103 protein-coding genes, 1 riboswitch and 1 other annotated feature (2 of these 105 running past the window's edge) are annotated in these 115343 nt (G+C 39.5%); of the genes, 86 read left to right on the top strand and 17 right to left on the bottom strand.

Annotation, left to right across the window (positions count from 1 at the left end):
- The 4 genes from ABE099_RS10905 to ABE099_RS10890 all read left to right on the top strand — a co-directional run.
- Window positions 1-362: the 3' portion of a carbohydrate ABC transporter permease gene (locus ABE099_RS10905; protein WP_430030194.1), read on the top strand. Its footprint begins 613 nt before the window's first position; the window shows 362 of its 975 coding nt (coding positions 614-975); its start codon lies beyond the left edge, outside the window; the stop codon is at window positions 360-362.
- Window positions 359-1213 carry a carbohydrate ABC transporter permease gene (locus tag ABE099_RS10900; RefSeq protein WP_210088437.1) on the top strand — a complete coding sequence of 285 codons (855 nt, stop codon included), beginning with the start codon at window positions 359-361 and terminating at the stop codon, window positions 1211-1213. The genes ABE099_RS10905 and ABE099_RS10900 overlap by 4 nt, the downstream gene beginning before the upstream one ends.
- A 95-nt stretch (window positions 1214-1308) precedes the next feature.
- The gene (locus ABE099_RS10895) at window positions 1309-3072 is read left to right on the top strand and encodes a sensor histidine kinase (protein WP_430030192.1); all 1764 of its coding nucleotides are present in this window, start codon (window positions 1309-1311) and stop codon (window positions 3070-3072) included.
- An 89-nt stretch (window positions 3073-3161) separates the two neighbouring features.
- Window positions 3162-4799, top strand: coding sequence for a response regulator transcription factor (locus ABE099_RS10890; RefSeq protein WP_430030574.1), 1638 nt, complete (start codon window positions 3162-3164; stop codon window positions 4797-4799).
- 129 nt (window positions 4800-4928) lie between these two features.
- On the opposite strand, the gene ABE099_RS10885 is transcribed toward ABE099_RS10890, so the two are convergent.
- Window positions 4929-7085 (bottom strand): 5'-nucleotidase C-terminal domain-containing protein, encoded by a 2157-nt coding sequence (locus ABE099_RS10885; RefSeq protein WP_430030190.1) that lies wholly within the window; start codon window positions 7083-7085, stop codon window positions 4929-4931.
- 321 nt (window positions 7086-7406) lie between these two features.
- Between ABE099_RS10885 and ABE099_RS10880 the strand changes: the two genes are divergently transcribed.
- Window positions 7407-8201 carry a MurR/RpiR family transcriptional regulator gene (locus ABE099_RS10880; protein ID WP_430030188.1) on the top strand — a complete coding sequence of 265 codons (795 nt, stop codon included), beginning with the start codon at window positions 7407-7409 and terminating at the stop codon, window positions 8199-8201.
- Window positions 8202-8203: 2 nt separating this feature from the next.
- Here the strand turns inward: ABE099_RS10880 and ABE099_RS10875 are convergent, their stop codons facing one another.
- Window positions 8204-9193, bottom strand: coding sequence for a Gfo/Idh/MocA family protein (locus ABE099_RS10875; protein WP_430030185.1), 990 nt, complete (start codon window positions 9191-9193; stop codon window positions 8204-8206).
- A gap of 432 nt (window positions 9194-9625) precedes the next feature.
- On the opposite strand from ABE099_RS10875, the gene ABE099_RS10870 reads away from it, so the two are divergent.
- Window positions 9626-11083, top strand: a complete 1458-nt coding sequence (locus ABE099_RS10870) for a glycoside hydrolase family 1 protein (protein ID WP_430030183.1) — start codon at window positions 9626-9628, stop codon at window positions 11081-11083.
- Between the two features lie 192 nt (window positions 11084-11275).
- Window positions 11276-12076: a metal-dependent hydrolase gene (locus ABE099_RS10865; protein WP_430030181.1), complete on the top strand. Its 801-nt coding sequence runs from the start codon at window positions 11276-11278 to the stop codon at window positions 12074-12076.
- Between the two features lie 162 nt (window positions 12077-12238).
- Here the strand turns inward: ABE099_RS10865 and ABE099_RS10860 are convergent, their stop codons facing one another.
- The 3 genes from ABE099_RS10860 to ABE099_RS10850 form a co-directional block, all read right to left on the bottom strand.
- Window positions 12239-12436 carry a hypothetical protein gene (locus ABE099_RS10860; protein ID WP_430030178.1) on the bottom strand — a complete coding sequence of 66 codons (198 nt, stop codon included), beginning with the start codon at window positions 12434-12436 and terminating at the stop codon, window positions 12239-12241.
- A gap of 100 nt (window positions 12437-12536) precedes the next feature.
- The gene (locus ABE099_RS10855) at window positions 12537-13160 is read right to left on the bottom strand and encodes an ImmA/IrrE family metallo-endopeptidase (RefSeq protein WP_430030175.1); all 624 of its coding nucleotides are present in this window, start codon (window positions 13158-13160) and stop codon (window positions 12537-12539) included.
- 115 nt (window positions 13161-13275) lie between these two features.
- Window positions 13276-13626: a helix-turn-helix domain-containing protein gene (locus tag ABE099_RS10850; RefSeq protein ID WP_210088429.1), complete on the bottom strand. Its 351-nt coding sequence runs from the start codon at window positions 13624-13626 to the stop codon at window positions 13276-13278.
- Between the two features lie 176 nt (window positions 13627-13802).
- On the opposite strand from ABE099_RS10850, the gene ABE099_RS10845 reads away from it, so the two are divergent.
- The 28 genes from ABE099_RS10845 to ABE099_RS10710 all read left to right on the top strand — a co-directional run bounded on the left by ABE099_RS10845 (window position 13803) and on the right by ABE099_RS10710 (window position 38160).
- Window positions 13803-14279, top strand: a complete 477-nt coding sequence (locus ABE099_RS10845; protein WP_430030173.1) for an ArpU family phage packaging/lysis transcriptional regulator — start codon at window positions 13803-13805, stop codon at window positions 14277-14279.
- Window positions 14280-14337: 58 nt separating this feature from the next.
- A riboswitch (PreQ1 riboswitch) is annotated at window positions 14338-14381 on the top strand.
- Window positions 14382-14534: 153 nt separating this feature from the next.
- Entirely contained in the window at window positions 14535-15218 is a 684-nt protein-coding gene (queC, locus tag ABE099_RS10840) for a 7-cyano-7-deazaguanine synthase QueC (protein WP_430030171.1), read from the top strand.
- A complete protein-coding gene (gene queD, locus ABE099_RS10835; RefSeq protein ID WP_430030169.1) occupies window positions 15215-15709 on the top strand; it encodes a 6-carboxytetrahydropterin synthase QueD in 495 nt (164 codons plus the stop codon). The genes queC and queD overlap by 4 nt, the downstream gene beginning before the upstream one ends.
- Window positions 15706-16440 carry a 7-carboxy-7-deazaguanine synthase QueE gene (gene queE, locus ABE099_RS10830; protein ID WP_430030167.1) on the top strand — a complete coding sequence of 245 codons (735 nt, stop codon included), beginning with the start codon at window positions 15706-15708 and terminating at the stop codon, window positions 16438-16440. Before queD ends, queE begins: the two co-directional genes overlap by 4 nt.
- A 286-nt stretch (window positions 16441-16726) precedes the next feature.
- The gene (gene queF, locus ABE099_RS10825; RefSeq protein ID WP_430030165.1) at window positions 16727-17200 is read left to right on the top strand and encodes a preQ(1) synthase; all 474 of its coding nucleotides are present in this window, start codon (window positions 16727-16729) and stop codon (window positions 17198-17200) included.
- A 2-nt stretch (window positions 17201-17202) separates the two neighbouring features.
- Entirely contained in the window at window positions 17203-18141 is a 939-nt protein-coding gene (locus ABE099_RS10820; RefSeq protein WP_430030163.1) for a helix-turn-helix transcriptional regulator, read from the top strand.
- Between the two features lie 133 nt (window positions 18142-18274).
- A complete protein-coding gene (locus ABE099_RS10815; RefSeq protein ID WP_430030161.1) occupies window positions 18275-18838 on the top strand; it encodes a DinB family protein in 564 nt (187 codons plus the stop codon).
- 537 nt (window positions 18839-19375) lie between these two features.
- Window positions 19376-19855 carry a hypothetical protein gene (locus ABE099_RS10810; RefSeq protein ID WP_430030159.1) on the top strand — a complete coding sequence of 160 codons (480 nt, stop codon included), beginning with the start codon at window positions 19376-19378 and terminating at the stop codon, window positions 19853-19855.
- 68 nt (window positions 19856-19923) lie between these two features.
- Window positions 19924-21381 carry a phage tail sheath family protein gene (locus ABE099_RS10805; RefSeq protein ID WP_430030157.1) on the top strand — a complete coding sequence of 486 codons (1458 nt, stop codon included), beginning with the start codon at window positions 19924-19926 and terminating at the stop codon, window positions 21379-21381.
- A gap of 568 nt (window positions 21382-21949) precedes the next feature.
- On the top strand, window positions 21950-22366 hold the full coding sequence (locus ABE099_RS10800) for a phage tail tube protein (protein ID WP_210088419.1): 417 nt from the start codon (window positions 21950-21952) through the stop codon (window positions 22364-22366).
- 157 nt (window positions 22367-22523) lie between these two features.
- Window positions 22524-22979, top strand: coding sequence for a phage tail assembly chaperone (locus ABE099_RS10795; protein WP_430030155.1), 456 nt, complete (start codon window positions 22524-22526; stop codon window positions 22977-22979).
- A 26-nt stretch (window positions 22980-23005) separates the two neighbouring features.
- Window positions 23006-23140 (top strand): hypothetical protein, encoded by a 135-nt coding sequence (locus tag ABE099_RS10790; RefSeq protein WP_430030153.1) that lies wholly within the window; start codon window positions 23006-23008, stop codon window positions 23138-23140.
- A 161-nt stretch (window positions 23141-23301) separates the two neighbouring features.
- Window positions 23302-25095 (top strand): hypothetical protein, encoded by a 1794-nt coding sequence (locus ABE099_RS10785; RefSeq protein WP_430030151.1) that lies wholly within the window; start codon window positions 23302-23304, stop codon window positions 25093-25095.
- Window positions 25096-25105: 10 nt separating this feature from the next.
- Window positions 25106-25774 carry a LysM peptidoglycan-binding domain-containing protein gene (locus tag ABE099_RS10780; RefSeq protein WP_430030149.1) on the top strand — a complete coding sequence of 223 codons (669 nt, stop codon included), beginning with the start codon at window positions 25106-25108 and terminating at the stop codon, window positions 25772-25774.
- Window positions 25771-26760: an XkdQ/YqbQ family protein gene (locus ABE099_RS10775; protein WP_430030147.1), complete on the top strand. Its 990-nt coding sequence runs from the start codon at window positions 25771-25773 to the stop codon at window positions 26758-26760. Before ABE099_RS10780 ends, ABE099_RS10775 begins: the two co-directional genes overlap by 4 nt.
- On the top strand, window positions 26753-27172 hold the full coding sequence (locus tag ABE099_RS10770) for a hypothetical protein (protein WP_430030145.1): 420 nt from the start codon (window positions 26753-26755) through the stop codon (window positions 27170-27172). The genes ABE099_RS10775 and ABE099_RS10770 overlap by 8 nt, the downstream gene beginning before the upstream one ends.
- Window positions 27165-27656, top strand: a complete 492-nt coding sequence (locus ABE099_RS10765; protein ID WP_430030143.1) for a DUF2634 domain-containing protein — start codon at window positions 27165-27167, stop codon at window positions 27654-27656. The genes ABE099_RS10770 and ABE099_RS10765 overlap by 8 nt, the downstream gene beginning before the upstream one ends.
- Complete coding sequence (locus ABE099_RS10760) at window positions 27656-28774, top strand: baseplate J/gp47 family protein (RefSeq protein ID WP_430030141.1); 1119 nt, start codon at window positions 27656-27658, stop codon at window positions 28772-28774. Before ABE099_RS10765 ends, ABE099_RS10760 begins: the two co-directional genes overlap by 1 nt.
- Entirely contained in the window at window positions 28767-29333 is a 567-nt protein-coding gene (locus ABE099_RS10755) for a YmfQ family protein (protein WP_430030139.1), read from the top strand. Before ABE099_RS10760 ends, ABE099_RS10755 begins: the two co-directional genes overlap by 8 nt.
- Window positions 29333-30829 carry a hypothetical protein gene (locus ABE099_RS10750; RefSeq protein ID WP_430030137.1) on the top strand — a complete coding sequence of 499 codons (1497 nt, stop codon included), beginning with the start codon at window positions 29333-29335 and terminating at the stop codon, window positions 30827-30829. Before ABE099_RS10755 ends, ABE099_RS10750 begins: the two co-directional genes overlap by 1 nt.
- Window positions 30830-30839: 10 nt before the next feature.
- Complete coding sequence (locus ABE099_RS10745; protein ID WP_430030135.1) at window positions 30840-31082, top strand: hypothetical protein; 243 nt, start codon at window positions 30840-30842, stop codon at window positions 31080-31082.
- Window positions 31083-31200: 118 nt separating this feature from the next.
- Window positions 31201-32631: a phage tail protein gene (locus ABE099_RS10740; RefSeq protein WP_430030133.1), complete on the top strand. Its 1431-nt coding sequence runs from the start codon at window positions 31201-31203 to the stop codon at window positions 32629-32631.
- 193 nt (window positions 32632-32824) lie between these two features.
- Window positions 32825-33058 carry a hypothetical protein gene (locus tag ABE099_RS10735; protein WP_430030131.1) on the top strand — a complete coding sequence of 78 codons (234 nt, stop codon included), beginning with the start codon at window positions 32825-32827 and terminating at the stop codon, window positions 33056-33058.
- Window positions 33059-33105: 47 nt separating this feature from the next.
- On the top strand, window positions 33106-34059 hold the full coding sequence (locus ABE099_RS10730; RefSeq protein WP_430030129.1) for a peptidoglycan recognition protein family protein: 954 nt from the start codon (window positions 33106-33108) through the stop codon (window positions 34057-34059).
- 12 nt (window positions 34060-34071) lie between these two features.
- Window positions 34072-34359: a holin gene (locus ABE099_RS10725; RefSeq protein ID WP_430030127.1), complete on the top strand. Its 288-nt coding sequence runs from the start codon at window positions 34072-34074 to the stop codon at window positions 34357-34359.
- Between the two features lie 321 nt (window positions 34360-34680).
- Window positions 34681-35991 carry a helix-turn-helix domain-containing protein gene (locus tag ABE099_RS10720; RefSeq protein ID WP_430030125.1) on the top strand — a complete coding sequence of 437 codons (1311 nt, stop codon included), beginning with the start codon at window positions 34681-34683 and terminating at the stop codon, window positions 35989-35991.
- Window positions 35992-36240: 249 nt separating this feature from the next.
- Window positions 36241-36663 (top strand): hypothetical protein, encoded by a 423-nt coding sequence (locus ABE099_RS10715; RefSeq protein ID WP_430030123.1) that lies wholly within the window; start codon window positions 36241-36243, stop codon window positions 36661-36663.
- 519 nt (window positions 36664-37182) lie between these two features.
- Window positions 37183-38160, top strand: a complete 978-nt coding sequence (locus tag ABE099_RS10710) for a helix-turn-helix transcriptional regulator (RefSeq protein WP_430030121.1) — start codon at window positions 37183-37185, stop codon at window positions 38158-38160.
- 426 nt (window positions 38161-38586) lie between these two features.
- On the opposite strand, the gene ABE099_RS10705 is transcribed toward ABE099_RS10710, so the two are convergent.
- Window positions 38587-39432 carry a YitT family protein gene (locus ABE099_RS10705; protein WP_430030119.1) on the bottom strand — a complete coding sequence of 282 codons (846 nt, stop codon included), beginning with the start codon at window positions 39430-39432 and terminating at the stop codon, window positions 38587-38589.
- Between the two features lie 424 nt (window positions 39433-39856).
- On the opposite strand from ABE099_RS10705, the gene ABE099_RS10700 reads away from it, so the two are divergent.
- From ABE099_RS10700 to ABE099_RS10690, 3 genes are all read left to right on the top strand, one after another.
- On the top strand, window positions 39857-40474 hold the full coding sequence (locus tag ABE099_RS10700; RefSeq protein ID WP_430030117.1) for an acetate uptake transporter: 618 nt from the start codon (window positions 39857-39859) through the stop codon (window positions 40472-40474).
- Window positions 40475-40637: 163 nt separating this feature from the next.
- The gene (locus tag ABE099_RS10695) at window positions 40638-42134 is read left to right on the top strand and encodes a stalk domain-containing protein (protein WP_430030115.1); all 1497 of its coding nucleotides are present in this window, start codon (window positions 40638-40640) and stop codon (window positions 42132-42134) included.
- Between the two features lie 28 nt (window positions 42135-42162).
- Window positions 42163-43185, top strand: coding sequence for a hypothetical protein (locus ABE099_RS10690; RefSeq protein WP_430030113.1), 1023 nt, complete (start codon window positions 42163-42165; stop codon window positions 43183-43185).
- Window positions 43186-43366: 181 nt separating this feature from the next.
- On the opposite strand, the gene ABE099_RS10685 is transcribed toward ABE099_RS10690, so the two are convergent.
- A complete protein-coding gene (locus tag ABE099_RS10685) occupies window positions 43367-44338 on the bottom strand; it encodes an ArsR/SmtB family transcription factor (protein ID WP_430030111.1) in 972 nt (323 codons plus the stop codon).
- A 399-nt stretch (window positions 44339-44737) separates the two neighbouring features.
- On the opposite strand from ABE099_RS10685, the gene ABE099_RS10680 reads away from it, so the two are divergent.
- From ABE099_RS10680 to ABE099_RS10655, 6 genes are all read left to right on the top strand, one after another.
- Entirely contained in the window at window positions 44738-46105 is a 1368-nt protein-coding gene (locus ABE099_RS10680) for an ABC transporter substrate-binding protein (protein ID WP_430030109.1), read from the top strand.
- Between the two features lie 121 nt (window positions 46106-46226).
- The gene (locus ABE099_RS10675; RefSeq protein ID WP_430030107.1) at window positions 46227-47120 is read left to right on the top strand and encodes a carbohydrate ABC transporter permease; all 894 of its coding nucleotides are present in this window, start codon (window positions 46227-46229) and stop codon (window positions 47118-47120) included.
- 22 nt (window positions 47121-47142) lie between these two features.
- Window positions 47143-47985 (top strand): carbohydrate ABC transporter permease, encoded by an 843-nt coding sequence (locus ABE099_RS10670; RefSeq protein ID WP_430030105.1) that lies wholly within the window; start codon window positions 47143-47145, stop codon window positions 47983-47985.
- A 47-nt stretch (window positions 47986-48032) separates the two neighbouring features.
- Window positions 48033-49442, top strand: coding sequence for an arabinan endo-1,5-alpha-L-arabinosidase (locus ABE099_RS10665; protein WP_430030103.1), 1410 nt, complete (start codon window positions 48033-48035; stop codon window positions 49440-49442).
- Between the two features lie 68 nt (window positions 49443-49510).
- Window positions 49511-50464, top strand: a complete 954-nt coding sequence (locus ABE099_RS10660) for a glycoside hydrolase family 43 protein (protein WP_430030100.1) — start codon at window positions 49511-49513, stop codon at window positions 50462-50464.
- A 411-nt stretch (window positions 50465-50875) separates the two neighbouring features.
- The gene (locus tag ABE099_RS10655) at window positions 50876-52492 is read left to right on the top strand and encodes a response regulator transcription factor (protein ID WP_430030098.1); all 1617 of its coding nucleotides are present in this window, start codon (window positions 50876-50878) and stop codon (window positions 52490-52492) included.
- 33 nt (window positions 52493-52525) lie between these two features.
- On the opposite strand, the gene ABE099_RS10650 is transcribed toward ABE099_RS10655, so the two are convergent.
- Window positions 52526-53413: an AraC family transcriptional regulator gene (locus tag ABE099_RS10650; RefSeq protein WP_430030096.1), complete on the bottom strand. Its 888-nt coding sequence runs from the start codon at window positions 53411-53413 to the stop codon at window positions 52526-52528.
- Window positions 53414-53529: 116 nt separating this feature from the next.
- Here ABE099_RS10650 and yicI point away from each other — a divergent pair, with 116 nt between their 5' ends.
- The 5 genes from yicI (at window position 53530) to ABE099_RS10625 (ending at window position 62002) form a co-directional block, all read left to right on the top strand.
- Entirely contained in the window at window positions 53530-55860 is a 2331-nt protein-coding gene (yicI, locus tag ABE099_RS10645; protein WP_430030094.1) for an alpha-xylosidase, read from the top strand.
- 377 nt (window positions 55861-56237) lie between these two features.
- Entirely contained in the window at window positions 56238-58031 is a 1794-nt protein-coding gene (locus ABE099_RS10640; RefSeq protein ID WP_430030092.1) for a sensor histidine kinase, read from the top strand.
- Between the two features lie 127 nt (window positions 58032-58158).
- Window positions 58159-59139 (top strand): ABC transporter permease, encoded by a 981-nt coding sequence (locus tag ABE099_RS10635; RefSeq protein WP_430030090.1) that lies wholly within the window; start codon window positions 58159-58161, stop codon window positions 59137-59139.
- A gap of 13 nt (window positions 59140-59152) precedes the next feature.
- Window positions 59153-60052: a carbohydrate ABC transporter permease gene (locus ABE099_RS10630; protein WP_430030088.1), complete on the top strand. Its 900-nt coding sequence runs from the start codon at window positions 59153-59155 to the stop codon at window positions 60050-60052.
- Window positions 60053-60286: 234 nt separating this feature from the next.
- Window positions 60287-62002: an ABC transporter substrate-binding protein gene (locus ABE099_RS10625; RefSeq protein ID WP_430030086.1), complete on the top strand. Its 1716-nt coding sequence runs from the start codon at window positions 60287-60289 to the stop codon at window positions 62000-62002.
- A 134-nt stretch (window positions 62003-62136) separates the two neighbouring features.
- On the opposite strand, the gene ABE099_RS10620 is transcribed toward ABE099_RS10625, so the two are convergent.
- Window positions 62137-62973, bottom strand: a complete 837-nt coding sequence (locus ABE099_RS10620) for a helix-turn-helix domain-containing protein (protein ID WP_430030084.1) — start codon at window positions 62971-62973, stop codon at window positions 62137-62139.
- 140 nt (window positions 62974-63113) lie between these two features.
- Here ABE099_RS10620 and ABE099_RS10615 point away from each other — a divergent pair, with 140 nt between their 5' ends.
- Both ABE099_RS10615 and ABE099_RS10610 read left to right on the top strand, forming a co-directional pair.
- Window positions 63114-65147: a beta-galactosidase gene (locus tag ABE099_RS10615; RefSeq protein ID WP_430030082.1), complete on the top strand. Its 2034-nt coding sequence runs from the start codon at window positions 63114-63116 to the stop codon at window positions 65145-65147.
- A complete protein-coding gene (locus ABE099_RS10610; RefSeq protein ID WP_430030080.1) occupies window positions 65148-66143 on the top strand; it encodes a phosphotransferase family protein in 996 nt (331 codons plus the stop codon).
- A 106-nt stretch (window positions 66144-66249) separates the two neighbouring features.
- On the opposite strand, the gene ABE099_RS10605 is transcribed toward ABE099_RS10610, so the two are convergent.
- A complete protein-coding gene (locus tag ABE099_RS10605) occupies window positions 66250-67323 on the bottom strand; it encodes a M42 family metallopeptidase (protein WP_430030078.1) in 1074 nt (357 codons plus the stop codon).
- A gap of 1151 nt (window positions 67324-68474) precedes the next feature.
- Between ABE099_RS10605 and spoVAC the strand changes: the two genes are divergently transcribed.
- The 27 genes from spoVAC to holA all read left to right on the top strand — a co-directional run bounded on the left by spoVAC (window position 68475) and on the right by holA (window position 98158).
- On the top strand, window positions 68475-68975 hold the full coding sequence (spoVAC, locus tag ABE099_RS10600) for a stage V sporulation protein AC (protein WP_430030075.1): 501 nt from the start codon (window positions 68475-68477) through the stop codon (window positions 68973-68975).
- Between the two features lie 2 nt (window positions 68976-68977).
- The gene (gene spoVAD / locus ABE099_RS10595; RefSeq protein WP_430030073.1) at window positions 68978-69988 is read left to right on the top strand and encodes a stage V sporulation protein AD; all 1011 of its coding nucleotides are present in this window, start codon (window positions 68978-68980) and stop codon (window positions 69986-69988) included.
- A 5-nt stretch (window positions 69989-69993) separates the two neighbouring features.
- Window positions 69994-70344 carry a stage V sporulation protein AE gene (gene spoVAE, locus ABE099_RS10590; RefSeq protein ID WP_430030071.1) on the top strand — a complete coding sequence of 117 codons (351 nt, stop codon included), beginning with the start codon at window positions 69994-69996 and terminating at the stop codon, window positions 70342-70344.
- Between the two features lie 111 nt (window positions 70345-70455).
- A complete protein-coding gene (locus tag ABE099_RS10585) occupies window positions 70456-71412 on the top strand; it encodes an AAA family ATPase (protein WP_430030069.1) in 957 nt (318 codons plus the stop codon).
- Between the two features lie 3 nt (window positions 71413-71415).
- Window positions 71416-72618 (top strand): DUF58 domain-containing protein, encoded by a 1203-nt coding sequence (locus tag ABE099_RS10580; RefSeq protein WP_430030067.1) that lies wholly within the window; start codon window positions 71416-71418, stop codon window positions 72616-72618.
- Between the two features lie 43 nt (window positions 72619-72661).
- A complete protein-coding gene (locus tag ABE099_RS10575) occupies window positions 72662-74839 on the top strand; it encodes a transglutaminase TgpA family protein (RefSeq protein WP_430030065.1) in 2178 nt (725 codons plus the stop codon).
- A gap of 47 nt (window positions 74840-74886) precedes the next feature.
- On the top strand, window positions 74887-75411 hold the full coding sequence (locus tag ABE099_RS10570) for a YqeG family HAD IIIA-type phosphatase (protein ID WP_430030063.1): 525 nt from the start codon (window positions 74887-74889) through the stop codon (window positions 75409-75411).
- On the top strand, window positions 75411-76538 hold the full coding sequence (gene yqeH / locus ABE099_RS10565; protein ID WP_430030060.1) for a ribosome biogenesis GTPase YqeH: 1128 nt from the start codon (window positions 75411-75413) through the stop codon (window positions 76536-76538). The genes ABE099_RS10570 and yqeH overlap by 1 nt, the downstream gene beginning before the upstream one ends.
- A gap of 12 nt (window positions 76539-76550) precedes the next feature.
- Complete coding sequence (aroE, locus tag ABE099_RS10560) at window positions 76551-77378, top strand: shikimate dehydrogenase (protein ID WP_430030057.1); 828 nt, start codon at window positions 76551-76553, stop codon at window positions 77376-77378.
- Window positions 77379-77744: 366 nt separating this feature from the next.
- A complete protein-coding gene (gene yhbY / locus ABE099_RS10555) occupies window positions 77745-78041 on the top strand; it encodes a ribosome assembly RNA-binding protein YhbY (protein ID WP_210087937.1) in 297 nt (98 codons plus the stop codon).
- Window positions 78042-78053: 12 nt separating this feature from the next.
- Complete coding sequence (locus ABE099_RS10550) at window positions 78054-78644, top strand: nicotinate-nucleotide adenylyltransferase (protein ID WP_430030054.1); 591 nt, start codon at window positions 78054-78056, stop codon at window positions 78642-78644.
- Window positions 78631-79203 (top strand): bis(5'-nucleosyl)-tetraphosphatase (symmetrical) YqeK, encoded by a 573-nt coding sequence (gene yqeK / locus ABE099_RS10545; protein ID WP_430030052.1) that lies wholly within the window; start codon window positions 78631-78633, stop codon window positions 79201-79203. The genes ABE099_RS10550 and yqeK overlap by 14 nt, the downstream gene beginning before the upstream one ends.
- A 16-nt stretch (window positions 79204-79219) precedes the next feature.
- Window positions 79220-79567: a ribosome silencing factor gene (gene rsfS / locus ABE099_RS10540; protein ID WP_430030050.1), complete on the top strand. Its 348-nt coding sequence runs from the start codon at window positions 79220-79222 to the stop codon at window positions 79565-79567.
- Complete coding sequence (locus ABE099_RS10535; RefSeq protein ID WP_430030048.1) at window positions 79564-80487, top strand: CvfB family protein; 924 nt, start codon at window positions 79564-79566, stop codon at window positions 80485-80487. Before rsfS ends, ABE099_RS10535 begins: the two co-directional genes overlap by 4 nt.
- A 49-nt stretch (window positions 80488-80536) precedes the next feature.
- Window positions 80537-81313 carry a class I SAM-dependent DNA methyltransferase gene (locus ABE099_RS10530; protein WP_430030046.1) on the top strand — a complete coding sequence of 259 codons (777 nt, stop codon included), beginning with the start codon at window positions 80537-80539 and terminating at the stop codon, window positions 81311-81313.
- A gap of 301 nt (window positions 81314-81614) precedes the next feature.
- Window positions 81615-83321 (top strand): ribonuclease J, encoded by a 1707-nt coding sequence (locus ABE099_RS10525; RefSeq protein ID WP_430030044.1) that lies wholly within the window; start codon window positions 81615-81617, stop codon window positions 83319-83321.
- A gap of 381 nt (window positions 83322-83702) precedes the next feature.
- A complete protein-coding gene (locus ABE099_RS10520) occupies window positions 83703-84977 on the top strand; it encodes an ArnT family glycosyltransferase (protein WP_430030042.1) in 1275 nt (424 codons plus the stop codon).
- 84 nt (window positions 84978-85061) lie between these two features.
- Window positions 85062-87008, top strand: coding sequence for a stalk domain-containing protein (locus ABE099_RS10515; RefSeq protein ID WP_430030040.1), 1947 nt, complete (start codon window positions 85062-85064; stop codon window positions 87006-87008).
- A 42-nt stretch (window positions 87009-87050) separates the two neighbouring features.
- Window positions 87051-87749, top strand: coding sequence for a glycosyltransferase family 2 protein (locus tag ABE099_RS10510; protein WP_430030037.1), 699 nt, complete (start codon window positions 87051-87053; stop codon window positions 87747-87749).
- 10 nt (window positions 87750-87759) lie between these two features.
- Window positions 87760-88128 (top strand): DUF2304 domain-containing protein, encoded by a 369-nt coding sequence (locus tag ABE099_RS10505; protein ID WP_430030035.1) that lies wholly within the window; start codon window positions 87760-87762, stop codon window positions 88126-88128.
- A 79-nt stretch (window positions 88129-88207) separates the two neighbouring features.
- Window positions 88208-88462, top strand: a binding site (T-box leader).
- 99 nt (window positions 88463-88561) lie between these two features.
- Complete coding sequence (gene leuS, locus ABE099_RS10500; RefSeq protein ID WP_430030032.1) at window positions 88562-90988, top strand: leucine--tRNA ligase; 2427 nt, start codon at window positions 88562-88564, stop codon at window positions 90986-90988.
- Between the two features lie 25 nt (window positions 90989-91013).
- Complete coding sequence (locus ABE099_RS10495; RefSeq protein ID WP_430030029.1) at window positions 91014-91499, top strand: ComEA family DNA-binding protein; 486 nt, start codon at window positions 91014-91016, stop codon at window positions 91497-91499.
- 19 nt (window positions 91500-91518) lie between these two features.
- Complete coding sequence (locus ABE099_RS10490) at window positions 91519-92043, top strand: deoxycytidylate deaminase (RefSeq protein ID WP_430030026.1); 525 nt, start codon at window positions 91519-91521, stop codon at window positions 92041-92043.
- A 159-nt stretch (window positions 92044-92202) separates the two neighbouring features.
- Window positions 92203-94758: a DNA internalization-related competence protein ComEC/Rec2 gene (locus tag ABE099_RS10485; RefSeq protein ID WP_430030024.1), complete on the top strand. Its 2556-nt coding sequence runs from the start codon at window positions 92203-92205 to the stop codon at window positions 94756-94758.
- Window positions 94759-94964: 206 nt separating this feature from the next.
- Window positions 94965-95510: an RNA polymerase sigma factor gene (locus tag ABE099_RS10480; RefSeq protein WP_430030022.1), complete on the top strand. Its 546-nt coding sequence runs from the start codon at window positions 94965-94967 to the stop codon at window positions 95508-95510.
- Entirely contained in the window at window positions 95511-96626 is a 1116-nt protein-coding gene (locus ABE099_RS10475) for an anti-sigma factor family protein (protein ID WP_430030020.1), read from the top strand.
- Window positions 96627-97138: 512 nt separating this feature from the next.
- A complete protein-coding gene (holA, locus tag ABE099_RS10470) occupies window positions 97139-98158 on the top strand; it encodes a DNA polymerase III subunit delta (RefSeq protein ID WP_430030017.1) in 1020 nt (339 codons plus the stop codon).
- 292 nt (window positions 98159-98450) lie between these two features.
- On the opposite strand, the gene rpsT is transcribed toward holA, so the two are convergent.
- On the bottom strand, window positions 98451-98723 hold the full coding sequence (rpsT, locus tag ABE099_RS10465; protein WP_210087954.1) for a 30S ribosomal protein S20: 273 nt from the start codon (window positions 98721-98723) through the stop codon (window positions 98451-98453).
- Window positions 98724-98910: 187 nt separating this feature from the next.
- On the opposite strand from rpsT, the gene gpr reads away from it, so the two are divergent.
- The 4 genes from gpr to ABE099_RS10445 all read left to right on the top strand — a co-directional run bounded on the left by gpr (window position 98911) and on the right by ABE099_RS10445 (window position 103068).
- Window positions 98911-99924 carry a GPR endopeptidase gene (gpr, locus tag ABE099_RS10460; RefSeq protein ID WP_430030015.1) on the top strand — a complete coding sequence of 338 codons (1014 nt, stop codon included), beginning with the start codon at window positions 98911-98913 and terminating at the stop codon, window positions 99922-99924.
- A 261-nt stretch (window positions 99925-100185) separates the two neighbouring features.
- A complete protein-coding gene (locus ABE099_RS10455) occupies window positions 100186-101472 on the top strand; it encodes a stage II sporulation protein P (RefSeq protein WP_430030013.1) in 1287 nt (428 codons plus the stop codon).
- Window positions 101473-101501: 29 nt separating this feature from the next.
- A complete protein-coding gene (locus tag ABE099_RS10450; RefSeq protein ID WP_430030011.1) occupies window positions 101502-101903 on the top strand; it encodes a hypothetical protein in 402 nt (133 codons plus the stop codon).
- A gap of 88 nt (window positions 101904-101991) precedes the next feature.
- Window positions 101992-103068 carry a LacI family DNA-binding transcriptional regulator gene (locus ABE099_RS10445; RefSeq protein WP_430030009.1) on the top strand — a complete coding sequence of 359 codons (1077 nt, stop codon included), beginning with the start codon at window positions 101992-101994 and terminating at the stop codon, window positions 103066-103068.
- A gap of 47 nt (window positions 103069-103115) precedes the next feature.
- Here ABE099_RS10445 and ABE099_RS10440 read toward each other — a convergent pair whose 3' ends face one another.
- Both ABE099_RS10440 and ABE099_RS10435 read right to left on the bottom strand, forming a co-directional pair.
- Window positions 103116-104303, bottom strand: coding sequence for a glycoside hydrolase family 130 protein (locus ABE099_RS10440; protein WP_430030007.1), 1188 nt, complete (start codon window positions 104301-104303; stop codon window positions 103116-103118).
- 56 nt (window positions 104304-104359) lie between these two features.
- Window positions 104360-105574 carry an AGE family epimerase/isomerase gene (locus ABE099_RS10435; protein ID WP_430030005.1) on the bottom strand — a complete coding sequence of 405 codons (1215 nt, stop codon included), beginning with the start codon at window positions 105572-105574 and terminating at the stop codon, window positions 104360-104362.
- A 207-nt stretch (window positions 105575-105781) separates the two neighbouring features.
- Here ABE099_RS10435 and ABE099_RS10430 point away from each other — a divergent pair, with 207 nt between their 5' ends.
- Window positions 105782-106132, top strand: a complete 351-nt coding sequence (locus tag ABE099_RS10430) for an immunity protein Imm33 domain-containing protein (RefSeq protein ID WP_430030003.1) — start codon at window positions 105782-105784, stop codon at window positions 106130-106132.
- A 120-nt stretch (window positions 106133-106252) separates the two neighbouring features.
- Here ABE099_RS10430 and ABE099_RS10425 read toward each other — a convergent pair whose 3' ends face one another.
- The 3 genes from ABE099_RS10425 to ABE099_RS10415 all read right to left on the bottom strand — a co-directional run bounded on the left by ABE099_RS10425 (window position 106253) and on the right by ABE099_RS10415 (window position 111424).
- Window positions 106253-107119 carry an amidohydrolase family protein gene (locus ABE099_RS10425; protein ID WP_430030001.1) on the bottom strand — a complete coding sequence of 289 codons (867 nt, stop codon included), beginning with the start codon at window positions 107117-107119 and terminating at the stop codon, window positions 106253-106255.
- Between the two features lie 22 nt (window positions 107120-107141).
- Window positions 107142-110288 carry a GNAT family N-acetyltransferase gene (locus ABE099_RS10420; RefSeq protein ID WP_430029999.1) on the bottom strand — a complete coding sequence of 1049 codons (3147 nt, stop codon included), beginning with the start codon at window positions 110286-110288 and terminating at the stop codon, window positions 107142-107144.
- A gap of 104 nt (window positions 110289-110392) precedes the next feature.
- Window positions 110393-111424 carry a substrate-binding domain-containing protein gene (locus tag ABE099_RS10415; RefSeq protein WP_430029997.1) on the bottom strand — a complete coding sequence of 344 codons (1032 nt, stop codon included), beginning with the start codon at window positions 111422-111424 and terminating at the stop codon, window positions 110393-110395.
- A 415-nt stretch (window positions 111425-111839) separates the two neighbouring features.
- Here ABE099_RS10415 and ABE099_RS10410 point away from each other — a divergent pair, with 415 nt between their 5' ends.
- Window positions 111840-112862, top strand: a complete 1023-nt coding sequence (locus tag ABE099_RS10410) for a glycoside hydrolase family 130 protein (protein ID WP_430029995.1) — start codon at window positions 111840-111842, stop codon at window positions 112860-112862.
- 56 nt (window positions 112863-112918) lie between these two features.
- On the top strand, window positions 112919-113914 hold the full coding sequence (locus tag ABE099_RS10405) for an acetylxylan esterase (RefSeq protein ID WP_430029993.1): 996 nt from the start codon (window positions 112919-112921) through the stop codon (window positions 113912-113914).
- A gap of 318 nt (window positions 113915-114232) precedes the next feature.
- Here ABE099_RS10405 and ABE099_RS10400 read toward each other — a convergent pair whose 3' ends face one another.
- Window positions 114233-114490: a hypothetical protein gene (locus ABE099_RS10400; RefSeq protein WP_430029990.1), complete on the bottom strand. Its 258-nt coding sequence runs from the start codon at window positions 114488-114490 to the stop codon at window positions 114233-114235.
- A gap of 172 nt (window positions 114491-114662) precedes the next feature.
- On the opposite strand from ABE099_RS10400, the gene lepA reads away from it, so the two are divergent.
- Window positions 114663-115343, top strand: partial view of a translation elongation factor 4 gene (gene lepA / locus ABE099_RS10395; RefSeq protein ID WP_430029988.1) — the beginning only. The gene runs 1134 nt beyond the window's last position; 681 of the gene's 1815 nt are visible here — the first part of the coding sequence; it begins with the start codon at window positions 114663-114665; the stop codon falls past the right edge of the window.

Here is a 115343-nt window from a genome sequence, read left to right as displayed (position 1 = left end):
TGTATGAAGCGTCTTCGGTGGATGGCGCCAATAAATTCGTGCAGTTTTTCAAAATTACTTTACCTATGCTTTCACCGATCTTTTACTTTAACTTAATTATGGCTGTAATTGGTGCATTCCAAATGTTCACCTCCGCCTTTGTTATAACAAATGGTGGGCCAATGAACGCAACCTATGTGTATGCACTTTATTTATACGAGCGTGCATTTAGCCGCTATGAGCTAGGTTATGCCTCAGCGTTGGCATGGATTATGCTGGTTGTCATTGTGATTGCAACAGTATTGATCGCCTTCAGCTCTAGATATTGGGTATTTTACGAGTCAGATACAGGAGAGAAAAGGGGAGGGAAAAAACGCAGATGAGTACACTAAAAAGAATACAATGGAAGCCAACGTTGCGTCATCTGTTTATGATTCTCTTTAGCTTCATTATGGTCTATCCCATTATTTGGTGGGTAGGTGCTTCTCTCAAAGACGCAACTGAGCTTAGCTCCCCCTCAATTTTTCCTTCTGTGCTGCATTGGGATAACTTTGTGAAGGGCTGGAATGCTGTACCTGGCTACACCTTTACTCATTTTTACCTTAATACGTTTTTACTCGAAATCGCCGTTATTATTACCACATTAATATCCTGTACTTTAGTCGCATTTGGTTTTGCAAGATTGGATTTTCCTTTGAAAAAGTTTTGGTTTGGGATTTTAATGTTGACATTAATGATGCCAGGGCAAGTGTTAATTATTCCGCAATATTCCTTGTTTCATCAACTAGGTTGGGTAAATAGCTATTTGCCATTTATCGTCCCCCATCTTCTTGCAGGCGGGGCGGGAGGAAGCTTTTTCGTCTTCCTACTCATTCAATTTATTCGAGGTGTGCCAAGGGAACTAGATGAATCGGCGAAAATAGATGGTTGCTCATGGTTCGGTATTTTCTGGCGTGTGGTAATGCCGTTAGCGTTCCCTGCGATCGTGACGGTTACAATTTTTTGCTTCTTATGGAACTGGGATGATTTCCTCGGACACCTGTTATACATCAATTCAGTAGAAAAATATACGGTAGGTTTGGCGCTACGAATGATTAATGACTCCCAATCTGCGGCGGAGTGGGGACAACTACTTGCGATGTCGCTTGTCTCAATTATTCCTGCTACAATCGTCTTCATGTTACTACAAAAATATTTTGTGGAAGGAATTGCAACAACAGGGATTAAAGGTTAAAATATATAAAACATTTTATTACGGTAAAGCATCGAATAAACTCGTAGCTTTACCGTTTATTTCGTCTAAATAGGTAGAGAAGGTAGGGAGTGCCTTTGACTAATCCTTTTAAAAAATATCGAATTGATCGCCTGTTTTTTTATAGCTTTGCCCTCATTCTTATTACCGTAATTGCAGTTATTGCCTGGACAAGCTATAGCAATTCTTCTAAAGCACTTGTGAAGGCAACCTCTCATTATCAGCAGCAATTGCTAGATGAGCGTAACAATGAAATTAACACCCGCTTGATTATGATTGAACAGATCTCCCTCTCTAGCTCACGGGATACAGAACTGGTTAATTTTTTAATTAATAGACAAGATGACTTTCAGCGGTATCGTCGACGTGCAGGGGTGGAAAGTGGTCTAGCTAACTTAACCTATGCCATTCCGATAATACAGGGCATTGATCTTTATATGGATAACCCAATTTTAAGCGAACGTCAAAATTATATTCAGTTTAGAGACCTGCAAAAGCTGGATGAGCAAAAATGGTCTAAATGTTTGGTGAAAAGCGATTATTGTTGGTCACAGGAATACAATTTTGTCAGTACACAGGGTGAGATTCCAGTGCTTAGCTTTGCCCGAAAGGTGAGTAATGAAAATGATTCTTTAGGTGTTCTAGTTATTCATATTAAAGCCAATGAAATTCGTAAACTGCTAGCGGGGAACTCAGACGGGGCGAATCGAATTATGGTTGGCAGTGATGGACAACAAATGATGAAAATTGGCGCCACACTTGAGCAAAGTCAATGGTCGAAGTGGGTAGATCTTAAAAGTAATCAATCAGGTTATGTGCATATCCCCGAAACAGGTGAGTTACAGGACACTTTGCTTGTTTACTCCAGAATGAATAATTCCAATTGGACTTTGATAGAATTTACGTCATGGACACAGGTGACAACAAGTAGTGTCAAGCTAGCAGAATTAATTGCGCTGATTGGTGCTGCCGCAATTTTACTTGTGTTATTAATTACCCACTTCTTAAGCAGACAGTTTACAAAGCCGATTAAAAAATTAGTGACTGCGATGCGTGTTTATTCCGTTGGTGGCGCTGGACGTGGTGGTCCTGGCGGTCATGCAGACCTTCCTCGTGATTATGAAAACGAATTTGGCTATTTATTTTCGGGCTATCGTAAACAAAATGAACGAATTGAAGAGCTATACCTGACGTTAGAGCAACGTTATGAACAGCAACGTAAAGCGGAAATTGAAGCGCTACAAGCTAATATTAACCCACATTTTTTGTATAATATGTTGGATCAACTGAACTGGATGGCGATTGAGGCAGGTCAAAATGAGCTTAGTCGGATTTTAGAACTGATGGGGAAAATGTTTCGGATTGGCTTATCTAACGGAAATAGCTTTATTACTATCGCAGACGAGCTGCTACATATTAAATGTTATTTGGAAATTCAGCAGATTCGCTGGGGAGATGGTCTTCATTATACTATTGACGTTCCCCCAACATCAGAGGTGCAAGACTTATATGTTCCCAAGCTTACGCTACAGCCCTTTGTAGAAAATAGTATTGTACATGGTTTTAATAAAAAGCATCAGGGCTACGTATTTATAAGTATTGAACAGAATGGGGATACGCTAAAGATTGTCATTGAAGATGATGGCGTTGGGCTACAGCAATCTCTGCACAATGATAATCCAAGGCGCACTGGTGGATATGGGATACGTAATGTAAAGGAGCGGATTGCTGGTTATTTTGGTGAAAGCTTTGGTGTTACCTTGTCTGAACGTCAAGAAGGAGGAACAAGGGTAGAAATTAAGCTCCCTCTCTTGCAAGCGCCTCCAACTAAATCGGAATGAATGTAAAATAAAAGGATTATAAGAGAAACTGAAAAGCACATGAAAAGTAAGTGAAAGGCTTATGTCTTGTTAGCAGAGGAGGAATCGTGATGTGGAAAATCGCCATTGTTGATGATGAACGACAAGTTTTAAAGGGAATGAAGGGGGCAATTCCTTGGGATGAGCTAGGCGCAGAATGGGGAGGAGAAGCACTAAATGGCGAAGACGGCTTGCTCATGATTTCCGACGTTCAGCCAGACATTGTGATTACTGATCTGTATATGCCAGTTATGAGTGGGATTGAGATGATACAGCACCTTAGGAATCAAGGCTTCCAAGGTAAAATTATTATTTTGAGTGGCTATTCGGATTTTGAACATGCTAGGCAAGCACTTCGTTTTGGAGTAAGTGATTATATTTCTAAGCCAATTAGCTTACCTACATTAAAATCGATCTTGTCCAAAGTGATTCAGGAGCTGGAGGAAGAGGAAAAGAAGCGGATTGTTGTAGGTGAACTGGAATTTAAAATGAGGTTGTATGAGCCTTTTGTGGAAAAAGAGTGGGTTCGTTCTGTAGCTGTTGGAACGTTAGATGAACTGTATAAAGAGAATGGACGTATTCCCCCACCATATCGATATTGGCTAGATCGGAAGCATTTTACCGTTGGGATTGAGCTAATTCGTGATCAACGTGCCAATTGCTTGTCTTTGTCTGATTGGAACCTGTTTCGATTTGCTGTCAGTAACATCGCGTGTGAAGTGGCAGGTAAGTTTTTCTCTGATATTGAATATACGGAGCTTCATAACACAAGGGCGTTACTTATTATTCATCCTGATATCCATTGCCTAGAAGAAATGCAACAAACGGGGCAAGTAGAGCCTCAACTAGAAGAGCTTGGGACAAAGCTTATTCAAAATATCGGGAGTTATTTGAAGTTAGCTGCACGTATTGGTATTGGAGGATTAAAGGATAGATGGACACAAATTTCTGACTCTACAGAAGAAGCATTTCGAGCAATGGATGATAGAACCTTACGAATGACAACTGCTTGTGAGGTGTATATGTATCGGGAAAATGAAAATATCGAGCAGGGAAAAGCCCATTTGTTTCCTGTTAAGTTTTGCTATAAACTGGCAACTGCGATCAAGTCATCACAGGAATCCGAGGCACATCAACTTGTCAGTAGCTATATGTTAGAAATAAAGAAGCAACACACAATTTCCCAAAGGGCGCTTCAATTGATGGCAAGTGAGCTATGGGGCGTGATAACCTATTCCTTATATGAAGCTGGACAGGAGTTAGATGAGTTCTTTAATCATGATGACATTGTAAAGGAAATTGATGGCTTACTAGGGCTAGACCAACTACAGCAATGGCTTATGAACAAAATCACCCAAATTTTTAACAGTAGACAATGGAAGGGAAGTAGTAAGCACAGGCAAATCGTAGAGTTTATGACGGGGTATATTCATGAACATTATGCGAAAGAACTTACACTTGCAGAGCTTTCAGACAAGGTGTTTATTTCACGTAATCATCTTGCAATTATTTTCAAAAATTTCACAGGCGAAACGTTTAATAACTACCTAACTAGAGTGCGAATCGAAAAAGCACGTGAGCTTTTGCTAGAGCGTAACATGTTAGTTTACGAGGTGGCAGAACGGGTTGGTTACAAAAACATTCCCTATTTCAGCACATTATTTAAAAAAATAACGGGGATGAATCCAACGGAGTTGATTAATAACTAGCAGCTATTCGATAGAAAAGCCAATGGAAGGGGGATCCCAAGTTGCCATCTCGGCGCTTTGAGATCCCCCTCTACTACATATAACGGTGCCAACCACCTATAAACGCTTAGTATTATAATGAATTAACGTTTATGAAGCTTTTGCCGTAATTGTTTTTTCAATTAATGCTTTTGCATCGTCATGAGTTAAACCATGTTTTGGATCTAATCTGTTTTTGTCTACAGGCGCAAAAACTCCTTTTTCAAGTAGCTTAGCTACAGCCTCAACCGCATAGTTAGATATCGTTGTACCATCCTCGAACTCTGCAACAATACTTTTAGCATCTTTACTTAAAGCTTGCTTCGCTAACAATTTAGCTACGATCGTAGCGGCTTCCTCGCGCGTAATCTCACGATCTGGATTAAAGTTGCCACCATACCCTTGAATGAAGCCAGCGTGTGCAGCCTCTGCAATTGCATCTGCATAGCTTGCATTTGCGTCAACATCCTTGAATTTTGGAGCCGTTGTTACTTCATTAAGCTTCAAAATATCCACTAATATAGTTACAAATTCAGCACGAGAGATAGTCTGAGCTGGAACAGGATTAGGTGTAGGAACAGGAACTGGCTTTTCCTTGCCTGGCTCTTCTACTTTCGGCACATTTAGATTAGTAATACGGCCTTCAATTTTAGCCTCGATTTTTCCACCCTTAAATGTATCTACGATATATTTGTAGAAAATATCAAGATCAATTGGACCAATTAAGGAGGACTTCGCGTCAACTAATACTTTATAGTTATCGCCACCTGCTGCCATAAAATTGTTAACGACAGCTGTATAGGTTTTGCTATCCTGAAGCGGTGTACCATCTGTCAATGTCACGTTAGTTACACGTTCAGCTACAGGTTTGCTAAAATCAGCACTATATTTTAAACCGGAAATTTGCAACGTTTTTGTATTTGGTGTACCATCTGCATTTTTGCCCCATTGCTGCTGTAGCAAGGTTTTAACTTGCTCCCCAGTAAGAGTTAACTTAACTAAGGTATTGCCAAAGGGTTGGATTTTTGCAAGGTCTGCAAAGGTAACATCCCCATTTGGAAGATCTGCACGAATACCACCTGGATTCATAAATGCAAAATCTGCAGCCTCTGCTTTATCTCCAAAGTCAGCATAACGCATTGAATCGGCAATTAAGTTACCTAAAGCAGCTTCGTTATTATAAGCATCTGTACGAGTAACAGTTCCGTCTGTTGTACCTACTGGTTTCGTTAGCTCAGGGTGCTTATCTAATGATTTTTTAATAATTGCTAAGCTTTCGGCATCTGGCTTAACACCATCTTGGAACGTAGTAGTAACTGTAGCTGATTTTTCTTTCACATCCCCTGTAGTAGGGTCGATGATCAGCTTAATATCCTCAAATGCAGTTCCATAAGAATAAGCTTGTACGATCAATTTTCCGTTCACTTCACCATTAGCTAATGCATGGTTATCTCCTGCAACAATTACATCAACTGGGGAATCTGCTGGTAATGCCTTTGCTAAATCTGCGGCTTCACCTTTTGTTTCACCATCTTTAGTTGTTGCTGGATCATGTGCCAAGACGATAATCGTTTCTACACCTTGATCTTGTAATTCCTTAGCATATTTGTTGACCGCCGCAACCTCTTCTTCCGCACTCAGGAAAGAAACGCCCTTAGTGCCAGATGGGGAAACCTTAGCTGGTGTAGATTTAGTGACAAGACCAATAAATCCAATTTTAACTCCGCCTACTTCTTTAATTACATAAGGCTTAATTAACGTTTTGCCAGTGGAGGTCTCAATCACGTTTGCATTTACATAATCGAAATTTGCGCCAGCATGAGTGACCTTGCCTTCTTTTGGATCAAGTCCACCAAAGATTTGTGCCTTTAATGCCGCAATCCCTTGGTCAAATTCATGATTACCTAAAGAGGCTACGTCAAAGCCCATCATATTCATCCATTCCATCGTAGGTTCATCTCTTTCAAGAGATGAGACGGGTGCAGAAGCACCTACAGAATCTCCATTATGGAAAAGGATACTATTTTTGTGTTTTGCTCTAGCTTCCTTTAAATAGGTTGCTAGAATTGGAGCAGAGCCTGCCTTTTTACCGCTAACAATGGATGTCGTATCTAACTGACCGTGGAAATCATTGATCCCAATTAAATGAACCTCTACGTCTGTACCTGCAGCAGAGACAGCGCCACCTGCGCCAAGTAGTTGAGTCAGTAATAATGCTGCTGCCGTCACACGAACGGTTGCTTTAACCACATTTTTTTTCCATGACATAAGTTACTAAACCCCTCTTTCATTTTTTAACTTCCAAAATATAATAGCATAATAGAGTCGAGAGAAATCAAAGAATATATTAATTCTATGTAAAAAATAGGTAAAGAGTATTAGGTTTATACTCATTTTAGGAGATTGGTAGCAGATAATATAAAATGAAATAAGGTGGTGCTGTAGAGCATTGATGGAAGAAGCCTTTAGTTGCAGTAATATGATGTGGACATGGTATACTAATACAATCAAGCGTTAACCACTTTGAGGACTAACTGTCATAAGGTTTTAAATTAAGTTAGCGAGGGGAAAGAAACTTTACAAATGCTAATGCAGAAGCTGAAATATATGTCTAATGTCACTACGTTAGAGCAGGAAATTATAAATACGATTTTAGAAAAACCGCAGTTGGTCTTCACAAGTACTGCGCATGAATTAGCGAGAATTACATATACAAGTGCTGCGACGATTATCCGCTTATGTAAAAAGCTTGGCTTTACAGGGTACCCAGATTTTCAGCTTCAATTTGCATTGGAGTATGATCCCAAAAAGTTGGTGGAGCAACAAAGTGAGCATGCTACATCACAAGTGATCTCTCAAGCGACCTCACTTACTTCAATTATTGAAGAGGTTCCATATTTATATAATCAAAGTTTAGAGCTAACCAAGGCAAGTTTTGACGTGACTCAACTAGAAAGGATTGCCGATTGGATTCAAGGTGCAGAGCGTGTGGACATTTACGGGACGAATACAAATTATTACGTTGCTGAGGAAACAAGCGCCAAATGGAATGAAATTGGTATTCACGCTGTTGCTCATAACAATGCAAACCTTCATTATTTAATGAGCGCACCGAGGCAAAAACCAACGATCTCTTTCCTTATTTCAAATACAGGTATTAATGCGTCAATGATCGAGGCTGCAAAAATTTTACAGGACCATAGTAAGCACATCGTGGCGGTCACACACGATAAGAACTCCCCTTTAGCCATGTTATGTAACGAAGTATTATTAACTCATGGACTTATGCAGCAGATGCGTTTATCAAAAATAACAAGTGTTATTTCCGTAAAATATATTTTTGATGTGTTATATATGTACGTTTTAAGTCAGCAGGAACAATAACTTCATAAAGAGGGAGTATCTGCTTCGAACAAAATACCTGCTGATCGACGTGCAGCAACAAGTGTTTCAATCACATTACGGCTATATGCTAGAAGGTCATAACAAGTATCGTAGTCCTTATTTTCAAAAATCTGTTGGAAGTTAAATAATTCGTAATAACACCAATTTGGATTGTTTTGTTCATTTATTTCATGTACCTCGTTACCAAGATGGACAAAAATCTTTTCACAGCCATTGGCTCCATTAAGCACATGAATATAGCCTTTTTCTCCTTGAATCAAAGCAAAATTCATACTTCGCGTGTCCTTACAACCCACACATTCTGCAATAAATTCAGGATAAGTTAATACTGCAATACCAGAAGTATCAATGCCATTAGCATGCTTGTTCGCAGTGTAATTAATATGAGATGGTTTACCAAACAGATTAAGCACAAAATGAATATTGTAAATATTAATATCATATAATGCGCCGCCTGAAAATTTAGGATTAAACACGTTAGGTGTTTCTCCAGCTAGAAATTCATTATATTTCCGTGAATATTGACTAATATTGCATTGAATGAACTTAATTGGACCAAGTTGATTTAATTGCTCTTTAATGAGCTTGTAATTGGGTAAATGAATTGTAGTAATTGCTTCAAACAGCATTAGCTTATTATGCTTTGCATATTGTATCAATAATTCTAATTCTTCCACCGTAGATGTGAATGGTTTCTCACAGATCACGTGCTTGCCATGTTGAAGCGCAAGGAGTGTGTGCTCGAAATGTAGGCTATTTGGAGACGCGACATAAATAAAGTCAATGGATGAATCAGAGACTAAGGTGTTAAGATCAGTATAAATTTTAGATATTTTATATTTTTGGGCTAAGGGCATTGCCGTAGACTCCTTACGAGAATACATAGCAATGGGTGTAATTCCAGCAACTTGCTCTGCTGCCGCTAAAAATGTATCTACAATACTTCCTGTCCCGATTGTTGCAATGTTCATGTTAACACCTCATTTTCTAATTCTCATAAAACTTAGTAGGGATCTATTTTCACTATCTACTGATTAAATGAGTTAAAGATATACACGTATCTTAGCATTTAACATTAGACATAGTAATATTTTGAGTCAAAATTGGATTCTAGTTTCATAGAAAGCAGACATCGAAGCAGATCTTTGAAATTAAAATTCAACTTACACCACATGAATTGCATTTCAAAAAATGCTATGCTACCATAAAATTAATCAAATCAATTTCATCAAACTTTGGATTGTTACTGCAAATTGCAGGCAAAACCTAAACCGATGATAAAGTAACGTTTTCCTTTTTAATAAATGGGGAACGCTAATTTTATCAGACGTTTAGGTTTTTTTTATCAGTCCATAGTGGACTCACCATATTAGTAAAATACTTACGAAAAGAGGTCAAAGAAGATGGCAAAAAAAACGTTGAAATTTCCTGAAAACTTCCTATGGGGTGGTGCAACTGCAGCCAACCAGCTTGAAGGCGGTTATGATCTAGATGGTAAAGGTTTATCTACAGCAGATATGGTCGCTTGGGTTCCTAAGGCGGAACGTAAAAATGATCACGCAATGGACATCTCCAAAGAAAGAATCGAAGATATTTTATCTGGAAAATTTACGGCAAGATTTCCGAAAAGAGATGGCATCGACTTCTACCATAACTATAAAGAAGATATCGCCTTGTTTGCTGAGCTAGGCTTTAAGGTTTTCCGTGTATCCATTAACTGGGCACGTATTTTCCCGAACGGTGACGATGCACAGCCAAATGAAGCTGGCCTTAAGTTTTATGATAACGTATTTGATGAGCTTAAAAAGTATGGAATCGAGCCATTAGTTACCTTATCTCACTATGAAACACCACTTGGCTTAACTTTAAAATATAATGGCTGGGCAAGTCGTGAAGTGATTCAGTTTTATGTGAATTATGCCGAAACCGTATTTAAACGTTACAAGGATAAAGTAAAATATTGGCTGACCTTTAACGAAATTAATGTAATGACGATGAGCCCGTATACCGGTGGCGGTGTATTAGTGGATGAGGTTGACAACAAAATTCAAACGATGTATCAAGCGTTGCATCATCAATTTGTAGCAAGTGCAATGGTAACTAAGCTTGGTCATGAAATTATGCCTGGCGCACAAATTGGTTGTATGTTGGCTCGTATGGAATATTATCCAAACACATGTAATCCAGAGGATATTTTGAAGGCACAGCATGAAAACCAAATGAACTATTTCTTTACAGACGTTCATGCACGTGGTTATTACCCTAACTTCATTAAACGTTACTTTGAAGAAAATGACGTTGTGATCGCGATGGAGCCTGGGGACGAGGAATTGTTACGCAACAATACTGTTGACTTTATTTCCTTCAGCTACTACATGACGTTAACCGTATCTTCAGAACCGCAAGGGGACGAAGCAGCTGGTAACTTGTTTAATGGGGTCAAAAATCCTTACTTGAAGGCTTCGGACTGGGGTTGGCAGATTGACCCAATCGGTCTACGTGTAACTTTAAATAACTTGTATGATCGCTACCAAAAACCATTGTTTATCGTTGAAAATGGACTTGGTGCATACGATAAGGTAGAAGAAGATGGCTCTATTCATGATGACTATCGTATTGACTACTTGAAGCAGCATATCGAGCAAATGAAGGAAGCTATTGGTGACGGTGTTGAGTTGATGGGTTATACAGCATGGGGCCCAATTGACCTTGTAAGTATGTCGACCTCTGAAATGTCTAAACGTTATGGCTTCATTTATGTAGACCTAGATGATGAAGGAAACGGAACGCTAAAACGTAGCAAAAAGGATTCCTTTGCATGGTATCAAAAAGTCATTGCAACAAATGGTGAGGAACTGTAAACTTAGTAAATAAGTGAGTACTTGCCTAGCTCAATACAAAAATGTCTAACTATTACGTATTGAATTTAATGATAAGTCTCATCCAGATTGTTTGGATGGGGCTTTTTTATTCTTATTGATTTTTGGATTTCCACTATTGGAATTTGGTCTAGTTGTTACAGCATGAATTACAGAAATGGATGTGATTAAGGAATGAATAAGCAAGGGCACGTTGCAGCAGCAGTGTTCACAGGTTCAGCTATGGTTGCATTGTCCCCCCTTATCGATGTACAAGCAGGTTTTTTACCGTTGTCTCTGTTTATGGGAATGGCGGTTGTTGGTGGCTTAGCCCCCGATATCGATCACAAATCAAGTACAGCAAGCCAAATTATTCAATTATCTCGAAAAAAACGCAAATGGCTGAGAGGTATCTCCATTTTCTTAATTGTAGCTGGAGCTGTTTTGTTAGGTTTACAAGCAGGGCTAACCAGCATTTCGCTTAATTTCCCGCTACATTCACAGATGGAGCTAGTAAGTCGGAGCTGGCCGTTATGGATGGGAGCAGGGCTACTATCTGCCGTATTAGCTAGATTAAGAGTGATGGTATTAACAGGTATAGGTGCATTACTGCTTGTAGGTTATATGCTATACGATTGGCATTGGATCGCCTCTTTTGCTGGTCTAAGCTTGTTGCTTGTCCCACTATTATCGCATCGTGGTTTTATACATACCCCTGAATTTGGGTTAATATTAACGATTGGCATAACCTCCTTTGCAAGTGAGCAAAGTGAACTAATTATGTATGGAGCCTTAGGTTTTATTACAGGGTGGTGGACTCATCTAATCGCAGATAGCTTAGGGTCAGAAGGGATACATTCTCAGATTTTACCCAAACTAAAGCTAGCATTACGTCTAGTGAAAAATGGGAGTCGCAAGGAAAAAAAGGTTGCCCACTTATGTTGGGTGTTTTCGATCGTAATTTGGAGTATGTTGCTTCTACAGCTAGTATACTAGCGTAACATCAGTACTTTATTGAGCTAGGCATAGGCAAATATTTACTGGGAATACAACGTAGATTTATGACTTGCTGGATATAGCGTAAAGCGAAGTTTTTGGCTACATGTATTCCCATATATCACAAATGAATTCAATTAAAGCATTTAAATTAGTACTTTGTTATCTTGAGCGCATTAAAAGTACCTCTTCCACATCATCAAATTGAATGACGAGATTAAGCACCTCAATACTATGCCGCGCTTGGATTGCTGCTAAATTGATACCGATTACCCCTTGTCCCTTAGCTGGACGCACTAAATCCTCTAGGAGTACTGAAACCCACAAGTCTTCGTTAAAATCCTCTGCTTCAAAAGGCACAAATGGACCTGATATCGGAAAATAAAGAATTTCTTTCTCATAATCCTGAGGCTGTAATCGAACGATAAGTTGTCTTGGTCTTACATATTCAACATCAAAATCACAATACGCGGCGATGTGGATGAGATTGCCCCCTTTTAACGAGCTGTTGATTAAGCTGATCTAAAATACGTGTCGTTTCTGGTGTCCAGTTTGGTTGTTGTTTTGTCTTATTTTCTTGATGTGCTTCACGTGCCGCCGCTAATAAAGAGCCATGTAAAATACGACGTTGGATTTGATCCAAGCGATCCTCAGCGACCTTCATTGAAACTTGAAAATGCTCGGCGAGATATGGAATTGCCTCACAGCGCTGATCAGGTACCTCCATTTTTGCAAACATATAAAAAGGGATTGCTGCATAAAGCACAAATTGCTCTGCTTCCGCCTCTTGCGCATCCTTAAACAGCTCTGGCATGACACGTTGATCACCTGCATGTCTAAGCACATGGCATAATTCATGGAAAAAAATTGCCCTAGTTAGCACAGGATCACTATGTTTATTTAAAAAAATGACACGATCCTCATTATCAGAAAAGGGAGGGAAGTTGCCAAAAACAAGATTAACATCAAAGGCAGCGGCAATGTTTTCAATGCTGTAGTCTGTAATATGTATAATGCCATGCTCCTCATATTTATTATGAATCCACTGTTCGAGAAAGGTTTCTTTATAGTAGGAAAATAACAATAGTACCACCTCATAATAGAAAATAGGAATGTATGTTCGGTTGTTACGTGAAAATAATAGCCCTACAGATGAAGGGCTTAGCTTTTGTGATTATCTTATTATTTATTATTCGCCGTTAACGCTCAGAATCCTTTAACAGCTTCTTTTTTTGTTCGCGGTAGGCTTTAAGTGCTGCCTCCATCATTGCAATTTCATCTGCGGTATACGCCTCTGGTCCACCGTAAAAGGACATATTCAACGCCTTTTCCTCAATCGGAGCAGGGTCTTCCGTTCGTCCAAGCAAATAGTCTCCACTGGTATGAAGTGCATCCACAATCCGTCTTAAAGCTTCTGGATCTGGCTTGCGATCATTCGTTTCATACCTGGATAGCTGAACCGTCGTAAGATCCGCTTGGGCAGCTAAGTCCTTTTGCGTTAAGTGCTTTAATTCTCTGAGATATTTAATTCTCCCACCTAATGTTTGCATTCTTATCCCTCTTCTGCCCTATAAAATTACTGTACACAGCATAACATATTCTACTTCATAGGTAAAGGTTTTTGTTACCGAATCGGTTTGATTTCTAGTTTGACACTACCATAATGGTACTATATAATAAAGATATAATTACCGAAACGGTAACAAAGAAAGAGGGGCTGCTCATTATGAAACGACGTCATCAAGTATCTTCTTTTATTTTTAATACCGCGCCTATAGACCGTACAGCAACCAGATTAGCAGTGGAGCAACGTTTAGAAGAAATTAGAATTTATCGTCAAATTGGTATCATTCGTAAAAGTGTAAGTCTGACATCTAGCTATCAGGAACGCTTTCATGGTGCAACACATAAAATTAGTAATACAACCGCCCAAGCTGCTATTTATAATGTGGATCGGGAGCAACAGCTTAAAGCAAAATCTGAGCTGCTCGACCAAGCGATGGCAAGCTTATCCACCACCCAACAGGAGGTTATTCGACGTAGCTATTTAGATGATGAATGTGAATACGACTTTATTAGCTGTAATGAGATGGGCATCAGTGACCGTACATATCGAAGAATTAAAGCTAGTGCGATTGCGCTACTTGCGGTGGCTATGAATTTAGAGGTGTACGTGCAAGCAGAGTGTAACGTTTTAGTTTAAGTCTAATATGTGGATGTGCTATAATAGAGAAGGCAAAATGAAGATATCCATGCGTAGCATGGGAGAGGTTCGCGAACTCCCTCTATAAAAAACTAATGGAATCGGAGTATGGTTATACCCGATTTTTTTGTTACGGTCAGGTATATTGATATAGGAACATACTTCGATCAATGTTTTTTTATGGTTTAGTTCATGAAACTCTCTTTCTTCAGTAGACTTTAGTGTCTATATTTTATTGAAGAGGAGAGATTTTTTGTGTTCAAAAAAGAAAAAGCCGTTGTTGTTTTCAGCGGAGGGCAAGACAGCACCACTTGTTTATTTTGGGCTATGCAGCAGTTTGCAGAGGTTGAGGCGGTAACATTCGGGTATGGTCAACGACATTCCCTTGAAATTGAATGTGCCAAGCAAATTGCAGAGGAATTAGGTATCAAATGGACGCTGCTAGACATGAGCTTACTTGGACAGCTCACCCATAACGCACTAACCAGTGACGATGTGGCAATTGAGCATAAAGAAGGTGAATTGCCAAGCACCTTTGTGGAGGGACGTAATCATTTGTTTTTAAGCTTTGCGGCTGTATTTGCGAAGGGAATTGGTGCACGACATTTAGTAACTGGCGTATGCGAAACGGATTTTAGTGGTTATCCAGATTGTCGGGACAATTTTGTTAAGTCGTTAAATGTGACTTTAAACTTAGCGATGGATCATAATTTCGTCATTCATACGCCATTAATGTGGATTAATAAAGCAAAGACGTGGCAGCTTGCAGATGAGTTAGGTGCTTTTGATTTTGTGCGTGAAAAAACGTTAACCTGTTACAATGGCATCATTGGAGATGGCTGTGGCACATGCCCTGCATGTCAGTTGCGTAAGGCGGGTTTGGAGTCGTTTTTGCAGGATAAGAATGTAAAGCGAAAAGCAAAGGAATTAAGTTTATGAGTACAAACAAGCAGCCAGGGGAATTTGTCATTGTTGAAGCTTTGCAAAAGCTTGGAGCAGACATTACCAAGGAGCAATTAAAATATCATCAACGGCGTGTACTGGTGAGTAAGGAATTTACCTTTGATGCCGCGCACCATTTACATGCCTATGAAGGAAAATGTAAAAATTTGCATGGGCATACGTACAAGGTTGTTTTTGGCATTAGTGGTTTTACCAATGATATCGGCATTACTGTCGATTTTGGAACATTAAAGCAAATTTGGCGAGAAAAAATTGAGCCTTATTTAGATCATAGATATTTAAACGAAACCTTACCAGCGATGAATACAACCGCTGAAAATATCGTCGTGTGGATATATGAACAAACACAGGTAGCGTTTGGAACAGGACACTATTGTCCTAGGGAGCTAGAAGCGAGGGTGGAATTTGTACGTTTATATGAAACTCCTACAAGCTATGCGGAAGCTAGACGGGAGTGGATGTCATGACGGAATTAAGTCTACCGATCATGGAGATATTTGGTCCAACTGTTCAGGGCGAAGGGATGGTGATCGGGCAAAAAACGATGTTTGTACGCACGGCAGGCTGCGATTATCGGTGTAGCTGGTGTGATTCTGCCTTTACATGGGATGGAAGCGCTAAGGATCGTATTGTTTCGATGACCGCCCATGAAGTTTGGCAGGAGCTAACATCGCTAGCAGGCAATCGTTTTTCACACGTTACTATCTCAGGTGGCAACCCTGCTTTGCTTAAAAATATGGGAGAGCTAGTTCGCCTTTTGCATCAATATGACATTACTGTGGCGATCGAAACCCAAGGTTCTTGTTGGCAATCATGGCTGCTAGAAATTGATCAAGTCACCTTATCGCCTAAGCCACCAAGCTCTGGCATGACTACAGATTGGGAGAAGCTAGAAATGATCGTGCAGAGGCTAGCGGAACGCCCAACCCCTTATGAAGTGAGCCTCAAGATCGTCATATTTAATGACAAGGACTTGGAATACGCCAAGGAGATACATCGTAAATTTCCTGACATTACCTTATATTTGCAGGTCGGAAACGAAGACGTCAAGCGGATAGATTACCCCGCACATACGATGGATTTATTGCGCAGCTATGAACAGCTAATTGAAGCTGTGATGGCATCGAGTGAGCTAAACGATGTGCGTGTGTTGCCACAGCTTCATGCATTAGTGTGGGGGAATAAGCAAGGAGTTTAGGCTGTTTATAAGTTTTTAAAATTCAGAGATGAACTGGGCTCAATTATAATTAGTGTTTGACTTCGGCAGGAATGCAAAGCGGAAGAGAGAGGGATTGCGGAACAATGAAATGGTCGCCTTTAAAACTAAATTTCAACGTTAAACCATTTCTAATCAGAAATTTAGTTTTAACAGCGAGTGAAGCAACCCTCTGCTCGTAGCGTCAACTTTTCTTCCTTACGTCAATTGCTAATTGTATATGGATTATTAAGGAGGACTAAACTATCCAGGAAGACAAAAAGAAGAATTGCAGGATGTTACCCTACTTGGTAACCAAGGAGTACAATATCCATTTACGTATACACCAGAAATACTAGAAAGCTTTGATAATAAGCATCCTTACCGAGATTACTGGGTGAAATTTAATTGCCCTGAATTTACAAGCCTTTGTCCCATCACAGGACAACCTGATTTTGCGACCATTTATATTAGCTATATTCCTTCTGTTAAAATGGTAGAAAGCAAGTCATTAAAGCTATATCTGTTCAGCTTCCGTAATCATGGTGACTTTCATGAGGATTGTGTCAATATTATAATGAATGACCTCATTAAGCTGATGGACCCGAATTACATTGAGGTATGGGGTAAGTTTACGCCACGTGGAGGAATTTCGATTGATCCGTATACGAATTATGGGAAACCAGATACGAAATATGAGAAGATGGCAGAGCACCGCTTAATGAATCATGATATGTACCCAGAAAAGGTGGATAATCGTTAAATATGAATAAAACCGACCGACAGCTTGCTATTTTGTTAGAGCTTCAACACCAAAAAGTAGTAAAGGCAGAGCAGTTAGCACAGCAATTTGAAATCAGTATAAGAACGATTTATCGAGATATTCAAGCACTTTGTGAAGCAGGGGTTCCTATCATTGGAGCACCTGGACAAGGTTATTTGCTCATGGACGGTTATTTTTTGCCACCAGTTGGCTTTACTGCGCAGGAAGCTGTGGCATTGCTTGTTGGGATGGATTTTATTCAGCAAAGCTTAGAGAAGGATTATAGCACTGCGGCAATGTCTGCTAAACGAAAGGTACAAGCGGTTTTACCCGAAGCGATTCAAGCTGAGGCTAGACTTATCAGCGATACGATGAAGCTGATTAAGCATCAACCTGATCAGGCTGAAAAGGAAGCCTTAGAGCAAATTAGAGCTTCAATTATACATCGTAATAAAATTGGTTTTCATTATATGAAAAGTATTGCTGAAAATGATGGGAATCGTGCAACTGAGCGCACCGCTGATCCCTATGGTCTAACTCTTTTTAATGGAAATTGGGTTGTAGTGGCGTATTGTGATTTAAGAAAAAGTATTCGTCATTTCAGATTGTCTCGTATGACAAAGCTTCATATTTTAGGTGAAACCTTTGCTTATCCAAAAGGCTTTAATCTACAGCAATATACTCCACAGGCTGATCGAGATATAGAAATTGTATTGCAAGCAGACCCCAACATTATTGATAAAATAAAAGAGCAAAGTCATTTTTATTTGGACAAAGTAGAGCATCAGGCTCAGCACTTACTTGTTTATTTTAAAGTACGTCAAGTCGAGGAATTGTTGCCTCATGTTCTAGGTTGGGGAAGTAAAGTTGAAGTAATACAGCCACTTGATTTTAGAAAAAAAATAAAAGAAGAGATTTTAAAAATGTTAAAACGTTACTGACATACAGTTGTCAGTAGCGTTTTTTTAATATATAAACAGGAAACAAAAAAATAAGACTTAACTTAAAAAAACAGAACTTGGATTGAGCCTTAAATAAAGAAGTAGCTATCTTGCTTAAAAGGAGAAATGAATTATGAAAAGTACAAAGGAAGCATTGAGTTCACTTGAGGAATTAATTAAGCAATATATCGCTGAGTTAGAGGCATTGACTATGAAAGACCTGCTTTACACCACAGATGAGGTAGATTGGTCCCTAGGTCAAATGTATATGCATTTAATTCAAGCCAGTCAAAACATGCACATGTTTAACATTAAGCAATGCTTAACTGGGATGGAGCCGGCAACGATTTCTGCCGCTACTGCTTCCACAAGTAAAACAGAGCAAGGTCAAGCTATATTTGATCATGGAGGATTTCCGCCGATCCGTATTGCTGTGCCTGCTTCTCCGCAATACACGCCAAAACAGCCAGAGACCAAGGAGCAACTCGTGATAGGGCTTATGCAAGTAGTAGAGGAAATGAGACAACTCCAACCTGAAGTTAACGATGCTGCTAAGGCTAATGAATATAAAATTGCCCATCCTAGATTTGGTTATTTAGATGCAAAGGAATGGTTTTTACTTATTGAAATGCATTTCCGTCATCATTTATTGCAGTTGGCACGTTTGAAACAGAAGCTACTGGATACGAACTCATAATAAATGTACCAATGTGTAGGGGATTTCTTGTGAATAAAGCTTATTTTATAAGGTAAAAGTAACCTGTCCTCTCGTTGACCGCTACTTGACCGCCACCTGTCCCTTGGCTAGACAAATCCCGTGTTAAATTAGTAATGTGGATGAAAAGGATAAGGGATGAAACATCACGTTATCATCAAATCATCTAAGTTCATTCATTAATACTACTGGACATCAAAAACAACCGTACATGCTTGCGGTTGTTTTTTTGTGTCTTTTTGCAGGAGGGATATTTGTGAGTAAAAAATTAAAAAGCTTACCGTCCATAGATCTCCCACAACAGCCTCAAGCCTGCAAAGGTTGTTTGTGGGGGAAATGGGTCGGAACAAGTCAGGTGTGCAGCTTGCCGCGATGTGTGCCAGAGCAGCTTACATCTAGTAAGAAAAAGCCGCTGCGACGCAAGGCAATAAGCTAAGGCAACAGGCTAGGAAAGTAATTTCGGCTTGCTTCGCTGAGAATGCGAAATGCCACCGTGACTGAACAGGAGGGAGGATGAGTATGTATGACCAAGCATCAAACATAGCCATCGATAACTGGCTGCAAAACGCAGGTCAATGGACCAAAACGATTTTAGGTGAAGATAGCAATGTGTACGTTGGTGCTTTAGGCGACGAGGTTGTTATGCCTTATGTGTTGTGGGAATTGAGTAGCATGGAAGTGCTCCATCGTGGTATCACTTCGTTTGAGACTAACAAGACGTTAACGGCAACAATTGTAGCTGAAAATCCATTGCAGGAGCTTAATTGGATGACAAAGCTACTAGAAACGATAGGAACCCAGCCAAAGCTTGCATTGGAAGGGGATACCGCGAACGCTCACCCTAAATATGTGCATGTCACTTCGTGTAGAGGAAATGTCACTAAACCTACACCATCCCAGCCTAAACGGGAATGCACAATTACATTAACGTTAAGTGGCAGAACGGCGCTTTCAACATCTGAGGTAAATGTCATGCAAAAAATTCAATTTGGTTCATGATGGCTAAAAATGTTGTACAAAATGTGTTTAACAAACAAATTTGAACAAGAAAAGAGGGTGCTTTTTTAATGGCAGGAGGAAATTGGAGTTTAAACGATCAACCAGTATTACCAGGTTTATATATGAATTTTTTAAGTGCGGCAGGCAACGCGATTCAGTCAGGGGCAAGAGGGATTGTGCTTGCGCCTGTGAAGGCTCATTGGGGCCCAATTGGCGAGGTTGTAGAGATTGCACATGAAGCAGTCATTGCTGATGTGTTTAGTAAAAATGTAACGGGAGGCGCTACGGCGCACACAACTTTACAGCTCGCTTTGTTAGGTGGCCCTAAAAAGCTATTAGCTTATCGACTTGCAGATGACAATGCGAAGCAAGCTACATTGCGCTTAAATAAAGCAGGTGAAGATGGCGATGCCATTTTAAATATTAAGGCTAAATATGTGGGCGAACGCGGAAATGGCTTTACTATCACAATTCAGGATAATGAGTTTACCCCTGAGGAAAAGGAATTAAAGCTACTCGAGGGTACAACGTTGTTAGGTACAGTTAACCTTGGCACAGGTGAAGTTGAGCAGGCTGTTTCAGCTATTAATGCTACTTTACACAAATATATTGTAGCTGAAAAGCTGGCAGAAGGTGTACTCGCTAATGTGGCACAAGCTGCACTAACAGGCGGGAACAGCGGGATTGCTGGTATTACCAATGAAGATTATATTGCGGCAACAAATGTGTTTGAAACTGAGGAATTCCATGTGTTGACCTTAGACGGCATTAGTGATGCGGCTTTAAGAACAAGCCTAATTGCTTGGGTAAAACGTGTGCGTAAAGAAGGAAAAGGTATTTTGCTCACACTTGGAGGTTCAAATGCAGAGGATTTAGCAGAAACCGCAGTCCAAAATGCAATTGAACGAAGCAAAGTGGCTAATCATGAAGGTATCATTAACGTGGGTACAGGTGCAAAGTTAAATGGCGTAAACTATTCTTCCGCACAGGTGGCTGCTTGGGTTGCTGGTTTAATTGCAGGTCAAGGCTTGAAGGAATCGACGACTTATGCGATCTCACCATTTGATGATGTCACTCGCCGCTGGACAAGAGCAGAGCAAGAGCAAGCGGTGAAGCAAGGCGTATTTATTTTGATTCATGACGGTTTACGTGTGAAAGTACTTCGTGGTGTTAATACTTTGACCTCTTTAGCGGAAGGACAAGGAACTAGCTTCAAAAAAATCCGTAAAATTCGCGTCATTGATCAAATCAATAGTGATTTACAACGTCAAGCTGAGGACAACTATATCGGAAAAGTGAATAACACCGAAGAAGGCCGCCTAGCTTTAATCGAAGCAAGTAGACAATACCTACAACGTCTAGCTTCCGAAAATATCATCGAATCCACAGGTTACGAGGTTGCACTTGACCCTCGCTTCTATGGGAATACAAAACAATTTACGCCTGATGCGGATCAGGTTTATTTGACATGGCGTGCAGATACAACGGACGTGATGGAGCAGATTTTTGGGACTTTTTATGTGTAAAGGGTAAACGAAGGCTTGAAAACCTTACTTTTAGCGTGGGAATCGCTACGAGCAGAGGGTTGCTTCGAGCGCTGTTAAAGTCTGATTCCTTTGAATTTTCAAATGAATTGGGGTAATCAGACTTTAAAGGCGCACATTTCATTTCTCCGCAATCCCTCTGCTCTAGGCTGACTATGGCGGTATAAAGTAAGGTGGTATTCAGCCATCATTTAGGGGGAGGGAGTATTGTATGAGGAGCTACAACGAATATTCCCATCTCCTTCTTACTGGTTTTTCTGTAAATCACGTTTCAAGTTTTAATGTTCATTGATATTGAATTTTTTCTAATTATTCACTAAGGCTCAAGCCTAAATTAGGTACTTGATAATAAGCAAACTTAGCGAAGGGGCAGAGAGATGGTGGAAAAGCGATAGCGTCCGCCTTTAAGGTCATATTTTCATCAAGTTAATAAATCTAATAAGAGAAAAAAGGACCTTAACAGTGGTTGAAACCACTCTCTGTAACGTAGCCTCTTACTTTAATATCAAGTACATCTTCAAAAAATTAAAATCTATGGAGGTATTTATATATGGCACAGCATCTTGACCCAACACGGGTAATTATGGGGACCTTTGGTCAAATTTTTATTAACGGGAACTGGCAAAGTAACCTCAATCATTTGGAAGCAGGTGTTGAGGTAGAGAAAAAGGAATTAAATTTAGTGGGTACAGATTATACGGTCGTTAAGCTTGGTCGTAAAAAAGGAACAGGTACGATGAGTGGATATAAAGTGACTTCAGATATGATTAAACGTGGTTTTGAACGTTTTGACATTATCCACAAGTTAGCTGATCCAGAATCTTATGGTTTTGAGCGTATTCAGTTGACTGGTTGTATTGTGGATAAGATTCAGCTTGCGAATTGGACAGCAGGAGAAGAGGTAACAGAGGAAACTCCGTTTACGTTTGAATCCTATGAATTGCTTGATCCAATTCAAGCCTCATAAGAGGAATTAAAAAGCAAAAGAGAAGATAACAATCATAAAGCATAAGAGCGTAGTAGCATAGAGGCATAAAAGGAAAGCTCCCAAACCTAACTTTAATAGGTGAAGGAGCTTTTCTATTTCTACATTAATATTAAACAATTTACTGGAGGAAACAAAGATGAGTGAAGTATTTAACGAGCAGGATATTTTGGATGGTTTGTTTGAAACGGCGGCTAATTTACCAGAGGAAACGGTGTTTATTAACCGATTGAATTTGCGTATTACGCTTCGTGGTTTGACCTCTAGCAAAGTGGATGGCATTCGTGAACGTTGTACAGTACGTAAAACGAACAAAGGTCATGTTTCTGAAAAGGTAGATAGTGAGCTGTTTAATGCGGCTTTAATTAAAGAAGCAACGGCAGCATTAGAGGTTGTGAAAAAGGACAAAGAAGGAACGAAGCATTCTGTACAGCTTTCGGGCTGGGGGGATGATCGCCTAGTGAGTCGCTTGAAATTGTCTGGTGGCGAGGAAGCGGTTCGCCGTTTGCTTTTAGCAGGGGAACTAGATGCAGTAGGTGACAAGGTGCTCGAAATTTCTGGATTTGGGGTTAACATCGAAGACATAAAAAACTAATGGACTCCGGTGGGGAGACGGCGCTTATGTTCCATTTGTGGAATCGGCATCATCTTCGCCCCGGGGTGTATTGGTTGTTGTCTAAAGGGGAACGCAAGCTACTAAGAGCTTTTTCAGAAAAAGAGCTAGAGTTAGCGACAGGTTCAGTAGATAAGCGATAAAGCAAAAATGTTTGCTTGATATGGTAGAGCGCGTAATGAAGCAGCAAATGCGAATGTAAATGAATGTAGGTTGATTTCAATTGAATGAGGTAGAGAGGAACGGAATTAGAAAAAAGACTTAGCGAATCTCTTTTGGATGTAAGTCTAGAAAGGAGGAGATTATGGCTAAACAAAATGAATATGAAGTGAACACAGATAAAAGTGTAGGCCAGCTAGATAAGCTTGAAAAAAAGCTAAGCCGTGTGGATAGCTTATTTGAGCGTGCACAGCGTCGAGGTAATGCTTTGAGCAAAATGAGTATTGCGCCAACGCTTGCACTTAATGATAAGCTTTCGGATCATTTGACTAGGATTGAGAATCGGTTGCAAGGTCTTAATCGAACAACGATTTCTCCTAGTCTTCACATTGCAGATAAGGCTACAGCAGAAATTGCGGGTGTGGCGGCTTATTTAAAGACAGTCACTGAAACAAAGTGGATGATTAATTTTGAAGCTATAAGCTGGGGGAAGCTGTTTTCGGGTAGTTTTTCAGATTGGTTAAAGGGCCAAAACCTAATGACCTCCATAAAAGAACAATTAAGCAATACTGAGGTGTTTCAGGAATCGGGCACAATGGCAGGGCAGCAGTTTTTTCAATCCTTTCTTGAAGCTATTGATCCTGAGCAGATTGCAGAAAAATTTAAAGAGCTCGAATTAAATGCGAATGTAAATATTAACGGGGGTTCTGATTCAGGTTCGGGTTGGGGTGGTTTTTGGAAGGATGTTCTTAAAGATTCGATAAGTGGTACTGCTAGTAATCTTGCTTCAGAAGGTATAGGGGCTCTTCTAAAAAAGAATAAAACGTTTAATAAATGGAAAGATCGTTTATTTGGTGGAGATAGTTCAAACAAGACAACCGGCAATCACAAAAGTGGAAATAATAGCAGTAACGGCAATAAAAAAGGTAATAAAAAAGGAAATAAAAAGGGTAATAAGAAGAACGGAAACAATAGGAACAACAATCAAAATAAATATAACAATAATAATAATAAAACGCCACCTTCTAAACCTGAAAAACCTTGGCTTTCCCAAACGAAGGATAATTTTAAAGAATGGACAGATAAAATACTAGGAAAAAAAGAAAATAAAAATATTGAAAAAATTAAAACAGAGAAATTCTCATGGAAACCAGTTCCTGATCTTACAAAAGGGATTGATTACAAAGGAGATAAATTTGAAATAATCAAGCCGCCTCCGCATCTAAATCCCAATTTAAGTGAAAATCTATTACCAAAAGTGCCTAAGACTAAATTTAATAAAGGTAATGCATTAGGTCTGGCAATGGATGCTTATAGTATTTTATCAGCTGATTCAGGTAGAGAACGCGCACAGGCAATAGGTTCATCTATTTTATCTACAGTAGGATCGGTTCTTGCTGGCTTAGGAGTAGGTTATTTCACTGGAGGTACCGGTGCATTTTTAGGAGCACAAGTTGGGGGGGCTGCGGGTTCCTACGCAGGTGATGCCATGGGCGGTTGGATTTATGACCTTTTCTATGGAAAAGAGGATTCTGCTAATACAGTAGGAGCAGTTATGACTTCACCAGTGTTAGCATCTCTTTATCCTAGGAATAAAGGTGTTATAGGTCTACCATTAAAGATGAGTAATGAAAATAAGCCTTCACCAACAGGCAACATTGGTATTCCAGGAATAGGTTCATCTACTAGAGTGCCTTCTGTACCTTTTGGATTTGTTCCCACACCTCCGACACCAATCACCCCCACAGCTACTATGCAGAAACAACCTGAGGTGCAAAAGCAAATCCTTGACCCAACGATTCAAGTGAATTTGCCAGTGGGGGCGGTACAGCTTACCGTTAATCAGCCTGAGCTAAATTATGATCAAATTGCTAGTGTTGTAGGGACGAAAATTACAAGTTCTGTTCAACTAGCATGGCAAAATACGAAGTTGAGATGAGGAATGCAATATGGAGTTTATTTTAAAAGATTCCTCTGGTGTTGATTTTAAATTTCCTGTAAATCCGGAGGAAGTGAGTATTACTAGAGGCAAGGATGTGGAGACGGTGAACATTCTTTCTCTTGGCGAATATGATTTTCCGGGAGGGGAGAAGGTGAAGGAAATCGCCTTCTCTTCTTTTTTTCCACTTCACTATAATAAAAGCTATTGTACCTATGATGATTTTCCAGATCCCAAAACAGCGATGGATCAACTTACTGCGATGATGAGTAAAGGGGAGCCGCTAAGATTGCTTATTGCAGGAGAAAACTCCAAGCTGTTGAATGCACTTGTCATTCTTTCAGCACATAACAATTCGTTTCGAGGTGGAGAGCCTGGCGATATTTATTTTGATATCGTGGCGCGTACTTGGCGTAAGCCTAAAATGCACACGAAGGCAGGAACAGTTTCTACTGCAAGCAAAACAGGTGCAAGCTCAAAAGCTAAGGATTCACGTAGTGATACGCGTAAAAAGTCGGTCACTTATGTCGTGAAGTCAGGGGATAGCTTATCTAAAATTGCAAAGCGGGAGCTTGGCTCTAGCTCTAAGTGGCAGGCCATTTACAAACTTAATAAGGCAACGATTGGTTCAGACCCTAACAAAATTAAGGTTGGACAAAAGCTGGTGATGCCATCGTGAGTTACGAGGTTGTTTTAGACAATAAGCATTATTTAAGAGAACTCATTGAGAGTATTTCACTTAAGGATTCTTTAGAGCAAATATCTTATGAAGCGACCATTCAGTTAAAAGTGCCTACTGAGGGCATACAAATTGAACCTGGACAAAGTATTCGAGTTAGCGGCGTTCCGTATGAGGGTAGCAATATGGTGTATTTGCTTCATCCTGGGGTGGTCTGGGATTTGAGCAGTAATACAAAAGGTAGTAAGCATATTACTATCGTTGCCTATGATCGCACCATCTATTTGACCAAATCAGAGGATGAGTATTTTTTCAAAGCAGGAAGTACAGCAAGCCAACGATTAAAAAAGTATGCAAAAGACTGGAACATTAAATTAGGAAACATTCCTGATATTGGAACAAAGCTAACCAAAGCAACACATCGCGCCCAACCTATTTACAACATGATTACACAAGACTTGCAAGAAACCGTCAAGGCAGGTGGAGAGATGTATATTCCACGCATGACGCCAGCAGGGTTAGAGCTATTTAAGATTGGTAGTAATGAAACGGTTTGGAACCTGGAAGCGGTAGAGGAAGTAACACAGGTGCGTACTCTTGAAGGGGCAATCACGAAGGTAAAGGTCATTGGAAATAGTGAAAGTGGGAAGTCAGGCGCTGATTCACCATCCCCAGTCCTAGCGATAGCTTCATCACCCGATATTCCTAAGCTAGGTACACTACAAAAAATTGTACAAAACGAAGAAACAAAAACAACCGCCGCTGCCAAAAAACTAGCACAATCCATGCTAACGGGCGTCGTTGAAACCTTTACGGTTCGTGCTTTGGACATTAATACGATGCGCGCAGGTGATCTTGTGCATTTTAATGGCTTGAAGCTCATTGTCACCTCAATTACGCATGAGCTAGGTGATCCTGGGCATATGTCGCTAGAGTTGGCGTCGAAGGACTTTGTAAAAAGGAGGTATTTTTTAAATCATGGCTGATGATCCTTATGTATCTTTTGCCTCCTCTTTAAAGCAGCAAATTTCTGGGCATGCCCAGCAGATGATGTTAGGAACAGGGGCGGAGCTAGGCACAATAACAGCAACTGGACTTAAGCTAGATCAATTTAAGCATGAAATTCAGGATTATTACGTTGCAGATTTTAACGTGACTTTGGCCATGCCAGCCTATACACAGAGTGGCAAAATCAAGGTAGACGCTGATCATCCTGACAGCGAGACATTAGGCTCTGGGACGGGAAAGATGAGCTATGAGGTTGAAGCTGCTGAAATTCCAAAGGTAGGCATGAGCTTAGCCAAAGGTTTAGCCGCTGGAGACCGAGTGGTCGTATTACAGCTTAATGGTGGGCAAGATGCCGTTGTATTATGCAAGGTGGTGAGTGCAGGTGGCTGATCTTTTTCCAAATGATATCGTTTGGGCTGAAAGTAACGGAAGTGGCAATGAGCTTGATTCGGTTGATGATGTATTGAACGTATCTAGTGACGCTTCTACGATTCAGTTTGGACGAAGCTGGCAGTTTGATTTTGAGCAAGGAGATTTTATTTTTACAAATACGAAACGGATTGCGGTTGCAGATGAGCTGGAGGCTTGGAAGGTGTGGTGCATGAAGGCATTGCACACGCCAAGATACCGACATTTGGTGTACTCCAATGACTATGGACAGCAATACGATGAGTTAATTGGTAGAGCATATAGTAAGCCAGCGCTTGAATCCGAGATCGAACGGATGACGACGGAAGCTTTAATGGTAGATCCTAGAACAGCCGATGTGGATCAATTCCAGTTTGAGTGGTCGGAAGGTGTGTGCCATTTTAGCTGTGTTGTTACAAGTGTAAGGCAGGAGAGCAGTAGGCTGGAAAGGAGTGTGTCGTTCTAATGGCAGAGTTGCCGCTTTATTTACAGGAGCAAACAGAAGAACAAATTATGCAGCGGATGCTGGAGAAAGTGCCTTCGGATATTGATAAATCTGAAGGTTCTTTTATTTGGGACGCGGAAGCGCCGGTGGCGTTTGCGTTATCTGAAGCTGCTATTTGGGCACAGCAGGTGCTAGCGCGTGGATTTGCAAGTACAACGTATGGCGAATATTTGGACTATCGGGTGGCAGAGCATGGTGTAAGTCGTCGTGGTGCGGTTGCTGCTAGTGGTGGGATTACGTTTACAGGTACTCCAGGGCAGGTCGTACCTAAGGGAACGATCTTAGCGACACTTGCCGATGAATGGACTGGCGAAGCTAGCATTGAGTATGTCACGAATAGTGATGTTACCTTAAATGCAGATGGCATTGGTAAGGTGGGGGCAACCGCTTTGGTAGCGGGCAAGCAAGGGAATGTTCCTAGTGGTGTAATTACAATTATGTCCACCCCAATTCAAGGGATTTCTAAGATTACGAATGAAAAAGAGTTTAGTGGTGGCGCAGATGTTGAGTCGGATGAGGCACTGTTAGAGCGTTTTTATGCCAGAGTCCGCAACCAAGGCACGAGTGGAAACAAAGCGCATTATACGCTCTGGGCAACTGAGATTGCGGGTGTCGGGGGTGTACAGGTGAAGCCCTTGTGGCAAGGGACTGGCACAGTAGGCATTTATGTCATTGATACCGAAAAACGTGCAGCTAATGCAGACATTGTGGAAGCCGTTCAGACGTATATTGATCCCACACAGGATGGGCAAGGACAAGGCATGGCACCAGCAGGGGCAATTACAACAGTTATGCCTGCTCAGGAGGTGCCAATTAACATTTCGGTACAGCTTACTTTGGCGAAAGAGGCAACCTTAGACGAGGTAAAAGCACTCATTCAAAAAGGAGTAACGAGCTATCTCAAGCAGCTAGCCTTTCAAGATAGCTTAGTGCGGATTACTCGTATTGCGGCTGTTTTGCTAGATATTCCGCCAATCACAGACTATTCAGGTCTAACCGTAAATGGCTCCACAGACAGCAACATTGAAATCCCATTTGGTCAGGTGGCGGTGCTTGGCGAGGTGAATGTGCATGAATGAAGTTAAGAGTGAATCGGGACGAGAAATGCTTAGTTATTTGCCAACCTATTACGAGAACTCTCGTGTCATGCGCTCTCATTTAGATGGGGTGGGGACAGAGTTAGATAAGCTGAGTGAAGCGCTTCATGAGACGTTGGATCAGTTTTTTGTGAAGACGGCAACATGGGGATTAGTGCATTGGGAAAATGAGCTAGGCATTTATAGCGATCCTAGTAAACCGATCTCACAGCGTAGAGCAGTAGTAGAGTCAAAGCTTCGCGGCAGTGGCAGCTTCTCAGGTCGCCTTGTCCAAAATGTAGCCGAAGCTTATTACGTGGGAAATGTGGATGTCACCTTTCAGCCAGCGGAGTGGAGCTTTACGATTTATTTTAAAGATACGATTGGTGTCCCTCCTAATTTGGATGATATTAAGGCGATGATTGAAGAGATTAAGCCAGCGCATTTGATCGCTGAATATTCCTTTAATTATTTACGTCTTAGCGACATACATGAGGTGATGACATTGGAGCAAATGCAAGCTCAGCCACTAGGTAACTTTGACGGAAGGAGTGAGGTATAGTGAGCAGTAAAACTAAAAATTTAGGTCTATTGAAAAAAGATCCGATCTTAGACAAAAACGATACGTTTAACATCCAGACGATGCTAAATGACAACTGGGACAAACTAGATGGTGCGGTTGGGGGTGGCTTCCAGCAAGCCAAAGCTTATACCGACGAGCAAATTAGCTTAGTTACCGCTACAGGGATTCCGAAGCTAGTGAGCTATCCTTTGCAGGTAGTAGCGACAGAGGATAAACAAACGAACTTTGAGATTCCGCTAGACAACTTCGAGGCATCCACCGACACATTGCTTGTCGTCATTAATCGGGCCTTTTTGGATGCTAGTCAGTACACTGTTAAGGCAGCTACTCGGGACGAAGCTGGGAAACTGGTTAAACGTGCAGAGATTGAGCTTACTAAAGGTGTTAATGTTGATTCGAAAATTTCTTTAATTGTGCTGAAGAATGTTCCAATTGGTACAGATGGATCAATCAACGGGGCTGTGCTAGCAACAGAAAGCGTCCCAATCAATAGAGTGAATGGATTGCAAGACAAGCTAGACGAGGCTTTTCAAGCTGGCAATGAGCGAAAATCAGAGTTAGTTGCTGCGCTTATTGCCAAGGGTATAGAAGCAACTACAGATGATTCATGGAGCGATTTGCTAGATAAGGTTGAAAGCATTATAAAAGCTACTGGTGATGCTACCGCAGGAGATATTAGACAGGGGAAAAAAGCAACAACGGATAATGGAGAAGTAGTCGGCACTATGCCTACACGTAGTGATGTGTTTAAAGCAGGAAATTACTTTAACGACTTACACAATACCTTTTTAGATAGTGAGGTTACTCTTGATTCTGGATATTATCCAGAAAACACTAAAGTAAGAATTCAAATTAATGATTCTAACTTTAAGAGTGAGAATATTAAGTCTGGGGTAACTATGTTTGGGGAAGAAGGAAGTTATATTGGAGCTGGGAATGCAGTAGCAGGAGATATTAGGCAGGGTAAGACAGCTTCAACAGATGCTGGGGATGTAGTTGGTTCGTTACCTGTTAGGATTGGTGGTACTGTTGTTCCAAGTACAGTTAATCAAACCAAGCAAGCAGGCGTTTATGATACGAATATTGTGATACAGGGCGATGCTGATTTAGTTGCAGGGAATATCAGACAGGGAGTGGATTTGTTCGGGGTGGTTGGGACTCTAAATCCGATGCCTACAGGCAATTATACAACAACTGTAGAAACTATCGGAATCCCGTCTAAATCAGTTATTACACGGTCCTATTCTTCACCGACAGACATCACTTTAATTATATTAAATCCCAACGGTACTAGTAATGGTGATAGAATAGTTATGGCTTATGCGCTTGGAAGGTTGGGATTACCTTATACAACATCAAGAGATCAGTCGGTTTCTTTCTTGCTTCAATTTAATAAAACATCGAAAAATATTATAACAATAACAAGTGATAGTACACAAAATATTACTTATTCCGCTCAAGTGACTGGAATATAAGGAGTTTTCTATGAATAATATGATAGAATTTATGTCAAAGTATTTTATTATGGATAGGAATAAAACACGAATCTATTTCCAAAACTATACAAATAACGGAGATATCTACGACATTATTGTTTTAGTCGAAAATTTTGTTGAAATGTTTGGAGAAGCTATTCAAAAAGCTATGGACAACAACACAGACATTATGGAAGAAATTCGCTTATTTGATCCAGAAAATAATCTTGGCTATAACGATTTAATTTTCTAAAAAGTAATTGCCCACTGAGTGCATCAGGAGGGCAATTTTTATGTGTAGTTTTTACCGCGAATTTTGCGCCGTTAAACTATAACAACTTAATTGTGGAAATTAAGAAAGGAGATTTTACATGGTCGGAATCACTCTTCAAGAAATGTCAGACGAGACAGTACAACAATTACAATCCAATTATGTACGTCAGCCTGCTTTTGCTCATACACAAGGTACAACTGTAGCTTATACAGTTACGCTAGATCCTGCGCCTACAACCTTATCTGAGGGCTTTGGTATTACTATAGTACCGCATGTAACAAACGCTGATAATCCTACACTTAACATCAATAAACTTGGTGCAATTACTCTTAAAGATCAATGTGGAAACGGGTATACCACTGGAAAATTACTTCCTGGTCAACCATACACATTCCGCAAAGTTGGACCGGATCTTATAGTAGATAGCTCTGGAGATAACATTCCTGATGCCTCTCTTACCACACAAGGTAAGGTGATGTTATCTAATGCTGTTGATAGTAACAATGAGAGTCAGGCAGCTACGTCGAAAGCAGTAAAGACAGCATATGACCGAGCAAATGAGGCTTTTCAATCTGGCGTTAGTGCTAAAAAAGGGATAGTGGATGCTGTTAACGCCAGTGGAGGTAATGCATCCACTAATGATACATGGGATGGACTAAGTAGTAAAATCTCTAAAATTAATAAAATAAAAAACCCACTTTATAAAATTGGTGGGAATGTTAACGTTATGTTTCCTAACATTTCTGGAGATGCTTATCATAGCGCTGATGTAAGTCAAGGATACATTTTTTCGGGAAGGAAAAATTTGACATATAAAGTTGAACTCAATGGTGATTTTTCAATTGTAGCTAATACTTGCTTTGGCTCTGTGGCACATCTTCCTTTTCATATCCGTTATCTATCTGATACTATGTATGAAGTTTACTCTATATACTCTGTTTATATGCAACATTGGGAATCTTACTTAACTAAAAGAATTTATGAAAAACAAACTTCATCATCAGATTGGAATTCGAGACAGGAATGGATAGTCAAATTTTCTGATAGCGCTACTGTTCAAGATGGATTTGCTCAGATGTATAATAAAGAAGCAGTTTTTGGTTATTTTAACCCGAATGATGGAAAGTGGATTATCGAAAGGCGTAGTATCTTAAATGGTAGTATCATCGGAAGTGGTATAATTAATATTCCGACGGGCTTACCCTATACTAGTTCCGATTACTTGGGCATTCCACTACCTAATGGTTATTTCCTTTTATTTTATTCAAACACAAGCAGTCCAAAGGTTGGAAGCTTTTTGATTGTAAATTACAAAGGAGAGACTAAATTCGAATATATAAATAATGCTTATGAATCAGATGGTATCGAAAGAATATTAAATTCATCCAAAAGGATATCTACTTCTTATAGCGTTTCGGGGAACATTTTTTCAGATGCAATAATACTAAAAGGAGCTAATGGAAAACAACTGATTTGCTTTGATGGTATGGGAGGTTTATATGAATACTCGTTACCCATTGAAATTTAGTAATATTCTTAGTGTGTAAATGAGAAAAAGCAAGATAACAAATTCAAGATTATTCGTATTGATTTGATACGTATTTTTTATGCCCTCTGACCCCGTCAGAGGGCTATTCCCTATTCCACAAAAAAACCACAAAAAAGGAGGAAAACCCATGGACCCCACAGCAATCTTCGCCGTCATTACCGCCCTCAGCGGCATGGCTCTAGGCTGGCTTGGCCGGACACGCACGATTCGGCAAGATGCCGCCCACGATGCGGGCACAGTGACTGCGTTACAGACAGATCTCGAATACATTCGGCGTGGCGTAGACGATATCAGGCTCGATCAACGTGTACAAAGTCAACGAATCGACGCATTAAGTGAGCGCGTAACACGAATTGAAGAGTCCTCCAAGCAAATGCACAAGCGAATGGATCGAATGGAAGAATAGAATAATAGCAGAAATGCAAAACTTCTTGCATAAGCTAGAAAGGAGAAGTGAATATCTTGGACAAAACTAAATATAAGATTGAACGAAGATATATCGATAAACGTCCAAATGTCCGTCCTGGCACACGTTTGAAAACAGGCACACCTGCCTTTTTTGTAGCGCATGATACAGGCAATCCGGGCGCAGGAGCAGAAAATCACTATAGCTACTTTAACACACAAAAAGATAGAAGCGCCTCTGCCCACGTCTTTATTGATGACAAAATGATTCTAGAGATTATCCCCACTGGAACTGGAGGTGACCCTGCCGAAAAAGCGTGGCATGTACTTTACAACGTGACAACGGATAACGAGCGCTTTGGCTATGACAGTAATGATGCTGCATTAGCGATCGAGCTTTGTTATGGAGAAAGCCGCCGGAATGGCAAGGTGCTGCGTAAAATTGATTTTGACGAAGCCTACAAGCGGTATGTGTGGTATTTGGCATATTGCTGTGATAAATGGGGGAAAAACCCGTTTGTGCATATCCCGTCACACCGACAGCTGGATCCAGCCCGTAAGCGTGATGTGGATCAGGCATTAGCAACCAATGGCAAAACATTAAAGGACCTATTAAACGATGTCGCAACTGAACTCAAGCAACCCGCCTCAGGTGGCGTTACCCTCGACTTTGAACCGATTCCCGCAAATGTAGCCCAATCTTTAATCGCCACTTATATTTCACCAATATGGTACGTATCTAAAGATCGCAACGATCTTGAAGGTATGAACCACTTCCACAATCTTGCCAACAACTTACGACTCAACGCAGGACTTCCAATCGCAGGCACAACAATGACACCAGTCCAAAAGCTACCAAAAAGTAACGCCCAAGAAATTATTTATCGCTGGTTATCCCCTGCATGGTTTGAAGCAAAATCATACGGACGAAATGATCTTGCCAAACAGCTTAACGAAACAGCTAATCTACTTCGTAAAGCAGCAGGTTTACCAGTGCAATAAGGAGGAATAAAAATGAATAATGCCATTTTAACTCAAGTATTATCCTTTGCATCTATTCTTGCCGTATTTGTGATGTCCCTCGTACAATTGGTCAAAACGACCCTTAACATCAATAAAAACCTTGTACCCGTTGTAGGAGTTGTAGTCGGATTACTCATCGGAGTCGTCGCATATCCCTTTACAGATATGGATTTAGTATTGCGTCTATGGTCTGGTGGTCTTGCGGGTCTAAGCGCAACGGGATTATTTGAATTAGCCTTTAATAAACGAGATGGGAATACGAAGGATAAAGAGCTTTAAACGACTTCAACAATCCATTCAACAAATGAAACAGCGTTAAGCAATAAACAAAATTATAATTTTAGACAACAAGTGGCTAAGTAAGGCTACCAACAAACGGAGCAGTATACCAACTTTTTGGTATATTTGCTCCGTTTTTTTCATTTTCATATATTTAACTTATTGACAATATTAACCTATAGGTTTATGGTTGAATTATACAAATCATACTCTAACATACATTTTAATTTTCTTTTTTGCTTAAATTTTCTTGAGCTTCTCTTGCACTTAACAAAATTTGTTTATGTATCTCATTAAACTAAATCTCTAAGAGGTGGTGTCGTGAAATCATCTACTATACTTGCCGTCATGGAAAACTACATGAAGCAAAATTATTTAAATGGTAGGCAGTTTGCAGAGCTAATCGGGGTCAACCCTGGAACATTGACATATTTTTTAAATGGTCAACGAATTATTACAGTGTGCAACTTAGACAAGCTTACAGAAGTGATGGGGTATCCTGAAGGTTATTTTTATGAGCAATATATTGAGGATTACTTACGTGATCGAACTCCAAACTGGCGCCGAATTGGTCCTTATTTAAATCGATGTGTGGAAATTGGCAAAATAGATTGCTTTAACACGGTTGTAAATATATTAATGGAGCATTCCATCTACTGTAATTTATTGTTTGAAATGGCGGAGAAATTGTTTAAGCAAGGCAATTATACTTTAGCAGAAACCTTGTATGAAAACATAGCTTTAAGTGAGGAAAAGCAATATTCCGAGCGGTTAGCTGTGTGTCAGTATCGTCTTTTTAAAATTAAATTAGGAAAAAACCAAGTTGATAATTACAAGGTTGCGAGTCAATTTGAACCATTTGTCGATCGCTTAGATGAATGGGAGCAACTAGATGCCTTAAAGGATTTGGCTAATGTGTATCGTTCACTTAGAAATTGGGATCAATTAGAGCTGTTCGCGAAGGAAATGGAGTATAAGGCGAACCTTCACTATTTCAGCAAAAAAAGAGAAAGTCGAAATCCTACTCAGTTAAGTAGACCGCTTTTCGTATATATTACCTATAGCAAGCTGTTGCTAGCAGAGGTTTGTGAGGGAAGAAAGGACTTTGAGGGTGCGCTTCGCTATACATATGAATATGCGGATTTGAGTTGGGTGCAGGAACAGGATGAGGATACACTATATTGGAAGGAATCCTTTGAAAAGTGGGCAAAGGTGAATACCTTCGCGAATAACCTTCTAAATGGTGACATTAGCGTATTAGATGACTATGTAAAATATCTTAGGCAAAATCGAAATGAGTTACTGTTGGGGATTTTTAATATTGTCTATGCTGCAAACAGATATAACTTTAATATTGATCCTATCTTACTAGAGTTTCAGGAACCGATACAAAATTATTCTATTCAAGCTCCAAAAGATGTATATGCGACACAGGTTTTATCTGATCATTACAATACCCTTTTATATGAATTAACTTGCTATTATCTAAATAAACGAGATTATATAAATGGGATAAATACGCTTTCAAAAGGCTTAGAAAATGCAGTTGCCTTACATAAGGAAAAAAATATAATTAAATTCTCATTTGTATTTGAAATGTACTTTTCTAGATTTAAAATAGAACAAAGCTAATTTTGTTAGAAAAAAGTAAGCTATTCGCTATATTCTGAAAAGAGTATAATGAATAGCTTGTTTTGTTTTTATTAGTTTATAAATTAGTATTTTTGATTATTTAGAAATAGATGGTAATATTTAATAAGGGGATGGAAGGGAGGGTTACAAATTAAAAGAGTAATTATAGGTCGGATCTTTCTCTTAGTACCAACTCTTATTCTTGCATTTCTTGCATTGCCATGGCTGTTCATTTATATCGGAATTCAATTGCAGCCAGATCCTCCAAAACCACAAGTCACTTATGGAGAGTTTCAAATTCGCTTGGAATATGAAATAGACGGGCAGAAGAAGGTAATTGAAGACATATTGATTTGTGAATTTGCTGGTATAGGTTCTGATGAGGGGCGTGGAAAGTTCCGAAAGTGGAAGCAACGTTTAAAAAGTCATGGTGGATCTGAAATTACTTTATTAAAAATAAAGAATGAGGGTGCCATTACTTTTTCTCCTGGAGGCGCAGAATATTACATGGGGGATTCAGATTATACTGAGGACAATAGTAGTTTTCCAGATGCGATATTTGAAGAGTTCTATAGATTTAGTTTTATTTATGCAGATCAATTATTTAATGATTACAAAATAAAACTTTTAAAATGGGAAGCAGACCCGCCAATTGAAAATACATATCTATAGATAAGAGCAAAGATAATAATATATTGTACTATCTATAGGGATTTATGAGAAAAATATGATTATTTTGATAATTATTTTAATAAGTTTACTTGTTTATTTTAGATTTTATACTTCGGGATATAAAAAGAAAGATATATTAATTTTTGTAATTTCACTTGATATCTTAGCTTTATTGTTAAATTTCTTCAAATACAAATGAAATTTTAGCACGAAGAGACAGGTTTAATAAGGATTTAGAGGTTGCTTAAAATGATATTTATCTTTTTAATTATTTGTAGTTTGCTAGGGTATTTAATTTTAAGATTATGGGTTTTCAAAGAAAAAATATTCTTTCTATATTAGTTTTGAGTAACATTATGGTTTTAGTTTTATATTTTCAAAGTATAAACCTTAGCCTATAAATCAATCTGCATATCAACACAAAATCCCATCCCCTCAATCTCAGCAACTAAAATCAAGGCACACCACCTCCATTATCCTATAATGGCTGTAGAGTGGTTGAAACGAGGTGAACAATTCATGTACGAGTGGCATAAGCAGATCAACATCATTGTAAATGAAATTGACGAATGTATTAAAGAGCGTAACGATGAAGCGCTAACGCTGTCTTCTCTGTCCAGCAAGCTAGGATATTCCGAGTTCCATACAACGAGAAAGTTTAAGGAAATATCGGGCATACAGTTTAGAGATTATTTAAGGCTGAGAAAGCTAGCTTTTGCGTTAAAAGAGGTACGAGATAGCGAAAAAAGCATCGTTGACATTGCCTTTGATTACGGATTTTCCTCGCATGAAGCCTTTACAAGAGCGTTCAAAGCTACCTATGGTGTTGCGCCAATCGAGTATCGTAAACATCCTTTACCTGTGGTGCTCCGTACAAAAATACTCCCCTTTGACCGCTACTTTTTAGGTATTGGAGAGATTGGAATGGTAAAATCGACGGAGGATGTTAAGATTTACTTTGTAACGATTCCCGCCCATAAGCTTTTGTACGTTAAAAACTATGAAAGTAACGGCTATTGGGATTTTTGGCAAAAACAAAGCAAAGTTCCAGGACAAGATTGTGATACCATTTGTGGTTTACTAGATAGTGTGAAAGGTAAGCTAGATGATCTGGGGGATGATACAGGGATTTGTAACGGGGGCTCTGGGCAGGTTTTAGGATACATTCATGATCCAGAAGCGCGCAAGTTTGATTGCTATGCCGTTCCTCGTGTCGAATTTTATGGCGTGCGTCTTGCTACTGATTACGATGAAGAAGTGCCACCCCAAATGCTAATAATGGACGTTCCCGAAGCAGAATACATCGTGTTTGAACACGGCCCATTTGATTATGAAAAAGAAAATCGGATTGTGGAGGACACCGTGGACTTAGCAGTGGCTTCCTTTGATTATGAAGGCACAGGTTATTGCTTTGACACCTCATCAGGGAGAGTAGCCTACTTTTACCATGATCCAACCCGTTTTTGGAAGTACATTAGACCTGTACGGAAGGTATAATCGTTTAAAAGGTTTAAAAGGTTTAAAAGGTTTAAAAGGTTTAAAAGGTTTAAAAGGTTTAAAAGGTTGTAAATTTGAAAAAGTACGATATATAAAATCGTTATATTTTTCACCATAGTTCTGTGAGTTTAGTTGCTAAGCGATAAGTAGCAACAAACTCACAATAAAAAAAAGCCAAGCTGTTCACGTTGTTTTACTGTACTTGTGAACAGCTTAGCTTTATGCTTTTTTCCCTGCCCCCAATTAAATTAGTGGTTGACACCTACCCGTAATAGCGAAGGGACAGAGGGATTCTGAAGATCGTCTTTGAAACCAGATTTCAACCCTAGTGTGTCTTATAAAAGGAGAAATCTGGTTTCAACAACGATCGCAAGAACCCTCTGGAGCGTAGCTACCACCTTCAAAGTTAGAATGTCAACCACTAATTTACTTCGATATATCCACAAACCCTTCTCCAAACACATCTCTAGCATCATGAATCGTTACAAATGCATTTTTATCTGTTTTGCGAATGATCTTTTTCAAAGTCGTAACCTCTTGCTTGTTAATGACGGTATACAGCACTTCTTTAGGCAACTTCGTATAATAACCGTATCCCGTTAGCACCGTAACACCACGATCTAAAATGTGACTGACCTGCTCTGCAATTTCATCCTGTTTTTCAGATATAATAGTAACTGCTTTTTTCGGGTTTAAGCCTTCGACCACAAAGTCCATCACCTTTGTCCCTACAAACAACATGACAATCGTTAGCATGAGCTTTTCTGCACCAATAATAAAGTAACAGGAGAAAGCGACGATAAGGTCAAAAAATAATAACGCATAGCTAATATTCCAGTTTAAATATTTGTTCATCAGTCTCGCTAAAATAACCGTCCCCGCAGACGTTCCACCTGCACGCACAATCAGCCCAATTCCCAAACCGACCATTAAGCCTCCAAAAATGGCGTTGATCATTGGTTCATTAGATGTAATACTCCAGTTGTGACTAATACCGAGGAAAAAGGAATGTGCCACCACAGCAATAATCGTATATAAGGTAGTTAGCTTCCCGAGAAATTTGTATCCAATTAAAATGAGGCAGGAATTAATAATTAAGCTCGTCAGCCATGGCTGAAATGCGAATAAGTAATACAAAATAATGGTGACACCCGTTACGCCCCCTTCGCCAAACTCATGGGGAATGACGAATAAATTTATCCCAAGCGCAAAAATAAAAGAGCCAAGTATAACAGACAGCACTTCCATTATGCGCGTTTTTACAACATTCATGTCCAATCACAATCCTTCCAATGTCCAGTTTCGTTTAATTTCTTATTTATATAGTTTTATATAGGAAACAATTTATTAAGAATTTAAATTAACATCTAAACTAATCATTAAGACTACAGCGTAATAAATGTTAAAGATATATCAACTTAATGTCATCACTAAGCAATCACATTATATGTGAAGGTTCAAGTTTCACCCTGTACATCTAATCATGTAAATGTAAAAATCTCAAGTTTTCATATTAATATATTAATAATGTAACAATGTAGTTGGTTAAAGTAGCTAAATATATTTATTCCATGAATATTCATATAGGCTAAGTTCCTATCGTGTGATATGATAGACGGCGTGTCTTAGGTTTGTAGTAACAATCGAAGACAATAATAAATATATTTTTATAGATAAAATGGGGGATCGGTTAAGTATGTCATCACAATCAACACAGCATGTCAAAATCGTGAGTGCAGACCCTAGTGCAATCGGGTTGTTTGGTCTTGCGATTGTAACCTTAGTAGCTTCATCACAAAAGCTTGGAATCACTACGGGGTTAGGATACGCTGTTCCATGGGCAATCTTTTTAGGCGCATTTGCACAATTATTTGCAGCGATTCAGGATGCAAAGCATAATAATACATTTGGTATGACGGCATTTGGTGCATATGCATTTTTCTGGTTTGGCATGGGCGCAAGCTGGCTCGTGAAGATGGGGGTATTTGGAGAGGCATTAGCTTCACAAATCGATGTCAAGCAATTAGGTTTTGCATTTGCGGGTTATTTTATTTTCACACTGTTTATGACCATTGGGGCAATGGAGACACACAAAGTATTATTTACGATTTTTGTACTCATTGATTTTTTATTTTTAGGATTATCATTAGATTCCTTTGGCGTGGGCAATGGGTTCTTCCATGAAGTTGCTGCGTTTGCGGAGTTAGCGATTGCGATTGTTTCCTTATATGGTTGCGGAGCAGCTGTGCTAAATACTCATTTTGGCAAGGTATTCCTGCCAGTGGGTAAGCCGTTTGGGATTTTTAAAAAGTAAAACTGTTGACATAATCGTGCAACTTATACAACTATTGAGACTTAAACAAGAGACCTTAAAATGCTTTCATCAGCATTTTTGAGGTCTTTTTTGTACAACTTTTCCATCAAACCCAACGTTATTATATTGAAGAAATATAATGATAAGAGGGAGTTTTCGAAAAATGAATACTAAATACAAAATCTTTATTTGTCTTATTACAGTTTTGCTTATTGTTACTTCAGTCGTAACAGCTTCACCTTATGCCCAAGCTAAACAACAAATAAAGACTAGTAAAAGTGTAGTTAGCGATGCTCATGGATTGCATGACATTATTGATATTGCTTATGACGGGTTAACCACTAACACCGTTGCATTACAGGAGGATGGGACCATTTGGTATTGGTTAGGCGGGGGTAAAGCTAAGCAAGGACCTACTATAGAAGGAGCTATTCAAGTAACGGGTGGAAACCTTGTTCTAAAAAAAGATGGTACGGTATGGGAGTGGGATAAAAACACACATGAGGTCACTCCAGTTACTGAACTAAATAATATTGTGGAACTTCAGTCCAATGATGGATATGATTCAACAGCACTTGCTTTGGACAAAAATAATACGTTATGGGTAAAAGGCAATTCCAAAGTTGCATTAATGGTATTGGGCAAAGCCCTCAATGCAGATACTACTGATTCATCCTCTCAGTTGGAGAAAGAAAAAGTATTGAATTTTGAGCGTGGTTTAGAACATATTCAAACGATGACGATAGCGATGAATGGAGATATTGGAATTGTAAAGCAGGACGGCACGATTGAGCATTATTACTACAAGTATGATTATCCTAAACCGGAGCAGGGAAAATTTACTTATAGGTTACCAAAGCCTTTATTAATAAAGGACATCCACCTTCAAGTTACGTTTGATCGTTTCAATGATGGTTATTTAAATTTAATAACAGTTGTAGCTCATGATGGAAGTGCTTGGTATGGAGCTTATGAAAAAACATTGAAGCGTTTTTATGAGCCGAAAGTGAAGTTAGTGTCAACAAGTGGCTCCCAAATTAGTAGAGGAGGATTTAGTGAACTGTATGCGCTCGATTTGCAGGGTAATCTTATGGGGATTGAGATGACTCAGGATAGTAAGGAACGTTACAGTAATAATACGATTAAATATAGCAACATTAAAAATATAAAAAAAGTAATTTCAAGATGGCAAAATAGCGCATTAGCACTTAAAAAGGATGGAACCGTTTGGGAATGGGGACCTAATAAAGACAGTTATCAGGATTATCTTTTTTTAACATCACTTGAGGAAAAGATACAGCCTACTCCTATCGAAAAGGAAATTTCTGTGTATTGGAATGGGCAAAGGTTGCCATTATCTTCACAACCAGTGATGAAAAAATCGCTGATGTTACCAATGCGTGAGTTATTTGAGGCGTTTGGCAGTGAAGTAAAATATAATGATGGCAACATTGTTATTAAACAAGGAAAAAAGATTATGCAACTAAAGATATACAGTCATGATGCTATACTAGATGGAAAAAGGATGAAGTTAACCGAAGCACCTATTTATATAGATGGGAAAACCTATGTGCCACTTCGTTTTGTAGCACAATCGCTGGGAGCAGGTGTAGCATGGGATGCGAAGGAGCAAGTCGCTACTATTAAATATTCCAACTAAATCGTTTATACCTATAAAGGGGGAGAATATGTCAGAGGTATGGATACACTCAATGAATGGCGCACCTTGGAAAAAATCAAAGATGAATCAAGCCATAAAGAAACTCCGAAATCGGGCACTTATTTCTTATGTTGTTGGTATTGATAAGCTGGAGGATTTACAGGAGCTAGATCAAATCGTATTTGCTAAAAGACCGGACTTGATTTTATCCATCAGTCAAATCGATAAGGATAAGACATCATTGCAAAAAGTGATTTCTAAATTAGCGGGCTTACAGCATGTTACAGCATTACAATTAAACCTTTTTTATGATATTGATCTAAGTGAATTAGGAGTGCTAAAGCTGCAATATATATCAATTATGAGTAAAAAACCGTTAAACCTAGATTTCATCTCTAACTACAAACAGCTTAAATTCGCTTCACTTCATGGGAAGTTTGTGGATTTAAGGCCCATTGGGGATGCAACTGAACTAGATTCATTAAATTTACAGACGGATATTGTTGAGCTTGATTTTGTTTCTCGTTTACCTAAACTTACATGCCTGTACATTGCTGATTGTACTTTAAAAGAAGGTGCGCTAGCTGCCCTCGTTAATTCTAACATCACTATGCTGTGTTTGGCCTCGATTCGTAATTTGACACACATTGATGAGATATCATCCATGCACCAGCTTGTTTCACTTCGATTAGCCTTGTCTAAGCTGGAGACATTATGTGATTTTTCCGGACTAAATCAGCTAACACAGCTAGAATTGGAGCAAATGAAGTCATTAAAAGATATAACCCCTTTATGGACAGCTAAGCATCTTGAAATGCTAACGCTATGGGAATTTTCAACTGCAATTAAAGCAAAAGCTTTAGCACCATTACTAGACATCAGTCAATTAAAACAACTAGATTTTCGATTTATTGATTTTAATAAAGGAAGAATTGAGGCGTTACGCCAGATGTTTGCTGAAGCAGGGAAAGAGTATATTTTAATTGAAAATATTGATGAACCCTTTCGTTTAAAATCAAAAGTGTTTCTCCATATAAAAAAGCATTTCTGAGGAGGTAATTCACTGGAAGTTAGTTGGAGGTCAGTTTCAATGAGGGGAATCAGGAATGTCTAACGCTAAGTGCAAGGCAGAGGACTTGTAAAAAAATGAATATTCGCTTCAAAAGAGTGAAGCAGCCCTCTGCCCTTAGTGTTATTTAAAACATTTCACTCCTTTATCTCATTTTTTGAGTCTATAATTGATCATTCTTCTGTTCATTTTTCTGTACATTCGTCTGCTGAATGCTTACATCATCCTCGACATCGTACAACACCCGCGCAATCAGCTCTTGGCTGTAGTTGCCAAAATGCTTGCCATAAATCGTAAGTCCACGTTTATTCATAGGTTGATCTGTTACTGCGATTCGCAGTGTAATGTCACTTTTATAATCTAAGCCAATTTGCGACAACGTAACGTCTGAAATCCGACATCCATCAATAAAGCTACCTTCTTGGTTGATGCGAATCAGCTTCAGCATACCGTATTGATTGAGGTGAGGAGGCCACCAGTCAGGTGTAAACGTCCCACGTGCATCCCCAAAATCGCCTGGACTCGTCCAGAATCCAATTTCAATTCCATTAATGTAGAAATAAATATCAGACGGATAATTGTTCGAGAAGCCGGGCGCTTCTGAGCTAAGCTCCATTGAAAACTGAATTTCCCGAAACGTTTGATTAGGCTTTAAGTAGTTAGGAATGCGATATTCTAAATAACCGTCCGCTAACCAGATAATTTCAGAATTAATCCGCTGTGGATCAGCAAAATAACGTGGATCATCAAAATCACCAATAATGCTATCCTTTGTTGCTAAGCCACAAGTAGGCACAGCTTGATAATCACTATAATGCCCAACCTGTATTTCAACCTCATACAAATTGGTTACATCCTTACTTTGCAAATCCACCATTAATTTATCCTTATTTAAATAACACAGCTTTTGAATGCCATGCTTCCCAACAGAGGTATTGATCTCGATGAGTCCACTTTCCTCTAGCTTCTTAATGTGCATCGTAATGGCCCCGTTGCTTAAATTAAGCCTTGTCGCAAGATCATTAAGATTAAGGGACTGATTTTTAGCAAGCAGTTCAATAATTTGAATCCGTATTTCGGAGCTTAACGCTTTAAAAATATCTATTCCACTCATCAAGTCCTTGATATAGATCATTGTAAAAATAACCTTCTTCCTCGTGATATTGCATTTGTTTTATATTAGTATAAACTAACGCACGATTTTTATAAAGTTTTTATCAGGTTTTCTGGTATAATGACTATAAATAATAAATTTTAATTATTACATAGATGATTATTTTATATTAATATAAAACAAAAGATCTTAAATAACCATTAAATTACTATAATATGCAAATAATTCGTGTATTCTGACATTAACTTTAGATAAATATAAAAAGGTTTATATTTTTATGTTTACAATGGTTTTGAACTATGTTATTTTATATTTGTAAGCGGATTCATATATGCGTTTATAAAATTATTTATAGTTTATTAAAATAGTTATAACTCAGTTATAGCTAAGTAATTAGAATTTTTTAGGAGGGGTTCTCAGATGTTAAAGAAAAAAAGCTGGTTTGTTCTCACTTCTCTAATTTTAGTGCTTTCACTTGTATTAGCGGGCTGTGGGGGGAGTAAAAACGCCAACAGTGGCGGTAAAGGCGACTCAGGCTCAGGCAATAAGGAATTAACGTTTATGTTTAGAGGAGGACCCGATGAGCAAACAGCTTATAAAAATGTAGTGAAAAAATTTGAAGATGATCATCCAGGCGTGAAGGTGAAAATCATCGTGACGGCTGCGGATCAATATGCAACGAAGCTGAAGGCAGCAATCACAGGTAACAAAATGCCGGATGTATTTTATTTTGAATCTGGAGATTTGAAGGCGTATGTCAACAGTGGCATCTTACTTAACTTAACTCCTTATTTGGAAAAAAATGAAAAAGTAGACCTTGATAACATATGGAAATACGGAATTGATTTGTATCGTTATGATGGCAACATGGCGGGTCAAGGCGATATTTATGGGATGCCAAAGGATGTTGGCCCATTTGCTTTAGGTTACAACAAAACGATGTTTGAAAAAGAAGGTATTCCACTTCCTGATAAAGATAAACCAATGACTTGGGATGAATTTGTAGATATTAACAAAAAACTGACCAAGGACACCAATGGAGATGGCAAGCCAGATCAATATGGTTCAGGCTTTAACGTGAACTGGGCATTGCAATCGTTTGTATGGAGTAATGGAGCGGACTGGATTGATGAAACTAAAACAAAAGTGACCATTGATGATCCGAAGTTTGCAGAGGCATTGCAATATTTTGCCGACCTACAAAATGTGCATAAGGTCACACCTTCCATTGAGGATTCTCAAACCTTGGATACGTATCAACGTTGGATGAAAGGTGAAATGGGCTTTTTCCCTGTAGGTCCTTGGGATATGTCTACGTATGAAACATTGCCTTTTGACTATGATTTAATTCCTTACCCAGCAGGTTCAACAGGGAAATCAGCAACATGGACTGGCTCATTAGGTATTGGAGTTTCAAGCAAGTCCAAAGCACCAGAGGAAGCAGTGGAGCTAGTCAACTACTTAACCGCTTCACGTGAAGGCATGGAGCAGCTTGTTAATGCGAAGGTACAAATTCCTAACTTGATTGATATGGCTAAAGAATGGGCTAAAAATTCAACAACAAAACCCGCGAACAAAGAAGAGTTTTTACAAATTGTCGAGGATTATGGACGTGTATTGCCAGGTCACTACACCTATAATGCAGAATGGTATAACTTATTTTTCACGGACATTCAGCCTGTGTTAGACGGCAAAATTACAGCGGAGCAATATGTGAAGGAAGAGCAACCAAAAATGCAAAAGCTGTTAGATAAAGCGATTGAGCAGGAGAAGAAGTCTAAAAAGTAACTGAGGTGGCACCCCAAATACGTAGTGTTACCCACATTCAAAAGTAATGAAGTGATGTTAGTCTCCAATCAAATACAGAGGCTAACATCATTTTAATTCTGCATCATAAGAGGTGAAGAAAATGAAGGCTAAATCCAACCTTTACAGGAAGGAACGAATTTATGGATATTTATTTATTCTTCCTCCAGTGCTTGGATTGTTAATATTTACACTTTTCCCTGTAGTTTATTCTTTTTATGGCTCACTAACAGATTGGGACGGCTTAGGAAGTATGAATTTTGTTGGCTTCGACAATTTTAAAGACGTATTTAGTGACGAGTTATTTTATAAAGCAGCTTTTAATACTGTGTTTTATATGATTGGGATTCCGATTGGTATCGTGTTAGCGCTACTGCTAGCGTTAGGTTTAAATCGTAAAATTCCAGGAACGACCACGTTCCGCGTCATTTATTATATTCCAGTCATTTCATCACTTGCGGCGATTTCAATTTTATGGAACTGGGCGTATAACGGGGACTATGGGCTAGTGAACCAGTTTCTTGATTTGTTTGGTATCGACGGGCCAAACTGGCTGATGAATAAGCATAGCATTAAGCCCGCCATCATCTTAATGACGGTGTGGAAAGGGTTAGGTTATACGATGCTCCTATACTTAGCAGCGTTGCAAAGTGTGCCTAAAACGTATTATGAAGCGGCAGAGCTAGATGGAGCTAGTGGCTTTAAAGCATTTAGACATATTACTTGGCCGATGGTGAAGCCCGTTACCTTCTTTATTGTGGTGACCAATATCATTGGGGGATCGCAAATATTTACGGAAATTAACATAATGACACCAAAAGGCGGAACCGAATTCTCCTCCGCTTCGGTCGTATTTTATATTTGGGATAAAGCATTTGGTAACCTGCAAATGGGGTATGCGTCCGCTATGGCGGTTGTGCTAGGCTTATTCATTTTTGTAGTTACCTTAATTCAATTTAGAATGAATGAAAAATCGTCTAGCGATCTGGCTGGATGAGGACAGAAGGGAGGAACAACACGTGTCGCATTCACAAAAAGTAAAGCTTATAAACACTATTATTTTCATCGTTTTGGCGATTGGCGCAGTATTTATGATTGCCCCATTGCTTTGGATGGTTACCACATCTGTGAAGGAAAAGCAAGATGTGTTTGCATTACCACCTAAATGGATACCTGACACCATCAATTGGATTAAATATAGCGAAATTTGGGAGAAGGGACCTTTGCTAGATGGGATTAAAAATAGCTTGATTGTGGCTTTAAGTGTAACAATTGTCGGTACATTTACATCAAGCTTAGCCGCGTTTTCTTTTGCGAAGCTCAAATTTCCGCATAAAAATAAAATCTTTTTATTGCTGCTAGCTGCGATTATGATTCCTTATCCTGCGGTCATGATTCCGCAATTTATGTTTTTCTCTAAAATCGAATGGGTGGATACCCTTCTTCCTTTAATTGTGCCAGGCTTGTTCGGAAATATCATTATGATCTTTTTTATTCGCCAATATTTAATGAGTGTGCCCGATGAAATTATTGAAGCGGCAAAAATAGATGGTAGCTCTTATTTTAGATTATATTCAACGATTACGTTTCCTTTAATTAAACCAGCGGTAGCCGCACAGCTTATTTTGTGGTTTATGGGCATTTGGAATGACTACTTAGCACCAATTATTTACTTAAACTCACCTGAAAAGCAGACGCTCCAGCTCGTCATTGCCAACTATAATGCCACGTATGCCATTCAAACTGATTACCCGTTAATTATGGCTGCTTCTGTTGTGGCGTTGTTACCTGTGTTGATTACATTTTTAATCTTCCAGAAACAGATTATTGAATCCGTTGCGATCTCAGGTGTGAAGGGATGAGGATAAAAAGTTGGTCATTCAAAACGAGAATGGTGGTGCTGTGTTGTATGGCTATGTTGCTAATGCTTGGCGTTGGGGGATGCGGGACTTCTTCTGATTCAGCTACACCTCCACTAGTGTATCCAGAGTCACCCGGAGAGTTCCCGATGTATGATGTGTCTAATATTAATAATGAATCTGCATGGACTACAGTGAATACCCATGATCCTGGCATCATTAAAACGGATAAAGGCTACTACGTTTTTTCTACGGATATAAAGGTGGGTGGGGAGCCTCGTGCAGGTGTGATGGTTCGTCGTTCCGATGATCTTATTCATTGGAAATGGGTGAACTATGCTCTGCCCGGTGTGCCACAGGAGGCAAAAACTTGGACGAAGGCAACCAATCTATGGGCGCCTGACATTGTGAAATATAAGGAGCAATATCGTTTGTATTATTCTGCATCAACCTTTGGCAGTAGGCAATCGATGATCGGACTGGCGACTTCACCCTCCATTGAGGGGCCTTGGGAAGAAAAAGGGAACGTCATTCGTACAAAAGGTACAGATGGACTAAACGCGATTGATGCCAATGTGGTGACGGATGCACAGGGAAAAATGTGGATGGTATATGGCTCCTTTTTTGATGGGATTCATATTATCGAATTAGACCCAGACAGTGGAAAACCAAAGGAGCAAGGCTTTGGCACAAAAATTGCCGCACGTAGTAAAGCGGTGAATAACGGTGCAGTAGAAGGGCCTTACATCGTTTACAATGAAAAATTTAAAAAGTATTATTTGTTCGTTTCCTACGATTCCTTATTTGAAAATTACAATGTGCGAGTAGGGCGCTCAGACTCTATTACAGGGCCGTATTTAGATTTTAATGGTCGAAATATGCTAGATACCGAGCATGAGCCCCAATATGAGGTGGGAACAAAGCTATTAGGTGGTTATCGCTTTGGCGAGGATGAGGGCTGGATTGCGCCAGGGCACAATTCCGTACTTAACGATAATGGACAATATTACATTGCTCACCATGCCAGAGGGGAAGCCGATAAAAACTGGGCTTACTTGCATATTCGTAAAATTTTGTGGAGTGAGGACGGCTGGCCGCTAGTATCCCCTGAGCGTTATGCGGGGGAAAAGGAGCAGGATGTCCCGAAGGCAGAGGTTGTCGGTAAATGGCAACGTATTGTGCAGGACCCTATTCTTGATGGGCAAGCGGAGTCCGATGAGCTTGAATTGCTAAAGGATGGAACATTTACTGGTGTGCATGGCGCAGGCTTATGGACGCTACAGGAAAATAAGCGAACTTTACAATTGACATGGAATTCGTTGTCCCAAGGTGAAGGTAAAATAGAAACCGTCGCTTTATCCCCAGCATGGGACTGGGAAAAAAATGTCCCTTGCCTCGTGTTCACAGGACTTAATGAGCAAGGCATTAGCATTTGGGGGAAGAAAACTAGCTCTAATTGAAGATAAGCTTGAGAGCCAAGCATTATTTAAGCAGAGCTACTTAAAATATAGATTTTGGAGGAGAAACAATGACAACTCAAATTAAATATCCTGACCCTCTTGTGGAGCAACGTGCGGACCCTTGGGTATATAAGCATAGTGATGGTTATTATTACTTTACAGGTTCTGTGCCTGCTTATGACCTCATCGAGGTACGTCGTTCCACAACATTAGCAGGGCTAAAGGATGCACAGCCTGTTGTTGCATGGAGGAAATACGATACTGGTCCACTAAGTGCAAATATTTGGGCACCTGAAATTCATTATATTGATGGCAAATGGTACATTTACTTTGCGGCGGCTAGAACAACGGAAACGAGAGACGGTTTATTTGATCATCGGATGTATGTGCTAGAAAATGAAGCGGAGAATCCGCTAGAGGGGACTTGGGTGGAAAAAGGCCAAATCGTCACAAAATGGGAGTCATTTGCCCTTGATGCTACAACCTTTCAGCATAATGGAGAGTTATATTACGTATGGGCGCAAAAGGACCCTGAAATTGAGGGGAACTCTAACCTCTACATTTCTAAAATGAGCAACCCTTGGACGTTAACGGGTGAGCAGGTTATGATCTCGACACCTGAATATGATTGGGAAATTATCGGTTTTCGTGTCAATGAAGGGGCGGCGGTATTGAAACGAAATGGGAAGATATTCATTTCCTATTCCGCGAGTGCTACGGATCACAACTATTGTATGGGGCTGCTAATGGCAGAGGAAGACGCTAACCTCCTCGATCCAGCATCATGGCATAAGTCTCCAGAGCCTGTATTTCAGACCAATGAGCAAACACAACGATATGGACCGGGGCATAACAGCTTTACTGTATCAGAGGATGGTCAAGATGTGATCATTTATCATGCACGTAGCTACAAGGAAATTGAAGGTGACCCTTTATATGATCCCAACCGACATGCACGGGCGCAAATTTTCACTTGGAATGAGGATGGAACCCCTCACTTTGGCATCCCAGGCAACAAATGAATGGCTCAATCTTGAAATCAGTGGTTGAGAGGAAGCAAAAATAGCGAAGGGGTAGAGGGATGGTGGAGAAGTGAACACGTCCGCCTTTACAGCCTGTTTTTCAACCGATAACTATCTACTTCAAGAAAATCAGGCTGTAACAGGGATCGAAGCCACCCTCTGCCACGTAGCTGCTTTCCTCGGTAGTTAGTATTAAATCATAAGCGCCTATCACATTTAGTGATGGGTGCTTTTTGCATAGGCATCAAAATAGTGCAACAAGTCAACAGGAAAATGGAAGTTAGCACAGTCAGTATTGCTATAATAGAATTAAAAAAGTGAGATTTAACAGCAAATCTAAATTAAATGTGTTTTACATATAAATGATAATATCTTGAAGCAAATTACATCATTGTACAGGGGGAGCTACGGATGATAAAAGTATTAATTGTGGATGACGAGCCGAAGCTACGCGAGGGATTAAAATTTTTTATTGACTGGGAATCCTACGGCTATCTCGTTGTAGATACAGCTGCCAATGGTTATGATGCGTTAAGTAAATATGAACAACACCATCCAGATGTCGTCATTGCCGATATTCGCATGCCAGGTATGGATGGCATACAATTAATTAAAGCGTTACGCGAGCAGGATAATGATTTACATATTTTAATATTAAGTGGCTATGCCGACTTTGATTATGCCAAAAAAGCGATTACTCATCGAGCAGATGGCTACCTGCTAAAGCCGGTGGATGAAGAAGAATTAATTAGTTATTTAGAAACGATAAAGCAGGCGATAGAGTTAAAGGAAATGTCAGCGCAGTGGAATAATACGGCGAAGGAATATAATCGTGAGGCGTTGATTACATCTCTAATTGAACAATCAACGTATTCTCTCTCTAAAAATGATGATCAATTAACGGAAGACGAGCTTATATTATATGATCAAGCAGATGAGTTAGGGCTGTTGTGGCCTAGCTATCAAATTTTATTGATATCTGTACAATATGAAGATGAATCTGACACAACAACAGCGGCATTACTGAGAAAAAAGCTAGCTGATTTATATGAGAAAAGTAATCGTGGATATAGCTTTACAATGCATTCCTTAGTTGGGGTGTTATTAAAGCAACCGCTTGTAGAGGTAGAGCTACAGGAGTTATATACTTATATTGCAGAGATAGTTACACCTGATGCAGCTTACTTTACCGCGGCGATTAGCTCAAGGGGGTACGAGCTTCGCGATGTGAAGACTTGCTTCGAGGAGGCGAAGGAACTACTTCGACAGCATTTTATATTAGACCAAGGCAACATTTTAAATAATCAGCTTACCAATCAATGTGAGGATCAATTTAATGATCAGTTCGATGAGCAGGATACCATTGAAGGGTTTAATAAAATAGACACCTTAACCTTCATAGAAAAATTATATTATGCGATTGATATTAGTAATGCTAGTCTAGCGGCAAAGCTAATTCATAGGATCGGTCAATATTTTGTAGCAGAGGGCTTTAACGAAAAAATAATTAAGCAACGGTTTGCGGAAATTTTAAATGTAGTATTTACTAAATTTGTTCAAAAAAGAAGTGAGCAGGATATAAAAAATGTAGAGTTTAGTGATGCTTTGGCAGAAATATATGAAGTACGTACTTTATATGAACTATATGAAAAGGCAAATTTTATAGTAAAAGAAATGATGAACAATATAGGGCAGGAAGGAAAGCACCAGGAAGTTAAAATTATGCTTGATCTGATTCAACGTAACTATAGTGATAATCTTAAGCTAGAGACGTTAGCTGGTGTGTTTAACTATAATAGTGCATACCTAGGCAAGCTATTCAAAAATGAGACTGGGGAATATTTTAATACGTATGTAGATAAAGTGAGAATTGAAAAGGCAAAGGACTTTTTGGAGCAAGGCTACAAGGTGTACCAAGTGGCGGAAAAGGTTGGCTACACCAATGTAGACTATTTTCATACAAAGTTTCGTAAGTATGTAGGTACTTCACCCTCCGCTTACCGCAAAGAGTCTGAGGCTTCTAGTTAATCTTCTGCCTCTGGACTCCTGTCCCTTCAACGCTTAGTTGATGCTTTTGCGGAATTCAGAAGGCGAGCAGTTCATCACTTTTCTAAAAACACGAATAAAATAGCTAATGTTATCATAGCCAACTTCAAGCGCAATATCTGATATTTTGCGTTCATCATCACGTAATAAATCAGCCGCTTGTCGGATGCGATACGAGTTAATATAGTCCATTGGTGTTTGACGAGTCATCGACTTAAAAAATCGACAAAACTGCCCTTCACTCATCGGGATTAAAGCAGCTAGCTCAGCCAGTCGGATTGGCATATTGTAATTTTGCTGAATATAGACAATGACCGTCTTTAGTCGCTCTATTTTTGAGGATTGGAGTCGGTTATTTATGGTGCGGTTACAGGCGATATCGTTTTTAGCAATCTCGGCTAACATAAAATAGAGATGGCCCTTAATGGCACCCTCGTACCCAGCATGCTGCTGCTCACAGCAGTCAAAAATTGCCGTGATATGCTGTACTAATCGCGCTCCACCTAAGCTATCTAAAGTAATATGACGAGGAAAGGTCGCTTTGCGCTCCTGTAATGGCAAAATCATATTTTCCTGTACAGCATCATAGTGTGCACTTGCCAAAAAATGAGGGTGGAACACAAACGAACGAAAGGTGCAGCCTACATGACCTAATGGGTGTGCAGCATGAATATCTCCCCCATCGATAAACACTCCTTCTCCAGCTTTAACCGGAAAATAATCGGTATCCACTTGAAATAACGTTTCGCCCTCTACACAATAAAAAAACTCAGCCTCTTCATGCCAATGGCAATCAATCACATGCTCATCTGGACCATAGGTCAGACAATAATGGCTGAAAGGTAAACGTTCATCGCCATGACTGCGACTTTCCTTCAGTGCTCGGCGTAAAGCTTGATCCATATGATTACCTCCTGCATCAAAAAAGTGTTATTTATGAAGAGAATAATGTAAGTTCATTTAATATATTATCAGTATAATGCAAGTATGAACAATTTTTGAAGGGGGTATATTTTGATATGAAATTTACGGATGGGAATTGGCTGATTCGAGAAGAGTACAGCTTGTTAAGTGCAGTTCAAGCCTATGATTTTTGGAAGAAGGAAAATATGCTTACTGCATTTGCATCTGGTGCTCCGATAAGAGGACGTGCAGATACGATAAATGGCGCATTGTTAACGGTTCAATTTTACTCTCCATTACCAGGTGTTATCGGCGTAAAATTAATTCATTTTGATGGTGTTGTTGATCACGGGCCTTCCTTTGAATTAAATCGTAGTCATCCCGATGTAGAGATTGTGGAAAATGAACAATATGCTCAGCTCACAACTGGAAATTTAAGTGTACGTATTTACAAGGGGCCACAATGGTCTGTTGAATTTTTGCGGAATGGGACAGAGCGAATTACAGGAAGTGGCTTTAAATCGATGTCTCACATTACGGAAAATAACGGAAACGTTTACATGCGTGAGGAATTAGATTTAAGTGTTGGTGAGCTTGTGTATGGGTTAGGTGAACGATTTACCGCACTCATTAAAAACGGTCAGATGGTTGATATTTGGAATAAGGATGGAGGTACAAGCTCAGAGCAAGCCTACAAAAATATTCCGTTTTATTTAACGAACAAAGGCTATGGAATTTTAGTAAATGATCCAGGGGCGGTTTCCTTTGAGGTGGCATCTGAAAAGGTAAAAAAGGTACAATTTAGTGTACCTGGGGAATCGTTAGAGTATTTTGTTATTGATGGCCCTGATCCTAAAGGGGTGCTTGAAAAATATACTGAGCTTACAGGCAAGCCTGCACTTCCACCTGCATGGTCGTTTGGATTGTGGTTAACCACTTCATTTACAACAAATTATGATGAAGCTACCGTGAATTCCTTTGTAGATGGCATGGCAGAACGTGATTTGCCTTTACATGTTTTCCATTTTGATTGCTTTTGGATGAAGGGGTTTCATTGGACTGATTTTAAATGGGATGAGGATGTATTCCCAGACCCTGTCGGGATGATTAGCCGCCTGAAGGAAAAGGGGCTAAAGGTATGTCTGTGGATCAATCCTTATATTGCACAACGATCTGTTTTATTTGAGGAAGGCAAGGCAAAGGGGTATTTAGTTAAAAAACCAAATGGTGATGTTTATCAGGTCGATTTATGGCAGCCGGCGATGGCACTGGTGGACTTTACGAACCCAGACGCTTGTGAATGGTTTGCAGGTTACTTACGTGAGCTTGTGGATACTGGCGTGGATAGCTTTAAAACTGACTTTGGAGAACGAATTCCGACGGACGTTGTTTATTATGATGGTTCTGACCCTGTCAAAATGCACAACTATTATACGTATTTATATAATAAGGTTGTGTTCGAGGTGCTGGAGCAAAAAATCGGTAAAAATGAGGCAACATTGTTTGCACGCTCAGCAACGGTTGGCGGACAGAAATTCCCTGTGCATTGGGGTGGGGACTGCTATGCGGATTATGAGTCAATGGCAGAAAGCTTACGTGGTGGATTATCTCTCGGGATGTCTGGCTTTGGCTTCTGGAGCCATGATATCGGTGGTTTTGAAAATACGGCACCTTCCCATGTGTTTAAACGTTGGTTAGCGTTTGGTCTGTTGTCTAGTCATAGTCGCTTGCATGGTAGCAGCTCCTATCGTGTGCCTTGGGCTTATGATGAGGAAGCGGTTAACGTGACTCGTTTCTTTACGAAGCTTAAATGTAGCTTAATGCCTTACTTATATGATATTGCAGTAGAAGCCTCGCAAAAGGGAGTGCCAACCATGCGCTCCATGCTTCTGGAGTTCCCACAAGATCCAGCGGCAGAGGTGTTAGATCGTCAATATATGTTAGGCGATTCGATTCTGGTTGCGCCTGTATTTAGTGAACAAGGGGACGTAAGCTACTTCTTGCCAGAAGGAAAATGGACTCATTTGCTAACAGGTGAAGCTGTAGCGGGGGGCAAATGGCGTAAAGAGAACTATGACTTTATGAGTCTACCATTATTTGTTCGTGAAAATAGCATCCTTGCTGTTGGTAACAACAATAACGTACCCGATTACGATTTTGCCAACGAAGTTGAATTAAAGCTATTTGAAATTGCTGATGGTGCTGAAGTATCGCGTAAAGTCCGCAATTTGCAAGGAGAAACAGAGCTTGAGGTGATAGTAACACGTACAGGTTCTGTATTGAAGATTAATGCCAAGGGTGCAGGAAAACCATTTTATGTATCTTGTCATGGCTTGGGAGCCGTAGCGGAAGTTGAAGGTGTGGCGGATGTTAAATTAGATACTACAGGACGTGTCGAAGTACCGGCTTTTTCAGATACGGTAGAGTTTACAATTACCTTGAAATAATAATTAGTTCTTTTAAAAAAGAGTTGTTTTGTGAGCTTGCATATCGCTTACAGACAACTCTTTTTATTCACTAGCTTGAACACTTAACAGCGGTTGAAACCACCATTCAGTCCCCTAACTACCATCTCCAGTGTTAGCGTTATCTTTGTATTCATTATTTTAAATTAGTGGTTGACAACCAACTCCAAGTAGCGGAGGAACAGAGGGATGGTGGAAAAGCGAAAGCGTCCGCCTTTAAGGCCCCATTTCTATCACATATAAACAAGTTAAATAAGAAAATGGGGACTTAACAGCGGTTGAAGCCACCCTCTGTTTCGTAGCTTCCACCAACATTCGTTGTCAACCACTAAAAAATTGGACTAAAGGAAGGATAAACATTGATCAAAGCCATCGTCCAGCTAACAAACAACCTTAAACTGAAGCATAAGCTTTTTGCCTTGTTTGTACTTGTAGTTCTAATTCCTATATTAATCATTGGTGGAGGAATAACTTATTATTTTAGTAAAGAAGCGACGGATCGTGCAATCTCTCAAGCCAGCAACGATGTGCAAAAAATAAAAAATCAGTTGGCTAGCTTATTTCGTGTGCCAATTTCCATCTCTAATACGCTGATGGTGGATAAAGCTCTAAAAAAAGTCGTGACTACAAATTATACCAATGTGTCTGAACTGACAAATGCCTATCTAGACTATAAGGAATTTCCTAATTATAAACGTCTATATCGTGAAATTACTGGGATTCGCTTTTACGTTAATAACCCAACGTTAATTAATAATACTGAAATTATTCCTACTAATCCATCTATCATATCGCAAAATTGGTATAAGAGCGTCATGGATCGTAGAGAAATGGGTTGGTTTTATGTTCGCTCTAGTGAGGATACAAGCATTAATAGTCTAAGTCTTGTGCGCCAGCTTTCCTTTCCAGATTATCGGGTTAGTGGTGTCATTATGATTAGCTTGAAGCAGGAGGAGCTGAATCGTTTACTATTACAGGAGCAATTTGACACGATCATTATGGATGAGCAAGGGTATGTGGTCGCCGCAAAAAATAAAGAGTGGGTTGGCCTTAAGCAAAATCAACTTCATTATGGTATCGACTTAAGCAAGCAAAAAATCGGGGTACATCAGTTAGAGATTGAAGGTAAATCCTCCTATATGTTTGTAGAACAGCTTATCCCTGGATATAGCATGAATGGCTTGAAAATCATTTCATTTTTTAACACCTCATCAATTATTAAGGAATCAAGAAAGGTAAGTCTCTTTGGTTTGGTGCTGATTTTGCTCGTACTGATCATAGCTACCTTTTTTGTATACACCGTATCTTTTCTCACCAGTAATAGATTACTTCGCTTAAGCAGGCATCTAAACCGTTTAGCATTAGGAGATTTATCTGTTGTGTCTCGTATCGATGGTAACGATGAGATAGGACAGCTTTCCCGTCAATTTAACTATATGGTTCATAACATTAACGCTTTAATGCAACAGGTTGTAGAAAAAACAGAGCAAAACAACAAACTGGAGCTTGCCCAAAGAGAAATTAAGCTCAAAATGATGGCAAGTCAGATTAATCCTCATTTTTTATTTAATGCATTGGAATCTATTAGAATGAGTGCCCATATTAAAGGTGAAAAAGAAATTGCGAATGTCGTTCGTTTACTTGGCAAGCTTATGCGTAAAAATTTAGAGATTGGTAGAGAACATGCCCCTTTAAAAGAAGAGATTGAAATGATTAACTCCTATTTACAAATTCAAAAATTTAGATACGAAGAACGCCTGAATTTTGAATTAGATGTTGATCCAGCTCTATTAAATATGTTATTGCCACCGTTAGCGATTCAACCTCTCGTTGAAAATGCAGTTGTACATGGACTTGAAAATAAGCCAGAAGGCGTCACGGTAAAATTACAAATCTCAGCTGACCCTGACATTGTAACGGTAAAAGTAAGTGATGATGGAGTTGGAATTACACCTGAACGATTAGAAGAGGTGCGGCAGCTTATTACAGAACAAGAGGAGCCAACACGAAGTAGGATTGGATTACGCAATGTACATCAACGACTTGTGATGTGCTACGGAGAGCAAGCAGGTTTGCAAATTTGGAGTGAGCATGGCGAAGGTACAGAAATTACATTTAACATTCCAATCCTTCCACGAAGTGAAAATAATTAAAGCAACATAATTGAAGCGCTTTCATAAATGTCTAATTTTTATATGGTTTTGTTTAAAATGTGTTGGGTATTAGTAAACCCTACTTTCTATTACGATAATTGTATCGTTGAAAGGGGGGATTGGACTGATGGAAGCGCTAACAGCAAAAGCTGAAACTAAAAATAATAGCGTCATCCCTATACCGCCTAAAAAGCAGAAAAAAGGGCTATGGAAAATGATAGTGCGTCAAAAATATTTGTACCTGATGTCCGTACCATTTGTAATTTGGGCATTTGTATTTAGTTATTTACCGCTATGGGGCTGGACGATGGCGTTTCAAAATTATAAGCCTGCTAAATCCTTTACTGAGCAGAAATGGGTAGGTTTTGATAACTTTATCGAGTTATTTCATGATGAACGTTTTTATCTGGTGTTAAGAAATACATTAGCGATGAGCTGTATGGGATTAATCGCTGGTTTTGTATTCCCTATATTTTTTGCTATTTTTCTGAATGAGCTAGGGGGAAAGTATTTCAAGAGAACAGTACAAACTGTCTCGTATTTGCCTCACTTTGTTTCGTGGGTTGTTGTTGGGGGGATCGTAGCAAAGATGCTATCCATTGATGGTGGTATCGTAAACGATATTCTTCTTTCACTGAATATTATTAGTGAGCCTATTCAGTTTATGGCGAAAGGTAATTGGTTTTGGGGGATTGTTACAGCCTCCGATGTATGGAAGGAGACAGGCTGGAACGCCATTATTTACTTAGCGGCAATAACAGGTATTGATAAGGAACTGTATGAGGCGGCAAAAGTAGATGGTGCTGGTCGATTTAGACAAATGTGGAACATTACACTTCCGGGGATTCGCACCACAATTTCAGTTTTATTAATTATGTCTATCGGACATTTAATCGGAATTGGTTTCGAGAAGCAAATGCAGTTAAGTAACTCATTAGTAACGGACTATTCCGAAGTATTAGATCTGTATGCACTGAAATATGGTATTAATATAGGTCGGTTCTCGTACGGGACAGCAATCAGTATGTTCACGTCAGTGATCGGGATAACCTTGTTGCTAACTTCTAATGGAATTATGAAGAAATTAACGAAAGAAAGCATTATGTAAAGGAGGGGACAGCATGGCAAGTCGTGGGATAGCCTTATCCAAAGGCGATAAAGTTTTTAACGTATTTAATGTGATTTTTATGTGCTTAATCTTAGTTGTGACGTTGTATCCCTTCCTGAATGTATTAGCGATTTCGTTAAATGATTCTACGGATACAGTTCGAGGTGGCATATACCTCTGGCCTCGGGAATTTACACTTAAAAACTACGAAACGATTTTTGGATATAGCACCTTAATTCAAGGGTTTAAAGTTACAATTTCACGTACGATTGTAGGTACAGTATTAGGTCTTTTAAGCTCTGCGATGTTGGCATATACGATTAGCCGACCAGACTTTCTTTCTCGTAGATTTGTGTCTAAGTTTCTTGCGATCACGATGTATGTATCTGGTGGACTCGTTCCAACCTTCGTCTTGATGCGTCAACTAGACTTAGTTGGTACATTTTGGGTTTATATTTTCCCAGGGATTGTGAGTGCCTTTAACGTGTTTGTTATCCGTTCATTCATTGATGGATTACCTTACGCGTTACAGGAATCCGCGAACCTAGATGGAGCAAACGATCTGCAAATTTTTTACAAAGTCATTCTACCATTATGTAAGCCGGTTTTAGCTACTATTACCTTGTTCCTAGCTGTAGGACAATGGAACGCATGGATTGATACGTATATGTATAATGCCAATAAACCTCAGTGGACTACCTTGCAATTTGAATTGATGAAAATATTACAAAGCACCAACCAAGGCGGCAAAATGACAAATGCTAATGACCTTGCAAATCAGATGGCACAGGTTTCGCCTGAATCCATTAAGATGGCGATTACGATTGTAGTTACCGTCCCTATCTTGGTCGTATATCCATTCCTGCAACGCTATTTCGTTGATGGAATGACGTTAGGTGCAGTTAAAGCTTAATCAAAACTCGAAAGTTAAAACTCAACTTCTGCCTATTTCATCAGGTAGAGGTTGGGCGAACAAAAAGTGATTAAGCTTCATTTTTAAGTATAGTTTGAAAGCCCTTACTTTTGATGAAGTGATTATTGGGACCAAATCTTTAAATCAAAGCTTGAGGGGCTAAAGCAGGTATCAGCAGGGTTCGCCCTGTTATACGATATAGGTTTACAAATATACGCAAGGGGGAAGGAAACAATGAAGTGGAAAGGCACAAAAGTAGTAGCTGCAGTTTTATTAACAAGTGCATTAATTATAGGTGGCTGTGGTAATACGGCGAAAAATGATACTGACAAAAACTCGAAGCCGACAAATGAGTCTACCGCTAAAGATGATAAAAGTCCAATTACATTTACATTTTTTGGTGCTGATGCTAGTCCAAACTGGAATAACATGCAGGACGATATTGGAAAAGTAATTACAGAAAAAACAGGTGTGACACTTAATGCTGAATTTGATGTAGGTAGTGGCGGGGGAGATAACAAAATTGCTTTAATGGCGGCAACAGGAGAAATACCAGACATTATTTTTCCTAAAGGGAACTTATCTACGTTGGTGGATGCAGGTATGCTGATGGATTTAACGGATCTTATTGACAAATATGCACCTAATATTAAAAAGATTTATGAAAAAGATATGAATCGTCTTAAATATAGTAATGATGATCCTGCGATTTATTCGATTAATACTAACGTTGGAGTTGATAATGTTTCCTTTGATGCCATTGGTGGCTTTGAAATTCAACAACGTGTATTAAAGGAGTTAGGTTATCCAGAGGTTAAAACCGTGAAGGATTTTGAAAATGTATTAAAGCAATATGTTGCAAAACATCCGACGACAGATGGTCAACCTACCATTCCGTTGACGCTGAATGCAGATGATTGGAGAATTATGATCACTGTTACCAACCCTGCATTCCTAACAACAGGCGCACCAGATGATGGTGAATACTATGTAGATCCAAGCACATATGAAGCGAAGCTGCATTACAAGCGCCCTGAGGAAAAGGAATATTTCCGCTGGTTAAACCACATGTACAACGAAGGTTTACTTGATAAAGATACGTTTGTGCAAAAGGATGATCAATACAAGGCAAAAATTGCTTCTGGCCGTGTACTTGGCTTAATCGATCAGGAGTGGGGTTATCAGGATGCTGAAAATGCTTTGAAAACAGCAGGCAAAGATGAGTACACTTACGCACATTTCCCTGTGACAATGGGTCCAGAATTTAAAGATCGTTCCTTCCAGGTTGCAGGTGTCGATGGCTTTGGGATTAGTATCTCGAAAAATGCTAAAGATCCAGAGCGTATTATGAAATTCCTTGATTGGTTAGCTTCTGACGAAGGTCAAGTGTTAAGACAATGGGGAGTAGAAGGTAAACATTATAATGTTGTAGATGGTAAACGTGTTGTCCCTGCTGATATCCAAAATCGTAAAGTAAATGATGCAAGTAACTTTAACAAAGAATCAGGAATTAGCTTGTATCTTGCGTTTGCACCTCGTTATGGGGATGGTGTAAAGGATCCAACTGGCAATTATTACACCACGAACTTCCCAGAACAAATTATTGATGGGTATACAGATGCTGAAAAAGAAACCTTAAAGGCCTATAACGCAAAAACGTGGAAGGATTTATTCCCACAAGAATCGGATTTCCCTGCTAAAGAATGGGGAGCATTGTACAACATGCCTACACCAACAGATGGAAATTACAATGTAATTTTCAAAAAGACACAAGATATTATTCGTAAAAGAATACCGGAAGCGATTTTAGCGAAAGCCGCTGATTTTGATAAGCTGTACGATAATTTCCTTGCTGAACTCGATAAAGTAGGGGCGAAGGAAATGGAAGCAGAATATACAGAGCTGGTTAAGGCGAGAGTTGCCTTGTTCACAGGTAAGGACGTAAAATAATACCGAATCTTAATAAATGATTTCACATTGCACAGGTAGAAATAGAGCTTATAAAAAGATCGCAGATGTTAAAGGATTATACGAGATCCTTATGCATTGCGATCTTTTTTATAATTAGAGTCCACAGTTCACAATTAAGCATGAAGGCGCTTAAACTGCTGAGGTGTTACGCCCGTATGCTTACGAAAGGTGGCGACAAAGTGACTGCTATCTCTAAAACCAGTAGCATTAGCGATTTCTGCAACGGTTCGCTGAGATTCACTTGCTAGCTTTTCCTTTGCTTTGTGAATTCGCATTTGTACAAAATAAGTATAAGGTGCTAAATGAAAGGTAAGATGAAAGAGCTTACTTAAATGTCTACCTGAAATGCCTAATACTTCTGCTAAATCATCCAAACCCACATCTGGATTAGCATAGTTTGCTTCCATCCATTTTAATAATGGTGTGAGCTTTTCGATATTACGTGAAAATGAATTGCGATTATCTTGATTTAGCTTACTTAAATATCCAAGAAAACGATAAAGCTCTACCGAGGTTTCTAAACCAAATCGATCATCACTGGTTTGATCAATTTGAGTTAACATTGTACTGATGCTTGGTGCAAATGGAGAATGAGCATCCCAATGGAAAATCGCAGGCTCTTTAATATTGAAGGCACTAAGAATTTGGCTTACCGTTGTTCCGCCAAAGGTTAGATAATAGGTGCTCCATATTTGTGATGTGCTAGCCTTATAGTGATGTGGTAGGTTTGGTGGTAATAAAATACCACTATAAGGCTTTAAAACAATTTCAGTCTCCTCATAATATAGCATCCCCTCGCCTTCTTCACATTGCAGCCAATGATACCATGGATACCCTTGGGGACGATTAATTTTTTCTTGATTAGGATTATATCCGATGCTTTCTATGAGCAAGGGAAGCTTCAGGTTGCCAGAAGGGGAAAACGCAAATCTGCGCATCGCTTTCGTCATGTATAGCTCTCCTTATTTTTAATTCAAAATTAGTTCCATATTATTATATTTTAAAACAAATATATTATATATAACAGTAACAAATTAAAGATTAGAATGGTAATATAATTATATTTTTAAAAAAGGATGTGTTCGAAATCATGATTAATAATAAGTTGCCAAAAATTTGGTATGGTGGCGATTATAATCCAGAGCAATGGGACGCACAGACATGGCAAGAAGACGATCGTATGTTTAAGCTAGCAGGGATCGATGTGGCTACAATTAACGTATTTTCATGGGCAATGATTCAACCAGATGAGGAAAGCTATGATTTTTCATTTTTAGATCAAACGATGGATCGTCTATATAACAATGGTACGTACATTTGTCTAGCGACGGGGACAGCGGCACATCCTGCATGGATGGCGAAACGTTACCCAGATGTACGCCGAGTTGATGTGCAAGGAAGAAAGCGGAAATTTGGAGGCAGACACAATTCCTGTCCCAATAGTCCAACTTACCGTAAATATGCTACAAGATTAGCAGGTAAACTTGCTGAGCGCTATAAAGATCACCCCGGCTTATTAATTTGGCACGTTTCAAATGAATATGGAGGGTATTGCTATTGTGATAATTGTGAAGCTGCTTTTAGAGTGTGGCTGAAGCAACGCTACGGTAGCATTAAAGAGCTTAATAAAGCTTGGAACACTGCTTTTTGGGGACATACCTTTTACGATTGGGATGAGGTTGTAGCACCAAACGATTTGAGTGAGGAATGGGCAGGCGGGCGTACAAACTTCCAAGGTATATCACTTGATTACCGTCGGTTTATGTCGCAGAGCCTCCTTGATGTATACAAGCTAGAATATGACGAAATCAAAAAGCATACACCAGACATTCCTGTGACGACAAATTTGATGGGCACATATCAAGAGTTGGATTATTTTGAGTGGGCAAAACATTTAGATGTCGTGTCATGGGATAACTATCCTTCATTAGATACACCCGTGAGCTATACAGCAATGACACATGATTTGATGAGAGGCGTTAAGCAGGGTCAGCCATTTATGCTCATGGAGCAAACACCGAGCCAACAAAATTGGCAAGCCTATAATTCATTAAAACGTCCAGGCGTGATGCGGTTATGGAGTTATCAAGCTGTGGCGCATGGTGCGGATACGGTTATGTTTTTCCAATTGCGTCGTTCGATTGGAGCTTGTGAAAAGTACCATGGGGCTGTCATTGAGCATGTTGGGCATGAGCATACACGTGTATTTCGGGAATGTGCTGAGCTTGGGAAAGAGCTAGTTACGTTATCTGATTCTATTTTAGATGCTAGAGGTAATGCCAAAGTAGGCATTATATTTGATTGGGAAAATCGTTGGGCAACAGAGCTTTCAAGTGGACCTACGATTGCTTTGAATTACGTAAGTGAGGTTCATAAATATTATGATGCTTTATTCCAGCAAAATATTGAAAGTGATATGGTTGGTGTAGAAGCAGATTTCAGTCAATATAAAGTCATTATCGCCCCTGTGATGTATATGGTGAAGCAAGGCTTTGCTAAAAAGGTAGAGGAGTTTGTTGCGGCAGGCGGGACGGTTATTACTACCTTCTTTAGTGGAATTGTAAATGAAAATGATCTTGTTACCACAGGCGGATATCCTGGTGAACTCCGTTCCTTGTTAGGCATATGGGCAGAGGAGATTGATGCTTTATTCCCTGAGCATAAAAATGCAATCGTGATGAAAAAAACATGGGGAGCATTAAAAGATTCCTATGAATGCGGTTTATTATGCGATATTATTCATAGTGAAGGTGCTGAAGTTCTTGCTGAATATGGAGATGACTTCTATCAAGGTTCACCTGTGCTAACAGTAAATGCTTTTGGCAAAGGAAAAGCGTATTATGTGGCTACAAGTCCTGAGCCTGCATTTTTGCAAGGCTTGTTAGCAAATGTATGTGAAGAACAAAATATTAAGCCATTAGTCCATGCCCCTACAGGACTAGAGTCAACCGAGCGTGTTAAGGACGGGGAATCATTCCTATTTTTACTTAATCATAATGCAAATGATGTTCAGGTGGAAATTGGAGAGGAGACCAGAGTTGATTTACTTACAGGTCAGGCTTATTCAGGGCAAGTGACTGTAACGGGACGTGGTGTAATGATTCTGAAAGGAGCAGCACACTAGTTGGATAATGCAATTAAACCAGTGCTTAATGAAACCCAGCTTAAACACATCGTTACATATGTATTTGGTGAAAATACAGGTGACTTTGTTGCAGTTGAATTGAAGGATGGTTTTTTTAACAGTGCCTACGCCATTACCTTAGGGTCGGGGAAACGTTATGTGCTCAAATTAGCGCCACTTGATGATAGTGGGTTTATGCGTTATGAGCACAATATGATGCAAACAGAGGTTGAAGTGCTTCGGTTATTACGTGAAAAAACGGATGTACCTGTCCCACAGGTGTATGCGTATGAAACAGCTTGTCCAGTGTATGATGCCTCTTTCTTTGTTATGGATTTTATAGAAGGTGATTCATATTACAAGGTGAAGGATGCTTTACCTGAAGTTGAGCGTGAAGCCATTGAGCACCAGCTTGGCGTTTTTACTTCCTCAATTAATAGCTTACGTGGGAAGCGATTTGGCTACTATGCGCTTGAGGAGATGCAGGGAGATAGCTGGTCACAAGTGTTTTTGAGTATGATCGATAGCCTTATGATTGACGCAAGTCATAAAGATGTGGAACTGCCTGCACCGGCTGATAAAATTACAGGGGCATGTAAACGTTTCATATCTAGTTTAGATGAGGTGAAGATCCCCTCTCTTGTGCATTGGGATTTATGGGAAGGCAATATTTTCGTTAAGGATGGACAAATCGTTGGCATTATTGATACGGAGAGAGCGTTGTGGGGAGACCCACTGATGGAGTATTATTTCCGTTCATTTATGCAATCACCTGCACATTTGAAGGGATATGGGCAGGAACAATTTACTAAGTCAGAATCTGAACGTATTCTGATGTATGATTTGTATTTAGCGCTTATTCTTCATATTGAATGTACGTACAGAGGTTATACCAATGAGAGACATATTAATTGGGCAAAAGGTCATTTGCAGCGGACTTGGGACTCTGTTTTGGCTGACATCAATGGGAATAGTGAGCGTAATGAGGTCAGTTAAACCTAATGCAGGATAATCTATTTTGTAATATACCCTTTTATTAAAAAATGATGCCTTTTCGTCTGCTTTATTTTTATAAAGTGACGAAAGGCATCGTTTTTTCTAGCTAGCTGCGCTCTAAAATTGTATTTAACGTTGTTTGGTCTAAGCCACGTACCAGCTGAACAAGCAATTCTTTAGCAGCAGCATAATCATCTGTATGAATAATCGATGAAGATGTATGAATGTAACGAGAGCAGATGCCAATAATTGAAGAAGGTACGCCTTTCCCACTAACATGAACCTGTCCTGCATCTGTTCCGCCTGGAGATACAAAATATTGATATTTTACTTTATGCGTATCCGCTGTATCCTGAATATATTCTACAAGTCCACGGTGGGTAAGCATCGTTGGGTCATAAATCCGTAATAAAGCACCTTCCCCAAGCTTACCAAATACATCCTTACTTCCCATCATATCATTGGCAGCACTCGCATCTAAACCAAAGAAAATGTCTGGCTCAATAAGATTTGCAGCCGTTCTTGCTCCACGTAGCCCAAGCTCCTCTTGTACTGTTGCTCCACAATATAAGGTGTTTGGTAATTTTTCCGTATGCAGACGTTCCATGAGCTCAATCGCAAGACCTACACCATAACGATTGTCCCATGCTTTTGCCATAATTTTTTTTGGATTAACAAGTGGAGTGAATTCGCAGATTGGGACAATTTGTAGTCCTGGTTTGATACCGTGACGCTCTGCTTCCTCTCTACTGTCCGCGCCAATGTCTAAATACATCGTTTTAATATCTACAGGCTTGTTGCGATCTGCTTCTTGAAGCAAGTGAGTTGGAATCGAACCCACAACCCCGATAACAGGTCCGTTTTCAGTAATGATTTGTAATTTTTGTGCCAAAACAGCTTGACTCCACCAACCACCAAGCGGTTGGAAATACACCATTCCATTATCACTAATTCTTGTTGTCATGAAGCCCACTTCATCCATGTGGCCTGCAACCATGACCTTAGGACCTGCCTCGTTACCACGTAACACACCAAATAAGCTTCCTAAATTATCTTGCACAAACTCATCCGTATAAGCCGCTAGCTTTGTTTTCATAAAGCTCCGTAATTCGCGTTCAAAGCCGGGAGCAGATGGAAATTCAGTTAAGGTTTTAAATAATTGCATCGTTTCTTGATTCATATTTATTCCCTTCCTTACTTCAATAGATATTGACATGCACTTCTTTCCAATGGGACACATAACATATTTTATATTACACCACACTGGAATAGAAATACAGGGGAATGGAAGTACAGGAGGATTGTAGCGATGGAGGTAAGGCATAAGGATACTGTTGTTATTTTGGTGTTGTTTGTTTTGCTCGTACTGATACTGGTGGCGGCGTTTTGAAGGATGCCTCTAGCGCTCTTAAATCTGGATTCCTGTGTTTGTAGGTTAGGGTGGGAATCCAGAGTTTAAATGCGCTGTCAGCATTCCTTCAAAACCCCTCCACCGTAGGTTAAAAGAAGGTGCGATTCCTGCTTTGCTTTGGAATCGTTCCATTAATAAGAACGTTAGTTAAACTTAATTATCGTCTCTGATTAAGTTTTTTCGTTTTGTTTGTTACGTTTTGAGGGAAGCTGCCAGCCCTCTTAAATCTGGATTCCTATGACTGTATGTATTTTGGTGGAATCCAGCTTTAAATGCGCCCGCTTCGCTTGCCAACTTCCTTCTCACTCCACACTCGGGGAAATAATGTGATTTCCTGCTGTGCATGAGGAATCATTTTGGGGAGAAGATTAAGTTCAAAAGATTAAGTTCAAGACCATTATAAAGACGGTATGGAAGATGTGTACACTCCGTTGCACCTTCCATAAAAAGAAAACAATTAAGAACGCAGATTTAAGCGTGCACATTGCTTGTCATTTTCCTTCACACTTCACCCTGGAGAGGGAAGACTGTGATTCCTTGAATCCATTAGGAATCACGAGTTGGACAAGTCATCGGTTGCATGATCCTCAGTAAAAAAATAACATGGATGATTTACCAACATAACTATGTGTGAATTGACAAATACTGAATATACAACAAGGTGATCCTTAAGTTTTAGGAATTCAATCAAGGCTCAATTTTGCAATCAGTGCTTGACAACCAACCCAATTTAGCGAAGAGACAGAGAGATTCTGAAGATCGTCTTTTAAAATCGGATTGCAGCTACTAAGTTTATGTCAATAATAAGGGATCTGATTTTAACAACGATCGTAAGAACTCTCTGTATCGTAGCTTCTGGCGGCCAACTGTTTTCAAGTGCTGATTTATAAATAGAGCCTCAATACAAAGGAGAAATTGATATGCCCGCAAAAAGTAAATCAGGCATGAAGGTCAAGTTAAATTCCTTGCTTTTAACTGAACAAGATTATAAGCAAATTGCTGATAGTCATAACCCTAAGGTCAATATATTTACGAATTGCTTGAAAGCTTTTTTAGTTGGGGGGACGATTTGCTTACTTGGTCAATGTGTGCAACAGCTTTTTATGACTTTTGGCGGTATGACGGCTAGACAAGCTAGCAGTCCTACTGCGGCGGTAATGATTATTATTGCGATTATTTTAACGTGTTTTGGTGTTTACGATAAAATTGCGCAATGGGCTGGCGCAGGTTCGGCGGTTCCAATTACCGGTTTTGCCAATTCAATGTGCTCCTCTGCTTTAGAGTCTCGCTCAGAAGGGCTAGTGCTTGGGGTAGGTGCAAATATGTTCAAGCTAGCAGGATCGGTTATTGTGTTTGGTGTATTTGCCGCCTTTGTAGTTGGTGTCATTCACGTTATTTTTGGTCTTGGAGGTGTTCATTAACGATGCTGATCGGTTCTCAAACATGGGAGTTTCGTAATAAACCCGTTATTATTGGTGCCGCCACGGTAGTTGGGCCAGAGGAAGGTGAAGGTCCTTTAGCTAGTGATTTTGATTTTACTTATGACAACCTTGAAATAAACGAAAAAACATGGGAAAAGGCAGAAAGAAAGCTGCTTGAGCATGCGGCTTCTCTTGCATTAGTTCATGCCAACATTTCTAAGGATGAGCTTAGCTTTTTTATCGGTGGAGATTTGATGAACCAAATTATTAGTGCGACGTTTGCAGCACGCCACCTAATGGCGCCGTATATTGGTATCTTTGGCGCATGCTCTACTTCAATGGAAAGCTTGGCACTTGCTTCCTTTATTGTGGATGCAGGTGGAGCTAATTATGTATTAGCAGGCACAGCAAGCCATAACTGTACAGCAGAAAAGCAGTTCCGTTATCCAACGGAATATGGCTCGCAGAAGCCTCCAACGGCACAATACACGGTTACAGGTGCAGGTTGTGGGGTAGTGACAAGCACAGGATCAGGACCACGAGTGACGCATGCAACGATTGGGAAAATTCAAGATTTAGGGGTAACGGATCCTTTTAATATGGGAGCAGCAATGGCTCCGGCTGCGGCTGATACGATTGTCACTCACTTTAAGGATACAGGTCGCTCACCTGCGGATTATGATCTCATTGTTACTGGAGATTTAGCGACTGTTGGTCATGAAATTGTTAGTGACCTGTTAAAACGTGATGGCGTAGATATGAGCTTAACCGACTTTAAAGATTGTGGCTTGATGGTATATGACTTAGAAAATCAGCCTTTTGTAATTGCTGGTGGAAGTGGTTGTGGTTGCTCGGCAGTCGTTACTTACGGACATATATTAAAAAAATTAAAAAATAAAGAGCTTCGTCGTGTATTAATTGTGGCTACAGGTGCGTTGTTATCGCCATTGTCTTTCCAACAAGGGGAAAGCATTCCTTGTATTGCCCACGGTGTAGTTCTAGAAAGTGAGTGAAATGTATGATATTTTTCTGGGCGTTTGTAATTGGCGGTTTATTTTGTGTTGTTGGACAATTAATGTTTGATGTGCTCAAGTTATCCCCTGCTCATACGATGAGTACATTAGTTGTTACTGGGGCAGTGATGGATGCGTTTGGCTTATATGATCCAATTGTTAAATTTGCGGGTGCAGGTGCCACAATTCCCATTACCAGCTTTGGTAATTCACTTGTTCATGGTGCTTTAACAGAACTGCAAAGAGATGGCTGGATTGGGGTCATTACAGGGATATTTGATGTCACAAGTGCAGGGATTTCTGCTGCGATTATTTTCTCATTTCTTGCTGCTTTAGTGGTACGCCCCAAGGGGTAAGTGTTTTCATGTAAATAATGTCTATGTGCAAACTATGTTCAAAAAGTATACTTCCCTTCGTCATATCATGTACAATATGAGTACTGATATCATGTTTGGGAGGTATTTTTTGTGCCAATAGAACATAATTCTACACAAATCATTGCCAATATTAAAGCAAATCTAGAGCAATGTATTTTAGGGAAATCATTTGAAATTGAATTGTTATTAACGTCATTATTAGCTGGGGGACATTTATTGATTGAGGATGTTCCAGGTACGGGGAAAACTCAATTAATTAAAGCTTTAGCTAAATCGATAAGTGGAGAATATCGCCGGATCCAGTGTAACCCTGATATTTTACCAAGTGACATTACGGGCGTATCTGTCTTTCACCCCCATGAGGAAAAGTTTGTATTCCGACCAGGACCGGTTATGACTAATATTTTGTTAGCAGATGAAATCAACCGAGCTACAACTAAAACTCAATCTGCATTGTTAGAGGTGATGGAGGAGCGCAATGTAACTGCGGATGGCGAGACGTATGCCCTGCCACATCCCTTCATGTTATGCGCAACCCAAAACCCGATTGATTTTGAAGGAACCTACACGTTGCCAGAAGCACAGCTAGATCGATTTATGATGCGTTTTAAGCTTGGTTACCCTGAAGCTGCCATTGAAAAGCAGATGTTATCCTCACATCGTATGGGACAACCTGTCGATACGCTTCAGGCTGTTGCAACTATGGATGAAATTGCGATGCTGCAAGCTCAGGTTCGTAACATTTTTATTCATGATGCTTTGACTGATTATCTACTATCTATTGTTCATGCGACTAGAAATCATCCTCTTATTGCGCTTGGCGCAAGTCCAAGAGCTTCTTTGGCTTTAGTTATGGCTGTAAAAGCATTTGCGCTTATTCATGAACGTGATTTTGTATTGCCTGACGATATTAAGCTGTTGACACCGTATGTACTTAATCATCGCTTGGTGCTTCACCCAGAGGCTAGGCTAGATCAAGTTAACTCGGCAAAATTGATGGAGCGCATTTTAGAGCAGGTGCGTGTACCCGTTTCAGTGGGGAATTAGCATATGTCACATCTATTGCGCAAACGAAGCAAGCCCGCAGGGTTTTGGATTGTTTTGTCCATTTGGGTAGTTTGTTTGTTTTATTTATTGTTTGAAGGTGGCAAGATTCCGATGATGCTGCTAGCGATGATTTCGATTTTGACCTGTTATTGGATGATTGGTCGTTTTAATGGAATTCAGCGTTTGAAGCTGGAAAGGAATTTTGCCATAACACAGGGATATATTCATGCAGGTGAGCATGTTGCTGTCAATTTACGAATTACCCCTCCTAAATTTATATCGATTCCATATCTAGTAGTCAGCGAAGTGCTTCAGCGTCACAATGGTGAAAAGTGGTCTTTTGAAAGCAGTATAGTTCCCAATCACCAGCAAGGCACTGAAATGCATTATGTTACCCCACCCTTAGAGCGAGGTACATATAATTTTGCGCCTACAACGTGTCAAGGCAAAGATTTATTTGGTATTATCACTTATTCAGGTAGCTTCGAAACATCTGGTGTGCTGCGTGTTTTGCCAAGAACGATATTTATTCCACATTGGGATATGTATAGTGGGCAAGTGTGGCTAAAAGGTTCAGAGCTAACCTCAAAGACATCTAGACGGGAAACGACACAAATTAACGGAATTAGGGATTATGCCTATGGCGATAAAATGTCCCGTATTCATTGGGCGGCAACAGCAAAAACGGGTGCTTGGAAATCAAAAGAATTTGAGAGAGAAACATTACCCAAAATCATTGTTGTTCTTGATGCGCACCAAGCAAGCTACACACAAGCGGAGCAATTTGAGCTCGCGGTGTCTACTACAGCCTCCATTTTAGAGTATGGGGTCAGAGAAGGGTTATCGGTCGGTTTATGTACGTTAGCACATGAAATAACTCCATTTGCGCCTGCTGGTGTTGTGTCTGTTCAACAAATGTTGCGGCACTTGGTTGACATAGACGTAACAGGCAGTGGCAAGCATGAGCATCGCCTTGAATCGATATCACATTATTTTAACTCAGGCTGTTTTTTTGTTTTTGTTAGTCCAATGCCTTCCACTGAGCTTATAGACGTATTCCGTTTTGCCAAAAGTAAGCTGATGACCCCTTATCATATCCAAATTGGGGATGAAAATGTAGGCCAAACAAAACGAAGCTTGGCGGGTATATATATCACTTCCTTGCAGCAATTACCCATTATGATGGGAGGTGGACGTACTGCATAAGTTTAGCAAAATAAGAAGTGCTTATTGGTACTCTAGCTTTAGTGTGCTTTGGCTGCTTATTATTGCCCTTCAGTGGATTAAATATGGGGATGGAATTTGGTATAAAGAAACGAGTGTTTTAATTTTAACCACGATTGGAATAGTGGCAGTATGTGAGCTTTTGCTTCCTAAATATACGAGATGGAAATGGATTGTTAAAGGAATTGCAATATTAATTGCGTGGCTGATTATTTCTAATCGTTACGACATTTATGTACCACTTGAAAATTCTACTTTAAAGGAACAAATCGCAACAATATTTAATGTATTTGCACCTTATTTTTGGTTTGCAATCTCAGCTTGGATTGTGTTTGAGTTTTTACTCAATTTTATGCACTCTATCCGTAACATTTTATTTATAGTTGGCGTTTCTATCATTGCGCTTAGCATATTGGACTCATTTAGCGAATTTTATTTATGGACACATGTAGCATGGATGGTTTTTGCTGGCTTAGGTTGGTTAGTTTGTCTTCATCTTAGACAGTTTCAGGTCAAATTTCCGGAGGGATGGGGACAGCTACGTAAACAACCAATTCGTATTTTGGCTGATATCATCTTTACGTTTGCCTGTGTGCTTCTCATCGGTATTAATATGCCTGCAGTATCACCTACCTTAACAGATCCGTATACAGCATGGATTAGCCGAGATCAGGGAGTAAACACAACTGGGGGATCAGGTCAAGCAGGAAATGGAAGCTCAGGCACGCAAGGAGAAGGACCAAGTGTTTCATCAGGGTATGGGCGTGACGATACAAGCTTGGGTGGTAGCTTCAATTTTAATTATGAAACAGTGTTTAAGGTAGAATCCTCTGTAAAAAACTATTGGCGTGGTGAAACGAGGCTCACTTATTCGGGAGAAGGCTGGAGTGACACTGACGATAAATCAGGTACGGTCACCTATTCATCAGGTGAATTGCCAGAAACTGAATCTGCTCAAAAGCTCAAAACAAGAGAGGTTCAGCAAACCTTTACAATGCAAACGAATCGTAAATATCCTGTTCTATTTGGTGCGTATACCATGCGACAGGTACAACTAAAGGATAACCGTGAAAATGCCCCTAATATGAAATGGCAACGAAGAGAAGGCGAGCTTTATTGGCATGGCTTTGAGGGGGATCAACGGCTAACTGATTATCCAAGTCAATATACGGTGACATCGGAGATACCGATTGTACCCGTAGATGAATTAGCTAAACAAAGCTATGATCAGTTATATTCACAGCAACCTCCTACACGTTATCTACAGTTACCTACAAGCCTACCGAATCGAGTAGTTGATTTAGCTGCAAATGTTAGTAAGGAAGGAAAAACACCTTACGACAAGGTAGTGCTTTTAAGGGATTATTTACGTTCAACCTATCGATATAGCAATCGTCCTGATTTAACGCTCAAGCGAAGTGACGATTTTGTTGAGGGGTTTTTGTTTGAAATTAAAGAGGGATATTGTGATTATTTTTCAACCTCATTAGTTGTGATGGCTCGATCGCAAGGCATTCCTGCTAGATGGGTGAAAGGTTTTGCACCAGGCTCACTTACGAATGCGGGTGTGCAAGATGGTGAAACGAAAACGCATTATCAAGTTACAAACGCCGATGCTCATTCCTGGGCTGAAATTTATTTCGGTGAGGACTATGGGTGGGTGACGTTTGAAGCAACACCAGGCTTTAGTGCGCCAGAGCTAACTTCACAGCAAAATAACCAAGAGCAAGAGATTAAGCCTGAGGAAGAACAAAAGCAAGAACAAGAAAAGCAAGCTCAATCACAACCAAAAAAAGAAGATGCTTCTTGGATTGATCCAACAGTTGGTGTAATCATTGTGATTGCTGCGATTGTAATTGTTGTTTTATGGCTAATACTAAGATTTAGAGAAGTCATTTACTATGGAGTATTAGGGCTACGTAAAGGACGAACTTTAAGCTTTGGAGATAAGGCAATTCATAGTGTTATGGTCATGGTTAAACGCCTCAAACGTAAAGGATATGAGTGGAATGAGAGCCAAACCTTACGCGAAGCCTTTGAAACATGGATTCAGCTTGCTCCTGAATCAGCACCTAAGTTAGATCTTATTTTACAAAAGTTTGAAAAGGGGAGCTATAGCCCTGATATGATTACTGAGCAAGAATGGAGATTAATACAATCACTCACTGTACAAGTTGTTAAGGAAATGAAGCCTGTAAGTTAGACATAAATTATGGTATAGTTTGTCGTATGAAATAGAGGTGAACGTATTTGTTTGAGAAATTCTTGCCTAAATTGCGTGTAAATAGTGTGTATGACTTGGATTTAGACGCACTTTATGCTTCAGGCTATCGGTATATTATGACGGATCTGGATAATACGCTAGTTGGAGCTAAAGCCCCTTTAGCTACGCCAGAGCTGATAGAGTGGTTCAAGTTAATAAAGGAAAAAGGCTTTAAGTTAATTATCGTATCCAACAATAACTTAGGTAGAGTCTCCGCTTTTTCAGCGCCTTTAAATATTGAATTTGTGCATACTGCCAGAAAACCATCTACCTCCGCTTTCCTTAGAGCGATGAAAATGATGGGGGGACAGCCACAAGAAACGATTATGATTGGTGATCAGCTTATGACAGACATTTTTGGAGGTAACCGACTCGGGTTATATACCGTGTTGGTACTTCCTATTGCTGTGGCGGATGAAGGTTGGGGTACACGGATTAACCGAAGACTTGAGAAATTTGTGAAACGAAGCTTGAAAAAGGCTGGACTATGGACCTGGGAGGACAAAAATTAATGAATCAACCGCAAGAAGCTAATGCAGAGAAACGATGCAGTGGCTGTGGAATTACACTACAAACGATCGATCAAAATAAGCCGGGGTATATCCCTGCGTCAGCATTAGAACGTGAGCCGGTCATATGCCAACGCTGTTTTAGAATTAAAAACTATAATGAATCCTCATCTGTAACGGTAGAACAGGATGAATTTCTAAGACTGTTATCGCAAATTGGCGGGAAGCAGGCATTAGTGATTCATATTGTTGATATTTTTGATTTTCAAGGCAGTGTTATATCTGGATTACAACGGTTTGTAGGGAACAATCCTGTTTTATTGGCTGTAAATAAAATTGATTTGCTACCTAAAGTTACGAATTGGAACAAAGTACGGAATTGGGTGCAAAAGGAAGCCAAAGAAATTGGTATTAAAATTGAAGATGTGATTTTGTGTAGTGCCAAGCAAAACAGCGGATTTGACCGTTTGTTAGAAGCGATTGCTGAATATCGTGGTAGACATGATGTGTATGTGGTAGGCTCTACGAATGTAGGGAAATCTACATTAATCAATCGCCTAATTCGGGATTATAGCGACTTAGATCAAGAGTTGACGGTATCTCGTTATCCCGGAACTACATTGGATATGGTACACATTCCACTTGATGATGGAGCGTCTATCATCGATACACCAGGAATTGTCTATCCTTCACGTTACAGTGAATTGGTTGCACCTGAGGATCTTGGACTGTTGTTACCAGACAAGCCACTAAAGCCGGCGGTTTATCAATTAAATGAAGGACAAAGTATATTTATGGGTGGGTTTGCACGGTTTGATTTTGTTCAAGGCAACCGTCAGTCCTTTACATTTTTTAATAGCAGCCGGATTCCATTACATCGTACGAAGCTTGAGAAAGCAGATGAGCTATTTGCCAATCATGCAGGCGTGATGTTATCCCCTCCAAGTGCTGAAAATATTGCGAAATTGCCAGAATGGACAAGACATGAATTCCGTATTGGTAAAGGAAAACGTAGTGATATTTTCATTTCAGGACTAGGCTGGATCAAATTAAATAGTGAGGATGGAGCAACAGTAGCCGTTCATTTGCCTAAAGGAGTTAAGGTGATGGTTCGTCCATCCTTAATTTAGGGGGAATAGGGTATGTTACTTGGTGTCATGGGGAATCCAATTGCCCATTCAAAGTCACCTGTGATGCATAATGCAGCACTTGCAGCGTGTAACATTCATGGTCATTATGTGCCACTGCATGTGACTGAATTAGCACTTAAGGAAGCGATAGCTGGAATCGTAGCGATGAATTTTCGTGGTGTGAATGTCACTGTCCCCCACAAAATAGAAGTGATGAAATATGTGGATCAGCTTGATGAGGCGGCAAGGCAGATTGGTGCTGTGAATACGATCGTGAATCAAGATGGTTATTTGGTTGGCTACAATACAGATGGGATTGGATATATTCGCTCACTTAAAGAGGAAGTTATGTCCGATTTAAAGGGCAAGTCAGTGTTAGTGATTGGGTGCGGTGGTGCAGCAAGAGGTATTATTTATGCTTTGCTAAGTGAATTGCCAAGTCAAGTGATTGTTGCCAATCGGACAGTCGAGAATGCTTATGCACTTGCTAAGGAATGGTCGGATCGAGGAAATATTGAGGGCTGTAGCTTAGATGAGGTTGCGGTTAAGGCACAGCAGGTTGATTTAATTATTAATACGACCTCTGTTGGTATGCATCCACACATCCAAAATTGTCCGATTGAGCCTGGTCATATTCCTTCTGGTATTGTAGTAAGTGATTTAATTTATAATCCATTGGAAACGGCGCTACTGCAACATGCTAAGGCAAAGGGGTGCCGCATTCATAACGGTTTTGGTATGTTCATCTATCAAGGAGCGTACGCCTTTGAATATTGGACAGGAATACCAGCCCCGATTGAGGAAATGAAGCAGGCAGTGAATCTAAGTTTGGGTACTTGACAATAAAAAGGCTCAACTTAGAAATTAGTGGCTGACAGGAAGCAAAAATAGCGAAGGGGTAGAGGGATGGTGGAGAAGTGAACACGTACGCCTTTACAGACTGTTTTTCAACCGATAAATGTCTAATTCAAGAAAATCAGGCTGTAACGGGGGTCGAAGCCACCCTCTGCACCGTAGCTGCTTTCCTCAGAAGTTAGCAACCACTAATTTTGGTTTTGAGTCTAAAAAAGGAATATGATTTTAACAACAATCGTAATAACTCTTTGGATGGTCGCTACTAGCTTCTAGTCGTTGTCAAGTACAGTTTTTGATTTAGATAGACGTTGCTGAAACAGAAATTGATGAAATAAGGGAGTTTTGACTTACATGTTAACAGGAAAGCAAAAACGTTTTTTGCGCGGTTTGGCGCACAATCTTGATCCAATCTTTCAAGTAGGTAAAGGTGGGGTTAATGAGCATTTGTACACTCATGTCTCTGAAGCAATCGAGAAAAGAGAGCTAATTAAGGTTTCTATTTTGAATAACAATCTAGATGACCCTAAAGAAATCGCTCAGGCGGTAGCAGATGGAGCAGGTGCAGAGCTTGTGCAATTGATAGGCAGAACAATTATTTTGTATAAGGAATCTCAAAACTATAAGCAAATTGAGCTTCCTTCGAACTAATGGGAGAGCACCATGAAAAAGATTGGGATTATGGGCGGTGCATTTGACCCGATTCATCTAGGGCATCTGCTTGCTGCTGAAGCCGCTAGAGAGCAATATGGATTAGAGGAGGTATGGTTTATGCCCTCCCATACGCCTCCACATAAGCATGAAGCAGGCGTGAGTGCGAAGGAACGACTAACGATGGTAGAGCTAGCCACTTCTACAAATGCTTCGTTTAAAACATTGGACATCGAATTAAAACGAGGTGGAATTTCGTATACCATTGATACGATTACAGAATTAAAATCAATGTATCCTACATTCGACTTTCATTTTATTATTGGGGCAGATATGGTGAATTATTTACCTAAATGGCAGGGTATAAATGAGCTCGTTGACATGTTAACCTTTATTGGACTTCAGCGTCCAGGCAGCTTTTTAGAGCTTGATATTTTGCCTAGTCATATTCAAAGCGCTGTAAAACTGGCAGATATGCCACTTGTTGATATTTCATCAAGCTTAATTCGTAGACAAATCGTGGCTGGTCAGTCCGTGCGCTATATGGTTCCTGAATCTGTTTATGAATATATGATAAGAGGTGGCTTATATGGGATACACTAGAGATGAGCTCATTCAAATTGTATCTTCACAGATGCCTGCAAAACGTTGGAAACATGTCGAAGGTGTTATGTCCTCCGCAGTTTTACTAAGCCAGCGGTACGGTGCTGACCCTGTGAAGGCAGATATGGCAGCATTGTTACACGACTTAGCTAAATATTGGCCTATAGAAAAGCAGGAAGCAGTCATTAAAGAGAATAACCTGAATCAAGAGTTGCTCTTATACGATAAACAGCTTTTACATGGTGAGGTGGGGGCATTTATTGCCCAGCGTGATTATGGAATTACGGAATCTGAAATTTTAGATGCCGTTAAATACCATACCTCTGGTCGTGTAAACATGACGTTGATGGATAAAATAATATGTTTAGCTGATTATATTGAGCCAGGTCGAGATTTTCCAGGTGTAAACAACATTAGAGCTTTAGCTGAAACAAGTCTAGATGAAGCCTTAATTGCGGGGCTAGATTCCACGATTACTTTTCTTATCGAGCAACGTAAGGTGATTTATCCAATCACTTTACTTGCACGTAATGACTTAGTTCAAGCATTAAATAAATAATTTGGAGATGATGTGAATGGCAGTAACTTCTAAGGAACTATTGAACATCGCTGTTGAAGCAGCAGACGATAAAAAGGCAATGAATATTGTAGCACTTGATTTGCAAGGGGTTTCTTTAATTGCAGATTATTTTGTTATTTGTCATGGTAATTCAGACACACAAGTGCAGTCTATTGCGACTGAAATTCGCAAACGTGTTCAAGAAGCAGGTGCAGTGATCAAAGGGATTGAAGGGATGAACTCTGCTCGTTGGGTATTAATGGACTTAGGTGATGTTGTTGTTCATGTATTCCATCGTGATGAAAGAGAGTTTTATAACATTGAGCGTCTGTGGTCAGATGCTAAGATTGTGGAGCGTGTATGAGCTTGATAGCAGGAACAATTGAAGTTTTACGTGTAGATCGGGAGCATTCTCCTTATGGATATTTTTTAAAGGGGGATACGCAGGATGTGTTATTGGCTTATTCTGAGTTAAACCCAGAAGGTTTCAAGCTAAATCCAGGACAAGATATAGAGGTGTTTTTATTTCATGATACAGAAGGCCGCCTTGCAGCTACAATGTATCGTCCTGCACTATTGTTAGGTGAGCTTGCTTTGTTAGAAGTTGCAGATATTCACCCAAGACTAGGTTGTTTTTTAGAGATGGGACTTGCGCGTCAATTACTTTTACCACTTAGTGAGTTACCGGAATTGCCGGAATTACGCCCGCAAATTGGGGATAAAGTGTATGTTTTAATGGAGCATGATAAGCAAGGCAGACTCAAAGCGAAGCTTGCTGGCGAATTGGAGTTATCTCCACTGTGCTTCCATGCTCCTACAACATGGAATAATGAATGGTTTGAAGCACTTGTCTACAAAACGTTGCAGATGGGAACATTTGTTGTCGTTGATGGGGGTGTGCTTGGTTTTGGTGCGATCGGCATGGTGCATTCCTCTGAACGTACTCGTTTATTGCGTCTTGGTGAAAAGGTTAAGGTTCGTGTGACGCATGTTCGGGATGATGGACGTGTTAATTTATCGATGGTGCCTCGTAAAGAAATCGGCAGAGAAGTTGATTCAGATATGATTTACGAGTACTTAAAAGGCAGGGAAGATGGTGCTATGCCATATTCGGATGCTACGCCACCTGATTTAATTAAGCAACGCTTTGGTATTAGTAAAGCAGCATTTAAACGTGCGATTGGCAAATTGCTAAAGGAAGGCAAAATCACACAAAAGGAAAATTGGACTTATTTAACTAATGCTGAGCATTCCACCACCGATACGGATTCAGAAGACAAATAGGCAAATAACTATAGTCTATCATTGTCTAAAAAAGGATGGGTGATCACCGATGGAGGCTTACGGCAGGTTTGCCTATGTATATGACCAACTGATGGGGGACATGCCTTATGCAGACTGGATTTCTTTCGCTAAAAAGGTATGGGACAAAACAGGAAGCGATCCAAAAAGTATAGTTGATTTAGGTTGTGGTACAGGCAGTATTACGATCCCTTTAGCTGAAATGGGTTATATTGTGACAGGAATTGATTTGTCAGAGGACATGTTAGCTGTCGCGCAGGATAAGCTAGAGCAAGTAAGTAAAACGTCTCCACTGCTAAGGAAAGCACAGGTGCGGTTAGTTCAGCAGGATATGACAAGATGGGAAATGCCACAGCAGGTAGATTCGGTCATTTCCTTTTGTGACTGCATAAATTATCTGCTAACTGAATCAGCAGTTGTGCAAGCCTTTGAAGCTACATATTCAGCTCTGCGTTCTGGCGGAAGCTTTATATTTGATGTGCACCATCCCAATACATTTATTGCTTATGATGAAGGTCAGCCTTATGTATACGATGATGATGCGATATCTTATATATGGACCTGTGATTATGAGGAAAACCTTCGCCAAATTGAGCATAATCTTAGCATTTTTGTACAAGAGGGTGGAGAAAATTCTTCACATTATCGGCGTTTTGAAGAGGTGCATACACAACGTGCTTACTCGATAGACTGGATGATGCAGTCATTGTACGCTTGCGGCTTCAAGCAAGTGGACTGTTACAGCGACTTCTCGGAAGAACCACCAACTGAGGAAACCTCACGACTATTTTTTGTGGCGATAAAGTAAACGTACCCTTAAATTTTATCTCAAAAAACCCTTAAAGCCTTGCAACTGCAATGGTTTTAAGGGTTCCTTTTTTTTTCTAAAAATAAATTCATAGTTATTGTGGTTGTTATTCAGTATAATTAATATTAGATCGTTTTTTGTTCGGGGTATTACATGTTAGTTCAGCATGCTCCTATAAAAAAATATAAGCTTTCAAATAGGACTTTACAAGGATTGGTACTTGACGTAGTCAGGCACTTATTTTTGCTATGAGCCTTAATTATAAATGGTATATTTTCATGAAGAGAGGATTAATCACATAATGAATCAAGTATTAAGCAAACCTGCGAAGACACAACGACGTCCTAAGTCGTCACCGCCACCAGTCCGCGTTTTTTCACTAGGAGGAATCGGTGAAATTGGTAAAAACATGTATGGTATTGAGTATAAAAATGAAATCATCCTCATTGATGCTGGCTTGAAATTTCCTGATTCCAAGCTTTCAGGTATCGATTATATTATTCCTGACATGACTTATCTTGTGAATCAAAGTCATAAAATTAAGGGTTTATTTTTAACGCATGGTCACGAAGATCATATTGGTGCTATTCCCTTCTTGCTCAAACAGTTATCCATTCCAATTTATGGTGGAGCACTTACGATTGGTTTAGTGAAGGCAAAGCTTGAAGAATACCGTTTAAAGGGTCAAGCAGAGTTACATGTTTTTAGTGAAAATGATCACTTTGAATTTCAACATCTTGCTGTTCATTTTTTCCGTACTACACATAGTATTCCGGATGCATTTGGTATTGTGGTAGATACACCTTATGGGGCTGTTGTGCATACAGGTGATTTTAAATTTGATTTTACACCCGAGGATCTTCCTGCCAACCTTCCTAAAATGGCAAACGTAGGTGGGAAAGGCGTTTTAGCGCTATTAGCAGATAGTACGAATAGTGAAAAAGATGGGTTTACACCTTCTGATCGCAAAGTGGGACAAGCCATTATGGAGTCTTTTCGTGAATGTAAGGGCAGAATTTTATTTGCTGCGTTTGCCTCAAATGTGAATCGCTTACAACAAGTCGTAGAAGCTGCGATCAAATGTGATCGTAAAATTGCAGTTATCGGTAGAAGTATGGAAAAAGTGTTTACAATTGCACAGGAGTTAGGCTACATTCGTCTTCCAGAAGGCTTGTTAATAGATGTGAAGCACATTGATAGATATGAGGAAAATCGTATTTTAATTTTATGTACAGGTAGTCAAGGCGAGCCTAATGCGGCATTAAGCCGGATTGCTTCTGGTGCTCATCGCTCTGTACAGATCTACCCAGGTGACTCTGTTATTTTCTCAGCTTCACCGATTCCAGGTAATACGCAAAATATTAACCGTAGCATTGATATGCTGATGCGCGCAGGTGCGAATGTAATTTACGGACCTTCGTGGGGAATTCATGCCTCAGGTCATGGATGTAGAGAAGATTTAAAGCTAATGCTCAGCTTTATAAGACCTAAATTTTTTATTCCAATTCACGGAGAATACCGGATGCTATTATCTCATCGTAATCTAGCAATCCAGACAGGAATCCAAGAAAAGAATATTTTTGTGATGGATATTGGTGATACCGTTTCTCTGTATCGTAATCGTGCAAAACGTGGAAGAGCCATTCCTGCGGGTGAGGTCATGATTAGCAATGGGGAAATGCGTAGCTTTGAAGATGAATTGATTGAAGAACGTGAGGAGCTGGCACAAGAGGGCGTTGTCATTGTTGTGATGACTGTAGATAAAACTACACAGCAAATATTATCAGGCCCAGATATTGTGACGCGTGGATTTGTGTATATGCAGGATGCGAGACCTTTGCTCCGCCGTGCTGAAACTGCACTTCGTAAAAACTTAAATCGACTAGGTGAACGTCAAGAATATGACCATGCATTATGGACAAAAACGACCCATAAGGTTTTGCGTAGACATTTTACGAAGGAAGTTGGCAGAACACCTCACATCATGCCATCAATTATGGAGATTTAACTTGAAATCATGGCTCAATTTAGAAATTAGTACATGACAACGATAGAGGCTGGAAGCTACGACTCAGAGAGTTCTTGCGATTGTTGTTAAAATCATATTCCTATTATTGAAGTATATTTATGGATGAAATTTGATTTTAAGAGACAACCTTAAGAATCTCTCTTTCTCTTCGCTAGTTTAGGTTAGTGGTCAAGTACTGATTTCAAGATTGAGCCAAATTTATAGTTTAGAAAATAAAGTTTAGTTGCGTTTTTCTGCGAAAGAACTTATCTTTTTTCGCAAAATACGCAACTTAATTGGTTAATATACGTTAGGTGTTATGTGGTTTATATTTTTACCCTATAACATTTTGGATGAAAATTAGAGCTATTGGAGGGTTTCATGTTGTTGTCAAGCAATCAGAGTAGTAAGTCTGGGGTGTTACAGCGTATTTCATATGCTATTTTTAAGGATAAGCGTCCCGCAGTCTTTATTAGTCTAGTAGTTATCTTTATTTTAGGTGCTTATTTGAGATTTGATTTCATTACTTCTGTTAAGCACAATGTGAGTCATGATACAAAAGGTTATGACATTCTAGTTCGTCAGTTGTTTGAAGATGGTGTATACGCCTATAAGGATACAAAGCCAAATGCACAGGTAACACCTGGGTATCCTATTTTTATGGCTGCTGTTTATAAAATGGTAGACTATCAGAATCATGATCCTTATCCCTATATTAGATACATACAAGTTGGGATCAGCTTGCTAACCATGTATATCATTTATCGTTTAGCTAGAAGATTAGGAGGCACTGGGGTAGGGATAGCTGCAACAGCAATTTCTGCCATTTATCCTTCTTTTGTATGGAGTAATGGGGCCGTATTAACAGAAGTATTATGTACGTTTTTCCTAACGATGTATTTGTATATGCAATTGGTTGCATTTGAGAAAAAGACCTGGCCGTATGCACTTGGTAGTGGTCTGTTACTAGGGCTAACGGTTCTTGTAAGACCAGAGTTTTTACCTTTGATTGTTGTTTGCCACGCTGTCGCCTATCTATGGAAAAGAAATTGGAAGGAAATTTTGAAGCTACTTATCATTACTAGCTTAGGTTTAGGTATTGCGTTATCTCCATGGGTCATTCGTAATATCGTTACTTTAAATAAAGTTGTTGTAGCTTCCACTCAAGTTAATCCATTTGCTGCTGGAACCTATCCAAACAAAAACTATGATGATGATATGGTTGATAGAAAAGGCAAAACACAAATGGAAGTGGCTAAAGAGCGCCTTTATGTTGGTTTTACACAACATACTTGGGAATATGTCCAATGGTACACCGTTGGTAAGCTAGTTTATACCTACGGAAAAATGTTTTTTGGTGCTGGACATAGCCCGTATTATGAAGTCATTCCGTTGCTTCCTAGAAATGCATTACATTGGCTGTTAATTGGGTTCTTCCCAGTAACATTAGTGGCATGTATTAGGCGTTGGAGACAACCAGCGTTTATGTTTTTGACTGTGATCGTAGCCATGTCTATGGTTCGTTTATTGTTTGTACCAGAGACACGTTATAACTATACAGTAATGCCGCTCATTATCATATTAGATTGCTTAGTTGCAGCAGGCATTATCAAATGGTTTAAGCAAAGAAAGCAGCCGATGATTCAACAAAAATGAGGATGAGGTGTTAAAAAATTGAATTTTCAGATTAAAAATTTCGTTGTAAAGTTGTTAGCTTTTGTTATGGTTTTCGTTTTAATTATGCCACAGACACTCGCGTTTGCAGAGCAATCGATAGATTCAACTAAAAAACAAGAGGACACTACAAATACAAGCAATCAAGAATCATCTTCAGGTTCAGGTGCTAAGGAAGGTACAACTGTAGAGCAAAATACTAGCTCTGACGCTGCTACACCTGTCGATCCTTCCAAACAAGAAGATCCTACTAAATCGGTAGACTCTACTAACTCTGTGACTGATGAGGGTAAACCTTCTACGGAAGTAAATCCAACTACGGAGCAAAATGCTACAACTGAAGGTGATGGCTTACTCGTTTTATATATGAACAGCACGAAAATGGAGCAAAACGGACAGGTATTTCAATCTTCATCTCCGATGACAGTGAAAAAGGGAGTTTCATATGTAGGTGTTCGCTCCTTAACGAAGCAAATTGGCTATCAATTTATATATTTGCCTGAAACAAAGGAGTTCGTAATTACGTATGAAGGTCATGAGCTAAAATTCAAAGTAGATACGACTGAATATATGGTGGATGGTGCACAGCAAACTATGCGTGGTGCCGTTTACCAAGAAAAAAATGTAACGATGGTTCCACTTACTGCAATTATGACTGCATTAAATATCCCTTATACTGTTGATGGTAAAAAAGTGATTTTACAGCTCCAAACAGGCGAGGAAGAGCCAGTTCCACAGCCAATTCCGCCAGTAGCTCTTTTTACAACAGACAAAACGGAATATAGAATTGGGGAAAAAATCTACGTTAGTGATCAATCCACTCCAGGGAATAGTGAAATTGTAAGTCGGAAGTGGAGCGAAAATTGGCAAAGCCAAAGACCCGCATTTTTCTCCGCAGGTCCAAAAAGCATTACATTAACAGTAACAGATAAAAATGGACTAACTTCTGAGCATACTGTAACAATTAATATTTCAAATGAAGTATTGTATACAGAAGCACAATTTAATATGCTATTTACAGAAGTAGGACAAAAATTTCCACTTGGTGAAAAAAGCGTACTTTCCTTTGATAGAGTTCCCTTTACTTTCACACCTGAGCCTTATACACTTTTTAGAAGTAGTGGTCCTGAGACGGTAACAACTGAAGGGATCTTGTATAGCGACATTATTCAAGGCAATACTCGTTTTATGATCCATCATGGCAATAAGATTGGTGAAAAAGCGAAGCTATATGTAATTGCCCAAAACGATAACATGACAGAAACTACGATTAGTACTGCGAGTTATGGCGTTGCTGGCCCTAGTGAGCACCCAGATATTACTGGACGTGTTTCTTTTCAAAGATATTTGGAAAATTCATTAACAGGTAGCAAAGTTAGTGATACTACGTTGTTGCCAGGAGAGAGTAAATTAATTTTAAAAGACTTAAGTGTTAGCACAATGGGTCAAGGACAAGTATTATCATTGTTTGGTGATGTATACAGCGACAACCCAATCAAATATACTGTAGTTATAGTTAAAGCTGGCAGTGATCCGTTAAAGGCAATTGCTACATTGCCAAATCTTGATCCAAAAGAATCGATTGTTCGCGGAACTTTCACTGACTCCACGAGAGTTTTCCGTTATACTGAATTGTTAGGAGCTAAGGATCAACGTTTACCGCTTACAGATAATTCTGTTGATTTGTTCCAACAAGGTTATGATGGTATTATGGGAACCTCTGCAATTAACTCAGGGAACTATGGTGTAGTGTACAAGCTCCAGCTTGAACGTGTTGCACCTAATACATTGATAACATTTAATCCACGTGGTGGCTTGTTCCTTGGTGCAGCGATGGTAAATGGTAAAGTGGTTAGCTTCTCACATTCAGATGCCACACCAACCACGTCAGCAAGTGTACTTTATCGTACAGGTAGCAGTGAAGAAAAGGTAGAGATCATTTTGACACCTTCTGCTGGCAGCAATATGCCATTTAACTTATTGTTTATGCCGATGCCACAAATAAAGAATTAGTAATAACAGAGATGAAGAATTGAATTTCCGGAGGTCATTATTGTGAAGATTCTGTTGATCATACCCGCCTACAATGAAGAAAAGAATATCGGACGTATCCTCGATGTTTTGTGCCGGGACTATAAAGATGTAGATGTACTTGTTGTTAATGATTGCTCTACAGATAAGACCTCAGAGGTGGTACAGCAATTTCCGGTAGCTTTAGTTAATCTTCCTTGTAATCTTGGTATTGGTGGGGCTGTGCAAACAGGATACAAATATGCCTGGGAAAAAGGATATGACATTGCAGTGCAAGTGGACGGAGATGGACAGCATAACCCAGCCTATTTAAAAGATATCCTTCAACCATTAATCGATGGTGAAGCTGATTTAGTCATTGGCTCTAGATATATTGATAAAACTGGGTTTCAATCCACTCGCTTAAGAAGAGTTGGGATCGTTTATTTCTCCAAATTGCTTAAAATGTGTACAGGTCAGCTTATTACCGATCCTACCTCTGGATTTAGAGCATGTAATAAGGCAGTAATAGAGATGTTTTCTAAAAGATATCCTGTCGATTATCCTGAACCAGAATCGATTATGTTTCTAAAGCGTAATCAGTTCAGAATTAGTGAAGTAGCGGTCCAAATGGAAGCAAGGCTGCAAGGGAAATCTTCAATTACTTCTTTTAAATCCGTATACTATATGGCAAAAGTATCGATGGCGATACTAATTGATAGTATGCGTAAGCAAATAGTGTAGGAGCTCTAGTATGATATCATTTAAATTTCAGATTATATTAATTGTTGGTGCTTTGTTTTGTTTTTTTGCTTTAATCAATTTAATTAGAAAATATAAACTAGAGCTAAGATATTCTCTTCTTTGGATGATTGTGATGCTGCTGATTTTAGTATTAGCAATCGATCCGCATTTAGTAGGATGGGTATCTAAGGGAATGGGCGTTGAATTGCCTGTAAATGCTGTGTTTTTCCTCACAATCTTTGGCTTAACTGTGATTGTTTTTTCCTTAACGGTTACGGTGTCTAAGCTGACGACAAAAATCAAGGAATTATCACAGCAATTAGGAATTATGCAACATCATTTAAATGAGCTTAAACAACATGAACAACATAAATCCTAAAGGTGCGTACAGTTTACTATCAAGTACTCATCATTGACATTTCGTCATTTTTAGATATAATTGTTTGTGATATTTACAAATGTAGGCTATGACGAGGAGTAGTATTTTATTGTTCCCTATGCAGAGAGTTGGTGGCAGGTGCAAACCAACAGGGTTAAATAGAAGAACTCGCCTTTGAGCTATGATATAACGTTACCTTAAGGTTATCGTGCTTAAGCTGTAACAGAAATATCATCGTTTTCATCCGCGTTAAGGATGCAAAGTGAGCAGCGGGCAAAGTATGTCCAAAGCTAACTAGGGTGGTACCACGGGAACTAGACCTCTCGTCCCTAGCGATTATGCGCTAGGGGCGGGAGGTTTTTTTGAAATACCGACTATACAAGCGATAACAAAAAATGAATGGACTTTTTGTCACAACTAAGGAGGATTTACAATGGGTCATGACGTGTATAATGCACAAGCCATTGAGCCAAAATGGCAGCAGTACTGGGATGAGCAAGCAACATTTAAAACAAGAGAAGATGAAGGGAAACCTAAATTTTATGCGATGGATATGTTCCCCTATCCGTCAGGAGCAGGTTTGCACGTAGGACACCCTGAAGGGTATACAGCTACAGATATCGTATCTCGCTATAAGAGAATGTTAGGCTATAATGTGCTTCATCCTATGGGATGGGATGCATTTGGACTTCCGGCAGAGCAATATGCAATCCAGACAGGAGAACATCCTCGTGATATTACAGTTAAAAATATTGACAATTTCCGTCGTCAAATTAAATCATTAGGATTTTCTTATGATTGGGATCGTGAGTTTAGTACAACGGACCCTGAATATTACAAATGGACACAATGGATTTTTATTCAGTTATATAAAAAAGGACTTGCTTATGTTGCTGAGGTGCCTGTGAACTGGTGTCCTGCATTGGGTACAGTACTAGCTAATGAAGAGGTTATTGACGGTAAAAGTGAACGTGGCGGTCATCCAGTCGTACGTAAACCGATGCGTCAATGGATGTTAAAAATTACAGCCTATGCAGATCGTTTGCTTGAGGATTTGGAGGAACTAGACTGGAGCGAAAGCATTAAGGATATGCAGCGCAACTGGATTGGTAAATCTGAAGGTGCTGAGGTTGAATTTAAAATTGAAGGTCATGATGCTAAGTTAACAGTATTTACGACTCGACCAGATACGTTGTTTGGTGCTAGCTATGCGGTACTTGCACCAGAGCATGAGCTTGTTGCCTCCATTACTACTACGGAGCAGCTAGATGCAGTGAAGGCTTATCAAGAGCAAGCCTCACATAAAAGTGATCTGGAAAGAACAGACTTAGCAAAAGATAAGTCAGGTGTATTTACAGGTGCTTATGCGATTAACCCAGTGAACGGCGCTAAATTGCAAATCTGGATTGCAGATTATGTATTAGCTGGTTATGGTACAGGGGCAATTATGGCGGTTCCAGGTCATGATGAGCGTGACCACGAATTTGCTAAAAAATTCGACTTACCGATTATCGAGGTTGTTTCTGGTGGAAATATTGAAGAAGAGGCTTATGCAGGAGATGGACCGCACGTCAATTCCGATTTCATTAATGGTCTTCATAATGCAGAAGCAATTAAAGAAATGATCGCTTGGCTTGAGAAAAATGGCCATGGTAAAGGAAAAATTACTTACCGTTTACGTGATTGGTTGTTTAGCCGTCAACGTTATTGGGGTGAGCCGATTCCAATTATTCATTTGGAAGATGGCACAATGAAAACTGTTCCAGAGGATCAATTACCGTTGTTATTGCCTGATGTAGATCATATTAAGCCATCAGGTACGGGCGAATCGCCATTAGCTAATGTTACAGAATGGGTGAATACAACCGATCCAGAAACAGGTCTTCCAGCTCGTCGTGAAACGAATACGATGCCACAGTGGGCAGGTAGCTCATGGTATTACTTGCGTTATATTGATCCACACAATGACAAGGAATTGTGCTCTCTTGAGAAGCAAAAGCAATGGTTACCTGTAGATTTGTACATTGGTGGGGTTGAGCATGCTGTGCTTCACTTGCTGTATGCACGTTTCTGGCATAAGGTATTGTATGATCTTGGTGTCGTGTCTACGAAGGAACCGTTCCAAAAGCTAGTCAACCAAGGTATGATTCTGGGTACAAACAATGAGAAAATGAGTAAATCTCGTGGTAATGTTATTAATCCTGATGAAATTGTGAATGAATTTGGTGCGGATACGTTACGTTTGTATGAAATGTTTATGGGTCCACTTGAATCTACGAAACCTTGGAATGCAAATGGTGTAGAAGGAATTCATCGTTTCTTGGCACGTGTATGGCGTTTATTCGTGACCGAGGATGGTAGCTTAAATGCGAAGATTGGTGCTAATCCTGAAGATACTTCGTTAAATTCAGTATGGCATAAAACAATTAAAAAAGTTACTGAAGATTTTGAAGCATTACGTTTTAATACTGCAATCAGTCAATTGATGATTTTTGTTAATGAAGCCTATAAAGCACCACATATTCCTGTCGAAGCGGCAGAAAACTTTGTACAAATCTTATCACCACTTGCTCCACACATTGCTGAAGAATTGTGGGCACGTTTAGGTCACAATGAGAGCATTACCTATGAGCCATGGCCAACCTATGATGAGGCTTGGACAGTGGAAGCAGAGGTTGAGATCGTTGTACAAGTGAATGGTAAAATTGTTGATCGCACAAAAATAGCGAAGGATTTGGATCAAGCAGGCATGCAGGAGCATGGCATGAGCTTAGATAGCGTTAAGGCAGCCATTGAAGGCAAGACAGTCCGTAAGGTCATTGCAGTCCCAGGCAAGCTTGTTAATATTGTAGTAGGTTAATGGATGAAGGTGGTGAGTATGAACAATGTATAAATCTAAATTCATCCTTGCCATAACATCTGCTGTAATGGGTGCAGGTTTAATGTTCGTTGTCACTGATCTGACATCCTCCCCAGCAATTGAAGGCTGGACTCCGGTTAATCATGCTGTTGCGTCTACGCTAGTGGAGCAGCAACAGTCTCAATCGGAGCATCAGCTTCAATCAGATCAACAAAGTAAACAAGAAAAACCAAACAACAAAGATATTCAAGAACAACAAGGCAAGCTAACTCCTTCTTCTGAAATAAAACAAGAACAAAACCAACAGACAACTAAACGAGTTAATATTAACACAGCAAGTTTAGTTGAATTGCAAAACATACCAGGTGTTGGAGAGAAAAAAGCGCAAACTATTATAGATTATCGTAATAAGCATGGTGCTTTTAAAAAGGTTCAGGATTTGACGAAAGTAAAAGGAATTGGTACAAAAAGCTTTCAGAAAATGAAGCCATTTATTGAAATTGGTTCTTGAACAGAGGAGAAATGTTGGAATGAGTCAAGATGCACGTGCACGTAAGGATTGGGATACGTACTTCATGGACATTGCCTATATGGCATCTACAAGGTGCAGATGTCATCGACGTCATGTTGGGGCTGTATTGGTGCAGGGGAAAAAGCTACTTGGGACAGCTTATAATGGTGCACCTTCTGGTGTACCAGACTGCTCAGAAGCGGGCTGTATGATCGCAGAGGAGTATGAGCTAGCTATTGTGAATGGCCAAGAGCAAATGGTGAAAAAGCAGCGTTGTGTGAGAACGATCCATGCTGAACAAAATTTATTGCTATTCACTGATCGTATTGATCGTGAAGGAGCAAGTGTGTATGTCACAGACCAGCCTTGCTGGACATGTGCCAATATGCTTGCAAATAGCGGTGTACAAGAAGTAGTTTACCATCGAAGTTATCCGAAGGATGCGGATAAGGTGACGAAGCTGATGGAGCAGGTTGGCATTACATTTCGTTGCTTAGCCACCTATGAGCCACCAGAGGTAGCGGTAAGTGAGATTACAAATTAGAGCAGTACTTAAAATTACAAGACCTGAACAAGGAAGAACCTTTAACTACGTGAAGACGTGGCTAGAGGTTCTTTTTTATTGTTAACAATGGTCCAACTGGGCACGGTGATTTGCTGCATGACCGAGTTCCGTCCATTTGCGGAATGAAAGGAGAAGCCAGTGCATTTTATTTCAAAACCATTTGTACCTGTTGCATGTTTATGGATTACAGGATATACCACAGCTTACACTCAAAATGGAACTTCTTGCTGGTTAATGTGGGTGGGATTAAGCCTCATGCTGCCGCTTTTAGGATATGTGACAAAAAATAGCTGGAAACAACTTGTTTTATATTGGATTATTTTCACAAGTGCTATTTTATATTGGAACTATTATGAACAAAAGAATGTAAGTCTGATTGAAGAAAGCAATAAGCATATTCAAGCAGGTACAAAGCTAAAACTGCAAGGTGTTATAGAGGAGCCACCTGAAATAGATGGGGATCGAGTAAGATTTACTTTAGCTGCACATGAAATTGAGTTTATGCCCAAGATTTCCTCTACAAATAAAGAAAAATTAGCTGTACAGCTTACCTTAGCTACAAAAGATGAAATTAACATTGCAAAGACATGGCAACGTGGGAATATTATTTCCTTCTCAGGGACACTAGAGCCACCAAATACGGCTACAAATTTTGAAGGTTTTAATTATCGGCTTTATTTACAAAAGCAAGGCATTCATTGGATTGTTAAGGTTGAAGGAGCCTCGGTGGTCACTTTACTTGAAAAGGAAAGCTTTAGTCCACTAGCATTTTTAGCTCTTGTAGATCTTTTTCGCCAGCATATTGGATCGATTATTGATGAGCTATTTCCCGATTGGCAGGGGGGATATATGAAAGGTTTGCTGATAGGGATAACCGATGATTTATCATCAGATAAATATAATCAATTTACGAACCTTGGCATGACGCATATATTAGCGATATCAGGTACGCATGTCGCCATAAATATTAGCTTAGTGTTTGGATTATTAAGATTATTAAAGGTGACAAGAGAAAGAGCTTATTCTACAGTGTTTTGGTTGCTTCCGGTCTATGTATTTATGACAGGTTTTTCTCCTTCTGTGATCCGAGCAGGCTTAATGACCATGTTAGGCATCTTTTTATTAAAAAGAAGGTTACTTAAGAATGGACTAAACACACTTAGCGCTGTAGCCTTTGTCATGTTAATGTGGCAACCTTATTACTTATTTAACATTAGCTTTCAGCTTTCGTTTGCCGTCACCGCTGGGATCATCATATTTACACCATTCATAAAACCCTATTTATTGTGGCTCCCAGCTAAAATTAGAGGTGGCATTGCCATTACAATTGCTGCTGAATTAATTTCCTTTCCACTTACCTTATATTATTTTAATCAATATTCGTTGTTGTCTATGCTTGCGAACTTAGCTCTGGTTCCTATTATTAGTGCTGTAACGTTACCAGTTGGGACAATTTCCTTGCTACTAGGCTCGATATGGTTACCTCTTGGAAAATGGTTTGCTTTTATTGTGTACTGGTTAAACCTAGCTACATTTAGTATAACGAAATGGCTAAGTGAACTGTCAGGATTTATGACGTACTGGAAGTCTCCCACGATATTATGGTTAATTGTATATTATGCCATGTTATATCTAATGTTTTATTTGCAGCAAAGACGTAACTTAGAATTAAGTACTAACATAGAATCATATGATGATACTGTACCCTTAGAGCCTGTTAATATTAATAGAGGAAAAGATTCACTTCAATATGTATTTAAAGCTGGACACTATACCTTTTTTATAGCTTGGTTTATGATCATGTTAGTTATTGCTTATCAGCCCCTTAATGAAAGGGGAGTTGGGTATGTGCAATTTATTGATGTTGGGCAAGGTGATTGTATATTAATTACAACCCCTGGTGGGATCAATGTATTAGTTGATGGTGGGGGAACCGTTTCCTTTCGTAAGCCAAAAGATGCTTGGAGGACCAGGAAGGTTCCTTACGAGGTGGGTGAAAAAACCGTCGTTCCTTTGCTTAAGAAGAGAGGGATACATACATTAGACATTGTTATTATGACCCACGCGGATCAAGACCATATTGGTGGGCTTCAAGCTGTGTTATCCCACTTTCCTGTACGAGCCCTAATAACGAATGGGAGTATAGCTAAGTCTAAAACGCTAACGAAGCTATTAGAAACAGCATTAGCTAAAGATATTTCTATTTATTCAGCATACGGAGGCATGGGATTGTCACTTGATCCCTTAACATCTATTGATTTTGTCTATCCTGAAGCTAAGCGAGATGGAGCAATATCTATTATTAAGGATCAAAATCATGAATCTATCGTTTTTTATTTAACGATGGATGGAGTGCGCTTCTTGTTTACTGGTGATATGGATATCGCTGCAGAGGATGAAATTATGAATTTAGAGAAATCTCCTAAGCGATTACAAGCTGAAGTCCTTAAAATAGCTCATCATGGGAGTAAAACTTCGACGTCCTTAAACTGGCTTAAGGCGATAAAACCGAAGCTTGCGGTTATTCCTGTAGGTAGTCGTAACAGCTATGGTCATCCTCACCCAAATGTCTTACAGCACATTGATGAGCAAGGGATTCCAATCTATAGAACTGATCAGAATGGAGAAGTACAAATGAAGGTTGATGGTGGTCGATTGAGTTTTCGTACCTATTCCCATAAATATGATAAATAGAACATTTTTTATTGTTATGAGGAATGATGACGTTAGATGTTTTTTTTGGTATTCTTAATAGGGATTGAAGCAGTTTTATTACTATAAAAATGAGATAAAACTAACAGATTTCATAATTAAATAAAAGATTAAATAATTGTAACTCATATTGCAACATATTTCAGATTAACTACGTCTGTAAGGTTGCAAGGGAGGGGGAGCCTTTTGTGGTAGAGCAGGGACTCATCAGAGCCGCTCAAATGGGCGATCGCGACGCTCTAATCACCCTATTGCGGGATATTCAGGATCATGTATATCGAACGGCATATTATATTCTTAATAATGAACAGGATGCACATGATGCTGCTCAAGAAGCACTCATTCGGATTTACACAAAAATTGATTCTTATCAGGAAAAGGCTCAATTTAAGACATGGGTGCAGCGAATTGTTACGAATATCTGTATTGACAAGTTTAGAAAAGTAAAACCTGTCGTATCCATTGAAGAGCATGATTTAGTTTTTCAAGCGGGTGAAAATGTGGAGCGTGAAGTTATGTCAGGCTATATTGCAGAGGATATTAGAAATGCGATTGAACAGCTTCCTGAGCATCATCGTACGGTAATTACCTTAAGATATCTGCAAGGTTTTTCATACAATGAAATATCTGATTGTTTGGAATTGCCTTTAAATACGGTAAAGTCCTATCTGTTTAGAGCAAGGCAACAGCTTCAACTTCTTCTACAAGATTATCAGAAAGGTGGTGTAACGTAGATGGGATGCCCAGAAGTGATAGAAGAGTGGATGAATCTGTATGTAGATCATGCATTGGACGACGAAGAAGAGAAGCTTTTGTTACAGCATGTACAGTCTTGTCCAGATTGTGCTGAGAAGTTCACATTACTCAAGGAATTGTCCGCTAGGCTGGAGCAGTTGCCTATGGCTACACCAAGCTTTGATCTTGTAGATGCTATTTTGCCACAGCTTCAAGCAATAGATCAGAGACGTAATGAAGAAGCAAGTACAGTGATTCCTATGGTAAGAGATAAAGTAAACCAGACTTCAAAAAGAAGTCGTATTTTTAGAACTGGAGTATTAGGAACCGCGGTAGCCGCAGTTATTTTTGGATTGTTTGTTTACAACCATGAAAATAATAATATGCAGGATGCAGATGGTCAAATTGAGCAGCAAGTTGCATTTGTAGAGGAAAATAGCAGTCTCAATTCCAATTCTCAAAATTCTGAAAATAAACAACTTGTTGAAGCTGAGCAAAATAATAATAAGGTATCTTCAAATGAAGATAGACCTGTTGACACAAAACCTTTAGAGGATCAAGCAACATCTGATCAAAAATCGGTAACGAAAAATAATCCACAGCAACCTCAGAAGGACCAGGCTAAGCAGCCTTCTAATTCAGATGTGGATAAAAAAGGAAAGAGTCCTACTGTAAAACCAGAGAAACAAAATAAGGATGTACAGTCTTCACCTAAAAACCAAGATGCTTCTCGCGGAGCAGGAACTGGGGAAGTAGAGTCTAGCAATCAAGATGAAGGCATAGTGATGCATGAAAATAATGACATGCCAGAAAAGCTGGAATTTTTTAATGGTGATACTTCCATAGGTATGGGAATGACTAGTAATATTAGTCAGTGGGTTTCACCTGATGGCTTATATTCTGTAGAGCTCAATGATGCTCACGTATATCTTTATAAGATTTCGAGTGAATCTAATAAGACGTTACTAATGGATCAAGCAATAGAAGGTGCTTGGGTAGATGGAGCTTGGTCACAGGATGAACAGAATAAATTAACATTCTCATATCGAACAGAGATAGATGGTACGATAAAATCATCCCTTATTGACCCAAAGGTTTTAGAAAAAAATAAATAAAATGATGCACCATTTTAAGAGATATGGAATAGGTTAATATATAAACAGAATTAAAGAGATGTTAAAGCGTCGTGTATGACCGAGGTAGAGATAGTTTCTAGAGCTATCTTCTATCTCGTTTATATAGATGTGACCAAGACAAAGGAATCTGGAGGCGAAATTAGTCCCTTCAGGTTCCTTTGTTGCGTAAATGAGGTTATACCAAGTATCATAGAGAAAGCGAAGAAATGGAATTATAAATAATTATGGCTCAACACAGAAATCGGTTCTTGACAATCTATAAAGTAAGAGGCGACGTAGCAGGGAGTGGCTTCAACCGCTGTTAAGATCCCATTTTCTTTATAACATGTGTTGAATGGATGAAATTGTGATCTTAAAGGCGGACGCGTTCGCTTCTCCACCATCTCCCTGCTCCTTCGCTTCGTTAGCTTATTGTCAAGTACCGATTTTAAGATTGAGCCATAATTATTTAATTTAATTTTTAAAAGGTCGATGAAGAGGATGACTTTAATATGGATGTAAAAACAGCGCTAAAGCAAGTACAGTCTGGAAAGATTTTGCCAATCTACGTATGCTTCGGGACAGAAAAATATCAATTAAATCAATTTATTAAAAAGCTTCAGGACACCGTTGTTGATCAGGATGGACGTGATTTTGGTCTAGCTAATTATGATTTAGCTGAAACCCCAGTGGAGATGGTGGTTGAGGAGGCGGAGATGCTCCCTTTTTTAGTGCCGCAAAAGTTAATTGTAGTTAGGGATAGCAGTGTTTTTACGGCAGGAAAAGACAATCAAAAAATTGCGCATAATATAGATGCTTTAATTGCTTATATGAATAATCCTGCGCCACATAGTGTTATTGTGTTTGTCGTTAATGCTGAAAAACTAGATGAACGCAAAAAGATTGTAAAGCTTATGAAGGGGAATGACGCGGTTATTTCATTTATGCCACTTAGTGCTAATGATCTCATTACATGGGTCGTAGCAGAGGCAAAGTCAAGAGGTTGTGTTATACGCCAAGAGGCGGCACAAGCCTTAATTCAGGCTAGCGGTGTGCATATGGGAGGACTTGCCTCTGAACTGGACAAGTTGTGTTTATTTGTGGGTCAAGGACAAGAGATTGAGGTAGAGGCGATCAATCAGCTTGTAGAGCGTAATACAGAACAAAATGTATTTGTAATGGTGGAGCATATTGCGAACCTTAAGCTTGATCAAGCACTGAATATATTTTATGAATTGTTAAAGCAACGTGAAGAACCAATTAAAATTGTTGCTCTAATTGCAAGGCAATTTAGAATTATGCTACAGGTAAAAGAGCTTAGCGCTCAAAACTATTCTCAACAGCAAATTGCCTCCCAGCTAAGTCTTCATCCCTATGGTGTGAAGGTAGCTGGAGAACAAGCGCGACGGTTCGAAGCTACTCGATTAAAACAATTGCTCGCTAAACTTGCCCAATTAGACTTTGAAATGAAAAGTGGAAAAATGGATAAAGTGCTCGGACTAGAGTTGTTTTTATTGCACTTGGCGGCTTAGTTTGGAAGTTGACAACAATGAAGATGGCCTGCTACAAAACAGAGGGTTCTTTCGATCGTTGTTAAAACCAGATTTCTATTATTAATGAGTAATTTATTGTAGCAATCTGGTTTTAAATACGAACGTTTCACTTCTCCAGAATCCCTCTGTTCCTTCGCTAGTTTAAGTGGGTTGTCAACCTCCAAAATGTAGCCTAAAGCGCATATTAAAATTAGGGACATAGGAATTTTAAGTCCAAAAAGACCTGAACGAATTCGTTCAGGTCTTTGGGCTTAATTTATAAAAGCGACGCTTACGCTTGTGCAGTAAGGGCGTTCAATTTTTTAGTCAAGCGAGATTTTTTACGAGCAGCTGCATTTTTATGGATTAATCCTTTAGTTACAGCCTTGTCCAACTTCTTAGTAGCAACGATAAGAGCTTCTTTAGCAGCTTCTACTTCATTGCTCGCTAGAGCAGTATCAACAGTTTTAACAGCAGTACGCAAAGCAGACTTCTGAGAAGCGTTAAGCGCACGACGTTTGTCATTTGTTTTTACGCGTTTGATAGCGGATTTAATGTTAGGCATTGCATTCACCTCCTGTAAAGCATATAGTAACCCAGATGATTCACAACTTAAAATAGTTTATCATGTGGTGGCATAAAAAGCAATAAATTGATGTTAATCTTTTCAAAGCTATCGTTTTTTGTATAAATGGCAGACATTTCTTGCACACTATAACCTAAGTAACGCAAATAAGGAGGTTATGGTCTGTATGACTCTTGATTTAAGCAAATATTCGGTACGCACAGATTTAGCGATAGAATCGAAAGCCTTTGCGGAAGAAACGTTAGGTTCACCCATCTCTGGATTAATGGAGGATATTGAGGAGCATGATGGAATTAAGGTAACACGTTTAGATATTCAAAATGAAGAAGCCTCCCAGAAAATTGGTAAAATAAAAGGGCATTATGTTACTTTTGAGGTTCCTGGCCTAAGAACTCAAGACACTGAACTACAGGACAAGGTTACACAATCATTTGCAAAGGAGTTTGCTCAATTTTTAAAAAGAATTGGGATAAAATCTGAAGCTAAAGTATTAATCGTTGGTTTAGGCAATTGGAATGTCACTCCAGACGCATTAGGACCGTTAGTAGTTGAGAATATAATGGTGACAAGACATTTCTTTGAGCTAGTTCCCGATCAAGTAAATGAGGGATATCGTGAAGTGAGTGCTGTTGCCCCTGGTGTTTTAGGCATAACAGGAATAGAGTCCAGTGAAATTGTTCAAGGCATCGTTGAGCGAACTAAACCCGATCTTATTATTGCAATCGATGCACTGGCATCACGTTCCTTAGAGCGCGTCAATACGACGATACAGGTTGCTGATATTGGGATACACCCTGGTTCAGGCATTGGCAATAAACGTCGTGGGTTAACGTATGAGGTGCTAGGAGTGCCTTGTATTGCGATTGGTGTTCCTACTGTCTGCTATGCTTCAACGATTGTGAACAACGTATTTGATTTAATGAATCATCATTTTAGTGCCGAGACGGGTGGAAATCAGGCGCAAAGCAAACAAATTATGGGCCTTCTTACTGAACTATCTGAAAATGAGCGGTTAGGATTAGTAAAGGAAGTACTGGAACCGTTAGGGCATGATCTCATTGTTACACCAAAGGAAATTGATAACTTCATTGAAGACATCGCAAATATTATCGCAAGTGGCCTAAATCAAGCATTACACCAAGCGATTAACAACGAAAATGTAGGGGCATATACACATTAACAATTAGGCATACAATTAAGATTCTATAAAATTTCTACATTGAAAGTAAAGAATGAGAGCCATTAGAGATAACAATCTAAGGGCTCTTTTCATTTTCTTAATAATACTTTGGCTAGCATTTGTATTGAGACTCCCTCCGAATCTATATTTTCAGTTCTATATTTTGTGCTAGGTTCATAGATTTGAAATACAAAGACTTTAAAAGACTCACAAGTTTGATAAAGAACTAGTATTTGCACCATACCAAGGAGGCACAAATCTATGAGATTTCGCGCACTAAACATTGCCAAATTTAAAAGAAATATTATGCATATATTAGCTATGGGACAAACCTTACTTGTTTTATCGTTACTCTCTATTGTGTTTTTTGTATTGCTTGGAATAAGCGGTATTGCTGAAAAGCATTTGAATACATCTCCCGTCAGCTCTATGAAAGGACTAGCTAGTTCTCTATCAAGTCACTTTTTTATTAATATGATCGGAATGGAATTGCCTCATAGTACAACTAGTGAGGAGGGATCCGTTTTTGATGGTAAAAAAATCGCGAATGTCGTCTTTCAAATGTTAACGGATGTTAACCCCTCAGACCCTAAAAGCTTGCTAGCTAGAGAAATTCCAGCGCTTGGTGCGGATAGTCCCATTTTGTTACGCGCAGGCTCAGGTAATGATGGAACCTCAGCTCCAGAGGATTATCGAACAGATGAGACAGCACCACATGACATTGGACAGCAGTCAGAGGTAGACCCCTCAGATCCTACAAGTCCGACAGAACCAAAGGACCCACAGGGGAATTCGCAGCCCAACAAAGAGCCCAATACGTCACCCCCTGGAAAAACCGACCCTACCTCACCAGAAAAAGATCCAAACCAACAAGAAGTAAAGCTTACAGGCAAAAATATAGTGATGATTTATCATTCTCACCCACAAGAATCATATAATCCATTAATAGGGAAGGAAAGTAAAAACCCTGGCTCCTCTGATCCTAAAAAAAATATCGCGGTGGTAGGGGACATGTTGAAAACAGAATTGGAGCGTAATGGCATTGACACCTTGCATAAGGTTCAAGATTACGCATCAACGGTTAGTAATTACAACTATAACTATTCCTACAAATATTCACGAGAGACGGTCAAAAAAGCAATGGCTGAAAATGGACAGCTGGAGTATTTTATCGATATACATCGAGATTCACAACGTCATGGTAAAACAACAACAACAATTAATGGTGAAAACTATGCACAGGTTTATTTTATAATCGGACATGGCAACAAAAATTGGCGGAAAAATGAACAGTTTGCTAGCTCTATTCACGAACGAATGGAAAAGGACTATCCAGGTCTGTCACGAGGGATTTGGGGCAAAACATCAAGTCAAGGCAATGGGGAATACAATCAATCCTTATCTGAAAATAGCATTTTAATTGAAATTGGTGGCATCGATAATAGCAAGGAGGAATTAGCGCGAACAACGAAAGTACTTGCTGACATTTTGTCAAATATTTTTTGGGAAGCTCAAGATGCTAAAAAGGTAGATGGCAAAGGGAAATAACAACTTATTACTAATTGGGGGTGTATGGAATGTCAAACGACATAAAAAAGTTATTTTTGTATGGTGTGTTACTTGTTGCAGGGGTTACCTTTGGCATGCAGCTAGCAGAGTCGGGGAATAAAGATACGTATGGTGCACCGCAATATTACGTTCAGCAGCCTCAAGTTCAAACCCAGCAAACCGAGCAAACGGGGCAAATCGGGCAACTAGGGCAAGTACAGCAGGGTCAGCAAGTACAGCAAGGACAACAACTGCAGGCTCAGTCAGCACCTTCTACAGCACCAACAATAACTGCACCCGCAGATATATTGCTACCACCAGCTACTAAGCCTTCAGTAGATAAGTTTGCCGATAAAACAGCTAATTTACTTCAAAAATTGTCTAAGCAAGGCATACATTGGGTTGCTTCATTATTTGGGACTACTGAATAATTGGCACGTTACATTGTTCCCGTTCGGTTTGATATAATAAGTGTTAGATTATTTTAGATGAGATTGAGCCGAGCCGGAGGGAATAGAAGTGAAGAAAATTACAATGCAACAGATTGCGGATCATTTAGGCGTATCGAAGTTTGTGGTGTCTAAGGCGTTATCTGGCAAAGAAGGTGTACATGACACCACACGTGCAAGAGTAATTGAAGCGGCAAGCCAATTAGGCTATTTTGCACAAAAAAATAGATATGCATCTGCCAAGCGATTGATGGAAGCAGAGCATTTAGAGGGTAAAAAGACTGTGCTTGTATTTATGCCTAATATTCGTTTTCAAAATAAAGATTCGTTATATTGGGGTAAAGTGCTAGAAGGAATTTCTCAGGAGCTGGAAAACCAAGGCCTAGGGATGATTATTATGTCTGAGTCTAAAGGAGAGCACATTATTAGTGCCTTGAATCCGCAAGGCTTATTGGGAATCATTGGAATCGGGCAAATGGAAACCTCACTTTTACTTGAGGTACGAGCATTGGACTTACCGATGGTATTCGTAGATCATGAAGATCCATTAATTCCGTGTGACACGATATTCGCTAATAATATGGATGGAATGGCAAGGCTAGTGAATCACCTCATCGGTTTAGGTCATCGCCATTTGCACTTTTTAGGTAATTTATCCTTTTCAAGTAGCTTTTGCGATCGTTGGATCGGTTATCGTCATGTGCTAGAAGATCAAGACCTTATTCCACAGGATCGTCATGATCCCATGCTAAACTTACCTAATATTGAAACTGGTGGATATGAAGAAGAGGTAACATTTTGGATTAAAAGACAAAAAGCCGCAGGAAAGCTTCCTACAGCCTTAATCTGTGCAAACGATCATATCGCCCTCACAGTGATACAGCTTTTAACTCAATTAGGTATACAGGTTCCAACACATATGACCGTCACTGGGTTTGATAATATTGCTGATGCTACGCTGTCTAAGCCAACCTTAACTACTGTAGATGTACCCAAAGCGCAGCTTGGCAAAGTCGCTGTCATAAAGCTGTTAAATCGTGTTGCAAATTCCTTGACAATCTTTGAAAAAACATTGCTATCCGTTGAGCTTGTTCCTCGTGAGTCAAGTCGTGCCATAGAGCAGATTACACAGGAGACATTATTTTGAAAAAGACAAGGACATATTATTCTAATACGCATGAGCATCCTCGAGACTTATTTATTGCTGTGCAAGTAACATAAATTTCTTTGAATAAAAGAGTTGCGTTGCTCTACACAAGCAAAAGAGCGTAAGGCGTCTTGGGGTGTATTTTTTACGTAATCCAGCAGCTTTTTGATAGAGGTTGCCGCCACATGAATTTTTGTATCTGAAGAAGCATAATAAATGTAGACCTCACCATTGTCTCTAGCGATAACTCCATTGCAAAATACAACATTGGAGACATCACCCACGCGTTCCTCGTCTTCGGGAGCAAGTAGATATCCTCCTGGAGCGTAAATGATACGCCATGGCTCTTGCAGGTCAGTTAAAAACGAATATAATACATAACGCAAGCCAGCAGCGGTATTTCGTACCCCATGCGCAATATGAAGCCATCCCTCTGATGTGCGGATTGGCGCAGGGCCTTGCCCATTTTTTACTTCCTTGATGGTATGATACTGACGTTCATCTATAATAATTTCTTTTTCAATTACAGCGTGTTCAATGTTTTTTGCAAGTCCCCAGCCGATGCCCCCGCCTGATCCAGTTTCAATAAAGCCATCCTGTGGTCGTGTATAAAAAGCATAGTGTCCATTTACAAATTCGGGGTGTAAGACAACATTTCGTTGTTGTGGGGATGGGGTGATCAAATCATCTAGCCGCTCCCATTCCTTTAAATCCGTTGTTCTTGCAATTCCGCAAGCCGCAACCGCACTTGAGAGGTCACCACTAGGCGCATTTGGATCTTTACGTTCTGTGCAAAACAGTCCATAAATATAGCCATCTTCATGTTTACATAAACGCATGTCATAAATGTTAATGTCAGGCTGATCATTTTCAGACATAACAATAGGATATTCCCAAAACCTAAAGCCCTCTGTAGGGGAAGTGCTTTCAGCGATAGCAAAAAATGATTTGCGATCTACCCCTTCGACACGTACAGCTAATAAATAACGTCCGTCAATCTCAATTGCTCCAGGATTAAAAACAGCGTTAATCCCCATACGCTCCATAAAATAAGGGTTAGTGTCAGGGTTAAAATCATATCTCCAAAATAAAGGAGTGTGTGCTGCGGTTAATATAGGATGCTCATAACGTTGAAATATTCCGTTGCTAAGTGTCAGCGGGGGATTGGGACGTGATATAAGCTGTTCATAATGATTACTCAGTACATATTTGCGTTGTTCAAATACAGTTGCCATCGAAGAACCTCCAGTTTTTAAGAGCTATTAATATAAAAAATAGAACGAATATAAATTTAGTTGATTTCATCTGATGACATAGATAAACGGTGCAGCATTTCTATACAGGCTCTGCTATTGTGATAAGGGCATTTCCAAGCACTTAGTTTAGGTTCATTTGGCAGTGGTTTTCCGCTTGGATCAACACCCCACAGCCATTCCCCATTTACTTTATCAACGATACAATTTTGAATAAACTGCCATGAATGTAAGGCGGCTTCATAAAAACGAGGATCATCTGTAAGCTGAAAGGCATTAAAAAAACCAACCATGGCTTCGGCTTGGGGCCACCAATCCTTGTTAGCATTTGTTATGCCTGTTTCATTTCCTTCATTCCATATGCCACCATCATGGTCAATTCCTTCATGAAGTGTTGCATTCGCCATTGAAATGACAATTCCTTTCACTTTGGCCAACAATTTTTCATTCCCCAGCACTTGAGCAGCTTCATATAATAGCCAGCTACCCTCAATGTCATGACCATATGAGATCGCATTGCTTTTGCTATTCCATTGCTCATCAAAAAATAGTAAAAAGTGATGATTATCTAGATTAATAATATGATGAAGTGTAATTTCTATTAATTCAGTTAGCTTTTGCGCTAAAAGTGGAGATTTCCACACCCGATAAAGCTGAGTATAGGCTTCCAAAACATGTAGATGGGTGTTCATTGATTTTTTCTCATTTAAGTCCTTATCACTCAAGGATAAATTGTCGGTTGCGCACCATTCCCTAGAAAACGCCTCAAAGTAGCCCCTATGCTCCGTGTCATAGCTATGTTGTTCTAGCAAATGGAATAAAGCAATTCCGTTAACTAATGCAACCTCGCAACCAGTAGCTAAAAAATACTCTGTCAAAGCATAAATGACAAAGGCTTGCCCATACACCTGTTTCTTGGTTTCTATTGGATTTCCTTTATAGTCGATCAGCCAATAAAAACCTCCATATTGTTCATCTTCAAATAACTCAAATAAGGAGGTATAGGCGTAGTGCGCCATGTCTAAATAGTCCTGTTTGTCAGTAAACCGATAGGCAGCTGAAAAGGTCCATAATATGCGGGCAGCAAGGACGAGGCTTTTATTTGCGTCGTGAACAATGGCCATATCCTGATTGATTTGCCCAATAAAGCCACCATGTTTAACATCTTTGGCGTGTATTAACCAAAACGGTAAAATGTTAGCTTCAAGCTCCTTCTGTAAGGCATGCTTCCATTTTTCAATATCGACATGCATAACAAGCTCACTCCTTTTTACTGCTTGTTTGTTATTTTATTTTATTGTTGTTATATAACAATATAATTGCATTCACATTTCTTTATGACTTAAAACTAATTTTTGTTAACCTATGAGATAGGAATGGATTGCAATCGTAGTTTAAAAATATAACTCACCGTTTAAGTTTGTAATAGTAATCTAAAGCGAGAGGGGACGTTAAGTTAGATGAGAGAGCATACTTTAAATCAACAAAAACAAATGTGCACCAAATATAATGCTTCCTTTTGTGAGGCTCCTAGTCATTTAAAAGTAGGAATATCTTTAAATGTAAGGGAGGGCATAATACCGATACATGGCTTGCGTATTCAGCCTGAAAATAGTACAACGGGCTGGTATATATGGGCAGGAGAAGAGATGTCACAAGCTGATGATTTTTTTGTTCCTTTACATGTCGCACATGTTGAAGAGTGGGTGCCTGGTATTGAGAAGTATTTAGGTCTTAGTCCTGGTTGGCGATTTATAATAGCAGATGACTATGAAGATGTATGGTTTGACGAAGCGATTTTAAAATCGTAAAAAAGCATCCACTAACTGTGATGAACGCGAGCGTTTGCCTAGTTAGTTGGATGCTTTTTTTAAATCCCATTATGGCTAATGTAAATTTCGTATTAGCTGTCGTTAGCGTATATGCTCAACCTATAAATTAGCTAACGCTGATTTTAACTTCGGAAATACGTTTAGTGCATTCGAGTAAAAAACTTCTTCCCAGTGAGGTTCTGGAATTAAATTTTTAACAAATTCAATATAAGCCCCAACTGGAATCAATGGCCAATCTGTGCCAAACAATACTTTATCATATCGCTCAGCAAAGACGAGCGCACGACGGAAATGATCGGTATATGTCTGCTCTTTCATCAGTCGCTGCACCTTAGCCGCATCGCCAACGATCCAGCCTGATAAATCTGCATATAGGTTTTCATTTTTTTCAAGCATTGCTGCCGTATCCATCACCCATGGATCACCAAGATGACAAATCATAAAATTAATATCCCGATGCTTCATGATGGCTTCCTCCATCGCTAGTGGATGTGAGTATTTGAGTAAACCTCGATCAGAATAGGTTAACCCACCGTGGATGACAACAGGAACTTGATACGTAGCAGCCAGCTTATACACTGGGTCATATATGGGATCATGAACAGCGTAATGATAATATCCTGCGTATAGCTTAATTCCTACGACATGAGTTTGCTGTAGAGCTTGCTCTAACTGTGCTAACTGACCCGACTCATGTAGTGTATGTGGATTAATACCAACACAAGTAAAAACGTTAGCAGGGAGGGGGGCGCTTAAATCAAGCCCCATCGGATTTTTAGCTTTCAGATCAGGAAAACCACCTTCTTGCGTTTCTGTTACTCCCATACCAATCGCCGCGACAACGCCTGCCTGTTGAAATTCCACCGCTAAACCAGTTGCAGAATAATCAATGTGAGCTAAAGATTTTGCAGTATCATGAAAGCTTGCTATATTTGAAAAATGAATATGGGCATCAATGATTTTCAAGTTGCCTTACCTCCAATATTGATTATGAGAGCGTAAATGTGAGGTTCAGTAAATCAGCGTAAGCTGCTTTTGACGCTTCTAGCTCATTTAGGACATAAAATTGTGGATTGGTTAAAAAATGAGCGCCATGCTTGGCTTGATGCGTTTGAATCGTAATTGAAGAAATTACTTGATTATCAATATAGCTATAGCAGTTTCCTTTATTTGGATTGCTAACTAAAGTTAGCTTTTGCCCTCTTTCAGTGGAATGATAGTGGATCACATCATCAAAGGTAAACTCGATATCTGCTGTACCCACTTTAAATTGGATTTTGTCACCTTGCTCATTTTGATAGGAAACTCGGCTATGAGTTAGCTCCTCTGCTGTCTTAAAAAAGCTCCATGTTGACATAGACAAAGGATGATAAGAAGTATTAGTCTGCTGATCCACTTCAACGACGGTAGCCAAAACAGGCACACCTGGCAGCAATAAGAAATATTGATGGTAAATAAGGCCCTTATAAATCTCGTTTTTTTCAATCGAAATCGTCATTTTAATGCCTGACCACACATTTCCTTTGTTGTCATGGAGCTTAGCAAATTCAGCCCACCGTTTTTCCTCCATCAACGAAAGGAGAGAAATATTGCTAGGGTGTGTGGAAATTCCACCAAGCCAAGGGTTCCACCACGCTTTTGGTTGTGCCTTTGGAAAAGAAGCATCTAGCCATTCTTGCTCTTTATAACATAATGAGAACAAAGAAGGGGCATAATCGGAGCTTGCTGAAATCGAAAGGCTCCCATTATTTACAGTCAAAACTGGTTTTTCTTGCTCTATGATTTCTTGCTGTACAACCTCATCTGTACCTATAGGGAAAACAACCGATTGCTTTTGTAATAGAAAGGTATCAAAGTCCAAAGTGGTTTCTACGATATCCATTGTCATTCCCGTATCCCCATCAGAAGTTGAATCACAAGCATATGCAATGCTCCCATGAGGGGTAGAAAATTGGACCTCACTTGGATTGTTTTCAAGCTGAACAGGGTAGGTATCCGTAGCGATACTACCAAGCTTCGAGCTTATCCTTACGGCTCCAGTTAAGCTTGTTTTTTTATGTTCGCGTAACTTTATTTGTAGAGTATCACTTATAAATGGATTCCCATCATTTAAAATATACTCCATCGGCTTACTTAATGGTGGAGAAGGAGGCGCTTGGGTTTTGCGAACATAATCTCTAAATTCATCCCATTCTGAAAATGTACCTACACTAAAAATGTATGGAACGCTATCGGCATAACTACCTGCTTGTAGTGAACCTATCTTTTGATGAGTAGCATGTTGATAACCTTCCTGTTCCAAGCTGCATTGTTCTGGCCAACTCATTCCATAGCTTCCTGTATCCGTATAAGTGAACATCCAGTTTTCTGTAAAATGTTCAGCTTTGTAATAGTTTCTAGTTTTTGCATAAGGAGGTTGTCTAAGATCAAGAAATTGATGATTATAAGGTAAAATTGAATTTTCTATACCGAAATAAAACTTTTCCTTTAGCTCCAGCATTTCTGGAATGGCTTGCTGAGATAAGTTGTGAATTCGATAATAGAGCGTTGCAAGTCCATTATTATAAAGGCTAACATAAGCAATAAGCTGTACATTATCGTATCCTTCTAGTGCATAATGTGCTTCCAATACAATGCTGTCACTCATTACGTTAAAGCTGACCTCAAGTGGAGGTTTTTGGTCGTATTTATTGCTAAAAGGTGGACCTAGCTTGGCAAGAGGTAAACTTGCGACAACATGATTACGACGCACATCAATGATGGAAATTTCATTTTGATAGCGATTAAGGCTTGCTAAGCGATTTCCGTTACCAATGACCCATTGATGGCTGTTTTCACCAGAAAATACACCACTTCGTCCATGTACAAGTGCAGTTAACTCACTTTCTACCCTTGCTTGCTCATGTTCTAACTGAACTGTGAGCTGTAGAGCTTCGGTATACAACCCATATTGGGTTACTAACCCTTGTACGGGGAGGCTATAACGCCCTTTAGCAGGAATCGTTAGCGTATAGACTTGATCATCAAAAGCGATCAAATCATTTACGGGTAAAGTAAAAGTAGTGACAACCTCCTCATCATAATGATTTTCTAACGTGAGGTAGAAGTTGGCTTGCTGTCCTAAGTAAAATTCACTGTGCTCCGAGCCCATCGCGAGCTTGATTGGAAAAACAGGATAAACCCCCGTTTTAAAGCTTGCTTGTAGACCATTAATAAGAACAGCTGTTTCGACAATGGGATGGGTACGCCATTTATTAATTTCCTGCTGGATTGGCTGTACCAAGAAATGCCCTTCGATCACGGTTTTATCTTGTACTTCTATCGTTTCGTTCAAATCAAACTGAATATTTTTATTAGAAATCCCTTCTAGGGATACTTGCAATGGTTTGCCACTTTTATTGTGAATGGTATAGGTGATAGGATAACTTGTCCCATAAGGTAACTTGTGCTGAGGAATATCAGCTTTAATTAAATAATCGTTAGTTTCGATTAAACGAATACCCCGACCTGTACGCTCAAAATCAATTTTAAGTAGCTGTCCATCATGCACCCAATGATAAGTGAAGTAATCAAACCCATTGATGTGCTCCCCATCCGGCTGAACAGTAAGATCACGTTTCCCATCTGCATACCAATCTGCAGTATCAAAATAATCACGAACAGCCTCAGTCTGCAAAACGGTAGGAATGAAATTCATTAGATGAGTAGTCTCATCTCTTTTTTCCCAAAAGAAGCCACATTTTTTGTACGTCGGTACTGCCTTCGTATTTCCTGGCCATGTGTACAAATCTACTCTTGGCCAACCAAGCTCGATGGTAGCCTGCACGGCTCTAAGTACAAGTGACTTTCCAACCTTACGTCCATGAAAATCAGGTCTAACATTCAGTAAAGCAATATATAACGCGCCTTCATCCTCTTGATAGTAGTTAAAGCTACAGTAGCCAACAACCTCCTCACCTACTAGTGCTAAAAAAACATGTAAATGCTTATTTTGCGCCTCGTCACGTTGAACGTCTTGCCCTGTACGTATTACATTTCCGCCACCCCAGCTCTCATTGCTTTGGTTCCACATCTCTGCAATGGAGTCGGCATACTTAGGCTCATATTCTACAATCGTAATGTTTGCAGCTGTCATTGTTTACTTCAACCTCCTGTCAGATCAAAAGCATTTTATGAAATGGATGAATCTGTAATTCACTATCATCATAAACGATTTAATAGGCTAATCACAATTAACGTTTACTTAATATTTGAGACAGATTCGCGGTGGATGATAGTGCCTTGCACTAGTACACGCCCTAATTTAAGACTTGGGTACGAGAGCTTATCAATGATATATTTCACAGCGATACTAGACATCTGCTCAAAGTTCACTTCCATTGTAGTAAGATGAGGTGTTGCAATTGTGGCATAAATATCATTGTCAAAACCAACAACGGAGCAATCCTTTGGCACAGCATAGCCTTTGCTTTTAAGCTTTTGTATTAATAAATATGCGATTTGATCACAGTTGCACACAAAAGCCGTTGGCATATTTTGAGGCGAATCAGGAAGCTCAGAATTAGGCAACTCAAGCTCAATATATTTTCCACGCTCATCCCGATCAGATATAACTAAGCTCTCATCTAACTTAATGTTGTGTTCAAGCAATGACTTGTAATAGCCAAGGTAACGATCCTGTATACTGCTAGTGGAATTAATATTTCCTACATAAGCAATTTTGGTATGACCTTGTGAAATTAAATAATTCGTTATTGCGTAAGCACCATAAAAGTTATCTGTCACGATCGCATCAATATCTGAATGCTCATCATAAAAATCAAGAAATACTTTAGGTAAATCCATGTCTTGTACGAGTTGAATGTAGCTTTTGCTGATTTGACCTAAAATGATGAGTCCATCCACCTTTTTTTCAGCATAGATTTTGGGGATCTGTAATTGCTCCTCATCTTCATCACTTAAAATACTCAGTATGCCAAAATAACCGGCTTGCTCAAGTAACAATGAAATTTGCTTATAGACGATCAGGTAAAAAGATTGAGCAAGACCTGTGAAGCGTTCTGGAATAATGACGCCGATGTTATGGGAGAACCCTTCCTTCATCGCTTTTGCTGTCGTGTTGTAGCGATAGCCCATCTGCGCTGCGAGCTGTTTTATTTTTTGTTTAAGCTCGTCACTTACCCCTTCTTTATCACCTAGTGCCTTGGAAACGGTAACCGTGCTAACACCTAGCTGATTTGCGATATCGCGCATCGTAATATTACTTTTCATCATGTATCCTCCATTAAAGTAAATCTTAAATTAAGTAAATCTAAAATTGATGTGAACCTTTATGTAATAAGTAGTATACAACATATTGACCTGTAAACGTATTCATTATATGATTCAATTATAAGTTAACGATAACTTAATTATAACTTAACTAATTACTTCGCTGACAAAATTAACTTAAAGTTATATTGGAGGGGATAAGAGATTCATAAGCTTATTGTGAAGCATAAATTATTAGCTGTTAACTACATTATTTGTATTGCTATTTAGTAAGAAGAGTGCGGTTAAGGTTTCTCTAGTGTCGTTTTTGATTGGAACTATCTTTTTCACGATTATGATTACCTTTCGTTAAAGGCTAATCATTACTTAACAAGGTTAGCTATTTTATTTTTTAAATATGAGGGGAGTTTTTATAATGTCAGAGGTACGAATTATTGGAGAAGTTTTAAAAAATATGCCATGGCAAGAAAAGCCAGCTGGAGCACAAGGCCCTGTATGGAGACATCAGCAAAATCCAGTGATTGAACGCAACCCTGTGGAAGGGATTTCTAGAATATTTAATAGTGCTGTGAATGTGTATGGAGAGCAATTTGTAGGAGTATTTCGTGCTGAGTCGCCAAACAGTCGTCCTCACTTACATTTAGGCTGGAGTGAAGATGCCTTGGATTGGAACATTGATAAGGAGCCAATTCAATTTGTAAATGAGGAAGGGGAATCTTTTAATCCTCGTTCTGCTTATGATCCTAGATTAGTTAAGGTCGAAGATGAGTATTACATCATTTGGTGTACTGATTTTTATGGTGCGGCAATTGGTATCGCGAAAACGAAGGATTTCAAAACATTTGTACGTTTAGGCAATCCGTTTTTACCTTTTAATCGGAATGGTGTGTTATTCCCACGTAAAATAAACGATAACTTCATTATGTTATCCCGCCCAAGTGATAGCGGTCATACTCCGTTTGGTGATATTTTTATAAGTGAAAGTCCTGATCTTGTATATTGGGGTAAGCATAAGCACGTAATGAGCAGAGGTGGCTATGGCTGGTGGCAAAACGTTAAAATTGGTGGGGGACCTGCTCCAATTGAGACAACTGAAGGCTGGCTGATGTTTTATCATGGGGTAACTGGAACGTGTAACGGGTTTGTGTATAGTATGGGTGTCGCTATTTTAGATATCGATGAACCTTCGAAAGTGAAGTATCGCTGTCAAAATTTTGTTTTGACTCCTGAAGAATGGTACGAAGAGCGTGGTTTTGTAAATAATGTTGTGTTCCCTTGTGCAACGCTACATGATGCGGAAACTGGCAAAATTGCGATTTATTACGGCGCTACAGATACTTATGTAGGTGTAGCTTATACAACAGTACAAGAAATTGTGGATTATTGTATTGCAAATCATGAGCAAGTCGGTGAGGATGCGGAGCTTGGCTTGATTTAGTTAATTTAGTTGACTCGTGTCATGTACCTAGGTGAAGCAGGAGGTTATTTTGTAATATGAATTTAGAAATGCCTTTAGAGCAGTTATACCAATACAAGGGGAGTAGCCCGAAGCCAGATGATTTTGATCAATATTGGGCGCGAGCCTTAACTGAGCTAGATGAACAATCGTTATATTATGAGCTTGTGCCCGCAGCTTTTCAAACCCCAATTGCAGAATGCTATCATTTATATTTTACAGGTGTAGGTGGTGCAAAAGTTCATGCAAAATATGTGAAGCCTACTTCTATGACAGGAAAAGGTGCTAATGCTAGCACAGGTGCTTGTTCTTTTGTTGGTGCTGGTGTAGTGCAGTTTCATGGTTACTCTGTGGATAGTGGTGATTGGTCTGATAAAGTGACCCTTGCGGCACATGGAATAACGGTGTTAGCGCTAGATTGTCGGGGTCAAGGTGGGCTTTCTCAGGATACTGTTTCCGTTCAAGGGATGACCTTGCGAGGCCATGTTGTACGTGGACTTGGGGATAGCGATCCAGATCACTTATATTATCGCAATGTATTTTTAGATACGGTACAATGTGTACGTATATTAATGTCAATGGCACATGTGGATGAAAACAGAATTGGTGTGCAGGGTGTATCTCAAGGTGGTGCGCTTGCGGTAGCTTGTGCTGGATTAGAGCCACGAGTGAAGCTAGCGGTGTGCGTGTATCCATTTTTATGTGATTATAAAAAAGCATGGCAATCCAACCTTACGTCCTCTGCTTATGAGGAACTAGCCTATTTCTTTCGAATATATGATCCTAATCATAAGCGAGAAGATGAGATATTCAACAAACTAGGTTACATCGATATTCAAAATCTTGCAGAACGTATTCGGGGAAAAGTGTTATGGCTGATGGGTTTATCTGATCCAATTTGTCCACCTTCAACTCAATTCGCAGCTTATAACAAAATTACGGCTGAAAAAGAACTTCTGTTATACCATGAATTTGGTCATGAATATTTGCCAGGTCAAGGTGATCATATGCTGCAGTTTTTGCTGAAATTATAGATATGAATTAAGGCTCAACATAGTAATCAGTGCTTGACAAACTTTGGAGTGAGACGCTACGTAGCAGAGAGTGGTTTCAACCGCTGTTAAATTCCCGCTTTTTTCATAACTTGTCTTGAAGTGATAAAAGTGGGACTTTAAAGGCGGACGCTATCGCTTTTCCACCATCTCTCTGCTCCTCCGCTTAGTTTGCCTATTGTCAAGCACTTATTTTAAGGTTGAGCCTAAATTAAAAGAGATAACATGCAAGAAATGCTTTAAGTAGATTGAAAAAACCAGCTAATGCCTTGTTGTTTTACAAGGAGTTAACTGGTTTATTTATTTTGATTTTAATCTTCGTATTATTTTATCTAGCGCAAGGCCGATCAAAAACCAAAATAAAATGGTTAATGCATATACTAAGGAAGTTGGAAAAGGGATCTTGCGTACAGCAGGAAAGTTTATGGCTAACCACATTACAGGGCTGGTCAAGGCTAGAAGGATATTGTAATCATCATGTTGAGTAAAATTAATAATGACGACGATGACTGCCAATAACGAAAGCCAGAAACGAAATGACCTGAACCATTTACCCATGATCTTAACCTCCAAACGATAAAAATTTAAGTTTACCATAGCACAAAAGTTTTCTGTTTCCTAATGAATGCGAATTAGTTGTCATAGTCCCAACGCTTGGCATTGATGTGAATGACTGCAACTGCTATAATGAATTGATTGTACTTCTTATGATTTTTGGTGGGGGTAAGGAATGACTGATATTAGAGCAAGACAAGAAAAAATTCGTAATTTTAGTATCATCGCACATATAGATCATGGTAAGTCAACATTAGCAGACCGTATTTTGGAGTATACCGGCGCGTTAACGACACGTGAAATGCAGGAACAGGTTCTGGATCATATGGACTTGGAGCGTGAGCGCGGTATTACAATCAAGCTACAGGCAGTGCGTTTGAGTTATCGTGCAGATGATGGTGAAGAGTATTTACTTAATTTAATTGATACCCCAGGGCACGTCGATTTTACGTATGAGGTTTCAAGAAGCTTGGCAGCTTGTGAAGGTGCTTTGCTTGTTGTAGATGCAGCGCAAGGGATTGAGGCGCAAACGTTGGCTAACGTTTATTTGGCGCTAGATAACGACCTTGAAATTTTGCCTGTTATTAATAAAATTGACTTACCAAGTGCGGACCCTGATCGTGTAAAACAAGAAATTGAAGATGTCATTGGCCTAGATACCACTGATGCTGTCCATGCTTCCGCAAAAGCAGGGATTGGCATTAAAGAAATTTTGGAGCAAGTAGTGAAGCAAGTCCCAGCACCAACAGGTGATCCGGACAAGCCTCTTAAAGCGCTTATTTTTGACTCGCATTATGACCCGTACAAAGGGGTTATTGTGTATGTTCGTGTTATCGATGGAAAAATAAAAGCAGGC

The sequence above is a fragment of the Paenibacillus turicensis genome (genome assembly GCF_050461185.1).
Classification (GTDB): Bacteria; Bacillota; Bacilli; order Paenibacillales; family Paenibacillaceae; genus Fontibacillus; species Fontibacillus turicensis_A.
The sequence above is the reverse complement of the archived record's forward strand: the minus strand, read 5'-3'. Positions and strand labels throughout refer to the sequence as shown.

Excerpts from the sequence above, each read along its gene's own strand:
- ABE099_RS10505 (WP_430030035.1), top strand. The coding sequence starts at position 87,760 with ATGATATCATTTAAATTTCAGATTATATTAATTGTTGGTGCTTTGTTT.
- ABE099_RS10635 (WP_430030090.1), top strand. The coding sequence starts at position 58,159 with ATGGAAGCGCTAACAGCAAAAGCTGAAACTAAAAATAATAGCGTCATC.
- holA (WP_430030017.1), top strand. The coding sequence starts at position 97,139 with ATGGATGTAAAAACAGCGCTAAAGCAAGTACAGTCTGGAAAGATTTTG.
- yqeH (WP_430030060.1), top strand. The coding sequence starts at position 75,411 with ATGAATCAACCGCAAGAAGCTAATGCAGAGAAACGATGCAGTGGCTGT.
- ABE099_RS10780 (WP_430030149.1), top strand. The coding sequence starts at position 25,106 with ATGGAGTTTATTTTAAAAGATTCCTCTGGTGTTGATTTTAAATTTCCT.
- ABE099_RS10885 (WP_430030190.1), bottom strand. The coding sequence starts at position 7,085 with ATGTCATGGAAAAAAAATGTGGTTAAAGCAACCGTTCGTGTGACGGCA.
- ABE099_RS10410 (WP_430029995.1), top strand. The coding sequence starts at position 111,840 with ATGTCAGAGGTACGAATTATTGGAGAAGTTTTAAAAAATATGCCATGG.
- ABE099_RS10650 (WP_430030096.1), bottom strand. The coding sequence starts at position 53,413 with ATGGATCAAGCTTTACGCCGAGCACTGAAGGAAAGTCGCAGTCATGGC.
- ABE099_RS10680 (WP_430030109.1), top strand. The coding sequence starts at position 44,738 with ATGTTAAAGAAAAAAAGCTGGTTTGTTCTCACTTCTCTAATTTTAGTG.
- spoVAD (WP_430030073.1), top strand. The coding sequence starts at position 68,978 with ATGCTGATCGGTTCTCAAACATGGGAGTTTCGTAATAAACCCGTTATT.
- spoVAC (WP_430030075.1), top strand. The coding sequence starts at position 68,475 with ATGCCCGCAAAAAGTAAATCAGGCATGAAGGTCAAGTTAAATTCCTTG.
- yhbY (WP_210087937.1), top strand. The coding sequence starts at position 77,745 with ATGTTAACAGGAAAGCAAAAACGTTTTTTGCGCGGTTTGGCGCACAAT.
- ABE099_RS10415 (WP_430029997.1), bottom strand. The coding sequence starts at position 111,424 with ATGAAAAGTAATATTACGATGCGCGATATCGCAAATCAGCTAGGTGTT.
- ABE099_RS10440 (WP_430030007.1), bottom strand. The coding sequence starts at position 104,303 with ATGGCAACTGTATTTGAACAACGCAAATATGTACTGAGTAATCATTAT.
- ABE099_RS10790 (WP_430030153.1), top strand. The coding sequence starts at position 23,006 with ATGTTCCATTTGTGGAATCGGCATCATCTTCGCCCCGGGGTGTATTGG.
- leuS (WP_430030032.1), top strand. The coding sequence starts at position 88,562 with ATGGGTCATGACGTGTATAATGCACAAGCCATTGAGCCAAAATGGCAG.
- ABE099_RS10735 (WP_430030131.1), top strand. The coding sequence starts at position 32,825 with ATGGCTCTAGGCTGGCTTGGCCGGACACGCACGATTCGGCAAGATGCC.
- ABE099_RS10625 (WP_430030086.1), top strand. The coding sequence starts at position 60,287 with ATGAAGTGGAAAGGCACAAAAGTAGTAGCTGCAGTTTTATTAACAAGT.
- ABE099_RS10805 (WP_430030157.1), top strand. The coding sequence starts at position 19,924 with ATGGCAGGAGGAAATTGGAGTTTAAACGATCAACCAGTATTACCAGGT.
- ABE099_RS10675 (WP_430030107.1), top strand. The coding sequence starts at position 46,227 with ATGAAGGCTAAATCCAACCTTTACAGGAAGGAACGAATTTATGGATAT.
- ABE099_RS10530 (WP_430030046.1), top strand. The coding sequence starts at position 80,537 with ATGGAGGCTTACGGCAGGTTTGCCTATGTATATGACCAACTGATGGGG.
- ABE099_RS10695 (WP_430030115.1), top strand. The coding sequence starts at position 40,638 with ATGAATACTAAATACAAAATCTTTATTTGTCTTATTACAGTTTTGCTT.
- ABE099_RS10785 (WP_430030151.1), top strand. The coding sequence starts at position 23,302 with ATGGCTAAACAAAATGAATATGAAGTGAACACAGATAAAAGTGTAGGC.
- ABE099_RS10820 (WP_430030163.1), top strand. The coding sequence starts at position 17,203 with ATGAATAAAACCGACCGACAGCTTGCTATTTTGTTAGAGCTTCAACAC.
- ABE099_RS10705 (WP_430030119.1), bottom strand. The coding sequence starts at position 39,432 with ATGAATGTTGTAAAAACGCGCATAATGGAAGTGCTGTCTGTTATACTT.
- ABE099_RS10725 (WP_430030127.1), top strand. The coding sequence starts at position 34,072 with ATGAATAATGCCATTTTAACTCAAGTATTATCCTTTGCATCTATTCTT.
- ABE099_RS10430 (WP_430030003.1), top strand. The coding sequence starts at position 105,782 with ATGAGAGAGCATACTTTAAATCAACAAAAACAAATGTGCACCAAATAT.
- ABE099_RS10890 (WP_430030574.1), top strand. The coding sequence starts at position 3,162 with ATGTGGAAAATCGCCATTGTTGATGATGAACGACAAGTTTTAAAGGGA.
- ABE099_RS10880 (WP_430030188.1), top strand. The coding sequence starts at position 7,407 with ATGCAGAAGCTGAAATATATGTCTAATGTCACTACGTTAGAGCAGGAA.
- ABE099_RS10755 (WP_430030139.1), top strand. The coding sequence starts at position 28,767 with ATGAATGAAGTTAAGAGTGAATCGGGACGAGAAATGCTTAGTTATTTG.
- ABE099_RS10815 (WP_430030161.1), top strand. The coding sequence starts at position 18,275 with ATGAAAAGTACAAAGGAAGCATTGAGTTCACTTGAGGAATTAATTAAG.
- queD (WP_430030169.1), top strand. The coding sequence starts at position 15,215 with ATGAGTACAAACAAGCAGCCAGGGGAATTTGTCATTGTTGAAGCTTTG.
- ABE099_RS10760 (WP_430030141.1), top strand. The coding sequence starts at position 27,656 with ATGGCAGAGTTGCCGCTTTATTTACAGGAGCAAACAGAAGAACAAATT.
- ABE099_RS10795 (WP_430030155.1), top strand. The coding sequence starts at position 22,524 with ATGAGTGAAGTATTTAACGAGCAGGATATTTTGGATGGTTTGTTTGAA.
- ABE099_RS10420 (WP_430029999.1), bottom strand. The coding sequence starts at position 110,288 with ATGACAGCTGCAAACATTACGATTGTAGAATATGAGCCTAAGTATGCC.
- ABE099_RS10620 (WP_430030084.1), bottom strand. The coding sequence starts at position 62,973 with ATGACGAAAGCGATGCGCAGATTTGCGTTTTCCCCTTCTGGCAACCTG.
- ABE099_RS10605 (WP_430030078.1), bottom strand. The coding sequence starts at position 67,323 with ATGAATCAAGAAACGATGCAATTATTTAAAACCTTAACTGAATTTCCA.
- aroE (WP_430030057.1), top strand. The coding sequence starts at position 76,551 with ATGTTACTTGGTGTCATGGGGAATCCAATTGCCCATTCAAAGTCACCT.
- ABE099_RS10515 (WP_430030040.1), top strand. The coding sequence starts at position 85,062 with ATGCCACAGACACTCGCGTTTGCAGAGCAATCGATAGATTCAACTAAA.
- ABE099_RS10810 (WP_430030159.1), top strand. The coding sequence starts at position 19,376 with ATGTATGACCAAGCATCAAACATAGCCATCGATAACTGGCTGCAAAAC.
- ABE099_RS10435 (WP_430030005.1), bottom strand. The coding sequence starts at position 105,574 with ATGCATGTCGATATTGAAAAATGGAAGCATGCCTTACAGAAGGAGCTT.
- ABE099_RS10870 (WP_430030183.1), top strand. The coding sequence starts at position 9,626 with ATGGCAAAAAAAACGTTGAAATTTCCTGAAAACTTCCTATGGGGTGGT.
- ABE099_RS10770 (WP_430030145.1), top strand. The coding sequence starts at position 26,753 with ATGGCTGATGATCCTTATGTATCTTTTGCCTCCTCTTTAAAGCAGCAA.
- rsfS (WP_430030050.1), top strand. The coding sequence starts at position 79,220 with ATGGCAGTAACTTCTAAGGAACTATTGAACATCGCTGTTGAAGCAGCA.
- ABE099_RS10665 (WP_430030103.1), top strand. The coding sequence starts at position 48,033 with ATGGCTATGTTGCTAATGCTTGGCGTTGGGGGATGCGGGACTTCTTCT.
- ABE099_RS10700 (WP_430030117.1), top strand. The coding sequence starts at position 39,857 with ATGTCATCACAATCAACACAGCATGTCAAAATCGTGAGTGCAGACCCT.
- ABE099_RS10710 (WP_430030121.1), top strand. The coding sequence starts at position 37,183 with ATGTACGAGTGGCATAAGCAGATCAACATCATTGTAAATGAAATTGAC.
- ABE099_RS10450 (WP_430030011.1), top strand. The coding sequence starts at position 101,502 with ATGTCAAACGACATAAAAAAGTTATTTTTGTATGGTGTGTTACTTGTT.
- ABE099_RS10845 (WP_430030173.1), top strand. The coding sequence starts at position 13,803 with ATGAAACGACGTCATCAAGTATCTTCTTTTATTTTTAATACCGCGCCT.
- yqeK (WP_430030052.1), top strand. The coding sequence starts at position 78,631 with ATGGGATACACTAGAGATGAGCTCATTCAAATTGTATCTTCACAGATG.
- ABE099_RS10630 (WP_430030088.1), top strand. The coding sequence starts at position 59,153 with ATGGCAAGTCGTGGGATAGCCTTATCCAAAGGCGATAAAGTTTTTAAC.
- gpr (WP_430030015.1), top strand. The coding sequence starts at position 98,911 with ATGACTCTTGATTTAAGCAAATATTCGGTACGCACAGATTTAGCGATA.
- ABE099_RS10740 (WP_430030133.1), top strand. The coding sequence starts at position 31,201 with ATGGTCGGAATCACTCTTCAAGAAATGTCAGACGAGACAGTACAACAA.
- ABE099_RS10400 (WP_430029990.1), bottom strand. The coding sequence starts at position 114,490 with ATGGGTAAATGGTTCAGGTCATTTCGTTTCTGGCTTTCGTTATTGGCA.
- ABE099_RS10490 (WP_430030026.1), top strand. The coding sequence starts at position 91,519 with ATGAGTCAAGATGCACGTGCACGTAAGGATTGGGATACGTACTTCATG.
- ABE099_RS10850 (WP_210088429.1), bottom strand. The coding sequence starts at position 13,626 with ATGCAAACATTAGGTGGGAGAATTAAATATCTCAGAGAATTAAAGCAC.
- ABE099_RS10865 (WP_430030181.1), top strand. The coding sequence starts at position 11,276 with ATGAATAAGCAAGGGCACGTTGCAGCAGCAGTGTTCACAGGTTCAGCT.
- yicI (WP_430030094.1), top strand. The coding sequence starts at position 53,530 with ATGAAATTTACGGATGGGAATTGGCTGATTCGAGAAGAGTACAGCTTG.
- ABE099_RS10455 (WP_430030013.1), top strand. The coding sequence starts at position 100,186 with ATGAGATTTCGCGCACTAAACATTGCCAAATTTAAAAGAAATATTATG.
- ABE099_RS10535 (WP_430030048.1), top strand. The coding sequence starts at position 79,564 with ATGAGCTTGATAGCAGGAACAATTGAAGTTTTACGTGTAGATCGGGAG.
- ABE099_RS10660 (WP_430030100.1), top strand. The coding sequence starts at position 49,511 with ATGACAACTCAAATTAAATATCCTGACCCTCTTGTGGAGCAACGTGCG.
- ABE099_RS10615 (WP_430030082.1), top strand. The coding sequence starts at position 63,114 with ATGATTAATAATAAGTTGCCAAAAATTTGGTATGGTGGCGATTATAAT.
- ABE099_RS10685 (WP_430030111.1), bottom strand. The coding sequence starts at position 44,338 with ATGATCTATATCAAGGACTTGATGAGTGGAATAGATATTTTTAAAGCG.
- ABE099_RS10900 (WP_210088437.1), top strand. The coding sequence starts at position 359 with ATGAGTACACTAAAAAGAATACAATGGAAGCCAACGTTGCGTCATCTG.
- ABE099_RS10655 (WP_430030098.1), top strand. The coding sequence starts at position 50,876 with ATGATAAAAGTATTAATTGTGGATGACGAGCCGAAGCTACGCGAGGGA.
- ABE099_RS10875 (WP_430030185.1), bottom strand. The coding sequence starts at position 9,193 with ATGAACATTGCAACAATCGGGACAGGAAGTATTGTAGATACATTTTTA.
- ABE099_RS10520 (WP_430030042.1), top strand. The coding sequence starts at position 83,703 with ATGTTGTTGTCAAGCAATCAGAGTAGTAAGTCTGGGGTGTTACAGCGT.
- ABE099_RS10580 (WP_430030067.1), top strand. The coding sequence starts at position 71,416 with ATGTCACATCTATTGCGCAAACGAAGCAAGCCCGCAGGGTTTTGGATT.
- rpsT (WP_210087954.1), bottom strand. The coding sequence starts at position 98,723 with ATGCCTAACATTAAATCCGCTATCAAACGCGTAAAAACAAATGACAAA.
- queE (WP_430030167.1), top strand. The coding sequence starts at position 15,706 with ATGACGGAATTAAGTCTACCGATCATGGAGATATTTGGTCCAACTGTT.
- ABE099_RS10495 (WP_430030029.1), top strand. The coding sequence starts at position 91,014 with ATGTATAAATCTAAATTCATCCTTGCCATAACATCTGCTGTAATGGGT.
- ABE099_RS10550 (WP_430030054.1), top strand. The coding sequence starts at position 78,054 with ATGAAAAAGATTGGGATTATGGGCGGTGCATTTGACCCGATTCATCTA.
- spoVAE (WP_430030071.1), top strand. The coding sequence starts at position 69,994 with ATGATATTTTTCTGGGCGTTTGTAATTGGCGGTTTATTTTGTGTTGTT.
- ABE099_RS10745 (WP_430030135.1), top strand. The coding sequence starts at position 30,840 with ATGAATAATATGATAGAATTTATGTCAAAGTATTTTATTATGGATAGG.
- ABE099_RS10690 (WP_430030113.1), top strand. The coding sequence starts at position 42,163 with ATGTCAGAGGTATGGATACACTCAATGAATGGCGCACCTTGGAAAAAA.
- ABE099_RS10800 (WP_210088419.1), top strand. The coding sequence starts at position 21,950 with ATGGCACAGCATCTTGACCCAACACGGGTAATTATGGGGACCTTTGGT.
- ABE099_RS10525 (WP_430030044.1), top strand. The coding sequence starts at position 81,615 with ATGAATCAAGTATTAAGCAAACCTGCGAAGACACAACGACGTCCTAAG.
- ABE099_RS10475 (WP_430030020.1), top strand. The coding sequence starts at position 95,511 with ATGGGATGCCCAGAAGTGATAGAAGAGTGGATGAATCTGTATGTAGAT.
- ABE099_RS10405 (WP_430029993.1), top strand. The coding sequence starts at position 112,919 with ATGAATTTAGAAATGCCTTTAGAGCAGTTATACCAATACAAGGGGAGT.